This window comes from Pseudomonas sp. NFR02, assembly GCF_900119375.1.
Classification (GTDB): domain Bacteria; phylum Pseudomonadota; class Gammaproteobacteria; order Pseudomonadales; family Pseudomonadaceae; genus Aquipseudomonas; species Aquipseudomonas paracarnis.
Map to the genome: position 1 here is coordinate 113,585 of NZ_FPJJ01000004.1, position 114,020 is coordinate 227,604.

104 protein-coding genes, 2 tRNA genes and 2 pseudogenes (2 of these 108 running past the window's edge) are annotated in these 114,020 nt (G+C 60.0%); 50 read left to right on the top strand and 58 right to left on the bottom strand.

All coding sequences use genetic code 11. The features are described from left to right. The 3 genes from BT199_RS13965 to fdhD form a co-directional block, all read right to left on the bottom strand. A protein-coding gene (locus BT199_RS13965) for a glycine zipper domain-containing protein (RefSeq protein WP_014716482.1) crosses the window boundary here: on the bottom strand, positions 1-265 show its 5' portion. 218 nt of this gene lie to the left of the window's left edge; the window shows 265 of its 483 coding nt (coding positions 1-265); its start codon is at positions 263-265; the stop codon falls past the left edge of the window. 346 nt (positions 266-611) lie between these two features. After that, positions 612-2,960 (bottom strand): FdhF/YdeP family oxidoreductase, encoded by a 2,349-nt coding sequence (locus tag BT199_RS13970; protein ID WP_072434722.1) that lies wholly within the window; start codon positions 2,958-2,960, stop codon positions 612-614. After that, entirely contained in the window at positions 2,957-3,796 is an 840-nt protein-coding gene (gene fdhD, locus BT199_RS13975) for a formate dehydrogenase accessory sulfurtransferase FdhD (protein WP_020302412.1), read from the bottom strand. The genes BT199_RS13970 and fdhD overlap by 4 nt, the downstream gene beginning before the upstream one ends. Before the next feature lie 242 nt (positions 3,797-4,038). On the opposite strand from fdhD, the gene lysM reads away from it, so the two are divergent. Beyond that, on the top strand, positions 4,039-4,479 hold the full coding sequence (gene lysM, locus BT199_RS13980; RefSeq protein ID WP_032894105.1) for a peptidoglycan-binding protein LysM: 441 nt from the start codon (positions 4,039-4,041) through the stop codon (positions 4,477-4,479). Positions 4,480-4,526: 47 nt separating this feature from the next. Here the strand turns inward: lysM and yrfG are convergent, their stop codons facing one another. Further along, positions 4,527-5,189: a GMP/IMP nucleotidase gene (gene yrfG, locus BT199_RS13985; RefSeq protein WP_072434723.1), complete on the bottom strand. Its 663-nt coding sequence runs from the start codon at positions 5,187-5,189 to the stop codon at positions 4,527-4,529. 87 nt (positions 5,190-5,276) lie between these two features. Between yrfG and nudE the strand changes: the two genes are divergently transcribed. Together nudE and cysQ are read left to right on the top strand one after the other, a co-directional pair. Continuing rightward, positions 5,277-5,843 (top strand): ADP compounds hydrolase NudE, encoded by a 567-nt coding sequence (nudE, locus tag BT199_RS13990; protein WP_014716485.1) that lies wholly within the window; start codon positions 5,277-5,279, stop codon positions 5,841-5,843. Next, positions 5,840-6,676, top strand: a complete 837-nt coding sequence (cysQ, locus tag BT199_RS13995) for a 3'(2'),5'-bisphosphate nucleotidase CysQ (protein ID WP_072434725.1) — start codon at positions 5,840-5,842, stop codon at positions 6,674-6,676. Before nudE ends, cysQ begins: the two co-directional genes overlap by 4 nt. A 125-nt stretch (positions 6,677-6,801) precedes the next feature. On the opposite strand, the gene BT199_RS14000 is transcribed toward cysQ, so the two are convergent. The 7 genes from BT199_RS14000 to rfbB are packed head-to-tail and all read right to left on the bottom strand — an operon-like array spanning position 6,802 to position 13,871. Continuing rightward, the gene (locus BT199_RS14000) at positions 6,802-7,257 is read right to left on the bottom strand and encodes a thioesterase domain-containing protein (protein WP_072434952.1); all 456 of its coding nucleotides are present in this window, start codon (positions 7,255-7,257) and stop codon (positions 6,802-6,804) included. Between the two features lie 26 nt (positions 7,258-7,283). Continuing rightward, the gene (locus tag BT199_RS14005; RefSeq protein WP_072434727.1) at positions 7,284-8,669 is read right to left on the bottom strand and encodes a sigma-54-dependent transcriptional regulator; all 1,386 of its coding nucleotides are present in this window, start codon (positions 8,667-8,669) and stop codon (positions 7,284-7,286) included. Further along, positions 8,666-10,474 carry a sensor histidine kinase gene (locus BT199_RS14010; RefSeq protein WP_032901796.1) on the bottom strand — a complete coding sequence of 603 codons (1,809 nt, stop codon included), beginning with the start codon at positions 10,472-10,474 and terminating at the stop codon, positions 8,666-8,668. Before BT199_RS14010 ends, BT199_RS14005 begins: the two co-directional genes overlap by 4 nt. Before the next feature lie 34 nt (positions 10,475-10,508). Beyond that, positions 10,509-11,378 carry a dTDP-4-dehydrorhamnose reductase gene (rfbD, locus tag BT199_RS14015; protein ID WP_072434729.1) on the bottom strand — a complete coding sequence of 290 codons (870 nt, stop codon included), beginning with the start codon at positions 11,376-11,378 and terminating at the stop codon, positions 10,509-10,511. After that, complete coding sequence (rfbC, locus tag BT199_RS14020; RefSeq protein WP_054922633.1) at positions 11,375-11,920, bottom strand: dTDP-4-dehydrorhamnose 3,5-epimerase; 546 nt, start codon at positions 11,918-11,920, stop codon at positions 11,375-11,377. Before rfbC ends, rfbD begins: the two co-directional genes overlap by 4 nt. Further along, the gene (gene rfbA, locus BT199_RS14025; protein ID WP_072434731.1) at positions 11,917-12,792 is read right to left on the bottom strand and encodes a glucose-1-phosphate thymidylyltransferase RfbA; all 876 of its coding nucleotides are present in this window, start codon (positions 12,790-12,792) and stop codon (positions 11,917-11,919) included. Before rfbA ends, rfbC begins: the two co-directional genes overlap by 4 nt. Next, positions 12,789-13,871: a dTDP-glucose 4,6-dehydratase gene (gene rfbB / locus BT199_RS14030; protein ID WP_014716493.1), complete on the bottom strand. Its 1,083-nt coding sequence runs from the start codon at positions 13,869-13,871 to the stop codon at positions 12,789-12,791. The genes rfbA and rfbB overlap by 4 nt, the downstream gene beginning before the upstream one ends. A gap of 151 nt (positions 13,872-14,022) precedes the next feature. On the opposite strand from rfbB, the gene BT199_RS14035 reads away from it, so the two are divergent. From BT199_RS14035 to BT199_RS14045, 3 genes are all read left to right on the top strand, one after another. Beyond that, entirely contained in the window at positions 14,023-16,932 is a 2,910-nt protein-coding gene (locus tag BT199_RS14035) for an aminotransferase (protein ID WP_072434733.1), read from the top strand. 121 nt (positions 16,933-17,053) lie between these two features. Continuing rightward, the gene (gene aguA, locus BT199_RS14040) at positions 17,054-18,160 is read left to right on the top strand and encodes an agmatine deiminase (RefSeq protein WP_072434736.1); all 1,107 of its coding nucleotides are present in this window, start codon (positions 17,054-17,056) and stop codon (positions 18,158-18,160) included. Between the two features lie 235 nt (positions 18,161-18,395). Further along, positions 18,396-18,611: a hypothetical protein gene (locus BT199_RS14045; RefSeq protein ID WP_014716496.1), complete on the top strand. Its 216-nt coding sequence runs from the start codon at positions 18,396-18,398 to the stop codon at positions 18,609-18,611. Between the two features lie 317 nt (positions 18,612-18,928). Here the strand turns inward: BT199_RS14045 and BT199_RS14050 are convergent, their stop codons facing one another. After that, complete coding sequence (locus BT199_RS14050) at positions 18,929-21,004, bottom strand: TonB-dependent receptor (RefSeq protein ID WP_072434738.1); 2,076 nt, start codon at positions 21,002-21,004, stop codon at positions 18,929-18,931. A 408-nt stretch (positions 21,005-21,412) separates the two neighbouring features. Here BT199_RS14050 and BT199_RS14055 point away from each other — a divergent pair, with 408 nt between their 5' ends. Further along, positions 21,413-22,729 carry an OprD family porin gene (locus BT199_RS14055; RefSeq protein ID WP_014716498.1) on the top strand — a complete coding sequence of 439 codons (1,317 nt, stop codon included), beginning with the start codon at positions 21,413-21,415 and terminating at the stop codon, positions 22,727-22,729. A gap of 80 nt (positions 22,730-22,809) precedes the next feature. Here the strand turns inward: BT199_RS14055 and BT199_RS14060 are convergent, their stop codons facing one another. The 14 genes from BT199_RS14060 to BT199_RS14130 form a co-directional block, all read right to left on the bottom strand. Continuing rightward, the gene (locus BT199_RS14060; protein WP_032901798.1) at positions 22,810-24,387 is read right to left on the bottom strand and encodes a M48 family metallopeptidase; all 1,578 of its coding nucleotides are present in this window, start codon (positions 24,385-24,387) and stop codon (positions 22,810-22,812) included. Positions 24,388-24,400: 13 nt separating this feature from the next. Beyond that, positions 24,401-24,766 (bottom strand): hypothetical protein, encoded by a 366-nt coding sequence (locus tag BT199_RS14065; RefSeq protein WP_014716500.1) that lies wholly within the window; start codon positions 24,764-24,766, stop codon positions 24,401-24,403. Positions 24,767-24,782: 16 nt separating this feature from the next. After that, positions 24,783-26,147, bottom strand: coding sequence for a CHASE2 domain-containing protein (locus BT199_RS14070; protein ID WP_072434740.1), 1,365 nt, complete (start codon positions 26,145-26,147; stop codon positions 24,783-24,785). A gap of 461 nt (positions 26,148-26,608) precedes the next feature. Next, a complete protein-coding gene (locus BT199_RS14075; protein ID WP_072434742.1) occupies positions 26,609-26,980 on the bottom strand; it encodes a nucleotidyltransferase domain-containing protein in 372 nt (123 codons plus the stop codon). A gap of 17 nt (positions 26,981-26,997) precedes the next feature. After that, a complete protein-coding gene (locus BT199_RS14080) occupies positions 26,998-27,375 on the bottom strand; it encodes a hypothetical protein (protein WP_046070453.1) in 378 nt (125 codons plus the stop codon). Position 27,376: 1 nt separating this feature from the next. Continuing rightward, complete coding sequence (locus tag BT199_RS14085; protein WP_072434744.1) at positions 27,377-28,075, bottom strand: HNH endonuclease signature motif containing protein; 699 nt, start codon at positions 28,073-28,075, stop codon at positions 27,377-27,379. Between the two features lie 1,051 nt (positions 28,076-29,126). Continuing rightward, positions 29,127-29,456 carry a hypothetical protein gene (locus tag BT199_RS14095; protein ID WP_072434748.1) on the bottom strand — a complete coding sequence of 110 codons (330 nt, stop codon included), beginning with the start codon at positions 29,454-29,456 and terminating at the stop codon, positions 29,127-29,129. A 1-nt stretch (position 29,457) separates the two neighbouring features. Next, on the bottom strand, positions 29,458-30,792 hold the full coding sequence (locus BT199_RS14100) for a tyrosine-type recombinase/integrase (RefSeq protein WP_072434749.1): 1,335 nt from the start codon (positions 30,790-30,792) through the stop codon (positions 29,458-29,460). A 172-nt stretch (positions 30,793-30,964) separates the two neighbouring features. Beyond that, a tRNA-Thr gene (locus BT199_RS14105) sits at positions 30,965-31,040 on the bottom strand. A gap of 501 nt (positions 31,041-31,541) precedes the next feature. Next, a complete protein-coding gene (locus BT199_RS14110; RefSeq protein ID WP_072434751.1) occupies positions 31,542-32,729 on the bottom strand; it encodes a methyltransferase in 1,188 nt (395 codons plus the stop codon). Then, positions 32,710-33,399 (bottom strand): ABC transporter permease, encoded by a 690-nt coding sequence (locus tag BT199_RS14115; RefSeq protein ID WP_072434953.1) that lies wholly within the window; start codon positions 33,397-33,399, stop codon positions 32,710-32,712. Before BT199_RS14115 ends, BT199_RS14110 begins: the two co-directional genes overlap by 20 nt. 38 nt (positions 33,400-33,437) lie before the next feature. Continuing rightward, positions 33,438-34,133, bottom strand: a complete 696-nt coding sequence (locus BT199_RS14120) for an ABC transporter permease (protein ID WP_005783890.1) — start codon at positions 34,131-34,133, stop codon at positions 33,438-33,440. 74 nt (positions 34,134-34,207) lie between these two features. Then, positions 34,208-34,960, bottom strand: a complete 753-nt coding sequence (locus tag BT199_RS14125) for an ABC transporter substrate-binding protein (protein ID WP_014716503.1) — start codon at positions 34,958-34,960, stop codon at positions 34,208-34,210. 13 nt (positions 34,961-34,973) lie between these two features. Then, positions 34,974-35,747 (bottom strand): ABC transporter ATP-binding protein, encoded by a 774-nt coding sequence (locus tag BT199_RS14130; RefSeq protein WP_010213906.1) that lies wholly within the window; start codon positions 35,745-35,747, stop codon positions 34,974-34,976. A 555-nt stretch (positions 35,748-36,302) separates the two neighbouring features. Here BT199_RS14130 and gabP point away from each other — a divergent pair. Next, positions 36,303-37,694 carry a GABA permease gene (gene gabP / locus BT199_RS14135; protein ID WP_020302403.1) on the top strand — a complete coding sequence of 464 codons (1,392 nt, stop codon included), beginning with the start codon at positions 36,303-36,305 and terminating at the stop codon, positions 37,692-37,694. 119 nt (positions 37,695-37,813) lie between these two features. Here the strand turns inward: gabP and BT199_RS14140 are convergent, their stop codons facing one another. Next, positions 37,814-38,227: a hypothetical protein gene (locus BT199_RS14140; protein ID WP_014716505.1), complete on the bottom strand. Its 414-nt coding sequence runs from the start codon at positions 38,225-38,227 to the stop codon at positions 37,814-37,816. 158 nt (positions 38,228-38,385) lie between these two features. On the opposite strand from BT199_RS14140, the gene BT199_RS14145 reads away from it, so the two are divergent. Both BT199_RS14145 and BT199_RS14150 read left to right on the top strand, forming a co-directional pair. Then, entirely contained in the window at positions 38,386-39,351 is a 966-nt protein-coding gene (locus BT199_RS14145; RefSeq protein ID WP_072434753.1) for an arsenic resistance protein, read from the top strand. A gap of 87 nt (positions 39,352-39,438) precedes the next feature. Next, complete coding sequence (locus BT199_RS14150; RefSeq protein WP_060767891.1) at positions 39,439-41,046, top strand: ArnT family glycosyltransferase; 1,608 nt, start codon at positions 39,439-39,441, stop codon at positions 41,044-41,046. Between the two features lie 36 nt (positions 41,047-41,082). Here the strand turns inward: BT199_RS14150 and BT199_RS14155 are convergent, their stop codons facing one another. From BT199_RS14155 to BT199_RS14175, 5 genes are all read right to left on the bottom strand, one after another. Then, the gene (locus BT199_RS14155) at positions 41,083-41,754 is read right to left on the bottom strand and encodes a hypothetical protein (protein WP_072434755.1); all 672 of its coding nucleotides are present in this window, start codon (positions 41,752-41,754) and stop codon (positions 41,083-41,085) included. Between the two features lie 172 nt (positions 41,755-41,926). Continuing rightward, positions 41,927-42,002, bottom strand: a tRNA-Phe gene (locus BT199_RS14160). A gap of 103 nt (positions 42,003-42,105) precedes the next feature. Further along, on the bottom strand, positions 42,106-42,378 hold the full coding sequence (locus BT199_RS14165; RefSeq protein ID WP_034125530.1) for an oxidative damage protection protein: 273 nt from the start codon (positions 42,376-42,378) through the stop codon (positions 42,106-42,108). Next, positions 42,375-43,442: an A/G-specific adenine glycosylase gene (gene mutY / locus BT199_RS14170; RefSeq protein ID WP_072434757.1), complete on the bottom strand. Its 1,068-nt coding sequence runs from the start codon at positions 43,440-43,442 to the stop codon at positions 42,375-42,377. The genes BT199_RS14165 and mutY overlap by 4 nt, the downstream gene beginning before the upstream one ends. Continuing rightward, a complete protein-coding gene (locus BT199_RS14175) occupies positions 43,439-45,655 on the bottom strand; it encodes an AsmA family protein (RefSeq protein ID WP_072434759.1) in 2,217 nt (738 codons plus the stop codon). The genes mutY and BT199_RS14175 overlap by 4 nt, the downstream gene beginning before the upstream one ends. A gap of 326 nt (positions 45,656-45,981) precedes the next feature. Between BT199_RS14175 and BT199_RS14180 the strand changes: the two genes are divergently transcribed. The 7 genes from BT199_RS14180 to BT199_RS14210 all read left to right on the top strand — a co-directional run bounded on the left by BT199_RS14180 (position 45,982) and on the right by BT199_RS14210 (position 51,790). Beyond that, positions 45,982-47,643, top strand: coding sequence for an OFA family MFS transporter (locus BT199_RS14180; RefSeq protein ID WP_019819976.1), 1,662 nt, complete (start codon positions 45,982-45,984; stop codon positions 47,641-47,643). Between the two features lie 276 nt (positions 47,644-47,919). Then, entirely contained in the window at positions 47,920-48,516 is a 597-nt protein-coding gene (hisB, locus tag BT199_RS14185) for an imidazoleglycerol-phosphate dehydratase HisB (protein ID WP_003187781.1), read from the top strand. Further along, complete coding sequence (gene hisH, locus BT199_RS14190) at positions 48,516-49,154, top strand: imidazole glycerol phosphate synthase subunit HisH (RefSeq protein WP_014716513.1); 639 nt, start codon at positions 48,516-48,518, stop codon at positions 49,152-49,154. The genes hisB and hisH overlap by 1 nt, the downstream gene beginning before the upstream one ends. Then, positions 49,154-49,411, top strand: a complete 258-nt coding sequence (locus BT199_RS14195) for a DUF2164 domain-containing protein (RefSeq protein WP_014716514.1) — start codon at positions 49,154-49,156, stop codon at positions 49,409-49,411. The genes hisH and BT199_RS14195 overlap by 1 nt, the downstream gene beginning before the upstream one ends. 39 nt (positions 49,412-49,450) lie before the next feature. Further along, the gene (gene hisA, locus BT199_RS14200; protein ID WP_003187784.1) at positions 49,451-50,188 is read left to right on the top strand and encodes a 1-(5-phosphoribosyl)-5-[(5-phosphoribosylamino)methylideneamino]imidazole-4-carboxamide isomerase; all 738 of its coding nucleotides are present in this window, start codon (positions 49,451-49,453) and stop codon (positions 50,186-50,188) included. A 9-nt stretch (positions 50,189-50,197) separates the two neighbouring features. Further along, complete coding sequence (gene hisF / locus BT199_RS14205) at positions 50,198-50,968, top strand: imidazole glycerol phosphate synthase subunit HisF (RefSeq protein ID WP_003187786.1); 771 nt, start codon at positions 50,198-50,200, stop codon at positions 50,966-50,968. 66 nt (positions 50,969-51,034) lie between these two features. Then, entirely contained in the window at positions 51,035-51,790 is a 756-nt protein-coding gene (locus tag BT199_RS14210) for a substrate-binding periplasmic protein (protein WP_014716515.1), read from the top strand. 136 nt (positions 51,791-51,926) lie between these two features. Here BT199_RS14210 and BT199_RS14215 read toward each other — a convergent pair whose 3' ends face one another. The 4 genes from BT199_RS14215 to gpmI form a co-directional block, all read right to left on the bottom strand. Then, the gene (locus BT199_RS14215; RefSeq protein WP_019819983.1) at positions 51,927-52,700 is read right to left on the bottom strand and encodes a divergent polysaccharide deacetylase family protein; all 774 of its coding nucleotides are present in this window, start codon (positions 52,698-52,700) and stop codon (positions 51,927-51,929) included. A gap of 2 nt (positions 52,701-52,702) precedes the next feature. Beyond that, on the bottom strand, positions 52,703-54,016 hold the full coding sequence (locus BT199_RS14220; RefSeq protein WP_020302395.1) for a S41 family peptidase: 1,314 nt from the start codon (positions 54,014-54,016) through the stop codon (positions 52,703-52,705). A gap of 30 nt (positions 54,017-54,046) precedes the next feature. Continuing rightward, entirely contained in the window at positions 54,047-55,342 is a 1,296-nt protein-coding gene (locus BT199_RS14225) for a murein hydrolase activator EnvC family protein (protein WP_019819986.1), read from the bottom strand. 258 nt (positions 55,343-55,600) lie between these two features. Continuing rightward, positions 55,601-57,127 (bottom strand): 2,3-bisphosphoglycerate-independent phosphoglycerate mutase, encoded by a 1,527-nt coding sequence (gene gpmI, locus BT199_RS14230; RefSeq protein ID WP_072434761.1) that lies wholly within the window; start codon positions 57,125-57,127, stop codon positions 55,601-55,603. A 151-nt stretch (positions 57,128-57,278) separates the two neighbouring features. On the opposite strand from gpmI, the gene BT199_RS14235 reads away from it, so the two are divergent. The 3 genes from BT199_RS14235 to secB are packed head-to-tail and all read left to right on the top strand — an operon-like array spanning position 57,279 to position 58,470. Beyond that, positions 57,279-57,692 carry a rhodanese-like domain-containing protein gene (locus BT199_RS14235; RefSeq protein WP_003187796.1) on the top strand — a complete coding sequence of 138 codons (414 nt, stop codon included), beginning with the start codon at positions 57,279-57,281 and terminating at the stop codon, positions 57,690-57,692. Position 57,693: 1 nt separating this feature from the next. Further along, complete coding sequence (gene grxC, locus BT199_RS14240; RefSeq protein WP_019819989.1) at positions 57,694-57,948, top strand: glutaredoxin 3; 255 nt, start codon at positions 57,694-57,696, stop codon at positions 57,946-57,948. Between the two features lie 42 nt (positions 57,949-57,990). Then, positions 57,991-58,470, top strand: a complete 480-nt coding sequence (gene secB / locus BT199_RS14245; protein WP_014716520.1) for a protein-export chaperone SecB — start codon at positions 57,991-57,993, stop codon at positions 58,468-58,470. A 158-nt stretch (positions 58,471-58,628) separates the two neighbouring features. On the opposite strand, the gene BT199_RS14250 is transcribed toward secB, so the two are convergent. Beyond that, positions 58,629-59,084 carry a tRNA (cytidine(34)-2'-O)-methyltransferase gene (locus BT199_RS14250; RefSeq protein WP_003171120.1) on the bottom strand — a complete coding sequence of 152 codons (456 nt, stop codon included), beginning with the start codon at positions 59,082-59,084 and terminating at the stop codon, positions 58,629-58,631. Between BT199_RS14250 and BT199_RS14255 the strand changes: the two genes are divergently transcribed. After that, complete coding sequence (locus tag BT199_RS14255) at positions 59,083-59,523, top strand: hypothetical protein (RefSeq protein WP_019819992.1); 441 nt, start codon at positions 59,083-59,085, stop codon at positions 59,521-59,523. The genes BT199_RS14250 and BT199_RS14255 overlap by 2 nt on opposite strands. Before the next feature lie 444 nt (positions 59,524-59,967). On the opposite strand, the gene ntrC is transcribed toward BT199_RS14255, so the two are convergent. The 4 genes from ntrC to glnA form a co-directional block, all read right to left on the bottom strand. After that, complete coding sequence (gene ntrC, locus BT199_RS14265) at positions 59,968-61,404, bottom strand: nitrogen regulation protein NR(I) (RefSeq protein WP_003187806.1); 1,437 nt, start codon at positions 61,402-61,404, stop codon at positions 59,968-59,970. Beyond that, positions 61,401-62,486: a nitrogen regulation protein NR(II) gene (gene glnL, locus BT199_RS14270; protein ID WP_014716523.1), complete on the bottom strand. Its 1,086-nt coding sequence runs from the start codon at positions 62,484-62,486 to the stop codon at positions 61,401-61,403. The genes ntrC and glnL overlap by 4 nt, the downstream gene beginning before the upstream one ends. A 363-nt stretch (positions 62,487-62,849) precedes the next feature. Beyond that, the gene (locus BT199_RS14275; protein WP_014716524.1) at positions 62,850-63,386 is read right to left on the bottom strand and encodes a chorismate mutase; all 537 of its coding nucleotides are present in this window, start codon (positions 63,384-63,386) and stop codon (positions 62,850-62,852) included. 203 nt (positions 63,387-63,589) lie between these two features. After that, the gene (gene glnA / locus BT199_RS14280; RefSeq protein WP_003187811.1) at positions 63,590-64,996 is read right to left on the bottom strand and encodes a type I glutamate--ammonia ligase; all 1,407 of its coding nucleotides are present in this window, start codon (positions 64,994-64,996) and stop codon (positions 63,590-63,592) included. Between the two features lie 334 nt (positions 64,997-65,330). Here glnA and thiI point away from each other — a divergent pair, with 334 nt between their 5' ends. Then, complete coding sequence (gene thiI / locus BT199_RS14290; protein ID WP_014716525.1) at positions 65,331-66,785, top strand: tRNA uracil 4-sulfurtransferase ThiI; 1,455 nt, start codon at positions 65,331-65,333, stop codon at positions 66,783-66,785. Between the two features lie 139 nt (positions 66,786-66,924). Further along, complete coding sequence (gene typA, locus BT199_RS14295) at positions 66,925-68,745, top strand: translational GTPase TypA (RefSeq protein WP_014716526.1); 1,821 nt, start codon at positions 66,925-66,927, stop codon at positions 68,743-68,745. A 222-nt stretch (positions 68,746-68,967) separates the two neighbouring features. Here typA and BT199_RS14300 read toward each other — a convergent pair whose 3' ends face one another. Next, positions 68,968-69,402 carry a YkgJ family cysteine cluster protein gene (locus tag BT199_RS14300; protein ID WP_003187815.1) on the bottom strand — a complete coding sequence of 145 codons (435 nt, stop codon included), beginning with the start codon at positions 69,400-69,402 and terminating at the stop codon, positions 68,968-68,970. Positions 69,403-69,639: 237 nt separating this feature from the next. On the opposite strand from BT199_RS14300, the gene BT199_RS14305 reads away from it, so the two are divergent. After that, entirely contained in the window at positions 69,640-72,090 is a 2,451-nt protein-coding gene (locus tag BT199_RS14305; protein ID WP_072434763.1) for a glycogen/starch/alpha-glucan phosphorylase, read from the top strand. Positions 72,091-72,306: 216 nt separating this feature from the next. Further along, positions 72,307-73,317, top strand: coding sequence for a class 1 fructose-bisphosphatase (locus BT199_RS14310; RefSeq protein WP_003187818.1), 1,011 nt, complete (start codon positions 72,307-72,309; stop codon positions 73,315-73,317). A 57-nt stretch (positions 73,318-73,374) separates the two neighbouring features. Here BT199_RS14310 and BT199_RS14315 read toward each other — a convergent pair whose 3' ends face one another. After that, entirely contained in the window at positions 73,375-73,698 is a 324-nt protein-coding gene (locus BT199_RS14315; protein WP_072434765.1) for a type II toxin-antitoxin system RelE/ParE family toxin, read from the bottom strand. Continuing rightward, positions 73,695-73,967, bottom strand: coding sequence for a type II toxin-antitoxin system Phd/YefM family antitoxin (locus BT199_RS14320; protein ID WP_003171142.1), 273 nt, complete (start codon positions 73,965-73,967; stop codon positions 73,695-73,697). Before BT199_RS14320 ends, BT199_RS14315 begins: the two co-directional genes overlap by 4 nt. Positions 73,968-74,187: 220 nt before the next feature. Here BT199_RS14320 and BT199_RS14325 point away from each other — a divergent pair, with 220 nt between their 5' ends. Continuing rightward, positions 74,188-74,442, top strand: a complete 255-nt coding sequence (locus BT199_RS14325) for a hypothetical protein (protein ID WP_003187823.1) — start codon at positions 74,188-74,190, stop codon at positions 74,440-74,442. A 30-nt stretch (positions 74,443-74,472) separates the two neighbouring features. Further along, positions 74,473-75,042: a lipocalin family protein gene (locus BT199_RS14330; protein ID WP_014716529.1), complete on the top strand. Its 570-nt coding sequence runs from the start codon at positions 74,473-74,475 to the stop codon at positions 75,040-75,042. A gap of 126 nt (positions 75,043-75,168) precedes the next feature. Here the strand turns inward: BT199_RS14330 and BT199_RS14335 are convergent, their stop codons facing one another. Continuing rightward, positions 75,169-76,533 carry a formimidoylglutamate deiminase gene (locus tag BT199_RS14335; RefSeq protein WP_072434767.1) on the bottom strand — a complete coding sequence of 455 codons (1,365 nt, stop codon included), beginning with the start codon at positions 76,531-76,533 and terminating at the stop codon, positions 75,169-75,171. Positions 76,534-76,680: 147 nt separating this feature from the next. Here BT199_RS14335 and hutC point away from each other — a divergent pair, with 147 nt between their 5' ends. From hutC to BT199_RS14435, 20 genes and pseudogenes are all read left to right on the top strand, one after another. Beyond that, complete coding sequence (gene hutC / locus BT199_RS14340; protein ID WP_224796965.1) at positions 76,681-77,391, top strand: histidine utilization repressor; 711 nt, start codon at positions 76,681-76,683, stop codon at positions 77,389-77,391. Continuing rightward, complete coding sequence (locus BT199_RS14345) at positions 77,388-77,948, top strand: HutD/Ves family protein (RefSeq protein WP_014716532.1); 561 nt, start codon at positions 77,388-77,390, stop codon at positions 77,946-77,948. The genes hutC and BT199_RS14345 overlap by 4 nt, the downstream gene beginning before the upstream one ends. Positions 77,949-78,349: 401 nt before the next feature. Beyond that, the gene (hutU, locus tag BT199_RS14350; protein WP_014716533.1) at positions 78,350-80,020 is read left to right on the top strand and encodes a urocanate hydratase; all 1,671 of its coding nucleotides are present in this window, start codon (positions 78,350-78,352) and stop codon (positions 80,018-80,020) included. A gap of 148 nt (positions 80,021-80,168) precedes the next feature. Next, a complete protein-coding gene (locus tag BT199_RS14355) occupies positions 80,169-81,614 on the top strand; it encodes a purine-cytosine permease family protein (protein ID WP_014716534.1) in 1,446 nt (481 codons plus the stop codon). Positions 81,615-81,683: 69 nt separating this feature from the next. Further along, entirely contained in the window at positions 81,684-82,649 is a 966-nt protein-coding gene (locus BT199_RS14360) for an ABC transporter substrate-binding protein (RefSeq protein ID WP_014716535.1), read from the top strand. Between the two features lie 71 nt (positions 82,650-82,720). Beyond that, positions 82,721-83,572: an ABC transporter permease gene (locus tag BT199_RS14365; protein ID WP_020302389.1), complete on the top strand. Its 852-nt coding sequence runs from the start codon at positions 82,721-82,723 to the stop codon at positions 83,570-83,572. Then, a complete protein-coding gene (locus BT199_RS14370) occupies positions 83,569-84,393 on the top strand; it encodes a quaternary amine ABC transporter ATP-binding protein (RefSeq protein ID WP_014716537.1) in 825 nt (274 codons plus the stop codon). Before BT199_RS14365 ends, BT199_RS14370 begins: the two co-directional genes overlap by 4 nt. Before the next feature lie 121 nt (positions 84,394-84,514). Next, positions 84,515-86,023 carry a histidine ammonia-lyase gene (gene hutH / locus BT199_RS14375; RefSeq protein ID WP_072434769.1) on the top strand — a complete coding sequence of 503 codons (1,509 nt, stop codon included), beginning with the start codon at positions 84,515-84,517 and terminating at the stop codon, positions 86,021-86,023. A gap of 26 nt (positions 86,024-86,049) precedes the next feature. After that, positions 86,050-87,588, top strand: coding sequence for a histidine ammonia-lyase (gene hutH, locus BT199_RS14380; protein WP_020302387.1), 1,539 nt, complete (start codon positions 86,050-86,052; stop codon positions 87,586-87,588). A 164-nt stretch (positions 87,589-87,752) separates the two neighbouring features. Next, entirely contained in the window at positions 87,753-89,162 is a 1,410-nt protein-coding gene (locus BT199_RS14385) for an amino acid permease (protein WP_014716540.1), read from the top strand. Positions 89,163-89,177: 15 nt separating this feature from the next. Continuing rightward, positions 89,178-90,383: an imidazolonepropionase gene (gene hutI, locus BT199_RS14390; RefSeq protein WP_014716541.1), complete on the top strand. Its 1,206-nt coding sequence runs from the start codon at positions 89,178-89,180 to the stop codon at positions 90,381-90,383. A 12-nt stretch (positions 90,384-90,395) separates the two neighbouring features. Continuing rightward, the gene (gene hutG / locus BT199_RS14395; protein ID WP_072434771.1) at positions 90,396-91,196 is read left to right on the top strand and encodes an N-formylglutamate deformylase; all 801 of its coding nucleotides are present in this window, start codon (positions 90,396-90,398) and stop codon (positions 91,194-91,196) included. Between the two features lie 610 nt (positions 91,197-91,806). Then, complete coding sequence (gene pip, locus BT199_RS14400; RefSeq protein WP_014716544.1) at positions 91,807-92,778, top strand: prolyl aminopeptidase; 972 nt, start codon at positions 91,807-91,809, stop codon at positions 92,776-92,778. Beyond that, positions 92,775-93,212, top strand: coding sequence for a D-aminoacyl-tRNA deacylase (dtd, locus tag BT199_RS14405; protein WP_060764872.1), 438 nt, complete (start codon positions 92,775-92,777; stop codon positions 93,210-93,212). Before pip ends, dtd begins: the two co-directional genes overlap by 4 nt. Positions 93,213-93,479: 267 nt before the next feature. Beyond that, the gene (locus BT199_RS14410) at positions 93,480-95,216 is read left to right on the top strand and encodes a glucan biosynthesis protein G (protein ID WP_014716546.1); all 1,737 of its coding nucleotides are present in this window, start codon (positions 93,480-93,482) and stop codon (positions 95,214-95,216) included. Next, positions 95,209-97,787, top strand: a pseudogene (gene mdoH, locus BT199_RS14415) (glucans biosynthesis glucosyltransferase MdoH); the annotation flags it as partial. The gene BT199_RS14410 and the pseudogene mdoH, both read left to right, overlap by 8 nt. A 178-nt stretch (positions 97,788-97,965) precedes the next feature. Beyond that, positions 97,966-98,766, top strand: a complete 801-nt coding sequence (locus tag BT199_RS14420) for a transporter substrate-binding domain-containing protein (protein WP_014716548.1) — start codon at positions 97,966-97,968, stop codon at positions 98,764-98,766. 219 nt (positions 98,767-98,985) lie between these two features. Then, a complete protein-coding gene (locus BT199_RS14425) occupies positions 98,986-99,783 on the top strand; it encodes a transporter substrate-binding domain-containing protein (protein ID WP_032901820.1) in 798 nt (265 codons plus the stop codon). 146 nt (positions 99,784-99,929) lie between these two features. Continuing rightward, positions 99,930-100,889, top strand: coding sequence for an amino acid ABC transporter permease (locus BT199_RS14430; RefSeq protein ID WP_019820013.1), 960 nt, complete (start codon positions 99,930-99,932; stop codon positions 100,887-100,889). After that, entirely contained in the window at positions 100,882-101,616 is a 735-nt protein-coding gene (locus tag BT199_RS14435) for an amino acid ABC transporter ATP-binding protein (RefSeq protein ID WP_020302382.1), read from the top strand. The genes BT199_RS14430 and BT199_RS14435 overlap by 8 nt, the downstream gene beginning before the upstream one ends. A 113-nt stretch (positions 101,617-101,729) precedes the next feature. Here the strand turns inward: BT199_RS14435 and BT199_RS14440 are convergent, their stop codons facing one another. From BT199_RS14440 to ubiE, 12 genes and pseudogenes are all read right to left on the bottom strand, one after another. Further along, the gene (locus BT199_RS14440) at positions 101,730-103,637 is read right to left on the bottom strand and encodes a methyl-accepting chemotaxis protein (RefSeq protein WP_072434773.1); all 1,908 of its coding nucleotides are present in this window, start codon (positions 103,635-103,637) and stop codon (positions 101,730-101,732) included. A 135-nt stretch (positions 103,638-103,772) separates the two neighbouring features. Then, entirely contained in the window at positions 103,773-104,645 is an 873-nt protein-coding gene (locus BT199_RS27695) for a methyl-accepting chemotaxis protein (protein ID WP_370694792.1), read from the bottom strand. Next, positions 104,631-105,689, bottom strand: a pseudogene (locus tag BT199_RS27700) (methyl-accepting chemotaxis protein); the annotation flags it as partial. The pseudogene BT199_RS27700 and the gene BT199_RS27695, both read right to left, overlap by 15 nt. Before the next feature lie 217 nt (positions 105,690-105,906). Beyond that, positions 105,907-106,614, bottom strand: a complete 708-nt coding sequence (locus tag BT199_RS14450) for a 16S rRNA (uracil(1498)-N(3))-methyltransferase (protein ID WP_072434775.1) — start codon at positions 106,612-106,614, stop codon at positions 105,907-105,909. Then, positions 106,611-107,402 (bottom strand): twin-arginine translocase subunit TatC, encoded by a 792-nt coding sequence (gene tatC / locus BT199_RS14455; RefSeq protein WP_003187874.1) that lies wholly within the window; start codon positions 107,400-107,402, stop codon positions 106,611-106,613. Before tatC ends, BT199_RS14450 begins: the two co-directional genes overlap by 4 nt. Further along, positions 107,399-107,806, bottom strand: coding sequence for a Sec-independent protein translocase protein TatB (tatB, locus tag BT199_RS14460; RefSeq protein ID WP_072434777.1), 408 nt, complete (start codon positions 107,804-107,806; stop codon positions 107,399-107,401). Before tatB ends, tatC begins: the two co-directional genes overlap by 4 nt. 10 nt (positions 107,807-107,816) lie before the next feature. Continuing rightward, positions 107,817-108,095, bottom strand: coding sequence for a twin-arginine translocase TatA/TatE family subunit (locus BT199_RS14465; protein WP_003187877.1), 279 nt, complete (start codon positions 108,093-108,095; stop codon positions 107,817-107,819). Positions 108,096-108,122: 27 nt separating this feature from the next. Continuing rightward, complete coding sequence (locus BT199_RS14470; RefSeq protein ID WP_003187881.1) at positions 108,123-108,455, bottom strand: phosphoribosyl-ATP diphosphatase; 333 nt, start codon at positions 108,453-108,455, stop codon at positions 108,123-108,125. Positions 108,456-108,457: 2 nt separating this feature from the next. Continuing rightward, complete coding sequence (hisI, locus tag BT199_RS14475; RefSeq protein ID WP_072434778.1) at positions 108,458-108,850, bottom strand: phosphoribosyl-AMP cyclohydrolase; 393 nt, start codon at positions 108,848-108,850, stop codon at positions 108,458-108,460. Between the two features lie 41 nt (positions 108,851-108,891). Then, positions 108,892-110,496: a ubiquinone biosynthesis regulatory protein kinase UbiB gene (ubiB, locus tag BT199_RS14480; RefSeq protein ID WP_019820016.1), complete on the bottom strand. Its 1,605-nt coding sequence runs from the start codon at positions 110,494-110,496 to the stop codon at positions 108,892-108,894. Continuing rightward, complete coding sequence (locus BT199_RS14485; RefSeq protein WP_019820017.1) at positions 110,493-111,116, bottom strand: ubiquinone biosynthesis accessory factor UbiJ; 624 nt, start codon at positions 111,114-111,116, stop codon at positions 110,493-110,495. Before BT199_RS14485 ends, ubiB begins: the two co-directional genes overlap by 4 nt. Next, on the bottom strand, positions 111,116-111,886 hold the full coding sequence (gene ubiE, locus BT199_RS14490; RefSeq protein WP_003171186.1) for a bifunctional demethylmenaquinone methyltransferase/2-methoxy-6-polyprenyl-1,4-benzoquinol methylase UbiE: 771 nt from the start codon (positions 111,884-111,886) through the stop codon (positions 111,116-111,118). Before ubiE ends, BT199_RS14485 begins: the two co-directional genes overlap by 1 nt. A 145-nt stretch (positions 111,887-112,031) precedes the next feature. Here ubiE and BT199_RS14495 point away from each other — a divergent pair, with 145 nt between their 5' ends. The 3 genes from BT199_RS14495 (at position 112,032) to BT199_RS14505 (ending at position 113,778) form a co-directional block, all read left to right on the top strand. After that, positions 112,032-112,307, top strand: coding sequence for a polyhydroxyalkanoic acid system family protein (locus BT199_RS14495; protein WP_057702483.1), 276 nt, complete (start codon positions 112,032-112,034; stop codon positions 112,305-112,307). Between the two features lie 100 nt (positions 112,308-112,407). Beyond that, positions 112,408-112,830, top strand: coding sequence for a phasin family protein (locus tag BT199_RS14500; protein ID WP_072434779.1), 423 nt, complete (start codon positions 112,408-112,410; stop codon positions 112,828-112,830). Positions 112,831-112,842: 12 nt separating this feature from the next. Continuing rightward, the gene (locus BT199_RS14505) at positions 112,843-113,778 is read left to right on the top strand and encodes a phasin family protein (RefSeq protein WP_072434781.1); all 936 of its coding nucleotides are present in this window, start codon (positions 112,843-112,845) and stop codon (positions 113,776-113,778) included. Positions 113,779-113,872: 94 nt separating this feature from the next. Here BT199_RS14505 and BT199_RS14510 read toward each other — a convergent pair whose 3' ends face one another. Beyond that, positions 113,873-114,020 carry the 3' portion of a fimbrial protein gene (locus tag BT199_RS14510; protein ID WP_057702707.1) on the bottom strand. The gene runs 368 nt beyond the window's last position, so 148 of the gene's 516 nt are visible here — the last part of the coding sequence; its start codon lies beyond the right edge, outside the window — the gene reads right to left on this strand; its stop codon occupies positions 113,873-113,875.

Here is a 114,020-nt window from a genome sequence, read left to right on the forward strand (position 1 = left end):
CCACGACGTTACCGCCGGCTGCGCCCAATGCGCCACCAATGGCGGCTTCGCCACGGCTGCGTTTGTCGGCGCCGACTGCACTACCGCCTGCGCCGCCGAGGGCCGCGCCGATGGTCGAACCGGTGTTGCCGCCCAGCTGCTGGCCGACAACGGAACCTAGAACCCCACCCAATGCGCCGCCTACACCGGCTTCGGTGGTGCCGCCTGCCATGGCTGCGCCACTGACCAGGCCAAGGGACAACAAGAGAATCGAGGAGAACTTCATTCAGGGAAACCTCAAGGGATGACGGCGCGATCCTGAGGTTGTATCGAGGCGCTGACAATCGAAATCCGACCGGCGGCAGAGGTTGTATACAATTTGCTAAGTTACTGTTTTGTATGGGGAACTTAAGTCGTTTTTACGGGTCTTTAGCTACTTCGGAACGGCCGCTTTTATGCAAAAGCGGCCTTTTTTGTGCCTGTCGAATGTGTGGTGCTTGTGCTGGCCTCTTCGCGGGCAAGCCCGCTCCCACATCAGATCGGTCCACACAGTCTCAATGGTGAACCCATCCCAGTGTGTGCGGGCTTGCCCGCGAAAGCGTTAGTTCAAGCAACACATATCTCGGATCGAGTCAGGCCGAGCGCGCCATGATCAACCCACTGCCACTCGCCGCTTCCAAGCGAATCGCAACAAACTTGGACGTTGGCGTATGGCTACCGTCGCCAGTGCTTTCCAACGGCACCAACGGGTTCACTTCGGGGTAGTAAGCCGCCGCCTGCCCCGCCGGAATATCAAATGCCAGCAACGTAAAGCCCTTCACGCGGCGCTCACGACCGTCTTCCCACAGCGACACGATGTCTGCCTTCTGCCCCGGCTTGAAGCCCAGGCGGATGATGTCGGCTTCGTTGACGAACAGCACGTCACGTTGGCCTTTGACCCCGCGATAACGGTCGTCCAGGCCGTAGATGGTGGTGTTGTACTGATCATGGGAGCGCATTGACTGCATGATCAGGTCCGGCACTCGGCCCGTGGCGCGGGTGCGCTCATGGATCAGGTCTTTGGGCAAGATGTTGGGGCGGAAGTTGGCGCGACCTGACGGAGTGTTCCAGCGGCGTGCGCCGGCGGAGTTGCCCAGATAGAAGCCGCCTGGATGTTTGATCTTCTCGTTGAAGTCCTTGAAGCCTGGGATGGTGTCGGCGATCAGGTCGCGGATGCGCCCGTAGTCGGCCACCAGCCAGTTCCAATCCACGGGCTTGCTGCCCAGGGTAGCGGCAGCAATGCCCGCCAGGATCGCCGGCTCGGACTTCATCAGTTTCGACAGCGGTTGCAGTTGGCCGTTGGAGCCGTGGACCATGCTGAACGAGTCTTCCACCGTCACCGCTTGCGGGCCGTCGGCCTGGATGTCTATGTCGGTGCGGCCCAGGCACGGCAAGATCAACGCATCTTTACCGTGCATCAGGTGGCTGCGGTTGAGCTTGGTGCTGATCTGCACGGTCAGGTCGCAATTTCGCAGCGCTTCAAAGGTGCGCGTGCTGTCTGGCGTGGCTTGGGCAAAGTTACCGCCCAGGCCGATAAAGACTTTGGAGCGGCCTTCAAGCATGGCGTGAATTGCTTCCACCACGTTATGGCCATTGTCGCGCGGCACCTGGAACTGGAAACGACGCTCCAGCGCGTCCAGAAACGCCACCGGTGGGCGTTCGTTGATGCCCATGGTGCGGTCGCCCTGTACGTTACTGTGGCCACGCACCGGGCACAGCCCGGCACCTGGGCGGCCGATATTGCCGCGCAGCAGCATCAGGTTGGCGATTTCCTGGATAGTCGGCACCGAGTGGCGGTGCTGGGTAATCCCCATCGCCCAGCACATGATTACATTCTTGCCTTTGGCGTACATGCGTGCCGCTTGCTCGATCTCCACCAGGGTCAGGCCGGACTGCTCGACGATCTCCTCCCACGAGGTGTCGTCGATCTGACCCAGGTATTCCAGGACGTTGGCAGTGTGCTCGTTGAGGAAGTCGTGGTCGAACACCGCTTCCTTGCCTTCGGCCAGGGCTTGGCGTTCCCACAGCAGCAGGAACTTGGCCATGCCACGCAAGATAGCCATATCGCCACCCAGCGCCGGGCGGAAGTAGGCGGTGTTGGTCGGCTTGTCGCCGTTGGTGAGCATTTCCAGCGGATGTTGCGGGTGCTGGAAGCGCTCCAGGCCGCGCTCTTTCAGCGGGTTGATACACACCACCTGAGCGCCGCGTTTCACCGCTTCGCGTAGCGGCTCGAGCATGCGTGGGTGGTTGGTGCCGGGGTTCTGGCCCCAGACGAAAATGGCATCGGCATGTTCGAAGTCATCAAAGGTCACAGTGCCTTTGCCCACGCCGACACTCTGCGCCAGGGCTACGCCGCTGGCTTCGTGGCACATGTTCGAGCAGTCCGGGAAGTTGTTGGTGCCAAAGGCGCGTACGAACAACTGGTACAGGTAGGCGGCTTCGTTGCTGGCGCGGCCCGAGGTGTAGAACTCGGCCATGTTCGGGCTGGGCAGTGCGTTGAGGTGTTTGCCGACCAAGTCGAAGGCGGCTTCCCAACTGATGGGCGTGTAGCGATCGGTCTCGGCGTCATAGCGCATCGGCTCGGTCAGGCGGCCCTGGTATTCCAGCCAATAGTCGCTTTGCTCCAGCAACGCTGTGACGCTGTGCTTGGCGAAGAAGGCCGCATCGACGCGGCGCTTGGTGGCTTCCCAGTTGACCGCCTTGGCGCCGTTTTCGCAGAACTTGACCATGCCGCTTTCCGGCGAGTCGCCCCAGGCGCAGCCCGGGCAGTCGAAGCCGCCGTTCTGATTGGTCTTGAGCATCATGCGCAGGTTTTTCAGGGCGTTGTCACTGGTCAGCCAGGCTTGCGCCACACTGATCAGAGCGCCCCAGCCACCGGCTGGGCCTTTATAGGGCTTGTAGCGTGGGGTTGGGGTCTGGTCGGCTTGGTGGTGAAGGCTCATGGCTGGTGCTCCATCGCAGGGCTATAGACCCGTGGCGCGCTTTTTTGCGGCAGGTGGATGAGGTTGAGGTTGTGCCGGCGCGCCCATTGCAAGGCCAGGCCGGTAGGCGACGACAGGCTGACCAGGGTCTGGATGCCCGCGCGCAAGACTTTCTGAATCAATTCGAGGCTGCAGCGGCTGGTAACAATCGCCAGGCCGCCGTCGGTCGGAATCTTTTGGCGGATCAACGCACCAATCAACTTATCCAGGGCGTTATGCCGGCCGATGTCTTCGCGACCCATCAGCAATTCACCCTGGCTGTCCATAAAAATCGCCGCATGCACGGCGCCGCTGTGCTGGCCCAGGGGTTGGAATGCGCTGATACGCTGGCGCAGGCCATCTAGCCACTGCGCGGGCGGCAAGGGTGCGCCGGGCAGTACCTGAAGGTCGGGCAATGCTTGTTCTACCGCTTCCACGCCACATAGACCGCAGCCGCTGGTGCCTGCCAATTGGCGGCGTTGCTGCTTGAGGTTCCAGAACGCACGGCTGGAAACCTGTACCTGAGCGTACTGGGCTGCGCCTGAACCGCTGATCTTCAGGTCATAAATGTCGTTAACGTCGGTGATAATGCCGCTGCCGAGGCTGAAACCTACAATGAAGTCTTCCAGGTCCGTAGGCGTCACCAGCATCACCGCCTGGCTGATATCGTTGTAGGCAATCGCCAACGCCACTTCTTCGGCCAGCGCAGTGCTGGCGACTTCCGTGTGTTCAAGATTGCAATAGTGATAGCTCTGGCTAGCGACGGGCGCGGTCGATTCGAGAGCGGGCGCCGCGCAGTGAGGGCGCTTGGCGTTCATGGGGCAGTACCACCGGCGGATTGATCAGTGTTTAGACTAGGCGCGACAAAGGGTCACGTCTAATCGCCAGTATTGATCTATTGATAGAGGGCGTCGATCAAGGTTCACCCGCGTTTTCGTCGGGCTTATTCCAAGCAGGGGTGAGTTGGATACTTTTGAGTCTTTAGCCAGTCTGGAACCCAAGTCGGCAGGACTGGTCTAGTCTTGGGCATCTGGAAATTAAATCCCAAGGAGAGCGCACCATGAGTATTTTTAGCTTTATCAAAGAAGCCGGCGAAAAGATTGTCGACCTGTTGACGCCGGGTAATGCGAACGCCAGTGAGCAGTTGAAGGAGCATGTGAGCAAGGTGGGCCTGGGTAATCCAAACGTGCAGACCACGGTGGATGGCGACAAGGTCACGGTGACCGGTGAAGTGGCCACGCAGGAAGAGAAAGAGAAGATCCTGTTGGCGCTGGGTAACATTGCCGGCGTGGCAAGTGTGGATGACCAGATTACTGTCAGTGGTCCAGTCGTGGTGGCTTCACGCTTTGTTGTTGTGAAAAGCGGTGACACTCTCAGCGCAATCTCTAAAACGGTCTATGGCGACGCGAATAAGTACAACAAGATTTTCGAGGCTAACAAGCCACTGTTGTCGCACCCGGACAAGATCTACCCGGGCCAGACACTGCGCATCCCTGAGTAATACGCAGAACAAAATGTGGGAAGGGGCGTGCTCCCTCCCACACTTGATCAAAGTCCGGCAATGAGATCTCGATAATCCCCCACTGCTAAAAATTCTGCGGTGTCCTTTGGTCCTTTCTTGCTATCAGGCTCTTTCACTGCCAGCAAATGACCGACCCCGAAATCCCGGGCGCTGCGCAGGATCGGCAAAGTGTCATCTATAAACAGGCTACGGGCCGGGTCAAAGTGGATATCCGCTTGTAAGGCCTCCCAGAATTGCGGGTTTTCCTTGGGGAAACCGTAGTCGTGAGAGCTGATCAATCGCTCGAAATACGGCGCCAGTTCAATGCGCTCCAACTTCAATGACAGCGAATCACGATGAGCGTTGGTGATCATGATCACGCGCTTGCCGGCCTGTTTGATCGCCGCCAGGAACGTATCGGCATCCGGACGCAGGGCGATCAGGTGGGCGGTTTCCAGCTTGAGTTCGCGCACCGGGATCTTGAGCTCGGCGCTCCAGAAATCCAGGCAATACCATTGCAACTGTCCGGCGTTACGCTCAAACAGCGGTTGCAGCTCCATCTCCGCCATGGCCTGGCTCACACCGTGCAGTTCGGCGTAGCGCTGGGGCAGGTGCTCCATCCAGAAGTGGTTATCGTAATGCAGGTCGAGCAGGGTGCCGTCCATGTCCAGCAGGACGGTGTCGATGGCGTGCCAGGGCAGAGAGGGCATGGTGGGGTCTCATGTAAGTAAAAATATCCGACACAGACAATCGGAAAAGCCACGGTATAGTAACCCGATCACGCCAAGGAGCCGTTTATGCGCCAGAAACCCACTGTCCTCGCCCGCGAAATAGTCGCCAGTAGCCGTTTGTTCCGCGTGGAGGAAGTGCAATTGCGCTTTTCCAATGGCGTTGAGCGCACCTACGAGCGTCTTGTCGGGCGCGGTACGGGCTACGGCGCTGTGATGATTGTGGCGATGATCGATGAAGACCATGCAGTGCTGGTGGAAGAATACTGCGGCGGCACTGACGAATATGAATTGTCGTTGCCCAAAGGCCTGATCGAGCCCGGCGAAGACGTGCTTGCAGCGGCAGACCGCGAACTCAAGGAAGAGGCCGGCTATGGCGCACGGCAGTTGGAGCACATCACCGAGCTGTCATTGTCGCCCGGCTATATGAGCCAGAAGATCCAGGTGGTGTTGGCTACCGATCTCTACGAAGAGCGCCTTGAAGGTGATGAGCCCGAACCGATGCGGGTAGACCGGGTCAACCTGCGTGAGCTGTCGGCGTTGGCGCAAAACGAGCAATTCAGCGAAGGTCGCGCCCTGGCGGCGCTGTATCTGGTGAGAGACCTGTTGACCCAGCGTGGAGCGTTCACCGCATGAGCGAACTGTTTTTAGGCCACCCGTTTATCGCCCCGGTCATTGAACTGGCTCGGCAGGCGGGTGAAGCCATCCTGCCGTACTGGCGTGCCGAGGTAGCCGTGACGTCCAAGGCGGATGATTCTCCCGTGACGGCTGCTGACCTGGCTGCCCACCATCTGATTCTCGCTGGCCTCACCGCGCTGGACCCAAGCATTCCAGTGCTGTCTGAAGAGGACGCCGATATCGATCAGAGCGTGCGTGCCGGCTGGCAGCGTTGGTGGTTGGTGGACCCTCTGGATGGCACCAAGGAATTCATTTCTGGCAGTGAAGAGTTCACCGTCAATATTGCATTGATCGAACAGGGCCGCGTGGTGTTCGGCGTGGTGTCGATACCGACCACTGGCCGTTGCTACTTCGGCGGCGCGGGCCTGGGGGCTTGGCGGTCGGACGTCAATGCAGCGCCCAAGCAGATTCAAGTACGCCAGGCTCCGGCCTCGGGTGAGGCCTTTACGGTGGTGGCCAGCCGTCGTCATACCAGCCCTGAGCAGGAGCGCCTGCTGAATGGCCTCAGTGAAGGCTTGGGCGAGTTGAAACTGGCGAACATCGGCAGCTCCTTGAAGTTTTGCTTATTAGCCGAGGGCAGTGCCGATTGTTATCCGCGCCTGGCGCCGACCTCGCAGTGGGATACCGCAGCGGCCCAGGGTGTATTGGAAGGAGCTGGGGGTGAAGTATTGGAGTTGAATGGCAAGCCGTTCAGCTACCCGGCGCGGGAGTCGTTGCTGAACCCGTTCTTTTTGGCATTGCCAGCCAAGGCCGCCTGGCGTGATCGGCTGCTGACCCTGGCCAGATCTTAAGGCCTGCAGAGCAAAATGTGGGAGCGGGCTTTCCCGCGATGGCGGAGTGTCAGTCATACAGCTATTGGCTGATCCACCGCTATCGCAGGCAAGCCCGCTCCCACAGTTGTTTTGTGTCATGGCTGCTAGCGATGCAGGACGTATTGGCCGGTGAAGACGACGGCACGCTCTGCACTGCCTTCATTCACAATCCACGTCTCCAGCGCCAACCGCGCCCGCCCATAGCGCTGATAGGTCGCCACAAAGCGCTTCCAAATCTTTTCATCCGGCGCCGCGCAAATGGCTGTCGCGTCCTGGGTCACCGGCAGCGGGTAGCTGATCTGCCCTTCCTGAATCACGATGTGCCCGTCTTCAATCCCGGCTTCACGCAGCTTCAGGTGCAGCCAACCCCAACCCGCCAGCACGGCGCCGCAGTAGAGGCTGCCGCCAAACATGGTGCTCTTGTGGTTGATATTGGCTTGCAAGGGCAGGTGCAGTTGCAGCTGGTCTTGTTGCCAGTCGAGCACCCTGAGGCCCATTTCCCGGGTGAGTGGGATGTCATGGTGAAGGATGGATTCCAGGTAACGGCTATCGCGGCTCATGGCGGCCTCTTCGTAGGTGGACGATGTCATTCGTCATCGGCGCTCTGGCTGGCACTGTCGGCGAAGTTCAGGCCGTGTTTGCGCAGTTTGTCGTGCAAGGTTTTGCGCGGCACGCCCAGGGCTTCGGCGAGGCTGCGCACGGAGCTGTGGGGGCGGGTCAGTTCGGCGGCGATCAGGCTTTTTTCGAACTGTTCGACTTGCTCGCTCAGGCCTCCGGGCGTGGAGGTCAGCACGCCGGCGGCGGGATGGTCCTGGGCGTTATCCAGGGCCAACTCCAGGCCGAGGGCGAAACGCTCCGCGGCGTTTTGCAGTTCCCGCACATTGCCCGGCCAGCTGTGGCGCAGCAACAGCGCGCGCTGGCCCGGTTGCAGTTCGTGTAAGGGCAGGCCGTGGCGGCTGCTGGCCTCGTCGGCGAAGTGCTGGAACAGCATCAGCGCATCTTCACCCCGTTCCCGTAGCGGGGGAATGCGCAGCGGCGCCACATTGAGGCGGTAATACAAGTCGGCACGGAAACGGCCCTGATCGGCGGCCAGGCGCAGGTCTTCCTTGGTGGCGGCGATAATGCGGATATCCAGCGGGATCAGCTGATTGCCACCCAGGCGCTCCACGACGCGCTCCTGTAAAAGGCGCAGCAACTTGACCTGTACATCCAGGCTCATGCTTTCGATTTCATCGAGGAACAGCGTGCCGCCATTAGCGAACTCGAACTTGCCGATACGGCGCTTTTGCGCGCCGGTAAACGCGCCCGGTTCATGGCCGAATAGTTCGCTTTCCACGACCGATTCCGCCAGTGCTCCGGCGTTAATCGCCACAAACGGGCCGCTGCGTCGGCTTGAGAGGTCGTGCAGGGCGCGGGCGACGACCTCCTTGCCAGCGCCGGTTTCGCCGAGGATCAGCACATCGGCCTTGGTCGCGGCCAGTGCACCGATTTGCTCGCGCAGGCGCAACATCTGTGGCGAGTGCCCTACCAGGCGCGTACTGAGTTGCTGGCGGTCGCTGAGAGCCAGGCGCAGGCTGCGGTTGTCCAGTACCAGCCGGCGCAGGGCCAGGGCGCGGCGCACGCTGTCGAGCAGCGCGTCGCTGGCGAAGGGTTTTTCCAGGAAGTCATAGGCGCCGGCACGCATGGCCTGCACCGCCAGCGGTACGTCGCCGTGGCCGGTGATCAGCAGCACCGGCAGGTCGGGGTCCTGGCCGTGCAGTTCGGCCAACAATTCCAGGCCGTCCATGCCGGGCATGCGGATGTCGCTGACCACCACGCCCGGCCAGTCTCGGGACAGACGTGCGGTGAGCCCGTTGGCTTCTCCCAGGGGCAGGACGTTCAGGCCGGCCAAGTCTAAGGTCTGGCACAGGGCCTGACGCAGGTGTGGATCGTCGTCGATCAATACCACCTGAATCGAGTTGTCGATACTCATACACTGCGGTCCTCGGACGGTTGCAGACTGACGCCCGGCGAGCCGGCACGTAATTTCAAGGTTAACAGCGCGCCGCCTTCCTTGTGGTTGGCGAACAACAGTTCGCCGCCAAAGGCGCGCATCAGCGTGTCGCAGATCGCCAGGCCCAGGCCCAGGCCCTGGGTGCGCGTCTTGGTGGTGTAGAACGGCTCGCTGGCGCGGCCCAGGGCTTCCATGCAAAAGCCCGGGCCGTTGTCGCGAATATACAAGTTGACGCCATGGGGCGTGGTTTCGGCACTCAGCCAGAGTTTGCGTGGCGGGCCTTTTTCGGTGAGGGCGTCCAAGGCATTGGCCAGCAGGTTACCCAGCACCTGGCGCAGGCGGGTTTCACCAGCCTGCACCCACAGGGTTGCCTCTGGCAGGTCGCGGATCAACTCCACCTCCATCGAACGCCGACGCTTGGCCAGCAATGCCAGGGCGTCGTCCAGCGCCGGTTGCAAAGCCACGCTCTCCGGCGCATGCCGGTCGCGACGGGCAAAGGCACGCAGGTGGGCGATAATCGAAGCCATGCGCCCGGTCAATTCGCTGATCAGCTTGAGGTTGCCACGGGCATCGTTGGTGCGCTCATGGTCGAGCAGGATCTCGGCGTTTTCGGCATAGCTGCGAATCGCCGCCAGTGGCTGATTCAGTTCATGGCTGATACTCGCCGACATGGTGCCCAGCGCCGACAGTTTACCGGCCTGGACCAAGTCGTCCTGAGCGCGCACCAGTTCTTGCTGGGCGTGTTCGCGCTCCAGCACTTCCTGCTTCAGGCGCCGGTTCAGGCCCTCCAGGTCACTGGTACGCTCGGCCACGCGCATTTCCAACTCGCGGCGGGCCTTGGCTTCGAAGGCGATGCGTTCCAGGTAGTGCCGGCGGCGCTGCATCAGCAACCCCAGCAACAGCATCAGCACCAACAACGTGGCGCCGCCCACGGCAACGACCGTGCGCACCGGGCGGTTGATCAGCGAGCGCGGCGCGAGGATTTCCACGTTCCAGCCGGTCTCTGCGATGGCTGTGGATTGGCGCAGCCAAGCGCTGCTGCTGAGGCTCAGTGGCTGCGGGTCGCGGGTGGGGTAGGGCTGGATAGCAATGATGGCCTGGCGTTCTTCGGCGGTCAGTGGCCGCGTGGCGCGGAATCGCCATTGCGGGCGCGAAGTGAGGATCACCACGCCGTTGTGGTCGGTGACCAACAGTTGTTCGGGGGTATTGCCCCACAGGCTTTCGGTATGGTCCAGGTCGACCTTCACCACCAGCACCCCGATGATAGTATCGCCGTCACGTACCGCTGCTGCGAAGAAGTAGCCGCGCTTGGCCGAGGTGGTGCCCAGGCCGAAGAACCGGCCGAGGCGCCCGGCCATGGCTTCGCTGAAATACGGACGGAAGGAAAAGTTGCGCCCGACAAAGCTGTCTTGTTTGTCCCAGTTGGACGCGGCGAGGGTCTTGCCGGTGGTGTCCATCAGATACATCACCTCTACCCCGGCCTGGGCGGCGACATCCTTGAGCAACTGGTTGGCGCTGACCAGGTGGGTGCTGACATGAGGAGCGTCCAATGCAGTACGCAGGGCCGGTAAGTCACCGAGGATCTGCGGCAGTATTTCGTAGCGGTGCAGGGTGCCCAGCAAGTTGGCGACGTAGAGGTCGAGGGTCTGGCGATTTTGCCCGGCCAGTTCGCTGCGGTAATAGCGCTCGGCCAAATGCTCCAGCGGCCACAACAGCGGTGCCAGGCACAGAGCCAGCAGGGCTAGGCTGCGCCAGCGGGGTCTTCGCGCAAGGGGTGGGGTCATGGAAGTCGCGCCTGTGAGTACAGGCGCATTATGCCTAGTGCTGCTGTGCAAGACACTCGTGCAATGCGTCTTGCCATTGTGGCTGGCTGACGTGCCATTGCTGTTGCAGGCGCGTGCAGTCCAGGCGCGAGTTCAGCGGGCGCTTGGCGGGGGTCGGGTAGGCGCTGGAAGGAATCGGTTCCAGCTCGGCGCAGGCCTTGCCTTCGGCGCGCAGTTGCTCGCCAATCGCCGCGGCAAAACCGAACCACGAGGTTTCACCCTGGGCAGTGAGGTGGTAAACACCCCAATCCCCTGCCTTACCGGCCTGCCACTGCTCGATCAGCACGCGGGTGCTGTTGGCGATAGTCCCGGCCCAGGTCGGCGCACCGATCTGGTCGGCAACGATGCGCATCTGCGCTTTTTCCTGCAGCAGGCGTTGCATGGTCAGCAGGAAATTCTTGCCATGGCCCGAATAGACCCAGCTGGTACGCAAGATCAGGTACTGGCCGCCAACAGCCGCAATCGCCTGCTCACCCGCCAGCTTGCTCTGGCCGTAGACACCCAATGGGTTCGGCGTGTCGCTTTCGGTGTACGGGGCAGGTTTGGTGCCGTCGAACACGTAGTCGGTCGAGTAGTGAATCAGCGGGATGCCCAGGGCCTTGGCTTCTTCGGCGAGGATGCCGGGGGCGATGGCATTGATGGCGAACGCAGCGTCCGGTTCGCTCTCGGCCGGATCGACGGCGGTGTGGGCCGCCGCGTTGATGATCAGGCCGGGGCGATGGGCGCGCACTTGTTGGCGGATAAGGTCTGCGTTTGCCAGATCAAGCTGGTCGCGGCCCAGGACGATGAGTTCGCCCAAGCCCTGGAGCCGCTGTTGCAGCTCCTGGGAGACTTGGCCGTGTTGGCCGGTGATGAGGATTTTCATGGGAACAGGTCAGCTTCCATCAGCAGTTTGCCGACCTGATCCTTGGCGGAGAGTTGCGGCGGTTCGGCCAGCTCCCAGTCGATTGCCAGCGTCGGGTCATTCCAGAGAATGCTGCGCTCGGCGCTTGGCTGGTAGTAGTCGGTGGTTTTGTACAGGAACTCTGCGTACTCACTCAACACCACGAAACCATGGGCGAAGCCTTCCGGCACCCAGAGTTGGCGATGGTTCTGTGCCGACAAACGGACACCCACCCACTGGCCAAAGTTGGGTGAGCTGCGACGGATGTCGACCGCCACATCCAACACTTCACCGTAGGTGACACGCACCAGCTTGCCTTGAGTGTGTTCAAGCTGATAGTGCAAACCTCGCAGCACGCCTTTTTGCGAGCGTGAGTGATTATCCTGCACGAAATTACGCTTGAGCCCGGTGGCCGTTTCAAAGGCGCGCGCATTGAAACTTTCGTAGAAGAAACCGCGTTCGTCGCCGAATACCTTTGGCTCGAGGATCAGTACGCCAGGTAGTGTGGTTTCAACTACATTCACTGGGTCTCTCCGGCAAGCGAGTAGAGGTATTGGCCATAGCCGGTCTTGCCAAAGTACTTGGCACGTTCCAGCAGATAGTCACGATCGATCCAGCCGTTTTCGTAGGCGATTTCTTCCAGGCAGGCCACTTTCAAGCCCTGGCGGTGCTCGATGGTCTGAACGTAGGTCGAGGCTTCCAACAGGCTGTCATGGGTGCCGGTGTCGAGCCAGGCAAAACCACGACCGAAGCGTTCAACGTGCAGATCGCCACGCTGGAGGTAGGCATTGTTGACGTCGGTGATCTCCAACTCGCCGCGTGGCGACGGCTTGACCGCCTTGGCGATCTTGATCACGTCGTTGTCGTAGAAGTACAGGCCGGTCACGGCGTAGTGGGACTTAGGCTTAGCCGGTTTTTCTTCGATGGACAGGGCGCGGCCTTCACTATCGAAGTCAATTACACCGAAACGCTCAGGGTCTTTGACCCAGTAACCGAACACGGTAGCGCCTGAGGGGCGTTCCGCCGCAGTGCGCAGCTGCTCGCCGAAATGCTGGCCGTGGAAGATATTGTCCCCCAGGATCAAGCACACAGGGTCATCGCCAATGAACTCTTCGCCGATGATAAACGCCTGGGCCAAGCCATCCGGCGAAGGCTGCTCCGCGTAGGTGAAGCGCACGCCGAATTGGCTGCCATCGCCCAGCAGGTTCTGGTATTGCGGCAAGTCCACTGGTGTGGAGATCACCAGGATGTCCTTAATCCCCGCCAGCATCAGTACCGAGATCGGGTAGTAGATCATCGGCTTGTCATATACCGGCAACAACTGTTTGGACACGCCCAGGGTAATGGGGTGCAAACGGGTGCCGGAACCGCCGGCCAATACAATTCCCTTCATCATGCGATCAAATCCTTCACGTCAGTATTGCCCAGTCGTTCACCTTGATAACTGCCGTCCTGGACCCTGCGGCACCATTCCAGGTTATCGAGGTACCACTGCACGGTTTTGCGCAGGCCGGTCTCGAAGGTTTCTTCCGGGACCCAGCCCAGTTCGCGTTCGATTTTGCTGGCGTCAATGGCATAGCGTTGGTCGTGGCCTGGGCGATCCTTGACGAAGGTGATCAGGTCAGTGAATTTCTCCACGCCGGCTGGGCGTTGCGGCGCCAGTTCTTCCAGCAGGGCGCAGATGCCGCGTACCACGTCGATGTTCTTCTGTTCGTTGTGGCCGCCAATATTGTAGGTTTCGCCCACAACCCCAGTGGTGACCACTGTGAGCAGCGCACGGGCGTGATCCTCGACGAACAGCCAGTCACGCACCTGCAGACCATCGCCATACACCGGCAGTGGCTTGCCCGCCAGGGCATTGAGAATCACCAGCGGGATCAATTTTTCGGGGAAGTGGAACGGCCCGTAATTGTTCGAGCAGTTGGTCAACAGCACCGGCAGGCCATAGGTGCGCTGCCAGGCGCGTACCAGGTGGTCGGACGCCGCCTTGCTCGCGGAATAAGGCGAGCTGGGGGCGTAAGGCGTGGTTTCGGTGAAGAGGTCGTCCACGCCATGCAGGTCGCCATACACCTCATCAGTGGAGATGTGGTGGAAACGGAACGCGCTTTTTGCCGGCTCTGCCAGCTTCTGCCAATAGGCGCGCGTGGCTTCCAGCAGGCTGTAGGTGCCCACGATATTGGTCTGGATAAAATCCGACGGACCGTCAATGGAGCGGTCCACATGGGACTCGGCCGCCAAGTGCATGATCGCATCGGGTTCGAAGCGTGCGAGCACGGCGCTGACGGTGGCCTGGTCGATGATATCGGCCTGGACAAACTCATAGCGGCTGTTGGACGCGATGCTGGTCAGCGACTCGAGGTTGCCGGCGTAAGTCAGCTTGTCCAGGTTGAGCACTTCATGCTCAGTGTGTTGAATCAAGTGCCGGATCAGGGCCGAGCCAATAAATCCGGCACCGCCGGTGATGAGAATGCGCATGTCGAGGGCCTTTTCCTTAGACGGACACTGGGCGAAAGTAGCATAGCTTGAGTTGTGAATCGGGCTGGCGCAAGCACCGTGAGCAGAAGGGGTTGATTAACGCCACAGAACAATGGCGATATAGACGCCTGAAAAAACAAAGGTCGTCACAATGTCGTTAGCCACGTTGACCCACCGTGCCAGCTTGCCTTGCCCACAAGTAACCCACGAGCAAGCAGCACACCTGCTCGAGCGACATTATGGAATGACGGGCAAATTACGCTCATTGGGCAGTCAACAAGACCTCAACTATAGAGTTGACAGCACTCGGGGCCGCTTTGTTCTGAAGATCTGCCGAGGTGACTACGCCGCGCTTGAACTCCAGGCCCAGCATGCGGCCCTCAACAGCCTGGGCACGCATCCCGGCCTGCGCGTGCCCAAGGTCATCCCGACCGTGGAGGGCGAGGATCTACTGACGGTCAACGTCGATGACCAAACCCTGCACCTGCGGCTATTGGACTACATCGACGGCCAGCCCCTGACGCATTTACCCCACCTGAGCCGCACCGTGATCGAAGGCTTTGGTGAGCTGTGCGGGCAGATGAGCCTCGCGCTGGCAGATTTCGAGCACCCTGGCCTTGCGCGCATCCTGCAATGGGACCCGCGCCACGCGCAGGCATTGATCGCCCACCTGCTGGCAACCTTGCCCGACCTGCCGCAGCGTGCTGCTTTGGAGCAGGTGGCCAGGCAGGTCGAGGCGCATGTCCAGCCGTTGGCGGCACACCTGCCGTGGCAAGCGGTGCACATGGATATCACCGATGACAATGTGGTGTGGCAGCGTGATGTCCAGCGGCACTGGCGTATACAAGGCGTGATCGATTTTGGCGATCTGGTGCGTACCTGGCGAGTTGCCGACCTGTCGGTGACCTGCGCGGCGCTGTTGCACCATGCCGACGGTGATCCGTTTGCCCTCTTGCCGGCGATCCAGGCCTGCCACGCGGTCACGCCGTTGCAGCGCGAAGAGTTGGAGGTGTTGTGGCCGTTGATCGTCGCCCGCGCGGCAGTGTTGGTGCTCAGCAGTGAGCAGCAGCAAGGCCTGGACCCGGATAACGTTTATCTAAAGAAAAACGCCGAACACGAGTGGGAAATCTTCCATATCGCCACGTCGGTGCCCTTTGAACTCATGCAAGCGGCGATTCTGCGCAGCGTCGGTGAAACATTACCGCCCGTCGCCAACCAAGACTTCGCGCCTTTATTGCCAGGCTTGGTGGGGCGCGAGTTCGCGCTGATCGACCTGGGCGTACTCAGCCCGCATTTCGAGGCTGGCAATTGGGAGACTCCCGGCATCGATCGGCGCTTGCTGGATCAAGCGGCGACGGTGCATGGGCTGGCGGCCAGTCGTTATGGGCAATACCGCTTGTCGCGCACCCGCCCCGACAGTGCCCTAGAGCCCGAGACATTACCCCTGCATGTCGAACTGCACCTGCCTCACGGCACGGTGCTGGAAGCACCCTTTGCGGGAACGCTGCGCGAAGGTGCCGACGGCTTGCTGTGCTTGCACGACAGTGAGCTGAGCCTGCGCCTGTGGGGCGTGCGAACATCACTCAAGCCCGGCGCAACGCTGGTCAAAGGGCAGGTGCTGGGCGAGGTGCAGGCGCCGTTGACTGTGCAGTTATGCCGCGCCGACCTTGAGCCGCCGCTGTTCTGCACACCTTCCCGGGCGTTGGCGTGGCAGGCGTTGTGCCCGTCACCCTCGGCGCTGTTGGGCCTGGCCTGTGATGCTGAGCCGGAACTGGACCCGCAGGCCCTGCTGGCCCGGCGGGATGCCAGCTTTGCCCGCTCCCAGAAGCACTACTACGCCGACCCGCCGCGTATCGAGCGCGGCTGGCGCAACCACCTGATTGATATGCAGGGCCGATCCTACCTCGACATGCTCAACAACGTGGCCGTGCTGGGCCATGGCCACCCGCGCATGGCTGAAGTGGCGGCACGGCAATGGTCGTTGCTCAACACCAACTCGCGCTTTCACTATGCGGCAATTGCCGAGTTCTCCGAGCGCCTGCTGGCGTTGGCGCCACAGGGCATGGACCGGGTGTTCCTGGTCAACAGCGGCACGGAGGCCAATGACCTGGCGATTCGTTTGGCCTGGGCCTACAGCGGCGGGCGCGACATGCTCAGCGTGCTGGAGGCCTACCACGGCTGGTCGGTGGCGGCGGATGCCGTGTCCACCTCGATTGCCGATAACCCCCAGGCCTTGAGCAGCCGCCCGGATTGGGTACACCCGGTGACCGCGCCCAATACTTACCGCGGTGAATTCCGTGGGCCGGACAGCGCGCCGGACTATGTACGAAGTGTTGAGCATAACCTCGCGAAAATCGCCGCGAGCCAGCGTCAATTGGCCGGGTTTATCTGTGAACCGGTGTACGGCAACGCCGGTGGCATCTCCCTGCCAGCGGGTTACCTGCAACAGGTGTATGGCTTGGTGCGTGCCCAGGGGGGCGTGTGCATCGCCGATGAAGTGCAGGTGGGTTACGGCCGCATGGGGCATTTCTTCTGGGGGTTTGAACAGCAGGGTGTGGTGCCTGACATCATTACCATGGCCAAGGGCATGGGCAACGGCCAGCCGTTGGGCGCAGTGATTACCCGCCGAGAGATTGCCGAGGCGCTGGAGGCCGAGGGTTACTTCTTCTCGTCATCGGGAGGCAGCCCGGTCAGTTGCCGGATCGGCATGGCAGTGCTGGACGTGATGGAAGAGGAAAAGCTGTGGGAAAACGCCCAAGTGGTAGGCGGGCATTTCAAGGCACGACTGGAGGAATTGATTGATCGCCATCCACTCGTCGGTGCCGTGCACGGTTCGGGCTTCTATCTGGGCCTTGAACTGGTGCGTGATCGCCACACCCTGGAACCTGCGACGGCAGAAACCGCCTTGTTGTGTGATCGCCTGCGGGAGCTGGGGATTTTCATGCAACCTACCGGGGATTATCTGAATATCCTCAAAATCAAGCCGCCAATGGTGACGTCCAGGCGCAGCGTGGACTTCTTTGTGGACATGCTGTCCAAAGTGCTGGATGAACAACTGTGATTTATCGATTGTTATCGGCTATTTTTTGCAGACCCGAGCACCTATCATGTTTTTAGTCTGTTAAAGCCGATTTTTATCCATTATAAAGTTGCCCTTCACCCCATTCGGAGCCCTGATCGCCATGACCACCTTGCACAGCACACCTCGCGCCGATGGCTTTCATATGCCTGCCGAATGGGCGCCCCAGACCCAGACCTGGATGATCTGGCCCGAGCGCCCAGACAACTGGCGCCTGGGCGGTAAGCCAGCGCAGGCGGCCCATGTGGCGGTGGCCAAGGCTATCGCACGTTTTGAGCCGGTGACCGTCGCGGTCTCCGCCAGCCAGTACGAAAACGCCCGTGCCCGCCTGGACGTACCCAATATCCGCCTGGTGGAAATGTCCAATGACGACGCGTGGGTTCGCGACACCGGCCCGACTTTCGTGATCAACGGCAGTGGTGAAGTACGGGGTGTGAACTGGGACTTCAACGCCTGGGGTGGTTTTGACGGCGGCCTGTATTCCCCGTGGAGCCGCGATTCCCAAGTGGGAGGCAAGATCCTCGAGATGGAGCGCGCACCGCGTTACCGCACTGAAGGCTTCGTGCTTGAAGGCGGTTCGATTCATGTCGACGGCGAAGGCACCCTGATCACCACCGAAGAATGCCTGTTGAACCGCAACCGCAACCCACACCTTGATCGTGCGGCTATTGAGGCGGTGCTCAGCGATAACCTGGCTGTGGATAAGATCATCTGGTTGCCGGATGGCCTGTTCAACGACGAAACCGACGGCCATGTGGATAACTTCTGCTGCTACGTGCGCCCGGGCGAAGTGTTGCTGGCCTGGACCGATGACCCGCAAGACCCGAACTACCCACGCTGCCACGCTGCCATGGACGTGCTGCAAAGCAGCACCGATGCCCAGGGCCGCTCGTTCATCGTGCATAAAATGCCGATCCCGGGTCCGCTGTATGCCACTGAGGAGGAATGCGCCGGGGTAGACCTGGTTGAGGGCAGCCAGGAGCGTAATCCGACCGTGCGGTTGGCCGGTTCCTATGTCAACTTCCTGATCGTCAACGGCGGCATCATCGCGCCGAGCTTCGATGACCCGTTGGACGACCAGGCCAAGCAGATCCTGCAGAACCTTTTCCCACAGCATGAAGTGGTGATGGTGCCGGGCCGCGAACTGTTACTGGGTGGGGGCAATATCCATTGCCTGACCCAACAGCAGCCAGCTCCGCAGCGAAAGTGAGTGCAGTTGTAACAGCGCCTTGATGGCGCACGAGCACCGCGCGTTTGCAGTGTTCCCCGCAAGCCCGCGACCCAGCTCGGTCGCGGGCTTTTTCATGCCTGTATCTGGGTGAACACGGCACATTGGCATAGCTCTTGTATCGCTGTGGTTACAGTGGCCCAAGGGGGATGACCGCGTAGTTCTGTCACAAACCTTGAGTAAGTTAGCCGCTCACGCAGCAGGAGAGAGCGCTGAAATGAATGCCGATGTCCACCTGATGAACACGCGTACGTTCCACCCTTTGCGGGTCGACGGTGACGCCATCCATGCGTTGGCCCTTTGGTTGAAGGCGAACGGCTCGCGACAGGCCAGACAAGCGTCTGACTTGCGCAGTGTGATGAGTGAGCGCTACCCGTTGGGGTTGTTCACGGAGGATGAAGTGCAGGCGTTGTGCGAGGTAATGAGCAACTAAAGAACACCTGAAACCAACTGTGGAAGCTGGCTTGCCTGCGATGGCGGTGGCTCAGTTGAAGATTGGGTGACTGGCACACCGCTTTCGCGGGCAAGCCCGCTCCCACAGGGATCTGCGCCAGGCGCTGATGTTGTGGGCACTACCTAACCAGTGTGGGAGCTGGCTTGCCTGCGATGGCGGTGGTTCAGTTGAAGATGTGGTGACTGGCACGCCGCTTTCGCGGGCAAGCCCGCTCCCACAGGGATCTGCGCCAGGCGCTGATGTTGTGGGCAATGCCTAACCAGTGTGGGGGCTGGCTTTGTTTCACATGAGGCGTGTCAGAAGCTGTAGGTACCGGTGACCACCAGGCTTCGCGGCTCCCCCGGTTGAATCTGCGCCGCACTGGTCGCCGAGGCGTAGTAGTTTTTGTCGGCAATATTGTTCAGCGCCGCCCTCACGTCCCACTCTTTCTGACGGAACCCGGCCAGCGCGTCCCAGCGGCCATAACCCGGCAACACCACGGTGTTGAGGTTGTCGGCATATCGATCACCCACCAGGGTCAAACCGGTTTCCGCGTACCAGCCCATCTGCGGTTTCCAGGTGATGAACAGGCTGGCGTTGCGCTTGGCCACGTCGCTGATTCGTTTGCCTTCAAAGCCATTGTTGTCCTTCTCGACCTTGGCGTCCTGCAGGCCCACGCCGCCGCGCACATACCAGTTGTCGACGATCTTGCCGGTGGCGGTCAGCTCCACGCCGCGTGAGCGTTGCTCGCCAGTGAGCAGCGTAATGGTGCGGTCCAGCGGGTCGCTGGTGCGGCGGTTGTAGAGTTCCAGTTCGTACACGGCCAGGGTGGTGCTCAGGCGTTCGTCGAACCAGTCGCTCTTCACGCCGATTTCCTTTTGCTTGGTCAGCTCCGGGCTCAGGTCGTTGGCGTTGCCGGTGGCGTTCGGCGTGATGCCGATCAGGCCGCCGCCGGCTGGTGTGAAGGTCTTGCTCCACGAAGCATAGAACGAGTGGTGTTCCAGGGGCGTCCACACCAGGCCGACCCGCGGGCTGGTGCTGTGGCTTTTCACGTTCTGTTGGATGTCGAGCAGCTTGTTGGTGGTGTCCACTTCGAAACGGTCGTAACGCAGCCCGCCCAGCAGTTGCCACTGGTCGTTCAGGCGCAGTTGGTCCTGCACATACAGGGCGCGGCTTTCGACTTCGGTGTGGTTGTTACTCGACAGTCGCATGCTCCCGGTGTGGCTCAGGCGGCGATTGGGTTGGTTGAGGTCCAGGCTCGGCACTGTTCTGCCATCCCGAGCGGAGTACAGCTTCGGATCGCGGCGCTGGCTGCCCAGCTCAATACCGGTGAGCAGGCGGTGTTCCAGGCCAAAGGTGTCGAAACCGCCTTCCAGTTCCAGGTTGTTGAACACGTTGCGGGTGGTCAGGTCCTGCTGCCAGTGTTGGCGGGTGACGCTGTTGGTTTTCGGGTCATAGCCGGTCTGGTAGGTATTGTCGAAATCACTGTCGAGCTTGAACACGCCAAGGGTGTGGCGCAGTTGCCAGTCGGCGTTGAGCTCGTAGGCGAGTTTGGAACGCAGGGACTGGGATTTATCGCCGATGTAATCGCCGTGATCAAAGTAAGTGGTGCTGCGGCTCACATCCGCCGGGCGCCCGTTGACGCCCGGAATGCCACGGTCTGGGGTGCGGTTGTAACGGCTGTATTCGTATTGCACCAGCCAGTTCAGCTCTGGAGTGAGCTGCCAGCTCATTGACGGCGCGAACAACTGGCGGTTGCCGCTGACGCCATCGCGAAAGCTGTTGTTGTCCTGGTTGCCCATGTTCAGGCGCAGGCTGATGTTGTCGGTGGGGTCGGTGCTCAGGTCGGCATACAGGCTGCGCAAATCGTTGCTGCCGCCTTGGGCTTCGATGCTGGATTTTTGCCCTGGGGTTGGCATTTTGCTCACCCGGTTGACGATGCCGCCCTGGCCGCCTCGCCCGTAAAGCACCGCAGCCGGCCCCTTGAGTACTTCGATACGCTCGATGTTATGCAGGTCGCGCACGTACTGGCTGTCGTCGCGAATGCCATCCAGATAGAAGTCATTGCTGGCGTCGAAACCACGTATGCGCAGGCTGTCGAAGCGTGTATCGGCGCCGCTGCTGACGTTGGGGATACCGCTCAACGCCTGGCCCAGCTCGTTGGTGCCATAGGAGCGCAGGCTTTCGGTTTTGACTGAGTCGATCGCCTGGGGCACATAGCGAACAGCCGTCGCGGTGCGTGTGGCGGTGCTGGTCTCCTTGACCCGTGGGTCGTCTTCGTCTGCTTCCACACTGATCGAGGTTTCAGGCAAGACCGTGGCCGCACCGGCAAAACCGGCAGACAGCAGAACAGAGAGCCCAAGGGAGAGGGGCGTCAGGCGAGGGGCAGGCATGGGAGCGTATCCAAATGACGTGGCAGGAAAATTGTGCGCGAATGGTAATGCTTTGCATTTGCGCGTGTTATCTATTCCCTAACGTCCGCTCTGTCGGATTTGTTACTTAATGTGTTTCGAGGGGGATTCAAGGCGCTTTTCAGGCTTTCATCCCTGCGCCTCCGCTCGCCGCTTAGACGAATATCGCCTAAATACAGACGATTCACGAAATTGACACATAGTTCAACGCCCGCATAGGATTGCGCCCAACGCCTGTGGCTAACCACCATGACTAATCCCAATAAAAAAGGCCTGCGGCAGTTCAGTCGTCCGCGGGCCTTCTTTTTGCCGGCAAAGTCGACACCAGAAAAAGCAATAGGAGCCTGGTGTCACAGCGCGTACTCAACCCGTAATAAGGAATATAAGAAAATGTTGAAGCAACGGATGAGTCTGATCGCTCTGGGGATTTTGAGCGCATCGACAGCAATGGCAAACGACCAGGAGCAATCCAAGGGTTTCGTTGAAGACAGCCACCTGAACATCGCAGCACGTAACGCCTACATCAGCCGTGACTACAAAAACGGCAAGCAGGACAAAGCTGAATGGGGCCAAGGCTTCATCGGCAAGTTCGAGTCCGGCTTCACCCAAGGCACCGTGGGTGTGGGTGTGGATGTGATTGGCCAATACGCTATCCGCCTGGACGGTGGTAAAGGTCGCGCTGGCGCCGGCGGTATCGACTTCTTCAAGCAGGGCAACGGCACTCTTGATGACAACGGCAAGCCAAACCCAGGCTCGGCACCGCACGACCTGGCCAAAGGCGGCGCTGCCGTTAAGTTCCGCGTTTCCAACACTGTACTCAAGTACGGTGATCAGTTCCCGGCTGTGCCTGTGCTGCAGTACGACAACTCTCGCCTGTTGTCGGAAACCTACACCGGTACTTCGATCGTCTCTAAAGAAATCGCCGGTCTGCAATTGGACGCGGGTCATTTCACTAAAGAAGCGCGCAAGAGCATGGAAGGCACCGACAGCGGCCGCCTGAAAAGCATCGACTATATCGGTGGTAGCTACAAATTCACCGAGAGCCTGTCGGCTGCCCTTTACGCCTCCGACATGCAGGACGTTTTGAAGAAGCAATACGTCAACGTCAACTACGTGCTGGCCTTGCCGCAGCAGCAGTCGCTGACGTTTGACTTCAATGGCTACAAGACCAAGCTGGATCGCAGCTTCGCCTTGGAAAACCAAAAAGACGCTGACGCGCGCGACAACAAAATCTGGAGCCTGGGCGCCACGTGGGCCGTTGGCCCGCACAGCTTCACCATCGCTCACCAGCGCAGCACCGGTGACACTGGCTACCTGTACGGCGGCTACCGCAACGCCGGCGGTATCGGCGACGGCGGCAATACCATCTTGCTGGCCAACTCCTACTGGTCCGACTTCAACGGCAAGGACGAGCGCTCCTGGCAAGCAGGTTACGGCATCGACTTCGCCACCTTCGGCGTACCGGGCCTGACCTACAACATTGCCTACGTGCGCGGTACCAACATCGACGACGGTACCAACCGTGGCGATGGTACCGAGCGTGAAATCTGGAACCAGTTCAAGTACGTGGTACAGAGCGGCCCAGCCAAAGACCTGAGCCTGCGTGCTCGTGCCTCGTGGTTGCGCGTTTCCAACAACGCCAGCGAGTACAACGTAGGCGGTAACGAAATCCGTCTGTTCGCCGACTACCCGATCAACGTTTTCTAATTGATCGAATGTCGTGCCTGATGCCAGGCCATAAAAAACCCCGACTGGTTCGGGGTTTTTTTATGCCTGGAGGCTGCTACCTAGGCCTTGGCTGGCGCGAGTTTCTTGCAGTTTTCCTTGCGTGTCGGGTACTGCTCGCACTTGCGCAACACCGTTTGCACCTGCTGCGCATTCTGCAGTTGCTGGTTGGCCAGCAGCTTTTCGGTAATAAACAGTTCCTCCGAGCCCAGGTTGCGTTCTGCCTTATCGATCATCGCCAGTGCCGATTGCCCGTCACCGCGTTTGAGGTGGTAGCTGATCATCAAGTCATAGGTGGAAGGCCCGGCCAGGGACCAGTCCTTGATCGCCTGCAACTCTTTCACCGCTTCGCTGTTTTTGCCTTGGGCCAGGCGCACAGTATAGGCAGTGCGCCGAATGCTCGGCTGGTCTTTTACCGGCGAAGCCAGGGCCTTGCGGATGAAAGCGTCAGCGTCTGGCACCTTGTTTTTCTCCAGGGCATCAATCGCGAAGTACGCGTCTTTATAGCCCTGCAAAGCCTTCGCCACCTGGGGCGTGCTCTTCATTTTCGCCCAGCTTTGCGGGTTGACCCGGGCGCGGCGTTCCTGGCGATATTCGCGTTGCAAGTACTGGCGCAGCTCGGTGTCGCGGTCCATGGCCGACATATGTGAGCGGTTGAAATATTGGCTGGTCGCGGTGAGGCCGGTGGTCAAGCCATCCTTGACCAGCACGTCCAGCTCTTTGGTGAACTGGTTGAGATTGAACTGCTGCAGCGAATCCTGCATGGCATTCTTGCGCGCGGTGAGGAACCCCGTGAGCAAGGGTTTCTGCTTGCCTTGGAAGTCGTTGAGGCGTTCCAGGCTATGGGTGGCGGCTCGCGGCGCGTAACCGGCGCGGATCATCAAGTCGGTGCCCAGCAAGTCGGCTTGGTCTTCCTGGCTGCGGCCCCAGGCGGTGCTCCATACCTGATCGGAAAAGGTATTGGCCAGGGCGGTGTACAGCACGGTATTACCGATGGTCTTCTGGGTGCCGGCCGGGTCTTTACTGAACAGTTTCATCGTACCGGAGCTGCGGTCCACGCCCGTATCGGCAGCCATGGTGGCCAAGGCGACCGTGGAGGCCACGGTGGTGAACATGTCTTTCTGCTGCTGGAAAGCGGCCATGCGGTCATGGTGATGCAGCAATACGTGGCTCATTTCATGGCCAAGCATCGCGGCGATTTCATCTTCACTGGCGACGTTGTCCAGCATGCCCAGCGGCACGAACAGATTGCCGTAAGGGTCTGCCGACGGCCCGAAGCCATAGCTGTCGGTGATCTTCACCTGCAGCGGCGGCAACTCCCCCGGCCAGCCTTTGGACAAGCGCGTGACAATGCCCTGCAGGTAGGCTTGCAGCATGGGGATATCCACCAGGTTCTGCTGGCGCGCTTCAGCGGCCGGCACCGCACGCCCGTCGTAGCTCAGGCGCTGTTTGCTCTGACGTTGTGGGTCGAGCTTGTAATACTGGCGTACGTCGCTGTTGTCCACGTAGTGGCCCTGAACCCGGGACTGGGTCGAGGGCCCCACCAGGTTCAGAAATGCCTGGTCTGCGCCTTTCAAGGTGGCGCAACCACTGAGCACCGAACTGGCCAACAGGCTGGCTGCTACTAGATATCCCTTCACCGCAATGCTCCTTTTATTGATTGCAGCCGGCACCAAAACCGATGGTGGAGTTGTTGCGGCTGTCCTTGGCCTGGCTTTTGGTCAGGCCCTGGCAGGGCAGGTCCACGACGTTCAGCGGTGGCTCGATGCGCAGGTCCATGGTGTCCAGCCACACCTTCTGGCCTGCCAGTTCTACCTGCACCAGGTCCAGCGCCTGGTTGTACTGCAACACCGGCAGGGGCTGGGTGGGCGCGTCCTTTTTCGCCAGCTCACGTTGTTGCTTGCCTTGCTCGTCCAGTACGGTCACCGGGTCGGCGAGGAACGCCTTGATACTGTGGGTTTCTGCCCAGGCGCCCTGGGTGAAGAGGGCGGCGAGCAAGACGATGAGGCTTCTGTTCATCCTTGGTTTCCTTGAGTCAGATAGCAGAGCGGTGCACTCGGCGATCGCGGTCGAAGAAGGCTTCGATCCGCTCGCTGAACAGCACCAACGACAGCAACACAATGCCCAGCACGTTGACCGGGGTGATGTCATTGAGGCTCAGCAACACACTGACCCCCGCCAACATCGACATCACCAACAGCCACGACGGACATGGCGAGGTAAAAAACCAGATTTCCTGGCGACGCCACCGGCTCCAGGGGCGATGGCCCGCCAGACGACGTGCGTGCAGCGCCTTGAGCACGGCGATCAACGCCAGCAGCCCGAGCTCCAGCAGGTCCAGCCAATTGAACGGCAGGTGGGGGAAATTGGCCGGTTCATGGTCGTAGTCCATGCCCGTATTGATCAGGTTGTCCAGCGCCATGGCGTGCAGGTAAACGCCGGGGAGTTGGCCGTGCACCGGCGACTCCACCAAGTCCCCTGTCGAGGCGATATTGGCGCCCACCAACACCAGGCGGTCGCGCAGCAATTCGGCGACCAGTGCCTGGTCGTCGGGGTCGCTGACCTCCAGGTCACTGGCCGACAACGTCAGCGTATAAGGGCAGCGCGCCTGGGCCGAGTCATCGAGTTTCCAGAACACCGCCTGGAAGAACTGCGCCACCCCATCCAGCAAAAAATGCCGCGCGGGCGCGCAGTGGCGAATATCGGCGATACGTGCCTGTTCCGGCGCCAGCTTCAATCCCCACTGCACTGCAATGGGCTGGCGTTGCGAAGCAGTTTGCGCATCCGCCGGCGGCTGTTTGCAATGTTGCGTGGCGCAGAACTCGCGGTACAGCGCCATCGCCGGCGTTTCCAAAAGCCCAGCCTGTGTGTGCATGGCCAGCGGGTACTTATCGTCCACCCCTTCCCACACCACCAACGCCGGCTGGCTCACCTGCATAAACGGCGCCAGCGTATTGGCCTGGCCCGCCTCCCCGCGCGCCAAACCGGTGTTGGCCAGCCACAGCGGGATGCCCTGGCGTTGATAACGCTCAAACACATTCGCCAACAACTGACTGCCCCGCGTCGGGTCGCCGAACGAGTGGTCGTGGCTATAAAGCAAATCCACAAACACCGCCTGGGGCTTGTACGCCAGCAAGCGCTTGAACAACTTGCTCTGCTCGCCATACGGCATGGGCCACGAACTGTTATTGCGCATCAGGTAGGCATCATCGATCAACACCACCGCCACCCGCTGTTGCCCAAGGCTCGGGTAGTGACTGGCGAACATGCGATTGAGCCACTGCGCCGACGCCTTGTCGCTGGAACTGGCCAGGCCGAAAGGATCAAGAATCGCCAGCAACACGATGATGACCGCCAGCCAATAGCGGCGGTATTTGAACAGCGGGGGTTTGGACAACATCCATGTCTCGATAAAAACGCAAGCAAGGCGGGGTTTTTAACGGAGTGGGGAGGGGGTGTCAATTGGAAAAGTGGCTAAGTGCCATATCGCGATGGGCGCATGGATCGTCATTCGTAAAAAAGCCCGGGCGTGTCCAGGCCGGGGGTTTATTCCGTGGGCTTCGGGGATGCGGAAACAACAAAGCCCCCACATTTCTGTGGAGGCTTTGTTTTGTATGGTGCGCACCAAGAGTCGAATAGAGTTTTATCTTGTTGTTTTTAAGATGTTCTTTAAGTCGAAGTGATGCAGAGTATCTCATAAAGTACCCTTTAAGCTTTATCTAGTTTCGCGCGAGTCATGTAGCTGAAGTGGCTTGAAGAGCCGAATTTTACAGGTTGATGATCTTGAGAGATGTAGTCATTATCAGGCGGGGGAAATATTATTTTTGAAGTTGTTATGTTTCTATGTGGGTTTATTGGTTTTTACATCTCTACATTGTGAGTGTTTCTTGAAGGGGCGGGATGCTGTCCTATGATTTTTTCTCTTATAGCTATAGCTTCAATGCTCATGGCATTGGAAGATACTGATCCAATTAAAATGGATTTGCTTTTTCTTATGAAATCTAGCTGCATGACTTCTTTTTTCGAAAGTATTGATATATGTGCATCATTTATTTGGGTGCTGAAGATTTCCTTGAGTTTTATTGCAAATGTGCAGGATTTTTCGTCAGTGTTATCATGGACTATGAGTAAGTCTATATCTTGGAATTCGGTTCTGCCATTGAAGTACGAGCCGAATCCGTAGATGAGCAGATCCTCTTTATAGGACAGGTCCTCTTTATAGGAGTTGATCATATAGCAAGTTTTTCTCTTTAGTATTCTGTCAGATATTCCCAGTAACGTGTGAGGTTCAGTGCGGCCATGAACTCGCGAATTTTGAAAAGTCCTACAGACCTTTCTCGGCAATATATTTTTGCTTCAGGCGAATAACCACACCAGTTGGAATTGATGATGATTGCATCCAGCTGACCAAGCTTTTGTATGGTTTCTTGATATTCAGCAACTCCATAGCTGTAACACTCGCAAATGAAAATTTTTAATATTTTTCCATTTGTTAGAGATAGATCGTAAAGTCCTCCTTGTATGTTTTTTAGGCTGGAAACTTTGTTATGGCCACGCATACGATCTTCGAAGAATCCGTATTCTTCGTAATGGCTCATCCAAGGGAAATTTTTATTTTGAGCAGCCATTCTAACTTTCCATGATAAGGTTTTCGAATTCTGCGGGAAATCTCAGCACAGCTTCATAAGGGATCTCGTCGTGCACCCATTTTTCATAACTGGAGGCGTGTGTCAAGAACGACCCAACTATTTTCTGTTTTAACCTAGGGAAAAGGGTTTGATTTTCCTTTATTAAAGAGGTGATTATCCTGTTGTTGGGGACAATCGTTGTTAGACGTTCGGAAAGCCAAAGAGCATGAAGCTTATCACTATGAGGATTCCTTTGAGCATTTTCCGAGAGCGGGCCATATTGAAGCCAAGATTGGTGGTTCTCTGAAAGATAAATGCAGATATTATCTTTGAGTTCCTCTAAGGTTGAATATTTGATGGCGTTTAATTTGCTGGAAGTGTAAGTTTCGTGACAAATCTTCATTTCCAGCAAAAACTCTACAGGAAATTTTTCTTCATTCTCTTTTTTGTCAATCAGTGTGTGATGATTGGGGCAGAGTAGGATTAGATTTTCATAGTCATCTCTTTCTACGTCGTTCTGGGTGGCATCGTATCTGTTAGCATCTTTTTTTCTGCCTTTGATGTGTGCCATCTCACCTAAAGTATGTGGCGCCGATTCCGCAGCCTGTTCGACCGTTAATTTTTCTTTACATCCGGTAAATGAGCATCGGCCTGCAGCGTTTGACCAAAGTAGTTTGATAGATTTTTCAGTAATAGCCATGTAGGACTACTCTATTTTGTGGGTTTTGGTGTACTTTAATTCGATTAAATAATCGTGTTATGAAGATTAGGCATTGATGGTAAAGGGAAGTTTTGAAAATATCCATGCCCGTCAGATTTGTTAGGTTGGCCCCTAAGCTAGAGAGGATCTTTAGTCGCTCGTGAATAGAAACCTAGTCACGCCCTGATTGGTGCCCCACGTCATCCCGCCAAGAATGCTGAGTGTTATCAGGGATCAAGGCCCCTGCGACCTGTGAGGGTTGTCCACTGACGCGGGACTGGCGGCTCTTTACGACCGGGAGCTTGGGCATCTCATGATCTGGCCTCCTGAGCACTTCCGAAGAAGTGGGCGGGTGGAAGCTGCGCTGGCTGACGAGGCCGGCGCCGCGAGATCCTGAGTCGGGTGAAGGCAGTGAAGCGATGACCGGGGCATGCCTGACTGTCAGTCAGGTGCAGTCCATTCCCTGGGCTGCAGCACCATCACCTGCATCGCTGTTGCTGGTGACTTCGGTGTTTGTCACGCCGATTGTCACGAGGGGAAATGCCGCAATGCCTTGTACGAGTTGGGCTGCAGCAGCGGTAGGAGCGCCCGTCTCTTTCCGGAAGAAAGAGACGGGCGCAGGTTGGCGCAAGAAAATGGCCAAGCGAATAGGTTGCTGCAGGGCAGCTATGAAAGAGTATGAGTTGCCGCAGTGGGCACACTGATAAAAGTAGGCATCCATCACATCGCTGTGACCGTGCGAGCCGCCGGACGCTAATCGCACTTTGGGAGAACCACCACGGTGTGGCGTAGCCTTAAAGGTTCTGGCTACCTGGGTTGCTGTCGACGACAGCGCTTTGCCCGATCTTTTCTACGCCTGTGGATAATTCGGGTCAAGACTCCAATTTTCGGGAGTTCTGCGGCTCTGGATGAAATTATCCACCGGTGGAAATCAGTGGTTTTCCACAGACAGTTGTGTGGGCTTTAGATTTTTAAGTGAGGTCCATCCAAGCAGGGCGGCTTTGCAGCCCTGTTTGGATGGACCCGCGTGGCAGAGCAGATTGCGAGAGTCTTACGGATGTACGCTTACTTTACTGCGGCACTTTAAAAGCCAAAGCAGTGTTAGCACCGTCGGCCAAAACAACGTGTTGAGAACGTCGTGAGCGCTTGCCTGCCAGCGCCAGTATCCGAAGCTTCCAATATCGTCTCGCCGATCTACCCACTCGCCAGCACACGCAATGATGAAAACAACCAGCCAGCCAAGGTATGGCCTGAATCGTCGGGTGCCGACGATCAACGTTAAATAGATCGCCATGCCCAAATAAATATGCAGCGCGTCTTTTGACAGTCCGGTTGCCGACACAATGGCGAGCTTGATGCTTTGTGCGGTTGAGATATCCATATCAATTCCTCCTCTCTGCGCCAATGCCAGGCTTCGCCTTTATCCGAGTAACGTTATCTCCAATCTGGTTGGCAAATTCGTGTGGAGTAACATGCTCCTGCCGGTTGGCCTCCAGATACCGGCTCCACCAGTTCATGATCAGTCTGCGCTCCTCGATGAACTCGGCCTTGTGGATGTAAGCGGCGCGGACGTTGTTGCGCTCCTTGTGGCTCATTTGCCTTTCAATGGCGGTCTCGGACCACAGCCCTGACTCGATCAGTGCGCTGCAGGCCATCGAACGAAACCCATGCCCGCAGATATCGGTTTTGGTGTCGTATCCCATCGTCCGTAGCGCGTTGTTCACGGTATTTTCGGACATGGGTTTCCAGGGTTTGGCATCCCCTGCGAAGACCAATGTGAATTTGCCTGTGAGTGCATGGATTTTTTCGAGTAGCGCCACTGCTTGCGGCGATAAGGGTACTAAATGGATATCCCCTGCCATCTTCGTACCCCTTGTGGAAAAGGGTACTCCCTCCAACGCAGGTCGAGTGTCCGGTATCTCCCAGGTGCCGCGCTTGAGGTCGAACTCGCTCCAGCGGGCGAAACGCAGCTCGCTGGATCGTACAAACACATGCAGCGACAGCATCACCGTCAGACGGGTAAGTGCCCGGCCTTTATAGGTGTCGATCCGCTCCTGCAGTTCCGGCAGTCGCGATAAGGGTAGAGCGGGGCGATGTACCACCCGCGGGGCTTTGATCAAGCCTTCGAGGTCGTAGGCAGGGTTTGCGGTTATAAGTCGGAGGCGTTTTGCCTCGCGCATGATGCTCTGCAGGTAGTTTTGTACCCTTAAAGCAACGTCTATCGTTCCGCGCTTCTTGATTGCTTCCAGGGGCTGCATGAGGTCATGGGTGTCGAGGTCGACAATGGCGCGGGCGCCGATCAGCGGGAACACGTGGGTTTTGAGGCGGCTCATCACAGTCTTGGAGTGGCCTGGTGCCCACTTGGCCGACATTTCCGTATGCCAGTCGAGCGCAACGCTTTCAAAGGTTCTGCCTTTGATTACGGCTTCCGCCTTGGCTTGGTGCTTGGTCTCTATGGGATCAATGCCGTCCGCCAGCATTCGCTTGATTTCCAAGCGCTTGCGGCGTGCATCGGCGAGGCCAATGACGGGGTAGTTGCCGAACGAGGTCAGTCCTTCGCGTCCGTCAGGTTTGACGTAACGGAGCCGCCAGCCTTTGCGGCCATTGGGTTGGACTAGGAGGTAGAGGCCATCGCCGTCGAAAAGCTTGTAGGCGCGGTCTGTAGGTTTTGCCAAGCGGCAAGCTGCGTCGGAGAGCGGAGCTGTGGTGCGCGACATAAGGGTACTCCCTTTTATCGAAGTGACCTGTATCCCAAACTCTACCCTTAAAACGGTTGGAATCCACCAGTTTCTGACGGAAACCGATGGAACGCCAAAACGAAAAAACCCGCCAGAAGGCGGGTTTTTCGGGGGTTCCAGAGATTTTGAAAGCCTTCTATGGAACCTTGTATGGTGCCGGCACCAGGAGTCGAACCCGGGACCTACTGATTACAAGTCAGTTGCTCTACCAACTGAGCTATACCGGCGTGTTAGGGCGACGATTATAGCGATTGGAAAGGTTCTGTAAACCCCTGAATTCTGACTATTTTTGCAAAGTCGGAGGTTTCTCGCGATTAGGGCGTTTTCCCCGTGTCTTCACAGGTTGAAGAGCGCGTGCAAAGTACGGGTCCAACTCCATGCAGTAGACGAGATCGATAGGGTTCAAGCATCCCTTGGACAGACCCCCTCGTAACCTGATGCACAACGGGCTTTACCCCTTGCCAAACGCGCCAAACAGCCCGCACAAAGAGCCCGTTATGCGTCTGGCGCCAGATGCTTATGCACAATCGGTTGGTAACGGTTGTCCCGAAACAGCCATTTTGTGCAGCAGTTCTCAACACGCTGCAACTGCCTGTTTTTTGTGTACTTTATTTTGTGAACAAAAAATAACCAGGCCGGCTTTGGGTGTGAAGTGCCTATATCTAGGGCCTCTGCAAACTATTCATCAACAGAGTTATCCACAAGGCGCTTGTAGGATTTTTTGCCCTTTATTCGCGCTCGGCCAGCACCATCAGGTTGCGAGGGGTCAACGATGGTTCGCAGAAGCTGCCGACCTCGACGTTGTAGCCCTGTTCCACCATGAACAGTGCCCGGTCCAATACCAACCATAGTTCCAATGGGCGTCGAAACAAGCCTCTCACTAACTCAAGGTTGCGCACTTCGGCCAGGCGCTGCCAGCCGTGGGCTTCCAGCGTCGTCCAATCCTGTTCACCTGTGGATAAGCCCTTGAGGCTCGCCAGTTCCTGGCAGTAGTCGGCAAAGGATTTATCCAGCCAACTGGCGGGCAGGGAGGGTGTCGGCAGGTAGTCCTCGCAGCCGCGCACTTGCCGCTGTAGTTGGTCAAAGCCCAGGCGCCTGGCCATGGAGGTGTCTCGTTGTTGGCGTACACGGTTGCCGGCGGTGACGGTTTCGCTCAGGGGCAGGCCCAGGTCATCAATCGACAGTTGCAGCAGTGAGGCGCGCCCGGCGGCGGAGACGGCCTGATAACGGTCGGCGGTGATGCGGTTGTAGCAGCAGGGCGCCAGGGCCAGTTGTTTGCAGCCGGCGGCGCTGGCCAATTGCAGCAGGCGCACATGCAGGTCGCCGCAGGCATGCAGGGCGACCGGTGTGTGTTCGGGCTGGATCGCGACATCCGCCATGACGTCTTGGAGGTGATGGGTTGCGGGGAGGTCGTGGCGATCACTCAAGGCTTGGCCGGAGGCGATGAGGGCGGGGTCGTACTCCAGGCAGGTCAGTTGTTGACCGGGTTGCAGCAGGCGACGGCCGAGGTGGCCTTTGCCGGCGCACCAGTCCAGCCAGTGGGCAGGCGTTTGGGCAAAAGTCAGCGCGGCGCCGAAGGCTTCGATCTGTTGCCATTTGCGCCCGGGCACGTCGACATTCAGGCGATGGCGAGCGGGCTCAAGGGTGTGCGTGGGTAACTTATCCACAGCGCCGAGGCGCAGCGCGCGAGCGGCCAGCTGTGGAAACGGTGCGGGCGCGGGCAGGTCGTGGGGTTGGTTATGACTGGCTTCAGCTTCGGCCAGCGAGCGCTGACGCAACCACCGGGATAATTCCGGATGCTCGGATTCCCAGGGCAACTGCAACTGGGTAAAGGGCCGTGGTCGCCACAGCCCTTGGTGCTCGATCAGGAATGCATCCAGTGCCTGGAAGCGTGCCTCAACGTCCTTGGCATGCATCGACGCGCAGCCATTTTTCCAGCAGTTTGAAGCCGCGCACCAGCACGTAGGCCATCAGCAGGTAGAACAACCCCGCAGCGAAGAAAATCTCCACCGGCAGGTAAGTGCGCGCAATGATGGTGCGCGCCATGCCGGTCAGTTCCAGCAGGGTCACGGTACTGGCCAGCGCGCTGGCCTTGAGCATCAGGATCACTTCGTTGCTGTAGGCCGGCAGGCCGATGCGCGAGGCGCGTGGCAGAATGATGTAGAACAGCGTCTTGGGCTTGGACATGCCCAGGGCCCGCGCCGCTTCGATTTCTCCCGGCGGGATGGCCTGGATCGCGCCGCGCAGGATCTCGGCGATATAGGCGGCGGTGTGCAGGGTCATCGTGGCGGTGGCGCACCAGAACGGGTCGCGCAGGTACGGCCACATGAAGCTGTCGCGCACGGCGTCGAACTGCGCCAGGCCGTAATACACCAGGAACAACTGCACTAGCAGCGGCGTGCCACGAAAGAAGAAAATGTAGCCGTAGGGCAGGGCGCTCACGTACCAGCGGCGCGAAGAGCGGGCGATGCCCAGAGGGATCGCCAGCAGCAGGCCGGCGATCACGGCGATTGCCACCAGCTCCAGGGTCAAGGTTGCGCCCTGGGCCAACTTCGGCAGCCACTTGATGATCACGGCCCAGTTCAGGCCCAGGTCAAAGTGCGATAGCCAGCTGTAGTCGCCGCTCATTGGGTGCTCCTTGCAAAGCCGCGGGCGGCGCGTTTTTCCAGGAAGTGCATGCTGGTCATCGCCAGTACGGTCAGGCCCAGGTACATGAATGCGGCGACCATGAAGAAGGTGAAGGGTTGCTTGGTCACGGTCACGCCGATTTGCGCGTGGCGCATGATTTCTTCCAGGCCGATTACCGACACCAGCGCGGTGTCTTTCATCAGGATCATGAACAGGTTACCCAGGCCCGGCAGGGCGATGCGCCACATCTGCGGCATGATCAGCCGGGTGAAAATCCGAAACTTCGACAGCCCCAACGCCACACCGGCTTCGCGGTGCCCCTTGGGAATGGCGAGGATCGCGCCGCGGAACACTTCCGTTGCGTAGGCGCCGAAGCACAGGCCCAGGGCGATGACGCCAGCGGCGAAGGCACTCAGGGACAGGTCTGGGTTGCCGAAGAACTCACCCAGGGCACGCATCAGATTGACGGTGCCGAAGTAAATCAGCAGCACCCACAGTAATTCGGGAATACCGCGAACGATGGTCGAATACGCACCGCCCAGCCATTGCAGCGGCTTGTACGGCGAAGTCTTGGCCAAGGCGCCGGCAAGGCCGAGCACCAGCCCCAGGCACAGGGCCGTGAGCGCCAGTTTGACGGTCATCAGCGCGCCGGCGGCGAGCGCCGGGCCGAATCCGTAGAGATCGAAATTCATGGTGTTTTCATATCGCGGCAGGCATTGCTAAAAGCCAGCGCGCTCGCAGGAGCGCGCCGGGCAGGCCGTTCAGATCATTCGATGCTGAACGGGAAGTACTTGTCGTTGATCTTTTTGTAGGTGCCGTCTGCCTTGATCTCTGCCAGGGCTTTGTTCAGGCGCTCGCGCAGCGGGTCGCCCTTGCGTACGGCGATACCGATCTTGTCGCTTTCTACCACCGGGTCGCCTTTGAATTCATAGGCCGAACCGTCTTTGCTCTTGAGCCATTCGTACTGCACGTACTTGTCAGCCAGGATGCCGTCGAGGCGACCGGAGGTCAGGTCGAGGTAGGCGTTTTCCTGTGTGTCGTAGAGCTTGGCTTCGGTGTCCGGCAGCTTGTCTTCCAGGTAGGTACCGGCCAGCGTTGCGCGCTGTGCACCGATCACCTTGCCTTTGAGGTAAGTGGCGTCGGTCTTGAAATCCGCAGTGGCTTTGGGCGCAATGAACTGCAGCTTGTTGGAATAGTACGGGTCGGTGAAGTCCACCGCCTGCTTGCGCTCGTCGGTGATCGACAGCGAGGACACCAGGAAGTCGAACTTCTTGGCGTTCAGGGCCGGGATGATGCCGTCCCAGTCGGACACATACACTTCGCACTTTTCGACTTTCATCTTGGCGCACAGGGCGTCGCCGATGTCCTTGTCGAAGCCGACAACGTTACCGCTGGCGTCTTTATTGTTGAACGGCGGGTAGGCCGCTTCGATCCCCATTTTCAAGGTTTCTGCCATGGCCGTGGCGCTGAACGCCATCGAGACGGCCGCGGCCAGAAGGAATTTCTTATAGGTCTGCATGCATGTTGCTCCGTTAGCGGTTGCTGGACATGAATTGTTTGCAGCGCGCCGAAAGCGGGTTTTCAAACACCTGCTGTGGCGATCCTTGCTCTTCGACCAGGCCCTGGTGCAAAAACACCACTTCGCTGGATACCTGACGGGCGAAGCCCATTTCGTGGGTGACCAGCAGCATGGTGCGGCCTTCTTCGGCCAGTGCGCGGATCACATTAAGTACTTCCTGAACCATTTCCGGGTCAAGCGCCGACGTCGGCTCATCGAACAGGATGACTTTAGGTTGCATCGCCAGGGTGCGGGCAATCGCCGCCCGCTGTTGCTGGCCGCCGGAGAGTTGCGCAGGGTAAGCGTGGCGCTTGTCGGCAATACCGACCTTGGCCAGCAGGGCCTCGGCCACTTCTATGGCTTCTGCCTTGCTTTGGCCGAGCACGCGACGAGGGGCCTCGATGATGTTGTCGAGGATGCTCATGTGCGGCCACAGGTTAAAGTTTTGAAACACAAACCCGATTTCGCTGCGCAGGCGGTTGATCTGCTTGCCGTCGGCGGCCATCAGTTCGCCGTTTTTCGCGGCCTTGAGCTTGAGTTCTTCGCCGGCCACCAGGATCTGGCCCTGGTGCGGGTTTTCCAGCAGGTTGATGCAGCGCAGGAAGGTGGACTTGCCGGAACCGGAGGAACCCAGGATCGAGATCACATCGCCGTCGCGAGCGGTCAGCGAGATACCCTTGAGTACCTCAAGCTCACCATAGCGTTTGTGCAAGTTGCGGATTTCAAGCGCGGGCGTGGCCTCGGCCATGTGCGGTCCTCATTGTGTTCGTTGCGATCTTCGCTGTTGGGCCGCCTTCCTGGCGAGGCGCCAAGCTAGCATAGCGTTTGGATGACAGCCAACAGCGCTGCGGACGGTTAACCGATGGTCTGCGGCAGGGTGTCGCATCGGCGCAGTAGCGTGTCGCGCCATCAACAACCTACAGACGTTTGAACCGGAAAGATCCACAGGCTTCGCGTAAAAAAGGGCGCGATGGTGCCAGCTTTGGCCGGGTGTTGGAAGGGTTAACCGGGCAAACGGTCCATATCAGCCCGTTTATGGGGCGTCACGTACTTTTTGTGTGTGTTTTTGGTGCGTCGGATTGGCTGGAAGGTGAGTCGCACGGTAACGCTATAGCGGAATGCCATGATTCTCAACGACTTGCGAGTGCTGACGAATTGTCCTACAGCCCGCGTCAACTGCGGCTCTGTTACATTTTGGCGCAAATCTTGCGTAAAAAATAAAGAACGCCCTGTTGGATTCTTTTCACGAGAAAGGCTGCAGGCCGGGCGAACCGTTTTCGCAATTCCTCGCAAAGGTGTGTCAATGAGTAGTACGCAAAGCTCCAATGACCTCGAACAGGGGCTCAAACCGCGGCACGTCACCATGCTGTCGATTGCCGGCGTCATCGGCGCCGGTTTGTTTGTCGGCTCCGGCCATGCGATCGCTGCTGCCGGCCCGGCTGTACTGTTGGCCTATGCAGCCGCCGGTACACTGGTGGTCTTGGTAATGCGCATGCTGGCCGAGATGGCCGTTGCGTCACCCGATACCGGTTCGTTCTCTACCTATGCCGACCGGGCAATCGGCCACTGGGCCGGTTTCACCATTGGCTGGCTCTATTGGTGGTTCTGGGTGCTGGTGATTCCGTTGGAGGCCAACGCAGCGGCGACCATCCTGCACGCCTGGTTCCCCGACGTGGCGATTTGGGCGTTTACCCTAATCATTACGTTGTTGCTGACTGCAACCAACCTGTTCAGTGTGAAGAACTACGGTGAGTTCGAGTTCTGGTTTGCGCTGATCAAGGTCGTGGCGATCGTCGGCTTTGTGATCCTCGGCCTGGCCGCGATCTTCGGCTTCTTGCCCACCAGCCAGGTCAGCGGTGTTTCGCACTTGTTCGATACCCAAGGGTTCATGCCCAACGGCATGGGTGCGGTGTTGGCGGCGATCCTGACCACCATGTTCTCGTTCATGGGCACTGAGATTGTCACCATTGCTGCCGCCGAATCGAAGAACCCTGGCCAGCAAATCACCAAGGCCACCAATTCGGTGATCTGGCGGATTGGTTTGTTCTACCTGTTGTCGATCTTCATCGTGGTCTCCCTGGTGCCTTGGAACGATCCGACCTTGGCTGCCGTAGGTTCCTACCAGACTGTGCTGGAACGCATGGGCATTCCGAACGCCAAGCTGATTGTCGACCTGGTGGTGCTGGTTGCCGTGACCAGCTGCCTCAACTCGGCGCTGTACACCGCGTCGCGCATGCTGTTCTCCCTGGGCCGTCGCGGTGACGCACCGGCCGTGGCCAAGCGTACCAACAAGAGCGGCACGCCTTACTGGGCAGTGTTGCTGTCTACCGGCGCTGCGTTCCTGGCGGTATTTGCCAACTACGTCGCCCCGGCGGCCGTGTTCGAATTCCTGCTGGCCAGCTCCGGCGCCATTGCGTTGCTGGTGTACTTGGTGATTGCCGTGTCGCAACTGCGCATGCGTCAGAAGCGTGCGGCGGCGGGCGAGAAGATCGTGTTCAAGATGTGGTTGTTTCCTGGCCTGACGTACGCGGTGATGGTGTTTATCGTCGGTACGTTGACCATCATGCTGTTCCAGGAAGCGCACCGGGTCGAGATCATCGCCACCGGGATTCTGAGCTTGCTGGTGGTGTTGGCGGGGTTGGTGGTGGCGAGCCGTCGCAAGGCTCAAAGAGTGGGGGCTGCGGCGCTTAACTGATACGCCGCTATTCAAACTGTGGGAGCGGGCTTGCTCGCGAATGCGCTAGACCAGTCAATAATTGAGTGACTGTCAGAATGCATTCGCGAGCAAGCCCGCTCCCACATTTTTATTTTGCGTCAGTCGGGGGCGTTGGCCAGCGCCTGGGACGCCGCCACGTAGTCGGCCTGGAACTGCGGCGACTCAATCCACGCCAATGCGGCGGCTTCATCATCGCTGTCCGTCGCCCACTGCCGATACTCGATCAGCGCCGCCAGGATAAAGTCGGTCGCTTCCTCTTCGCCTTCCTGCTCCAGCACCAACGCCAGCAACGGGTGCGCCAGGAACACCGCACACAGCGCCTGCTGGCTGATCTCGCCGGCGGTACGCATTTCGACGAACAGTTCAGTCAAATCCACCGACTCAAGGTCGATGCGGCTGTCGTCGCCAGCAAAAGCATCCGGCTTGTGCGCCACGGCGCGCTGGGTGCGGTTTTGCTTGGCCTTGGCTTTTGCCCGGTGGGCGCGTTTTTGCTGCTTGTTTGGCGAGGCCATGGGCTTAACGTCCTTGGGGTCTGGGTTTAGAGGGTGTATTGAAGCGCAGGTTGGGGTAAATCCCAAGGGTTTCTCGGGCGGCGATGATTGCTGTAGTGCTCGACCTTATCTGCGCGGGTACTTAGGCTGACAGTCTATGGATCCACCAGAGCCCGCCCATGACCCGTGACACCCTGGAACACCATCAGGTCCCGATCTACTTCGTTGCCGTCTTTGCGGCCGTCACGTTTGGCCTGCTCTGGCCCTTGTCGGCGCAGGGCCTCAGCCTTTGGGTGACCCCTGCCATCGCCGTGCTGATGTATGCGATGTTTTTGCAGATACCCTTTCTTGAGCTGCGCCAAGGCTTGGGCAACAAGCGCTTCATGGGGGCCTTGCTGCTGGCCAATTTCATCCTGGTGCCTTTACTGGTGTGGGGGTTGACCCGCGGCCTGGTGGAGCGCCCGGCGTTGCTGGTGGGCGCTCTGCTGGTGTTGCTGACGCCCTGTATCGACTACGTGGTGGTGTTTACCCATATCGGCAAGGGCGACTCGCGGTCGATGCTGGCGGCAACCCCGCTGCTGCTGTTGCTGCAACTGCTGCTGTTGCCGGTATACCTGGGGCTGATGTTGGGCGAGCAATCCAGCGTGGTGGTGGCGGCGGGGCCGTTTGTCGAGGCGTTCTTGGGGCTGATTGTGGTGCCGATGCTTCTGGCAGTAGTGACCAGCGTCCTTGCGCGGCGGTCGAGCATAATCAGTCATTGGAACAGTGCCTGGGCGTGGTTGCCGGTGCCGGCGATGGCGTTGGTGCTGTTTGTCGTGCTCGCTTCGCACATCACGGCGGTAATGCAGGATATCAATGTGTTGCTGCCAGTTATTCCGGTCTACGTAGCCTTTGTGTTGCTGGCGCCGTTGATGGGCATTGGGGCTGCGCGCCTGTTCGCACTGCCAGCTTTGACGGCGCGGGCGGTAACGTTCAGTGCGTCGACCCGTAACTCGCTGGTGGTTTTACCGTTGGCGCTGGCCCTGCCGGAGGATGTGCGCGGCTTGGCCGCAGCGGTGGTGGTCCTGCAGACCCTGATCGAGTTGGTTGCCGAGTTGGCCTACGTTCGCCTGATCCCGGCAGTGGTGTGGCCCTCCAGTCGGTAACCGCGTGAATGTTCAGGTCTGTTCAGGCGCCATTCAGGGGCGCGTTCGGCACCATACGCCAGCGCTTCCCACCTGACAGGTCACCCGATGGATCACCGCAACCGTTTTCGCCTGGAGTCACTGGGTATTTTCCTGGTCGCTCTCTTGTTGTTCACAGTAGGCATCTGGGATCAGCAGCCCCAGGGTTTTGACGGGCGTTGGGCGCTTTTCCTGCAGGAAATGTATCGCCATGGCGCGAGTCTTTTCCCCACCACCTACGGCCAGCCCTATGCGGATTACCCAGGCACCGCGACCTTCTTCAGTTATCTATTCGCCCGCTTGTTCGACGCGCCGAACCACTTGGCGAATGTGCTGCCCACGGCGCTCGCCTCGGCGGGTGTGATCGCGCTGATGTATCGTCTGCTGGCACCCTACAGCCGTGCCTGGTCGCTGCTGACGATGCTGCTCACGCTGCTCACCGCCCAGTTGCTCGAAAAGTCGCGCTCGGTGTGCCTGGACCAGATGGTCGCGTTGTTATGCGTGGGCAGTTTCTATCTGCTGCACACCGGCGAACGCCTCGGGTCACGGCTGAGGCAACTGGCGGTGTTTCCGTTGTTCATCCTGGGTTTCGCCATACGTGGGCCGCTGGGGTTGATTGAAGTCTGCGGGGTGGTGTGTGTGTATTGGGCGTTGGGCAAACCGGGGGTGCGTGTCCGGCAGATCCTGATCCACGGCGTTGTCGGCCTGGTGTTGCTCGCCGCGTGCTGGTGGTTATTGATGAAGCTTGCGCGGTTCAGTGGTGGCAATGCGTTTGCCGATGAAGTCTTCAAGATGCAAGTCGGTGGGCGTCTGGATGAGTCGGGTGAGCCGTTTTACTTTTACTTCCAACTGAGCTTGTACCGCTACTTCCCGGTGGTGCCGCTGGCGTTTGCGACCCTGTTTGCGTTGCGCCATCGCTGGCCCGAGCGTTGGGGCAATGAGCACCTGCAATTGCTGGTGCGGTTCGGGGGCTGCGGCTTGATGATTCTGCTCGGCCTGTCGGTACCGCACTTCAAGCGCGCTTATTACATTCTGCCGATGGTGCCGATGTTTGCGGCTGTCGCTGCCTATGGGCTGCTGCATGCGCAAGGCTGGCTGGTGGGCGTGCGTCGCGGCTACGAATGGCTGGTCGCGGCGCTGCCGGCGTTGTGCGTGGTTGTGTTGTTTGTGTGTCGACACGCCTGGCACAAGCAGGGCTACTGGCCGGAGATTTCCTTGCCGTTGATGATCGGCGTGCTGGTGGTGCTGCAAGCCGCAGCGTTGATTGCCTGGCAGCGAGCATGGCGGTTGGTGTGGCTCAGTCTGATCGCCCTGGCGGCGCAATGGCTGTTGCTGGTGACGGTGATAGAGCCGGCCAAGGACCTGCAATTCGATACTCGGCGGTTTGTCAGCCAGGTGGAGGCGTTGCGCCAGGCGCAGCCGGGCCCTTTGGTGTTTGTCGATCTGGCCCGGGATACCTGGGCGGTGCGCTACATGATGAACCTGGATCACGATGAACAGCCGCTGTTTGTCGGGCGACACGAGCTTGAGAAATTGGCGGCGCTGCCCCGGCCCTCGTGGGTGATCGTATCGCGCAAGGAGACCGCGCTGTTGAAGGGGTCGCCGGTGGAGCACCTGGCGCCGAGCTATCAAGGGCGCTTGAATGACAACCCATTGATGGTGTTTTTGCTCAGGTAAGAAGGCCCTTGAGCCAAGGGCCTGCCGAGCAGCTGATTACTTGCAACGGAAGCCTTCAGGCATCGTGACCGTATAGTTGCGCTGCACGCGGTCCTGGAAATTCAGATTCTGCAAACCCTGCTGTACCAGGAAGGCTTCGACCTTGGCGGCTTGGCAGTCGTCGTTATAGGACGACGCCCGTAGCAGGTAGACAGCGCGCCTGCTCACTTCATCACGAGCGGTGACCCGGAAGGTGGTGAGCGTGGTGTAGCCGGTGCGCTCCGAGGTCCCTACCGGGCCGTAGGAGGTGTTTGGAGTGCTGGTGCAGGTCAGTTGGTCGGTCTTTTTCTTGTTCTTCTTGCATTGGGTGGTGGTGCTTTTTGCCACCTGCCCGTATTCGGTGGCGGTATAGCGATACGTCACCTGCTTGCTGTCGACGTCCAGGGTGACGGTCATTTTGATTGGTGCATGGTTCTTGGGCAGGGTGGTGTCGGTGAAGACATTGCGAAAGCCCTGGTCCTGCATGGCGCGGACCATGTCACGCAGGTAGTAGCGGGCGTTGAGTGAGTTTTCATCGCTGCCGCCGGTGGAGGTCACCAGCACGGTTGCCTGTCGGTCGAAGTGATAGTCGGGATCAGGCGTCGCGTTGATCGCTACGTCCAGCTGCGTGGCACACCCACTGAGCAGGGCGGTCAGTAGTAACAGGGTGCAAAGCAAGAAGCGGGTCATGAAAAAACCTTACAACTGAGATTTGGGTAAAGGCTGAACGATTGAGTCCAGCCAAAAATAACCCTCAATCGTCCTGCTGCGACATCGTGTCCGTAAATGCGTGAGTCGCATTAAATCGCAGGCAATAAAAAACCCCAAGGAACGCATTGTTCCTTGGGGTTTCTCGGTATTTTGGTGCCCAGAGACGGAATCGAACCGCCGACACGGGGATTTTCAATCCCCTGCTCTACCGACTGAGCTATCTGGGCAACGGGGCGCATTAAACGGGTTTTTCAGGGGGTCGTCAAGCAAGTTTTCAAAAAATATTTAATTATTACCGTCGCTTACGTGCAGACCCCGGTTTTTGATCAATTATTGAGCAGGTGGAACGTAGCCGTCGGCCTTGGCGTATTCCTCGCCGGAAAAGAACTTGTCCATTTCGCCGGCCAGGTATTTACGGTCCTCGGCATTCATCATGTTCAGGCGTTTTTCGTTGATCAGCAGGGTCTGGTGTTTCAACCAGTCGCCCCAGGCTTTGGCGGAGACGTGCTCGTAGATGTCCTGGCCCTTGGCACCTGGGTACGGAGGGCGCTCCAGGGCTGGCAGTTCTTCTTTGTACTTGCGGCACATGATGGTGCGGGTCATGACGAAACTCCTGCGTTCAATACGTCGGCCGCGCGCTTCAGCAGTTTTTTCACCGGGGCGGCAAGGCCCAGGCGCGGCGGGGTGGCGAGGTTATACCAGAGCCAGTCGGCCTCGGCCACGTGATGGGCGGTTTCCTCGACCTGGACCAGCCAGGGTTCGATGGCCAGTTGGAAGTGGCTGAAAGTGTGGACCAACCCGGGCAGTTCCTGATGCTTGCCCAGCGCCAGCGCGTGCTGGTTGGCGAGGTGATCCAGGTCTTGCAGGTCGTCCAGCTCCGGCAAGCTCCACAAGCCGCCCCACAAGCCCGTAGACGGGCGACGGTAAAGCAGGATCGCGCCCTCGGCGTTGGCCAGCATGGGCATCAGCGTGCGCTTTTGCGGGATGGTCTTGCGCGGCTTCGGGATCGGGTAGCGTGTTTCCAGGCCCAGCATGTGGGCTTCGCAGCCTTTTTCCAGCGGGCACAGCAGGCAACTGGGTTTGCTGCGGGTGCACAGGGTGGCGCCCATGTCCATCATGGCCTGGGTGTAGGCGTTGACGCGCTCAAAGGGTGTGAAGCGCTCTGCGGTGGCCCACAGCTGCTTGGCCACCTTGGGTTCGCCAGGGTAGCCCTCTTGGGCGGTAAAGCGCGCCAGCACGCGTTTGACGTTGCCGTCGAGGATCGGTGCGCGCAGGCCCATGCTCAGGCTGGCAATCGCACCCGCGGTGGACAGGCCGATGCCCGGCAGCTCGGTGAGCTTTTCCACGTCGCGGGGGAATTCGCCGCCGTGTTCGGCCACCACGATCCTGGCGGTCTTCTGCAGGTTGCGCGCCCGTGTGTAGTAGCCCAGGCCCGTCCACAGGTGCAGCACTTCATCTTCCGGCGCGGCGGCCAGGGCTTCGACCGTCGGCAGGGATGCCATGAACCGGTCGAAGTAGTTGAGCACGGTGCTGACCTGGGTCTGTTGCAGCATGATCTCCGACACCCACACCCGGTAAGGGGTGATGCCCTGTTGCCAGGGCAGGTCGTGGCGGCCATGGCGGTCGTACCAGTCCAGCACCGCTTGTGAAAACTGCTCGTTTCTCATCGGTTGAACAGGCCTTTCAATGCGTCTTTGAGCTTGGGGTTAACCTTGTCGAGTTTCTCTTCCAGCTTCTCGTTGAGGCGGTTGCCGGCAGCCTTGAGGGCGACCTGGCCCAGGCCGTCCTTGTCCAGGCGGCAGGCCTTGGCGCCAAGCTCAAGCGGGCCTCGGCAGCGCAGTGGCACCTCAATGCCCTGGAAGTTGGCGCCGACCTGGCAGGCTGGGTCCGGCACGTCGCGCTTGTCGCCTTCGACGATGATGCCGACGCGGTAGTCCATGCCCAGCACGCGTAAATCCACATCACCGTTGCCGTTGAGCGTCAGGCCAGGAATGCGTACTTTCAGGTCGGGGTTGCTGGCCACGCCGTTACGGAACGTGAGGTTGCCGCGCAGTTCCTGGAAGGGCGTGTCCTTGCCGCCTGGCGTGGTGCTCAGGGTCTTGCGGTTGAGCAGGGCGATGCCGGTACACAGTTGCTGCTCAATGTTGGCATTGAGCAGCACACCGTTGTTGATCACGATGCTGGCGGTGCCGTTGAGGCTGTCGATCAGGGCCTTCTGGCTGTTGCCGCGGCCGCTGAGGTTGCTGTCGAGGGTGAGCTGGCCTTTGACCGGCGGAGTTTTCCCTTGGGCCTGCAGGATGCGTTCAACAGGTACCTGCTTGATGTGGCTTTGCAGGGCCAGCACTGGCGTGTCCTGGCGCACGTCGAGTGTGCCGTTGGCCTGGAACGTGCCGTTGTAGAGGCCGCCGCTAAGGGTGTCGAGCTTGAGTTGCCCGTCAATGCCGGAGGCTTTAAGCACCGCATTTTGAATGGGCAATTGGCTAAGGGTCAGCTCGCCAAAGGCCAGGTCTGCATTTACGTCCAGGCTGCGCAGGCGCGTCAGCGGCAGCAGTTTGTCATTGCTCCAGGCACCTTTGGTCGGCGCCTCGGGCAATGGCGTGTTGCCGCCTGCCGCCATGGCGCCGGCCTCGCTGCTCTGTACTTCGGCCTGGCGTGCAGCGGTTGCACCTTTGGCGGCTTCGGATTTGGCCGGCAGGTAATTGTCGGCATTGAAGGTATCGCCCTTGAGCTGCACACGCAGGGACTGCTTGGCGAAATCATCCACGGCGACGCGGCCGGTGAAGGTGCTGCCATCGAGCTTCAGGTTCAGGTCTTCCAGGGCGACGCTGGTGGGCGTGCCCTTGAGGCGGCTCACCAGCTCGACCTTGCTCAGGCTACCTGGGGCCATGGCTGGCAGTGGGTGGCCGATGCTCTCAAGAAACTTGGCCAGGTCAAACTGGGCAACCGACAGGGCGCCGCTGATTTGCGGGGTTTTGTCCAGGTCATTGGCCTTCAGTTCGCCCAAGGCGCGCAATTGGTTGGCCGCCAGTTTCAGGTTGGTCCATTCGGCGACGTTGGCCGCCAGGTCCACCAGCAGTTGGCCCTGGGTAGAGAAGCTCACGGTCTTGCCTTGCAGCGGCTCGCCGGTGGCTTCACCGCTTAAGCGCATGTCTTCGAACTGGTAGCGCTTGAGGGCCCGCTGGATGCGCAAGTTGCCGTTCAGCTCGGTCTTGACCCGCATCAGCGGCTGGTTGCTACCCAGGAACGCCGTGAGTTTCAGCGGAATGCTGGCGCCTTCGTGGATGGCTCCGGCGCTCAGTTGGATGCTCTCGGCACTCAATTGCTTGCCGGTCTGTTCATCGGTGTATTCGACGCGGGCGTTGTTGATGGTCAGGCTGTCGATGTCCAGGCGGATCGGCTGCGGCGGTTTTTCCGGCTTGGTTTCAGCCACCGGTTCGACCGGCGCGGGAGCGGGGGCACCGGCGGTTTCGTCGGGCAGGTTCTTGCCGATGTCTTCCCAGTTGCCGTGGCCTTGCTTATCGCGGTTCAGGCGCAGGTTCAGGCCCTCGACACGCACATCGCTCATCTGCACTTCGCGGCGCAGCAGCGGCAGTACGCGCACCGACAGGCCGAGCATCTGCAAGTCGGCGAAAGGTTGGGTGGGTGCGGTCAGGGTCGCGACGCTGGCCTCGTGCAGTTCCAGGCCCAGCCAGGGGAAAAGGCTCCAGCCGATATCGCCATTGAGCGTCAGCTCGATGTGGGCCTTGTCGCGGGCTATCTGGCGAATTTCTTCTTTGTAGTCGTTGGGATCGAAAAGGTGGGTCAGGGCAAAGCCGAGCGCCACAATGATCAGCAACAGCCCCAGAAGTACCAGACCCAGGATTTTGCCGAACGCTTTCATGGGCGAGTCCTTGTATGTCGATTTCAAAATTTAGCCGCAGAGTATAACGCCCGAAGGCCGGCGTCAGTTCACGGATCGTTACATTGTATCCACCGGCGCGGAAATGGGATTTTGACGTCAGAAAAATACAGATAATCCAAAAAAGGTAGTGGCAGTTTGATTTTTCTGTCATCCACTGGTGCTAATCTCTGCACGTTCGTCCGCCTTCTGCGACTTAACGTCGCGCCTTAAAGGGAGCTTCACTCAACAAAACGGCCACGCTTTGCGTGCAAGGCCGAGGGAGAGAGCGCCTGACGGACGCATACCAATAACTGGGGGAAACACCAATGAGCACTAGCACTGTGGCCGGCAATGCCGCCGCACAGCCTGCGTTCCTGTCCAAGGAACGCATCATCGCCAAGCCGGGCTTCAACCGCTGGCTAGTTCCACCGGCCGCACTGGCCATCCACTTGTGCATCGGCATGGCCTACGGCTTCTCGGTGTTCTGGCTGCCCTTGTCCAAGGCGCTGGGTATCACCGCGCCGGTGGCCTGCGCGCCGGACATGAGCTTTATCGCCCAAGTCTTTTCGTCCCAATGCGACTGGCCGATCTCCATGCTGGGCTGGATCTACACCCTGTTCTTCATCTTCCTGGGCTGCTCGGCAGCGATCTGGGGCGGCTGGCTGGAACATGCCGGGCCACGCAAGGCCGGCGTTGTCTCGGCGTTGTGCTGGTGCGGTGGCCTGCTGATCTCGGCGCTGGGTATCTATACCCACCAGATCTGGCTGATGTGGATCGGCTCCGGTGTCATTGGCGGTATCGGCTTGGGCCTGGGCTATATCTCGCCCGTTTCGACCTTGATCAAGTGGTTCCCGGACAAGCGCGGCATGGCGACCGGCATGGCGATCATGGGCTTCGGCGGCGGCGCGATGGTGGGTGCGCCCCTGGCTGCGGCACTGATGGGCCATTTCTCTTCGCCCACCAGCGTGGGCGTATGGCAGAGCTTTGTGGTCATGGCGGCGATTTATTTCGTGTTCATGATCGGTGGCGCCCTGCTGTATCGCGTACCGCCGACCGGCTGGAAGCCTGAGGGCTGGACCGCGCCGGCGAAAAAAGCCAGCAATGCGATGATCACTCACCGTCACGTGCATGTGAATGTGGCGTGGAAAACCCCGCAGTTCCGCCTGGTATGGCTGGTGCTGTGCCTGAACGTGTCTGCCGGTATCGGCATCTTGGGCATGGCCTCGCCGCTGCTGCAGGAAGTGTTCGGCGGCAAGTTGTTGGGTGTTGATGTGCCATTTGGCCAATTGGATGCGGGCCAGTTGGCCTCCATTGCAGCCATTGCCGCTGGTTTTACCGGCCTGTTGAGCCTGTTCAACATCGGTGGCCGGTTCTTCTGGGCCTCGTTCTCTGACTACCTGGGGCGTAAAAATACCTACTTCGTGTTCTTCGCCCTGGGCTTTGCCCTGTACGCGCTGATCCCGAACCTGGGGCATCTGGGCAACGTGGCGCTGTTTGTGGCGGCGTTCTGCATCATCCTGTCGATGTACGGCGGTGGTTTTGCCACGGTTCCGGCCTACCTGGCCGACCTGTTCGGCACCCAGATGGTTGGCGCGATCCACGGTCGCCTGTTGACCGCCTGGGCCGCTGCGGGCGTGTTGGGCCCGGTGCTGGTGAACTACCTGCGTGAATACCAGTTGAGCATCGGCGTTGAACGCGCCGCGGCCTACGACATCACCTTGTACATCCTCGCCGGCTTGCTGGTGCTGGGCTTCATCTGCAACCTGCTGGTGCGCCCGGTGGCCGATAAGTACTTCATGACTGATGCAGAACTTGCCGCCGAACAGGCGCTGGGCCATGACAAAGGTGCCGATGCCACCACCGTGCTGGAGTGGAAGGCCTCCGCCGCCAGCAAGCCGCTGGCGATTGCCGCGTGGCTGGTAGTGGGTATTCCGCTGGCGTGGGGTGTGTGGGTGACCCTGCAGAAGACGGCGGTACTGTTCCACTGACACCGCACTAAGAGTGGGCCCGGCTCCTGTGGGGCCGGGCTAATGTGGGAGCTGGCTTGCCTGCGATACAGGCACCTCGGTGTACCAGTTGCCTCGCAGTGATGCTATCGCAGGCAAGCCAGCTCCCACATAAGCCCATGCTCACATGTATGCACATGTCTATCCCCGACATTCCTCGCTCCAACTCGTCAGTCTTATCCCCTTCGTTGTTTCTGTTTAGCGCCTGCGCCCCTATAATGGCTGCCTTTTTCGCCCAATGATTTTGCGGAGCTGGTGATGGCCGAACGTAAGGCATCTGTCGAGCGCGACACTCTGGAAACCCAGATCAAAGCCTCGATCAACCTGGATGGCACCGGAAAGGCCCGATTCGATATCGGTGTCCCTTTTCTTGAGCACATGCTGGACCAGATCGCCCGTCACGGGCTGATCGACCTGGATATCGTCGGCAAAGGCGACCTGCATATCGACGACCACCACATGGTGGAAGACGTGGGCATCACCCTCGGCCAGGCGTTTGCCAAGGCCATCGGCGACAAAAAAGGCATCCGTCGCTACGGCCATGCCTATGTCCCGTTGGATGAAGCGCTGTCCCGGGTGGTCATCGACTTCTCCGGCCGCCCGGGTTTGCAGATGCACGTGCCTTACACCCGCGCGAACGTGGGCCGTGGCTTTGACGTTGACCTGTTCCAGGAATTCTTCCAGGGCTTTGTCAACCACGCACTGGTCAGCCTGCACATCGACAACCTGCGCGGCACCAACACCCACCACCAGATCGAAACCGTGTTCAAGGCTTTCGGCCGCGCGTTGCGCATGGCTGTAGAAGTCGATGAGCGCATGGGCGGGCAAATGCCGTCGACCAAGGGCGTTCTGTAATGCAGACGGTCGCGGTTATCGATTACGGCATGGGTAACCTGCACTCGGTGGCCAAGGCCCTTGAGCATGTAGGTGCCGGCAAGGTGCTGATCACCAGCGATGCCAACGTGATTCGCGAAGCCGACCGCGTGGTGTTCCCCGGCGTTGGCGCGATTCGCGATTGCATGGCCGAGATCCGCCGCCTGGGCTTTGACAGCCTGGTGCGCGAAGTCAGCCAGGACCGCCCCTTCCTCGGTATCTGCGTGGGCATGCAGGCTTTGCTCGACAGCAGTGAAGAGAACGGCGGTGTCGACTGCATCGGGGTGTTTCCGGGCCAGGTGAAGTTCTTCGGCAAAGACCTGCATGAAGAGGGCGAGCACCTCAAAGTCCCGCACATGGGCTGGAACGAAGTGCGCCGCACCGTCGACCACCCGCTGTGGCACGACATTCCGGACATGGCGCGTTTCTACTTCGTGCACAGCTACTACATCGCCGCCGGTAACCCGCGCCAGGTGGTGGGTGGCGGGCATTACGGCGTCGATTTTGCCGCCGCGCTGGCCGATGGTTCGCGCTTTGCCGTGCAGTTCCACCCGGAGAAGAGCCATACCCATGGCCTGCAATTGCTGCAGAACTTCGCCGCGTGGGATGGTCGCTGGTAATGGCCAAGAAACCGAAGCCGCCGATCTTGAACCTCACGCCCGAGCAGGAGCGTGCGGCCACCGACAAGATCAAACGTTTCATGGAAGACCGCTTCGAGCTCAAGCTGGGTTCGTTCGAGGTCGCCGAGATTCTTGAGCTGTTCACCACCGAAGTGGCGCCGCATTATTACAACAGGGCGGTTTTCGACACGCAGACGCTCCTTAAGGAAAGGTTCGAAAGCATCGAAAGCGACTTGTGGTCGCTTGAGAAACCCTGATTTCCCAAGCATTGCTGAATATCGAATAAGGTTTGCCAGATGCTGATTATCCCCGCTATCGATCTCAAGGACGGCGCTTGTGTCCGCCTGCGCCAAGGCCGCATGGAAGATTCCACGGTGTTCTCCGATGACCCGGTGAGCATGGCTGCCAAATGGGTAGAAGGGGGCTGCCGTCGTCTGCATCTGGTGGACTTGAACGGCGCCTTCGAAGGCCAGCCGGTCAATGGCGAGGTGGTCACCGCCATCGCCAAACGCTACCCGAACCTGCCGATCCAGATCGGCGGTGGTATCCGCTCCCTGGAAACCATCGAGCACTACGTCAAGGCGGGCGTGAGCTACGTGATCATCGGCACCAAGGCCGTGAAAGACCCAGCCTTCGTCGCCGAAGCCTGCCGCGCGTTCCCCGGCAAGGTTATCGTCGGCCTGGATGCTAAAGACGGCTTTGTTGCCACCGATGGCTGGGCTGAAATCAGCACCGTGCAGGTGATCGACCTGGCCAAACAGTTCGAAGCCGACGGCGTGTCCGCCATCGTTTATACCGACATCGCCAAAGACGGCATGATGCAGGGCTGCAACGTTCCGTTCACCGCAGCCCTGGCAGCGGCCACCAAGATTCCGGTGATCGCCTCGGGCGGCATTCACAACCTGGGTGACATCAAGTCGCTGCTGGACGCCAAGGCTCCCGGCATTATCGGCGCCATCACCGGCCGTGCGATCTATGAAGGTACCCTGGACGTCGCCGAAGCTCAGGCTTACTGCGACGCCTACAACGGCTGAGGACTGACCATGGCGCTGGCCAAACGCATCATCCCTTGCCTGGACGTCGACAACGGTCGTGTGGTCAAGGGCGTCAAGTTCGAGAACATCCGTGATGCCGGCGACCCGGTAGAAATCGCCCGTCGCTACGATGAGCAAGGTGCCGACGAGATCACCTTCCTCGACATCACCGCCAGCGTCGATGGCCGCGACACCACGCTGCATACCGTCGAGCGCATGGCCAGCCAGGTATTTATCCCGCTGACCGTGGGCGGTGGCGTGCGCACCGTGCAAGACATCCGCAACCTGCTTAATGCCGGTGCGGACAAGGTCTCGATCAACACCGCCGCCGTGTTCAACCCTGAGTTTGTCGGCGAAGCCGCGCAACACTTCGGCTCGCAATGCATCGTGGTGGCTATCGACGCCAAAAAGGTGTCCGGCCCGGGCGAAACCCCGCGCTGGGAGATCTTCACCCACGGCGGGCGCAAGCCTACCGGGCTGGACGCGGTGGAGTGGGCGATGAAGATGGAAGGCCTGGGCGCCGGTGAAATCCTGCTGACCAGCATGGACCAGGACGGCATGAAAAACGGTTTCGACCTGGGCGTCACCCGCGCCATCAGTGATGCCCTGGGCATCCCGGTGATCGCGTCGGGCGGCGTCGGCAACCTGCAACACTTAGCCGATGGCGTGCTCGAAGGCCATGCCAGCGCGGTGCTGGCGGCGAGTATTTTCCACTTTGGTGAATACACCGTGCCCGAGGCCAAGGCCTATATGGCGGCGCGCGGTATCGTCGTGCGCTAAACGCTGCTGGACACCATGGCAGGCTCGCGGCACTCTCTGCGCTTGCCATGGATTCCGGTAGCCTTCATGTTCAAACACCTGCTGCTCGCCCTCGCCAGTTCCTCCATGTTCATGGCGGCTACGGCACACGCCGAACAACCGTCTGACGCCTCCCTGGTGTTGCTGACGGAAAATTTCCCGCCCTACAACATGGCGAAAAACGGCAAGAACTTCGCCAAGGACGAGAACATCGAAGGCATCGCCGTAGACATCATGCGCGAAACCTTCCAGCGTGCCGGCATTTCCTACAACCTGACCCTGCGCTTCCCGTGGGAACGAATCTACAAGCTCGCCCTGGAAAAACCCGGTTACGGTGTGTTTGTGATGGCGCGTCTGCCAGACCGTGAAGCCTTGTTCAAATGGGTCGGCCCCATCGGCCCGGATGATTGGGTACTGCTGGCCAAGGCCGACAGCAAGATTCAGCTAGAAAGCCTGGAGCAAGCGCGCCGCTACAAGATTGGCGCCTACAAAGGCGACGCCATTGCCGAAAGCCTCGACAAGCAGGGGCTCAAGCCGATGGTCGCCCTGCGTGACCAGGACAATGCGCAAAAGCTCATGGAAGGCCAGATCGACCTGTGGGCCACCGGCGATCCTGCCGGGCGTTACCTGGCGCGGCAGGTGGGGGTGAACGGGCTCAAGACGGTGTTGCGGTTCAACAGTGCGCAGCTTTACCTGGCGTTGAACAAGGACGTGCCGGATGAGGTGGTGGCCAGGCTCCAGGCCGCATTGGATGAGTTACGTAACAGCGGCCGTATAGACGAAATCATGGCGCGTTACCTCTGAAGTCGGCAGGATGAACACGATCAACAATGTGGGAGCGGGGTTGCCCGCGATAACAATGGATCAGCCAATACCTGTGTGACCGACACTCCGCCATCGCGGGCAAGCCCGCTCCCACAGTAGATCTTTGCGATCTTCCTTAACGGTAAATACCGTCCTTGCCATGCCCGGCCATCGCCCGATTACTGCGCACGCTGATCATCAACTTGATATCGATCCACTCCACGCCCTGCGCCTTGAGCTTGGGCAATTCGCGCTCCAGTACCGCCAGCGTCTGTGGGTAAGGATGCCCGATCATGACTGCCGAACCCTGCTTGTGCGCCAGTTTGATCGCGGTCTGCAGTTGCGTGGTAATCGCCGCCTCGGTGCGTTCGTCATCGAGAAATACATCCCGCGACACATGGGCTAAACCGATCTTCTGTGCCTCGGCGGCGGCGACGGTTTGCGCACTGGTTCGGCTGTCGACGAAGAACTTGTGGCGCCGTTGCAACTCACCCATCAGCCAGGCCATCGCTACCGGTTGTGCAGTCATGCGGCTGCCCATGTGGTTGTTGATACCGGCGGTGTAGGGCACGGCTTCAAATGCCGCGTCCAGGCGCTTGCCCAGTTCTTCGATGGACAGCTCCGGGTGCCAGGCGAATGGACCGGTGGCCGGGTCCATAGGCATGTGCAGGATCACGATCTTGCCAGCCTTGTGGGCCTCACGGGCGAATTCGGCGGCGTGGGGCGTGTCCGGCATGATGGCGGCGGTCACCGGGCCGGGTAGCGCAAGCACGCGACGATCCCGAGGCAGGTTTTGCCCCAGGTCGTCGATGATAAGCGTCAGGTAGGCTTTGTGCGGTTCGCCGGCAGGGGCCGCTTGAGCGACCCCTGCCAGGCTGCACAGCACAGCGAAGATCAGGGCAAAGCGCATGATCAACGGCTGCGGGTGATGCTCAAGCCCTTGAGCAGGCTGAGTGCCTGGGCCAGTTGGTAGTCATCGTCCTGGGGCATCGGCTTGGCCTTGGCGCGGCTGCCGGTTGGCTGGTCGGCGCCGCCGTTGCCATTGCCCAGGTGACCTTGCAGATCGGCCTCTTTGTAGTATTCGCCATCGATCTCGTTGGTGATCTTGGCGCGGCGTACTTCGATGTCCGGCACGATGCCCTGGGCCTGGATCGAGCGGCCGTTAGGCGTGTAGTACAGCGCCGTGGTGATCTTCAGTGCGCGTTCGTTGTTCAGCGGCAATACGGTCTGCACCGAGCCTTTGCCGAAGCTGGTGGTGCCCATCAGCACGCCGCGCTTGAGGTCTTGCAGGGCGCCGGCGACGATTTCCGAGGCCGAGGCGCTGCCGCCGTTGATCAGCACCGCCAACGGCACGTTTTCGCTCAAGTCGTTGCCGGTGGCCGAGAAGCGCAGTTCGGAGTTGGCAATCCGGCCTTTGGTATAAACGATCAGGCCCTTGGTGACAAAGTGGTCGACCACTTCAACCGCCGACTGCAACACGCCGCCTGGGTTGTTACGCAGGTCAAGCACGATGCCGTTGAGCTTCTTGCCGTTGTCTTTGCGCAGCTTGGCCAGGGCCTTGGCCACTTCGTCGCCGGTCTTGACCTGGAACTGGGTGATACGGATGTAACCGTAGCCCGACTCCAGCAACTGGCTCTTCACGCTCTTGACCGTGATGGTCGCACGGGCCAGGGTCACGTCAAACGGGTTGCCGCCGTCGCGTACCAGGGTGAGGGTGATCTTCTGGCCGAGCTTGCCGCGCATCTTGTCGACGGCTTCGGTCATGGTCTGGCCACGGGTCGGCTGGCCATTGATCTTCACGATCAGGTCGCCGGCCTGGATGCCGGCCTTGGACGCTGGGGTGTCGTCGATGGGCGAGACCACTTTGATCTGGCCGTCTTCGGAGCCCACTTCGATGCCCAGGCCGCCGAACTCACCACTGGTGCTTTCCTGCAGCTCGGCGAAATCTTCCGGGCCCAGGTAGGCGGAGTGCGGGTCGAGGTTGCTGAGCATGCCCTTGATGGCATTTTCCAGCAGGGCCTTGTCGTCTACGGGTTCGACATACGCTGCCTTGATCCGGTCCATGACCTCGGCAAAGGTGCGCAGCTCGTCCAGCGGCAATGGCGCCTTGGTCGTCGCAGCCATGGCAGGTGCAGCCGGTGCGGCCTGGTCGGCAAAAGCCAGAGGCGCGCCGATCACCAGGGCGATCGTCAGGGCCAGCGAAGTGAGGCGGGACAAATGCAGCATGTCGAACGAACTCCTAATGTAGATGCGACCCTATCCTTGGGACCGGCACCATTGTGCAGGGTCGCTCGGGCGGCCCTGCTGACGAATAGCAAAGTACAGCGCCGGGGTGTCCTGGCCACCACTGTTACCGACAGTGGAGATGGATTCACCGGCTTTTACAACATCACCTGCCGACTTGAGTAGTGTCTGATTGTGGCCGTAAAGGCTCAAATAGCCATTACCGTGGTCAAGAATCACCAGCAAGCCGGCGCCCCGCAACCAATCGGCGAACACCACGCGCCCACCATGCACGGCGTGGACCTGGCTGCCGGCAGAGGCGCTGATCATCACGCCATCCCACTTGGCACGGGTGTCATCGCCACGGGTTTCCCCAAAGCGTGCCAGTAATCGACCATCAACCGGCCATGGAAGTTTGCCCCGAGCTGAAGCAAAAGGGCCACCGAAGGACTCGCCACTGCTGGAAACCAGCGGGCCAGGGGCTGCACGCGCCGGTTTGCGCGGGGCCGGAGCGTCGCTGGTGGCAGCCAGTTCGGCCTCACGCTGACGCTTTTTTTCGGCTTCCTGCTGGGCGATCAGCGCTTTTTGCCGCGCTTCTTCGGCCTCGCGTGCCTGGCGGGCCAGGGTTTCTTCGATAGTCTTGAGGACTTTGGCCAGGTCGGCCTGGTCCTGCTCGCGTGCCTGGAGCTTGGCGTCGCGGGCTTTTACGTCGCTGTTGAGCTTGGCCAGGGCCTGCTGGCGTTCCTTGCGCACCTTGTCCAACTGATCACGCTGGGTGTCGAGGGCGGTTTTCTGGTCGAGCAGTTGCGATTGCTGGTCGGCAATCTCCTGCTCGACATTGGCCAATTGGCGCAGGGTTTCGTTAAACCCCTTCAATTGCGCCAGGCGTGCCTGGCTCAGGTAGTCGTAATAGGTGAGGGTACGGGCGAATTTTTCCGGGTTCTGCTGGTTGAGCAGCAGCTTGAGGTACTCCTGGCGTCCGCTCTGGTACGCGGCACGGGCCTGGATCGCGATCAGGCGTTGCTGTTCAACGCGTGCGCTCTGGAGTTTTTTTTTCTCAGCGTCGAGTCGCTCCAGTTCCGACTCGCTCTTCTTTAGTTCTTTTTGCAGCTCCTGGACCTGCTTCTCCAGCTTGCCCATCTCGGTTTCCGTGCCGCGCAGGTCTTTCTGCACCCCGGATTTTTCTTCCTGGAGCTTGCCGAGCAGTTTTTTCAGCTCGGTAATGTCCTGACGCGTAGCGTCCAACTGTTGTTGGGTTTGTGCGCGCTCATCGGCAAATGCCGGTTGGAGCAGGCAGACAAGAGCAAGGGTGATCAAGGCGCGAAGCATAGAGGCGGGCGACACCAGGGGAAAAGGACGGCCTAGTATGCCCGCCAAGCGCTGCAAAAAAAACGCCCAATTGGGGCGGTAGGGCAAGATAGCCGCCGAGTGGCGATGGTATGGCAAAAAGACATCTATCAAACACCACAAAACCAATGTGGGAGCGGGCTTGCCCGCGATTGCGGTGGGTCAGCGACATAGATGTCGACTGATTAGCCGCTATCGCGGGCAAGCCCGCTCCCACACTGTTTTGTGGCGTACTTTGGATCAGACCAGGATCGAGGTCCCGGTCATCTCCTTCGGTTGCTCCAGCCCCATCAGTTTCAGCATGGTCGGCGCCACATCCGCCAGCACGCCACCTTCACGCACTTTCAGGTCACGTTTGCCGACATAGATGAACGGTACCGGCTCGGTGGTGTGTGCTGTGTGAGCCTGACCAGTGGATTCGTCGGACATCTGTTCGCAGTTGCCGTGGTCGGCGGTGATCAGTGCTTCGCCGCCGACTTTTTCCAGCGCGTCGACGATGCGGCCAACACATTTATCCAGGCATTCCACGGCCTTGACCGCCGCTTCCAGGTTGCCGCTGTGGCCAACCATGTCGCCGTTGGCGTAGTTGACGACGATCACGTCATAACGCTGGTGATCAATGGCGTCGACGATCTTGTCGGTCACTTCCGGTGCGCTCATTTCCGGCTGCAAGTCGTAGGTAGCGACTTTTGGCGACGGGATCAGGATGCGCTCTTCGCCGGGGAACGGCTCTTCGCGGCCACCGGAGAAGAAGAACGTCACGTGGGCGTATTTCTCGGTTTCGGCGATGCGCAGCTGGGTCTTGCCGTTTTTAGCCAGGTAGTCGCCCAGCACGTTCTCCAGGCTGCCCGGGGCGAATGCCGACGGGGCCGGGATGTTGGCGGCGTATTGGGTAAGCATGACGAACTCGACCTTTGGCTGGCGTGCGCGCTCGAAGTCCTTGAAGCCTTCATCGACGAACACATGGCTCAGTTCACGGGCGCGGTCGGCGCGGAAGTTCATGAACACCATGGCGTCGCCGTCTTCGACCTTCACCGGCTCGCCGATGGTGGTGGCCTTGACGAACTCATCGCTTTCGCCACGGGCGTAGGCTGCTTCCAGGCCTTCCTGGGCGGTGGCCGCGTTGAATTCGGCCTGGCCTTCGACGATCAGGTTGTAGGCCTGGGCGACACGGTCCCAGCGGTTATCGCGGTCCATGGCGAAGTAACGGCCCACCAGGCTGGCGATGCGGCCCTTGCCCAAGGCGGCGAAGGTGGCGTCGAGCAGCTCGATCGACGATTGCGCGCTTTTGGGCGGTGTGTCGCGGCCGTCGAGGAAGGCGTGCAGGTAGATCTTGTCGGCACCGCGCTTGAACGCCAGTTCGGCCATGGCGACCAAGTGATCCTGATGGCTATGTACGCCGCCGTCCGACAACAGGCCCATGAAGTGCACGGCTTTACCGGCGGCGACGGCTTTATCGACCGCCGCGCAGATGGTCGGGTTCTCGAAAAACTCACCCTCGCGGATCGCTTTGGTCACACGCGTGAAGTCTTGATATACCACTCGTCCGGCGCCGAGGTTCATGTGGCCGACTTCCGAGTTACCCATCTGGCCGTCCGGCAGGCCCACGTCCATGCCGGAACCTGAGATCAAACCGTTGGGAACCGTTGCAGTCAGGCGGTCCAGCACGGGCTTGTTGGCCGAGTACACGGCGTTGTCGTGGTGGCTTTCACTGTGTCCGAAGCCATCGAGAATTATCAGGACCAAAGGTTTAGGCGTGGTAGTCATAGATCCTCTCGCGGCGGTAATAAAGGAAGACAATGGAAAAGGGAGTGGCAGTTTAAAGCGAAGTTCCGAGCGCGTCACCGCTTTACGGGGGTTGGCCCTCCTTGGCGGCTGTGTATACTTACCGCCATTTTAACGCCCTGGAACCTCCTTGATGGTTGATCACCTGATTGCATTTGCCACTGCCCACTACCTGCTCGTGGGTGCCTTCGTCATCCTGCTGGCGCTGCTGATCGCGCATGAACTGAGCCGCGGTGGTCGCAGCCTGAGCACGTCGGAGCTGACCGCGCTGGTCAACAAGGATGAGGCCGTTGTCGTCGATATTCGCCCGGCCAAGGATTATGCCGCTGGCCACATCGTTGGTGCCCTGAACATTCCTCAGGACAAGCTGATCGCGCGCTTGGCCGAGCTGGAAAAATACAAGGCCAAGACCATTATCCTGGTCGACGCCCAAGGCCAGCACTCGGGCACCCACGCCCGCGAGATGCTCAAGACCGGCTTCACCGCCGCCAAGCTGTCGGGTGGTATCAGCAGCTGGCGTGGCGATAACCTGCCGTTGGTGAAGTGATATGAGCCAGGTTGTCGTATATTCCAGCGATTATTGCCCGTTTTGCATTCGAGCCAAGCAGCTGCTGCAGAGCAAGAAGGTCGCCTTCGAAGAGATCAAGGTTGATGGCAAGCCTCAGGTGCGCGCCGAAATGGCCCAGAAGGCTGGCCGCACGTCGGTCCCGCAGATCTGGATCGGCACCCGGCATATCGGTGGTTGCGATGACCTGTTCGCTCTGGAGCGCGCCGGTAAACTTGATGCGCTGCTGTCCGTCTGACTGCCAACCCCTTAAGAACCCCAAGATAAAGAAGGATCTGCGATGACTGATCAACAGAATACCGAAGCAGCAGAAGCTCAAGGCCCACAGTTTTCGCTGCAGCGCATCTACGTGCGCGACCTGTCGTTCGAAGCGCCGAAAAGCCCGGCGATCTTCCGTCAGGAATGGACCCCAAGCGTTGCGCTGGACCTGAACACCCGTCAGAAAGCCCTGGAAGGCGACTTCCACGAAGTCGTGCTGACCCTGTCGGTTACCGTCAAGAATGGTGAAGAAGTCGCTTTCATCGCTGAAGTGCAACAGGCCGGTATCTTCCTGATCCAGGGCCTGGACGAAGCGTCCATGAGCCACACCCTGGGCGCGTTCTGCCCGAACATCCTGTTCCCGTATGCCCGTGAGACCCTGGACAGCCTGGTCACCCGTGGTTCGTTCCCGGCCCTGATGCTGGCCCCGGTGAACTTCGATGCCCTGTACGCCCAAGAGCTGCAGCGCATGCAACAGGAAGGCGCTCCGACCGTTCAATGATTTTTTGAGCGGCGCCGATCAAAAATGTGGGAGGGGGCTTGGGTGGGAGCTGGCTTGCCTGCGATAGCATCACTGCGGTGTGACTGACACACCGAGGTGCCTGCATCGCGGGCAAGCCCGGCTCCCACCCAAGCCCCCTCCCACATTTGTTTTGCGTTTTATTTAAAGCCCAGTTGTCGCCAGCCTTCGTAAACAGCGACGGCCACGGTGTTCGACAGGTTCAGGCTGCGGCAGCCTTCACGCATCGGCAAGCGCAGGCGATGGCCATCGGGCAATGCGTCGAGCACCTCGGCCGGCAGGCCCCGGCTTTCCGGGCCGAACAGGAAGGCATCGCCCTCGGCAAAGCTGGCATCGTGAAACGGCCGCGAGCCCTTGGTGGTGAACGCGAACAGCCGAGGGTGGCCCAGGCTCTCCAGGCAACTGGCCAGGTCGGCATGGCGCTTGAGGGTGGCGTACTCGTGGTAGTCCAGCCCGGCGCGGCGCAGGCGCTTGTCGTCCATGTCAAAGCCCAGCGGCTCGATCAAATGCAGGTGACAGCCACTGTTGGCGCACAGCCTGATAACGTTGCCGGTATTCGGCGGAATTTCTGGTTGAAAAAGGATGACGTGAAACATGCACGGCTCCGAAGGCAAAGATGCGCTGCATTCTACCCCCGAAGACGACCCGAGACCGAAGCTATTGCCGAGGGTGTTGGGCTCATTGGCGATTGTCGGCTTGATGATTGGCTTGATGATCGGTCGCTTGACCACCCCCGAGCCGCTTGAGCTGCAACAGGTAGAACCTGCGGCGGATGGTTTGGTGGTGTGGTTCAACGACGAACCCAAGCTGCACGGCGAGCATATCGACGGCACCGTGGCGTTGCTGTTTGACGCCCAGGGCAAGGCTGCCAGCGGGCAGCTCAAGGTCAATGACAAGGACGTGAATTGGCGCATACGCAAGACCGACGCTGGCCTGCTGCTGAACCTGGTGGCGGCTCGGCCGTTGCGGGGGGAGTGGAGCGGTGCAGAGGTCGATGGCCGCTGGCGGCTGGAGATCCATCTCCAAGAGCAATAAAAGAGGGAGTTCCCGGCCTGCCTGTACCAGGGCTCCCAAAACGGGGTGAAGCCTGAGGCTTCGGTGTTAAAGAGGGGATTCTCGGCCTGCCTGTACCAAGGTCCCCGAAACTGGGTAGTACTGGGGTTATTGCAGGGGGCGTGCCAAAACTTGCAATTGTTGCTTGAAAAAAATGCCAAAAGCGCAAAGCCCCGGAATACGGGGCTTTGTTTGTTTCTACTGCCAAGAAATTTGTAGCGAAAGCGATATGCGAGTTTTCTGGTCTGTGCTCAATGCCGGTTCATCGTGCATTGAAGCGGTGCACAGTCTGCAGGCATTGCACAAAACCAATGTGGGAGCTGGCTTGCCTGCGATGACGGCGTGTCAGCCCTATACCGGGTGACTGACACACCGTCATCGCGGGCAAGCCCGGCTCCCACACGGGGCCTTCAGCGGTCTTGGGGTTCAGGCTTCATCACCCTCGTCATCATCCCCACCATCCACCTTCATTCCCAGTTCCTTGATCTTGCGCGTCAGGGTATTGCGCCCCCAACCCAGCAGCACGGCGGCATCACGGCGGCGGCCGGCGGTGTGTTTGAGCGCGGTCTCGATCATGATCCGCTCGAACGCTGGCACGGCGCTGTCCAGCAGGTTCGACTGGCCGCGTGCCAAGGCCTGGTCGGCCCATTGGCGCAGCGCCTGTTCCCAGTTGGTCACGGGAGCCGAGTCCTGCGGCAGGCTCAGCAGCTCCGGCGGCAGGTCGCTGATGTGCACTTCGCGCCCGGAGGCCATTACAGTGATCCAGCGGCAGGTGTTCTCCAGCTGGCGCACGTTGCCGGGCCACGGCAGATTCTTGAGGTATTCCTCGGTCTCGCTTTTGAGCAGCTTGGGCTCCACCGCCAGCTCCAGGGCGGCGCGGCTGAGGAAATGGCGGGCGAGGGTAGGGATATCTTCGCGGCGGTCCGACATGCGCGGGATGTGGATGCGGATCACGTTGAGGCGGTGGAACAAGTCCTCACGGAATTTACCCGCATGCACCAGTGTTTCCAGGTTCTGGTGGGTGGCCGCGATGATGCGCACATCCACCTTCACCGGCGTATGCCCGCCCACACGATAGAACTCGCCGTCAGCCAGCACCCGCAGCAAGCGAGTCTGGGTGTCGGCCGGCATGTCGCCGATTTCATCGAGGAACAGTGTGCCGCCGTCCGCCTGTTCAAAGCGTCCGCGACGCAGGTTGGCTGCCCCGGTGAACGCGCCTTTTTCATGGCCGAACAACTCGGACTCCATCAAATCCTTGGGAATCGCCGCCATATTCAGTGCGATAAACGGCGAGGCCGCCCGAGGGCTGTGGCGGTGCAGGGCGTGGGCCACCAGTTCTTTACCGGTCCCCGATTCGCCGTTGATCAGCACGGTGATGTTGGAATGGCTCAAGCGCCCGATGGCGCGAAACACTTCCTGCATCGCCGGCGCTTCCCCGATGATTTCCGGAGTACGGGTCAGGGTCGGCGGCGCTTCCTGGTTCTGTTGTTCCTGGGCGTGCTGGTTGGCGCGCTTGACCAGCGCCACCGCCTCATCCACATCGAATGGCTTGGGCAGGTATTCAAAGGCGCCGCCCTGGTAGGACGCGACAGCGCTGTCCAGGTCCGAGTGGGCGGTCATGATGATCACCGGCAAGCGCGGGTGCTGCTCGCGAATGCGCGCCAGCAAGTCCAGGCCACTGGCCCCAGGCATGCGGATATCGGAAATGATCACGTCCGGTTGCTGACGTGCCAGGCGGCTCATCACCCCATCGGCGCTGTCGAAGCTCTGGGTGGTCATGCCTTCTTGTTGCAAGGCTTTTTCGAGGACCCAGCGGATAGAACGGTCGTCGTCGACGATCCAGACAGTTTCACTACGGCTCATGTCGTGGGGGCTCCTTGTTCCAATGGCAGGAAGATCGAGAACGTGGTGTGGCCGGGGTGGCTCTCACATTCGATCAGGCCCTGGTGCTGGCTGATGATGTTCTGGGTAATGGCCAGGCCTAGCCCGGTACCGTCCGGGCGGCCGCTGACCATGGGAAAAAAGATGGTTTCCTGCAGCTCCGCAGGAATGCCGGGGCCGTTGTCGATGATCTCGACCTTGGTCACCAGGCGATGGCGCACATGGCCGATGGTGAACTGGCGCAGGGCGCGGGTGCGCAAACTGATGCGGCCCAGGCGCAGCTCGTTCTGGCTGCTGATGGCCTGCATGGCGTTGCGCACGATGTTGAGCACCGCCTGGATCATCTGCTCGCGGTCGATCAACACGTCGGGAATGCTTGGGTCGTAGTCGCGCACCAAGGTGATGCAACCTTGGCTTTCGGCCTCGACCAATTGGCAGACGCGCTCCAGCACCTCATGTACGTTGGTCATCGCCAGGGACGGCAGCTTGTTGGAGCCGAGCATACGGTCCACCAGGTTACGCAGGCGGTCGGCTTCTTCGATGATGACGTTGGTGTAGTCCTTGAGGTGCTCGTCCGGCAGCTCGCGGGACAACAACTGTGCCGCGCCGCGAATGCCGCCCAGCGGGTTTTTGATCTCATGGGCGAGGCCGCGCACCAGCATCTTGCTGGTTTCCTGCTTGGACAGCTGCGCTTCCTCCTTGGTGATGCGCAGCAGGCGGTCGCGGGGGTGGACTTCGAGCAGCAGCAGGGTCGCGCCATTGCTCAGGATTGGGGTCACGGCGTAGTCGACGGTCAACGTTTGTCCGGTGAGCGCGGTGAGCATCGCTTCGCGCTTGGTGAACGGATGTGCCTGCTCCACGGCCTGGCGCAACGAACTCAAGGCTTCGGCCGACTCGGTGAACAATTCGCTGATGAACTGCCCATGGCTGCGCTGGCCGCTGATCGCCAGGAGCATCTCCGCCGCCGGGTTCATGTACTCAAGGCGCAGGTCGGCATTGAGCAGGATGGTCGCGGTGGTCAGGTTGTCGAGTAACAAACGGTGCAGTGCATCGCTGATGGTCATCGGGACCTCTTTTGGAGCAAGGCGCGGGCTTGAGGCACACGCTGATACAAGGAAAATGCAAAAACCAAACCAAGGCTCCGAAAAGAAGCGCTAATGCCCTGAAATAAGGGGTTCAGGCGCGAAACTGTGGCGTTCTGCCAGCCTCAACGGGAAGTTTCGAACCAAAATGGGCTGGGCAATTGAGAAGGGTGCAGGCTATCGCACCAATATAGTGCGGTTTTGTGAAGGTTGTTCAGCCACTGAAGATTGAAGGCAAATCGCAGTCAGTGTGGGAGCTGGCTTGCCTGCGATAGCTGTGGTGCATTCAACACCGTTATCGCAGGCAAGCCAGCTCCCACATTTTTAATTGGATTTGCAGTCCTTTTAACCTTTATAGATGCAAAGCTCGGCGGTGGCGCGGATCATCGCCAGCTGGCGCAGCGGATCATTCAGCGGTTCGTGCACGGCCTCGGCCAGCCATTGGGGGCATTTGGGGTCTGTGCGCAGGGGCGTGAAGTCAGCCAACTGCTGCAGCAGCCTTTTTTGCAGCGCGTCCAATTGCGGGCGAATCTGCTGGACCAGGTCCGGGCGCGGGTCGTCGGGCGCTTTGCCCTGGAACTGCCAGTCGGACAGGTGGGTATATTGCACCAGTTTGTTGGCTTCGATCTGGGCGGCGAAGAACTGCTCGGCAGCGGCCGGGTCCAGCTTGTAGCTCGGCGCCTGGGCAGTGACGCTGGCGATCACCTCTTGTTCGCGCTTCTTGTCTTCCACGGGCTTGTGGCTGTCCCACTTGCTCAGTGCTACCTGGTCGGCAATCTCAAGGCGTTCGGCGATGCTGTTGAGCAGGGGTTCGAGCGTAGGCGGCGCAGCGCTCGCACTGGCACTGATGAACAGCAGGGCAAATACAAGTCGATATCTCAAAGGTGATCTCCTGTGGGAGCGGGCTTGCCCGCGATGGCGGTGTGTCAGTGATACAGCAGGTGGCCGGCAGTGCGCTATCGCAGGCAAGCCAGCTCCCACACTTTGATTGGGTTTGCAGAGCTGGCGTAGCGTAACGCCCAGGCAAAAAAAAACCTCCCGAAGGAGGTCTTTTTCATCACGCTACCTCAAGCAGCGCTACCGGATCAGCAGCTGTAGTACAGCTCGTATTCCAGTGGGTGTACGAAGGTGCGTACTTTGATTTCTTCTTCGCTTTTCAGGGCGATGTAAGCGTCGATGAAGTCGTCGCTGAAAACGCCGCCTTTGGTCAGGAACGCACGGCCCTTGTCCAGCTCTTCCAGGGCTTCTTTCAGGCTGCCGCACACTTGTGGGATCTCTTTGGCCTCTTCAGGCGGCAGGTCGTACAAGTTTTTGTCGGCGGCGTCGCCAGGGTGGATCTTGTTCTGGATACCGTCCAGGCCGGCCATCATCAGGGCGGCGAAGGCCAGGTAAGGGTTGGCAGCCGGGTCTGGGAAGCGCGCTTCGATACGACGGCCTTTAGGGCTGTTGACGTAAGGAATACGGATCGAGGCGGAGCGGTTGCGTGCCGAGTAGGCCAGCATCACCGGCGCTTCAAAACCTGGGACCAGACGCTTGTAGGAGTTGGTCGACGGGTTGGTGAAGCCGTTCAGGGCCTTGCCGTGCTTGATGATGCCGCCGATGAAGTACAGGGCGGTATCGGACAGGCCGGCATAGCCTTCGCCAGCGAAGGTGTTCTTGCCGTCTTTGGAAATCGATACGTGAACGTGCATGCCCGAGCCGTTATCGCCGTACAGCGGCTTAGGCATGAAGGTAGCGGTGCGGCCATAGGCATCGGCAACATTGTGCACGCAGTATTTCAGAGTTTGAACTTCGTCAGCCTTCTTCACCAGCGTGTTGAATTTCACGCCGATTTCGTTCTGGCCGGCAGTCGCCACTTCGTGGTGGTGAACTTCAACGGTCTGGCCCATTTCTTCCAGTGCGTTGCACATGGAGGTACGGATTTCATGGTCGAAGTCGAACGGTGGTACTGGGAAGTAGCCGCCTTTCACGCCTGGACGGTGGCCTTTGTTGCCGCCTTCCACGTCCTGGTCGGACATCCACGAACCTTGCTCGGAGAAAATCTTGAACATGGAGCCGGAGATGTCGGATTTGAACTTCACCGAGTCGAAGATGAAGAACTCTGGCTCAGGGCCGAAGAATGCGGTGTCGCCGATACCGGTGGACTTCAGGTATTCCTCGGCACGGTGGGCGATGGCGCGTGGGTCGCGGTCATAGCCTTGCATGGTCGAAGGCTCGATGATGTCGCACACCAGGATCAGGGTTGGCTCTTCGGTGAACGGGTCGAGTACGGCGGTGCTGTCGTCTGGCAGCAGGATCATGTCGGAGGCTTCGATGCCTTTCCAGCCGGCGATGGAGGAACCGTCGAACATCTTGCCGACTTCGAAGAAGTCATCTTCCAGCGCATCGCGAGCCGGCATGGTCACGTGGTGCTGAGTGCCTTTTGTGTCCGTGAAGCGCAGATCAATCCATTTAACGTCATGATCTTTGATGAGTTGAACCGACTTCGACATGGTGTCCTCCGGGTGGCTTCGGGCTTGGGTAGTGGAGTTAGCCCTTAGAATTTGGGTGATGCCGGCGCGGATACTCCGCCAAGGCAACCTGCCTCACAAGAGAGCAAATTGCATGCCAGTGCGCCAACATGGCCGTTTTGCCTCAAAATAGCCCCTATAACGGTGCAATCGGCAAAAACGGCATAAATCGCGCACTGCAATGTAGCGTTTATTTGTGTAAATGACCCGTTTTGGTGCATTGCGTAGGCAATGCATATTAACTGGTTAAACCTTGAGCGATTTCCGCTATAATCCGCGCCCCCCTTTTTCAGCAGGCCCGGCGCGCGCTGTTTCCATGAAATTAATCGTTAAAGTCTTCCCCGAGATCACCATCAAAAGCCGACCGGTACGGACGCGTTTCATCCGTCAGTTGGCCAAGAACATCCGTGCCGTGCTCCGTGACCTGGACCCGGCTGTGGTGGTGAACGGCGTGTGGGACAACCTCGAGCTGGAAACCCGCATTACCGACGCCAAAGCCTTGAAGGACATGACCGAGCGCCTGAGCTGCATGCCGGGCATCGCGCATTTCCTGCAGGTGGATGAGTACCCGCTGGGCGACTTCGACGACATCACCGAAAAGTGCAAGCAGCACTACGGCAATGCGCTTGAAGGCAAGATTTTTTCGGTGCGTTGCAAGCGTGCCGGCAAGCACCCGTTCAGCTCCATGGATGTCGAGAAATACGTCGGCAGCAAGCTGCGTCGCGAGTGCGGTGCCGCTGGAATTTCCCTCAAAGCGCCGCAAATTGAAGTGCGCATGGAAATTCGCGACCAACGGTTGTTCGTGATCCACAGCCAGCACAACAGCATCGGCGGCTACCCGCTGGGTGCCTTGGAACAGACCCTGGTATTGATGTCCGGCGGTTTCGATTCCACGGTGGCGGCCTACCAGATCATGCGTCGCGGCCTGATGAGCCATTTCTGCTTCTTCAACCTGGGCGGGCGTGCACACGAATTGGGCGTGATGGAAGTCGCGCACTTTATCTGGAAGAAATACGGCAGCTCCCAGCGCGTGCTATTTGTAAGCGTACCGTTCGAGGAAGTGCTGGGCGAAATTCTCGGCAAAGTCGATAACAGTCATATGGGCGTAGTATTGAAGCGTATGATGTTGCGCGCTGCGTCCCGAATCGCCGATCAATTGCAGATCGACGCCCTGGTGACCGGCGAAGCGATTTCCCAGGTTTCCAGCCAGACGCTGCCGAACCTGTCGATCATTGATTGCGTGACCGAGAAGCTGGTGCTGCGCCCGCTGATCGCCAGCCACAAGCAGGACATCATCGACCTGGCCGAGCAAATCGGCACCGCCGACTTTGCCAAGCATATGCCTGAATACTGCGGGGTCATTTCGGTGAACCCCAAGACCCACGCCAAGCGTCACCGCGTGGAGCATGAAGAAAAAGAATTCGACATGGCGATTCTGGAGCGTGCGCTCGAGAACGCCAAGCTGGTGCCAATCGATCGAGTGATCGACGAATTGGGCCAGGATGTGCAGATCGAAGAAGTCAGCGAAGCCCTGGCCGGCCAGATCATCATCGACATCCGTCACCCGGATGCCGCCGACGACGAGCCGCTGGAGATTCCTGGCATCGACGTACAAACGCTGCCGTTCTATGCATTGAACGCGCGTTTCAAGGAACTGGATGACAGCCGTCAGTACCTGCTGTATTGCGACAAAGGCGTGATGAGTCGCCTGCATGCCCACCATTTGCTCAGTGAGGGGCATGCCAATGTGCGCGTTTATCGACCGAGCTAAGAGCCCGGGGCTGTTTGCCTGTGGCCTGCGTCACCGGCCCCCCGACTCTGCCGTCAAGCTGTAACGGCAAGGCCTGACTCTACTGTTAATCGCTGCCACGACCTGTCAGCACACCGAATCCTCTGATCGAGATACACAAGTGATCGAAAATCTACGTAACATCGCCATCATTGCTCACGTTGACCATGGTAAAACCACCCTGGTAGACAAACTCCTGCGTCAATCCGGCACCCTGGAGCGCAACGAGCTCAACGACGAGCGCGTGATGGACTCCAACGACCAGGAAAAAGAGCGCGGTATTACCATCCTGGCTAAAAACACCGCTATCAACTGGAACGGCTACCACATCAACATCGTGGATACCCCGGGCCACGCCGACTTCGGCGGCGAAGTAGAACGCGTAATGTCGATGGTTGACTCCGTTCTGCTGCTGGTTGACGCTCAAGACGGCCCTATGCCGCAAACCCGTTTCGTGACCAAGAAGGCTTTCGAAGCCGGCCTGCGTCCGATCGTGTGCATCAACAAGGTTGACCGTCCAGGCGCGCGTCCGGACTGGGTTCTGGACCAGATCTTCGACCTGTTCGACAACCTGGGTGCTACCGAAGAACAGCTGGACTTCCAAGTCATCTACGCCTCGGCCCTGAACGGTATTGCTGGTCTTGACCACACCGACATGGCTGAAGACATGACCCCGCTGTACCAGTCGATCGTCGACAACGTACCAGCACCGAAAGTCGACCGTGAAGGCCCGTTCCAGATGCAAATCTCGGCACTGGACTACAACAGCTTCCTGGGTGTTATCGGCGTTGGCCGTATCGCTCGTGGTAGCGTCAAGCCGAACACCCCGGTTGTTGCTATCGGCGCTGACGGCAAGAAGCGTAACGGTCGTATCCTGAAGCTGATGGGTCACCACGGCCTGCACCGCATCGACGTTGAAGAAGCTTTCGCTGGCGACATCGTATGCGTGAGCGGTATGGACTCGCTGTTCATCTCCGACACCCTGTGCCAGCCGGACAACGTCGAGGCGATGAAGCCTCTGACCGTTGACGAGCCAACCGTTTCCATGACCTTCCAGGTAAACGACTCGCCTTTCTGCGGTAAAGAAGGCAAGTTCGTGACCTCCCGTAACATCAAGGAGCGTCTGGACAAAGAGCTGCTGTACAACGTTGCTCTGCGCGTTGAAGAAGGCGACTCGGCTGACAAGTTCAAGGTCTCCGGCCGTGGTGAGCTGCACCTCTCGGTACTGATCGAAACCATGCGTCGCGAAGGCTTCGAAATGGGTGTTGGTCGTCCGGAAGTGATCATCCGTCAGGTTGACGGCGTGAAGCAGGAACCGTTCGAAAACGTCACCATTGACACCCCTGAAGAATCCCAGGGCAAGGTCATGGAAGAGATGGGCCTGCGTAAGGGCGACCTGACCAACATGGTGCCGGATGGCAAAGGCCGTGTGCGTCTGGAATACAACATCCCTGCTCGTGGTCTGATCGGTTTCCGTAACCAGTTCCTGACCCTGACCAACGGTGCTGGCATCCTGACCTCGATCTTCGATCGCTACGACACCATGAAGTCCGGCGACATGTCCGGCCGTCAGAACGGTGTTCTGGTATCGGTAGAAACCGGTAAGGCGCTGACCTACTCCCTGGAAACCCTCCAGGCGCGTGGCAAGCTGTTCGTTGAGCACGGTCAAGAGATCTACAACGGCCAGATCGTTGGTCTGAACAGCCGTGACAACGACATGGGCGTCAACCCAACCAAAGGCAAGAAGCTCGACAACATGCGTGCTTCGGGCAAAGACGAAACCATCGCTCTGGTTCCACCTGTTCGCTTCACCCTGGAACAGGCCCTGGAATTCATCCAGGACGACGAGCTGTGCGAAGTCACGCCTAAGTCGATCCGCCTGCGTAAGAAGATCCTGGACGAAGGCGAGCGTACCCGCGCTGCCAAGAAAGCCAAGAACTGAGTTAACTCAGGCTGAATGAAAAACGCCCCCGGTCGAAAGGCCGGGGGCGTTTTTTTATGCCTGCAGATTTTGTGGTGACTGTGCCGTTGTGATCGTTCCCACGCTCCGCGTGGGAACGCCGCGTGGGAACGCCGCGTGGGACGCTCCGCGTCCTGCTTTCAAGAGCGGACGCAGAGCGTCCACAGCTGCATTCCCACGCAGAGCGTGGGAACGATCAAAAACTTAGAACTTGTCGAGGGTCTTGAAGTTAGTCTCGCGCACCACTTCCTTGGGCTTATACGCGCAATACCCCGGCCGCGGCCCGATTTTCGGGTGGTTGCGGCACGTATCCGGGCGCTTGTCATAAATAGTGCAAAAGCGCGTCTTACGATCCAGGTACAGGCAGTCGTTGTTGCTCATGCGCTGCAGGGTAAAAATTTCGGACTTGTTGTTGTACCGCTCGACGATGCCTTCTTTCTGCAAACGCTTGGCGATGTTCTTCGGCGGATCGCCGCGCTCGAACTCATCGACGATGCCAATGCGGATCAGGTCCTTGATCTTCACCTCAACCGGCAGGGTGCAGCAGCTGGACACGCAGCCGCCGCACATGTGGGCGGAATATTTCTGCCAGGTCTCTAGACGGTCGAGTTCCGCGGCGGCGATCAGTTGAGGCTTCATCAGGGTTCCAGGGTGGGGCGGTATACGGGCGCGGGATCATACCGGGATTGGTGGTTTTTTGAACAATATTTTGCAGGTTTCAGCTCAAAGGTTTGGCCACTGCCTGATCGGGCACGACCCCTGCATCAAATTCAGTCCATGGCGAATGAGTTAAAAAACTGCCGAACCAGCACGTCTACCGTCTGTCAGACCGACTAGGCTCTAGCAACTCCTTCAATCTCGCCCGAGGTCGCACCGATGTCTCAGGAACCGCTTGCACGAGAAGCAGAGGTAGCCGCATTCCGCGATGCTGTCTTGACCAAACTCACCTACGCGGTGGGCAAGGACCCGGATCACGCCTTCGATCATGACTGGTTCGAAGCCATTGCCCTAGCCGCCCGCGACCAGATGGTCGACCACTGGATGGACCACACGCGGCGTATTTATCGCAAAGGCCAGAAGCGTGTTTATTACCTGTCCCTGGAATTTCTCATCGGCCGCTTGCTCTACGACAGCCTGAGCAACCTGGGTGTGCTGGAGATCGCTCGCGAAGCGCTGTCGGAGCTGGGCGTGGATCTGGAGCGCATTCGCCTGCTGGAGCCCGACGCGGCGCTCGGCAACGGTGGTCTGGGCCGTCTGGCGGCGTGCTTTATGGAAAGCATGTCGACGCTGGGCATTGCGGGCCACGGTTACGGCATTCGTTATGAACACGGCTTGTTCCGCCAGGCCATTGTCGACGGTTGGCAGCAGGAGCAGACCGAACGCTGGCTGGATTTCGGCAACCCTTGGGAATTCGAGCGCGCCGAGGTGATTTACCCGATCGGCTTTGGCGGGAGCGTTGAAACCATTGCGGACGCCTCCGGCAAGATGATCCAGGTGTGGTCGCCCAACGAAACCGTACGTGCCGTGGCCTATGACACGCCGGTCGTCGGTTGGCGCGGGGCCAGCGTCAACACCCTGCGCCTCTGGCGTGCACGAGCCGTAGAAGACCTGCACCTGGAGCGCTTTAATGCCGGTGACCATTTGGGCGCCGTCGCCGAAGTGGCCCGCGCCGAAAGCATCTCCCGAGTGCTTTACCCGGCCGACAGCACCGAAGCAGGGCAGGAACTGCGCCTGCGCCAGGAATATTTCTTCGTCTCCGCGTCCCTGCAGGACTTGTTGCGCCGCCACAAGAACATGCACGGTTCGGTATTGAGCCTGGGCGAGCACGCCGCCATCCAACTCAACGACACCCACCCGTCCATCGCCGTGGCCGAGTTGATGCGCCAGCTGGTCGATTTGCATGACATTCCCTGGGAAGCCGCGTGGGATGTCACCGTCGAGACCCTTTCGTATACCAACCACACCCTGCTGCCCGAAGCGCTGGAAACCTGGCCGGTAGGTTTGATGGAACGCATGCTGCCCCGGCACATGCAGATCATCTACCTGATCAACGCCCAGCATATCGACTCGCTGCGTGCCAAGGGCATCCACGACTTCGACGTCTTGCGCGCTGTGTCGCTGATCGAAGAAGACAACGGCCGCCGCGTGCGCATGGGCAACCTGGCGTTCCTGGGCTCCCATAGCGTCAACGGCGTGTCCGGTTTGCATACCCAACTGATGCGCAGCACGGTGTTCTCCGAACTGCACAAGCTCTACCCCGAGCGCATCAACAACAAAACCAACGGCATTACCTTCCGTCGTTGGCTGTATCAGGCCAACCCCAAGTTGACCGATATGCTGGTGGAAGCGCTGGGCCCGGATATTCTCGACCAGCCCGAGCAGCGTCTTATCGAGTTGGAACCCTTTGCCGAGAAACCGGCCTTGCGCAAAGCGTTCGCTGAGCAGCGCCTGCACAGCAAGCGCGCACTGGCGCAGATCATCCATGAGCGCCTGGGCATTGCGATCAACCCGGCGGCGATGTTCGACGTGCAGGTCAAGCGCATCCACGAATACAAGCGCCAACTGCTCAACCTGCTGCACACCGTGGCGCTGTACCAGGCGATCCGTGCCGAGCCGGGCATCGACTGGGTGCCTCGGGTCAAGATCTTTGCCGGCAAGGCGGCAGCCAGCTACCACCAGGCCAAGCTGATCATCAAGCTGACCAACGACATCGCCCGCACCGTCAACAACGACCCGACCGTGCGCGGCCTGCTCAAGGTGGTGTTCCTGCCCAACTACAACGTCAGCCTGGCGGAAAGCATCATTCCGGCAGCGGACTTGTCGGAGCAGATTTCCACCGCCGGTTTCGAAGCGTCCGGCACCAGCAACATGAAGTTCGGCCTCAACGGCGCGCTGACCATCGGCACCATGGACGGCGCCAACGTGGAGATGCACGAGCGTGTCGGCGCCGAGCACATGTTTATCTTTGGCCTCAGTGCCCAGCAGGTGGAGGCCCGCAAACACGCCGGCGAGTTCAACGCCGGGCCGGATATCGCTGCCTCCCATCGTTTGAATGATGTGCTGCAAGCGATCCGTGGCGGGGTGTTTTCGCCGGACGACCCGGGCCGCTATGTGGGCCTGATCGATGGGCTGATCGACTACGACCGGTTCCTGGTGTGTGCCGACTTTGACGCCTACTGGGACGCCCAGGCGCGGGTCGAGGCGCATTGGCACGACTCCAAGGCCTGGTGGCGCTCGGCCGTGCTCAACACAGCGCGCATGGGCTGGTTCAGCTCGGACCGCACCATCCGCGAATATGCCACCGAGATCTGGAAAGCCCTCGACTGACGGCCGCGGTTAAAAATGTGGGAGGGGGCTTGCCCCCGATAGCGGTTGATCAGTCACTCATGCATTGACTGAATGACCGCAATCGGGGGCAAGCCCCCTCCCACATCAAGCCTGGTCGTGAACTCTATTGGCGTTAAATCCTCTGATTAGAGGAAATCAGCCTCGACTCGCGCTAAACTGCGCGGGTTTTCAGCCCCCCATTCTCCGGAGCCGTCCATGTCCCGCGTTACCTTGAGTCGCTATTTGATCGAGCAGACCCGCAGCAACAACACGCCTGCCGATCTGCGCTTCCTTATCGAAGTGGTGGCGCGTGCTTGCAAGGAAATCAGCCACGCCGTTTCCAAAGGCGCACTGGGCGGTGTCCTGGGCAGCATGGGCACTGAAAACGTGCAGGGCGAAGTGCAGAAGAAACTGGACGTTCTGTCCAACGAAATCCTGCTCGAAGCCAACGAATGGGGTGGCCACCTGGCCGGCATGGCGTCCGAAGAAATGGACAATGCCTACCAGATCCCAGGCAAATACCCGAAGGGCGCATACCTGCTGGTATTCGACCCACTGGACGGTTCGTCCAACATCGACATTAACGCACCGGTCGGCACCATCTTCTCGGTGCTGCGTTGCCCCAACGAATACCTGAGCCAGAACGAAGCCCTGAACGAAAAGGCCTTCCTGCAACCAGGCACCGAGCAGGTTGCTGCCGGCTACGCGATCTACGGCCCACAGACCATGCTGGTGCTGACCCTGGGCGACGGCGTCAAAGGCTTCACCCTGGACCGTGAAATGGGCAGCTTCGTACTCACCCACGAAGACATTTCGATTCCTGCTTCTACCCAGGAATTTGCCATCAACATGTCCAACCAGCGCCACTGGGAAGAACCGGTGAAGCGCTACGTCAACGAGCTGATGGAAGGCGAAGAAGGCCCGTTGAAGAAGAACTTCAACATGCGCTGGGTAGCCGCGATGGTTGCCGACGTGCACCGCATCCTGACCCGTGGTGGCCTGTTCATGTACCCACGCGACAGCCGCGAGCCGTCCAAGCCAGGCAAGCTGCGCCTGATGTACGAAGCCAACCCGATGTCGTTTTTGGTTGAACAGGCAGGCGGTGCGTCTACCGACGGCCACCAGCGCATCCTCGACATCCAGCCTGAAGGCCTGCACCAGCGTGTGGCGGTGTTCCTGGGTTCGAAGGAAGAAGTTGAGCGCGTGACGGCTTATCACAAGAAGTAAGAGCTTGCGGTAACAAAAAAGCCCCGAAATGCGCTCAGCGCTTCGGGGCTTTTGTTTTTATTGAATAAGGTTTTTCAGCAGCAACGCCTGCAGGTTTTTCCGAGTGTCGGCGATGATGTGGACGTAAATGATCGGGTCTCGAGTTTCGTAGATGATCCGATTCATGCCACAGACAACCTGTCGATATTGGCTGAGATTCAACTTCTCGATCTCTTGCGGTATCGAGCCAGCATAGGGTTGAGACTCAAGCAGTCGCATGGCCTGTTTCATCGCGTCGTAGGACTGCTGCCAGGTCGATGTCGAGAACTGCCGGATGAGGTATGACTTGATATCTTTAAGGTCGCGTTTTGCCGAGTGAAGAATCACAACCTTGAATGTCATTGAGCGTCGTCCTTGTCCAGCTCGGCGAACACGTCCTCCATGTCTTGAAACTGCCCCAATTCAATCTGCCGGTTGCCCAGGGCCAATAGCTTTAACAAGGCCATGGTTTCTGCCTGCTCCTCAAAACTCTTCACATCCATCACCACCAGCTTCGCTTCGCCATTTTGGGTGATGACCAGGGGTTCGCGGCTTTCCGTGAGTGTTTTGACGATCTCGGCGGTATGACTTTTCAAGTAGCTGATCGGCTTTATCTGCGAAGAAAATTTCATGGGATGACCCCTGCTCAAGGTGTGACTGATTTTAGTCTTAATTTGGTCTTTGCTAGACAGCAACTGATGAAAGGCGGTGATTTTTCACTCGAAAACACGGTTCAAGGGGCCAGTTCACATAAAAAATAAATAGCACCCCCCATCGGGAACCAGACACCCCTTTTCCCTTCTAAGCTTCTGGCAGATACCCCAGCTGCTTTGTCTCTCCAGGAGCTTTTCCATGTCTATACGCCGTCTCGCCCTGCTGGCTTTTTGCGTGCTCTTAGCCGCTTGCAGCAAGGTCACCCAAGAAAACTACCAAAAGCTCTCAGCCGGCATGGCCAAGGCCGAGGTGGAGTCGTTGCTGGGCAAGCCAACCGATTGTTCCGGCGCACTGGGCATGTCCAGCTGCACCTGGGGCGATAAAAACAGCTTTATCAGCGTGCAGTACGCCGGTGACAAAGTTCTGATGTTTTCCGGGCAAGGCCTGAAGTAAACCGGGGCGCGAGCCTGCGGGAGAAGAAGAATGATGCGTTTTGTTTTGTTCCTTTGCGCCAGCCTGTTTTTGGCGGGCTGCGCCAGCCATTCTGGCGATGATCTGCAACCCAAGACTGCGAGCAACGTCAACCTCAAGCGTTACCAGGGCACCTGGTATGAGTTGGCCCGGTTGCCGATGTACTTTCAGCGCAACTGTGCGCAATCCGAAGCCCGCTATACCTTGCTGCCTGATGGTGACATGTCGGTGTTCAACCGCTGCCTGACGCCTGAGTGGAAGTGGCAAGAGGCCAAAGGCACGGCTACGCCGCAGGTACCAGGCAAGACCGACAAGCTGTGGGTGGAATTCAATAACTGGTTTACATCACTGTTGCCGGGCGTTGCCAAGGGCGACTACTGGGTGCTGTATGTCAGCGATGACTACAAGACCGCCATCGTCGGCAGCCCGAGCCGGCGCTATATGTGGATCCTGTCGCGCACGCCGACGGTGAGTGCCGATACCCGCGAAGACCTGCTGAGCAGGGCGCGACAGCAAGGGTATGACACCACGCGGCTGATCTGGCGTACGTCGGACAAGCAGATGGCAAAGTCCTCTCAGTAATCCTGAGTACCCTCAACCCAATGTGGGAGCTGGCTTGCCTGCGATACAGGCACCTCGGTGCATCAGTTGCACCGGGTTGATGCTATCGCAGGCAAGCCAGCTCCCACAGTTGTCATGGGTTGGCCGTTAGTTCAGCAAGTCCTTCAGGACCTGGGTGAATGCCCGGCTGCTGTCTTCTTCGCCAGCATGATGCCCATCTCGCACCACCCACTTGCCATTGACCAGTACATCGCGCACTTGCCGATCACCACCGGCAAATAGCCAGCGGTTGAGAATCCCATCCTCACTGGCCGTCGCCAGGTACGGGTCGCTACCGTCCAGCACTATCCAGTCCGCGCGCTTGCCCACTTGCAGTCGACCAATCGGCTGGCCCAGCGCTTGTGCGCCACCGTCCAGCGCAGCATCGAACAGCGTGCGACCCACCATCGGTTGGTCACTGCGATACAACCGATTACGCCGTTGATCGCGCAGGCGCTGGCCGTATTCCAGCCAACGCAGTTCTTCCACCACGCTCAGTGACACATGGCTGTCGGAACCAATGCCCATGCGGCCGCCCAGGGCGAGGAAGTCCACCGCAGGAAAAATCCCATCGCCCAGGTTGGCCTCCGTGGTCAGGCACAAACCGGCAATCGCTCGGCTGTTGGCCATGCGTGTCACTTCGTCGGCATCGGCATGGGTGGCGTGCACCAGGCACCAGCGCTCATCCACCTCGACATTGTCATACAGCCATTGCAACGGGCGCTTGCCGCTCCAGGCCAAGCAGTCGTCGACTTCTTTTTGCTGTTCGGCGATGTGGATATGCACCGGGCAGCTCTTGTCACTGGCGGCCAGCACGGCATGGATTTGTTCGGGGGTGACGGCGCGCAGGGAGTGGAAGCACAGACCCAGTTGCTGCGCCGGTTGTGCCGCCAGAATGGGCTGCAGGCGCGCTTGCAAGTCCAGGTAGTGTTCCGTGCTGTTGATAAACCGTCGCTGGCCTTCATTCGGCGCTTGGCCACCAAAGCCCGCGTGGGTGTAGAGCACCGGCAGCAAGGTCAGGCCGATCCCGCTGCTGGCGGCCGCCTGGCTGATCTGGCGGGACAGTTCCGTACGGTCGGCATAGGGCTGGCCGCTGAGATTGTGGTGCACGTAATGGAACTCGGCCACCGAGGTGTAGCCGGCCTTGAGCATTTCGATATACAGCTGGCGGGCGATGATCTGTAACTGCTCGGGGTTGATCTTGCCGACCATGCGGTACATCAAGTCGCGCCAGGTCCAGAAGCTGTCATTGGGGTTGCCGGCCACTTCGGCCAAGCCCGCCATGGCGCGCTGGAAGGCATGGGAATGCAGGTTCGGCATGCCCGCCAACACCGGGCCCCTGAGCCGCTCCGCACCTTCTGCACTGGCATTGGGCTCAACCTTTGTCAGCAGGCCATCGGTGCTGACTTCAAGACGTACATCATTGGCCCATCCATTAGGCAGCAGTGCGCGTTCGGCAAAGAAAGCGGACATGATCAAGGCACCCCGGTCGTGTGTTTATTTGTATATACATATACAGACGTTTGCCTGCTCGGTAAACTCCGGCAATCTATGCATCTTTTTCCCCTGCAAGGATTCCCTGTGCCGACTCCGCCCGCCAAGTCTTCGCTGGCTGCCCACATGGACGAAAGTCCGGCGCCCTTGTATGCCCGCGTCAAACAGATGATCAGCCAGCAGATCCTCAACGGCAACTGGCCGCCCCATTACCGCGTGCCGTCGGAAAGCGAGCTGGTCAGCCAGTTGGGCTTCAGCCGCATGACCATCAACCGCGCCCTGCGCGAGCTGACCGCCGAAGGCCTGCTAGTGCGTATGCAGGGTGTGGGTACGTTTGTTGCCGAGCCGAAAAGCCAGTCAGCCCTGTTTGAAGTGCATAACATCGCCGATGAAATCGCCTCCCGCGGGCATCGGCACACTTGCCAGGTGATCACCCTGGGCGAAGAGGCCGCCGGCTCCGAACGCGCCGTTGCCTTGGAAATGCGCGAAGGCGGGCGGGTGTTCCACTCGTTGATCGTGCATTACGAGAACGACATTCCTGTGCAAATAGAAGACCGTTTCGTCAACGCCCTGGTCGCGCCGGAATACTTGCAGCAGGACTTCACCCAGCAAACCCCGTATGCCTATTTGAACCAGGTCGCGCCGTTGACTGAGGGCGAGCATGTGGTTGAGGCGATCCTCGCCGATGCCGCCGAGTGCAAGTTGTTGCAGATCGAGCCGAGCGAGCCGTGCCTGTTGATTCGCCGACGCACCTGGTCGGGTCGCCAGCCGGTCACTGCGGCGCGGTTGATCCACCCCGGTTCCCGTCACAGCCTCGAAGGACGCTTCAGTAAATGAGTGAGATCAACGTCTGGCGCGCCGCCGACTACGTGCGCATGCCGTGGAAGAACGGCGGCGGCAGTACCGAAGAAATCAGTCGCGACGCCGGCACCGGCCTGGAGGGTTTTGGCTGGCGTTTGTCGATTGCCGATATCGCCGAATCGGGTGGGTTTTCCACCTTCGCCGGCTACCAGCGCGTGATTACGGTGATCAAAGGCGCCGGCATGGTGTTGACCGTAGACGGTGAGGAGCAGCGCGGGTTGTTACCGTTGCAGCCGTTCGCGTTCAACGGCGAAAGCCAGGTGTCATGCCGTTTGATCACGGGGCCGATTCGCGACTTCAACCTGATCTACTCGCCACAGCGTTACCACGCACGCTTGCAGTGGGTGGATGGCGTGCAGCAGTTTTTCAGCACCGCGCAGACGGTGCTGGTGTTCAGCGTGGCGGATGAGGTGAAGGTGCTGGGCGAGAAGCTCGGCCACCATGATTGCCTGCAAGTGGACGGTAACACGGGCCTGCTGGATATCTCTGTCACTGGCCGCTGCTGCATCATCGAACTGACCGCACGCGATTAAAAACTGTGGGAGCTGGCTTGCCTGCGATAGCGGTATATCAGTAGCTGATGCGCTGACTGACACACCGCTATCGCAGACAAGCCAGCTCCCACCTTTGTTTTTGCATTGTTCACAAAATCTGTTTCCACTCCGCGCACCAATTTGTTACCGAATGCCCCAGCGTGACGCAAAGCTTCGCTGCCGTGACAAATTCCCCGCGCTGCAACAAACCTCCGTAAGAAATTTCATCAAGCTTTGAAGCCTTGATTTACAAGGCTCGCACGCCCCGTGCAAAAAAAACCCAACCACTCCTGGCTAAAGTTGGCCGCTCGATTGCATATGCTTGTACATACAAGTAAAGATGTGTGCGTAAGACTTTGCACCATCCCTGTTCGCGCATCGATCGCCGAGGAGTCCTAGCTGTGACCAAGCCTACAAAATACCGTGACGTCGAAATCCGCGCCGCCCGCGGTAACAAGCTCACCGCCAAAAGCTGGCTGACCGAAGCGCCGTTGCGCATGCTGATGAACAACCTCGACCCGCAAGTGGCCGAGAACCCCAAGGAGCTGGTGGTTTACGGCGGTATCGGCCGTGCGGCGCGCAACTGGGAGTGCTACGACCAGATCGTCGAGAGCCTCACCAATCTGAACGACGACGAAACCCTGCTGGTGCAATCCGGTAAGCCAGTCGGCGTGTTCAAGACCCACAGCAACGCCCCGCGCGTGCTGATCGCCAACTCCAATCTGGTGCCGCACTGGGCCAGCTGGGAGCATTTCAACGAACTGGATGCCAAGGGCCTGGCCATGTACGGCCAGATGACCGCCGGCAGCTGGATCTACATCGGCAGCCAAGGCATTGTCCAAGGCACCTACGAAACCTTCGTCGAAGCCGGTCGCCAGCATTACAACAGTGACCTGACCGGTCGTTGGGTGCTCACCGCCGGCCTCGGCGGCATGGGCGGCGCGCAGCCATTGGCCGCGACGCTGGCCGGCGCCTGCTCGCTGAATATCGAGTGCCAGCAAGTCAGCATCGACTTCCGCCTGAACAGCCGCTACGTCGACGAGCAGGCTACCGACCTCGACGACGCCCTGGCGCGTATCGCCAAGTACACCAAGGAAGGCAAGGCCATCTCCATCGCGCTGCTGGGCAACGCCGCAGAGATCCTGCCGGAACTGGTTAAGCGTGGCGTGCGCCCGGACATGGTCACCGACCAGACCAGCGCCCACGACCCACTCAATGGTTACCTGCCGGCCGGCTGGACCTGGGACGAATACCGCGCTCGCGCCAAGACCGAGCCGGCCGCCGTGATCAAGGCCGCCAAGCAGTCGATGGCCGTCCACGTCAAAGCCATGCTCGAATTCCAGAAGCAAGGCATCCCGACCTTCGACTACGGCAACAACATCCGCCAGATGGCCCAGGAAGAGGGCGTGGAAAACGCGTTCGACTTCCCAGGTTTCGTACCGGCCTACATCCGCCCATTGTTCTGCCGTGGCATCGGCCCGTTCCGTTGGGCGGCGCTGTCCGGTGACCCGCAAGACATCTACAAGACCGACGCCAAAGTCAAAGAACTGATCCCGGACGATGCCCACCTGCACAACTGGCTGGACATGGCCCGCGAGCGCATCAGCTTCCAGGGCCTGCCGGCACGTATCTGCTGGGTCGGCCTGGGCCAGCGTGCCAAGTTGGGCCTGGCGTTCAACGAAATGGTGCGCAGCGGCGAGCTGTCCGCGCCGGTCGTGATCGGCCGTGACCACCTGGACTCCGGCTCGGTCGCTAGCCCGAACCGCGAAACCGAAGCCATGCAGGACGGCTCCGATGCTGTGTCCGACTGGCCGCTGCTCAACGCCTTGCTTAATACCGCGAGCGGCGCGACCTGGGTGTCGCTGCACCACGGTGGTGGCGTGGGCATGGGCTTCTCCCAGCACTCGGGGATGGTGATTGTCTGCGACGGTACTGACGAAGCGGCCGAGCGGATTGCCCGCGTGCTGCACAACGACCCGGCGACCGGGGTGATGCGTCATGCGGATGCGGGTTACCAGATCGCTATCGACTGCGCCAAGGAACAAGGCCTGAACCTGCCGATGATCAAGTAACGGGTGGCGCAGTACCTGTGGGAGCTGGCTTGCCTGCGATGCAGACGACGCGGTCTGACAGTAAGACCGCGGTGATGCTATCGCAGGCAAGCCAGCGCCCACAGAAGAGCAAGATGCATACAAAACAATCCATCAGAGGTTGAACAACATGGCTGCAAACGACACCACCCCGTTGATCGAGAAACGTTCGATCGACTACATCCCGGAAGCGGAAAGACATGGTCGTCTATTCAGTCAATTCACCCTGTGGATGGGTGCCAACCTGCAGATCACTGCGATTGTCACCGGGGCGTTGGCCGTGGTGCTGGGCGGTGATGTGTTCTGGTCGTTGATCGGCTTGCTGATCGGTCAACTGATCGGCGGTGGCGTCATGGCGCTGCATGCGGCGCAAGGGCCCAAGCTTGGCCTGCCGCAGATGATTTCCAGCCGGGTGCAGTTCGGCGTGTACGGCGCGGCCATTCCGATCGTGTTGGTGTGCTTGATGTACCTGGGCTTCACCGCCACCGGCACCGTGCTGTCGGGCCAGGCGCTGGGCCAGTTGTTCGGGGTCAGCGACAGCGTAGGCATCCTGATCTTCGCCAGTGTCATCGTGCTGGTCACGGTGCTGGGTTACCGGGTGATCCACTTCATCGGCCGGGTCGCCAGCCTGATTGGCGTGGTTGCCTTTGTGTACCTGTTCAGCCGCTTGATGAGCCAGACCGACGTTGGCGCGCTCCTGCAGATCCGCCACTTCAGCTGGAGCAGTTTCCTGCTGGCCGTGTCGCTGGCGGCCTCCTGGCAGATTGCGTTCGGCCCTTACGTGGCGGATTACTCGCGTTACCTGCCGAGCCACACGTCATCGGTGAAAACCTTTCTCGCTGCTGGCGCAGGTTCGGTCATCGGTGCCCAAGTGGCGATGGTCCTCGGCGTGTTTGCCGCGGCCATGTCCAACGGGCAGTTTGCCGGCCACGAGGTGGCGTACATCGTTGGCTTGAGCGGCACGGGGGCTACCGCTGCGTTGCTGTACTTCAGCATCGCGTTCGGCAAGGTCACCATCTCGACGCTCAACTCCTACGGCAGCTTCATGTGCATCGCCACTATCATCAGCGGCTTTCGTGGGCGTCTGGAGGTCACGCGTCTGCAGCGTCTGGTGTTTGTGCTGATGATCGTCGGCACGGCCACGCTGATCGCGTTGCTCGGCCAGCATTCGTTCCTCGGTGCATTCAAGTCGTTCATCCTGTTCCTGCTGGCGTTCTTTACGCCTTGGAGCGCGATCAACCTGGTGGATTACTACTGCATCACCCGCGAGCGTTATGACGTGCCGGCGCTGGCCGACCCGAACGGTCGCTACGGCCGCTGGAACCTGCTGGGCATCAGCGTCTACGTATTCGGCGTGCTGGTGCAGTTGCCGTTCATCTCTACCAAGTTCTACACCGGCCCCCTGGTGGCCGCGCTGGGGGATGTGGATATCTCCTGGATCATCGGCCTGGTACTGCCGGCGGCCCTGTATTACGTGTGTGCAAAAAAATGGCACGGCACGGTACCCGATCACCTGATCCTGCCAAAAGAGCAGGGCGCTTCACCCACAACAAACGGGCTGGCTGCACAAGCCTGATGGGACGTGGACAGGGCAGGACGCCTACTGACTGCCGTAATCCATTTCATGATTGGGAGCGTCACAACAATGACTATGAATAAGACCTTGCTGGCTACTTTGTTCGCAGCTGGCGTGCTGGCAAGTGCCGGCGCCCAGGCGGCTGGTTGGTGCGAGTCGGGTAAACCGGTGAAATTCGCCGGCCTGAATTGGGAAAGCGGCATGTTGCTCACCGACATCCTGCAAACCGTGCTGGAAAAAGGCTACGACTGCAAAACCGACAGCTTGCCGGGCAATTCCATCACCATGGAAAACGCCCTGGGCAGTAACGACATCCAAGTGTTCGCCGAGGAGTGGGTAGGTCGCAGCGAGGTCTGGAACAAAGCCGAGAAGGCCGGCAAAGTCGTGGGCGTCGGTGCTCCGGTGGTCGGCGCGGTCGAAGGCTGGTACGTGCCGCGCTATGTGATCGAAGGCGACGCCAAGCGCAAGCTGGAAGCCAAGGCGCCGGACCTGAAAAACATCGCCGACCTGGCCAAGTACGCCTCGGTGTTCAAGGACCAGGAAGAGCCGTCCAAGGGCCGCTTCTACAACTGCCCGGCCGGCTGGACTTGCGAGCTAGACAACAGCGAAATGCTCAAGAGCTACGGCCTGGAAAGCACCTACACCAACTTCCGCCCGGGCACCGGCCCGGCGCTGGATGCAGCGGTGCTGTCGAGCTACAAGCGTGGCGAGCCGATCCTGTTCTACTACTGGTCACCGACACCGCTGATGGGCCAGGTCGATCTGGTCAAGCTGGAAGAAAAGCCCGGCGTGGACAAAACCGTGAGCATCAAGGTCGGCCTCTCCAAGACTTTCCACGAGCAAGCCCCGGAACTGGTGGCCGTGCTGGAAAAGGTCAACCTGCCCATCGACCTGCTGAACCAGAACCTGGGCCGCATGGCCAAGGAGCGGATCGAGTCGCCGAAACTGGCGAAAATATTCCTCAAGGAACATCCTGAAGTCTGGCACGCCTGGGTGAGCGACGACGCAGCCAAGAAAATCGACGCGGCCTTGTAGGTCAAGTGTGCACGGCTACCCTCAAGGGTGGCCGGGCGGCTGGCCACAACCCACTGGATCGAGAGCACGATATGTTTCCTGAGAGCATTACCTTTTCCATCGCCGACTGGGTCAACGGTTGGGTGGACGCACTGGTCACCCACTACGGCGATGTGTTCCGGCACATCTCCGATACGCTGCTGTGGGCCATCGTCAACCTGGAAGGCCTGCTGCGCGCAGCGCCCTGGTGGCTGATGCTGGCCATCGTCGGCGGTATTGCCTGGCATGCCACCCGCAAGGTGGTGACCACGGCGGTGATTGTCGGTCTGCTGTTCCTGGTGGGCGCGGTTGGCCTGTGGGACAAGCTGATGCAAACCCTGGCATTGATGATGGTGGCCACGGTGATTTCGGTGTTGATCGGCATCCCCCTGGGCATCCTCTCGGCGCGCAGTAATCGCCTGCGTTCAGTGTTGATGCCGCTGCTGGACATCATGCAAACCATGCCCAGCTTCGTGTACCTCATCCCGGTGCTGATGCTGTTCGGCCTGGGCAAGGTCCCGGCGATTTTCGCCACGGTGATCTACGCCGCGCCGCCGCTGATTCGCCTGACAGACCTGGGTATTCGCCAAGTCGATGGCGAAGTCATGGAAGCCATCAACGCCTTCGGCGCCAACCGCTGGCAGCAACTGTTCGGCGTGCAATTGCCGCTGGCGTTGCCGAGCATCATGGCCGGGATTAACCAGACCACCATGATGGCGCTGTCGATGGTGGTGATCGCCTCGATGATCGGCGCCCGTGGCTTGGGTGAAGACGTGCTCGTCGGCATCCAGACCCTCAACGTCGGCCGCGGCCTTGAAGCCGGGCTGGCGATCGTGATTCTCGCAGTGGTCATCGACCGCATTACCCAGGCTTATGGCCGCCCACGGCATGAGGCGAGCAAATGACGACTGTCAGCAAAATCGAAGTCAAAAACGTCTTCAAGATTTTCGGCGCACGCGCCAAGGATGCGCTGGCCATGGTCGGCCAGGGCAAGACCAAGGACCAGGTACTGGCCGAGACCGGTTGCGTGGTCGGCGTCAATGACCTGTCCCTGAGCATCGGCACCGGTGAGATCTTTGTCATCATGGGCTTGTCGGGTTCGGGCAAATCCACCCTGGTGCGCCACTTCAACCGCCTGATCGACCCCACCAGTGGCGCGATCCTGGTGGACGGCGAAGACATCCTGCAACTGGACATGGAAGCCCTGCGCCAATTCCGTCGGCACAAGATCAGCATGGTGTTCCAGAGCTTCGGCCTGCTGCCGCACAAGAGCGTGCTCGACAACGTTGCCTACGGCCTGAAAGTGCGTGGCGAAACCAAGCAAGTCTGCGCCGAACGTGCGTTGCACTGGATCGAAACAGTGGGCCTCAAAGGCTATGAAAACAAATATCCCCACCAGCTTTCTGGCGGTATGCGCCAGCGCGTGGGCCTGGCCCGCGCCTTGGCGGCCGACACCGATATCATCCTGATGGACGAAGCCTTCAGCGCCCTCGACCCGCTGATCCGCGCCGAGATGCAGGACCAATTGCTCGAGCTGCAAAAGACCCTGCACAAGACCATCGTGTTCATCACCCACGACCTCGACGAGGCCGTGCGCATCGGCAACCGCATTGCGATCCTCAAGGACGGCAAGCTGATCCAGGTCGGCACCCCGCGGGAGATCCTGCATTCGCCGGCGGATGAATATGTGGACCGCTTTGTTCAGCGGCGGGCGGCGGTGGTCTGACGGACGCCATCGCAGGCAAGCCAGCTCCCACATTTGATTGGGTTCACACAGTTCAAATGTGGGAGCCGGGCTTGCCCGCGATGACGCCGGCAATGCTGTAGAGATTATGAAGAGGTCAACGATGTCCCAGGCAACAACAATCATCATCGCCGACACCCCACTGCGCTGGCAGGACGTGGTCGCCGTCGCCCGCCACGGCGCCATGCTCGAACTGTCGGGCCACGCCTGGGCGCGTATCGACAATGCCCAAGCCATCGTGCAGCGCATCGTCACCAGCGGCGAGCGTGCCTATGGTGTCAACACCGGCCTGGGCGCGCTGTGCAACGTCTCGCTCAAGACCGAGCAACTGAGCCAACTGTCGCGCAATACGCTGTTGAGCCATGCCTGTGGTGTCGGCCCGGTGCTCAGCGATGAGCAAACCCGCGCGATTATCTGCGCAGCGATCATCAACTACAGCCACGGCAAATCCGGCCTGCATCCGCAGGTGGTGCACGCGCTGCTGGCGTTGCTCAACCACGGCATCACCCCGCAAGTGCCGTCCCAAGGCTCGGTGGGGTACCTGACCCACATGGCCCATATCGGCGTGGCCCTGCTGGGCGTCGGCAATGTGAGCTACCGAGGCCAGATCGTCACGGCGCAACAGGCGTTGCAGGCTGAAGGTTTGCAGCCGGTGGTACTCGGCGCCAAGGACGGCCTGTGCCTGGTCAATGGCACGCCGTGCATGACCGGCCTGAGTTGCCTGGCCCTGGCCGATGCGCATCATTTGCTGCAATGGGCCGATGTGATCGGTGCCATGAGTTTCGAAGCCCAGCGCGGCCAGATCGACGCCTTTGACGAAGAAATCATTGCTCTCAAGCCGCATCCTGGCATGCAGCAAGTGGGTATCAACCTGCGTGCCTTGCTCGACGGCAGTGAGGTGATTGCCAGCAGTAAAGGTATTCGCACCCAGGATGCCTTGAGCATTCGCTCGATCCCGCAGATTCACGGCGCGGCCCGCGATCAGGTGGAACACGCCACGCGCCAGATCGAGACCGAACTCAACAGCGCCACCGACAACCCGCTGGTGCTGGGCACGCCAGACAGCTACCGCGTGGTGTCCCAGGCCAACCCCCACGGGCAGTCCGTCGCGATGGCGGCCGACATGCTCGCCATCGCCATGGCCGAGATCGGTTCGGTGGCCGAGCGTCGCCTGGACCGCCTGGTCAACCCGCATGTCAGCGGCCTGCCAGCCTTCCTGGTGAGCAACCCGGGGGTCAACTCCGGGATGATGATCGTGCAGTACGTCGCCGCGTCCTTGTGCGGGCAGAACCGCCAGTTGGCGCAACCCGCGGTGCTCGACAATTTCGTCACCTCGGGCCTGCAGGAAGACCACTTGAGCATGGGCACCAACGCCGCGCTCAAGCTGCACCAGGTGCTGGTCAACGTCACCCAGATTCTTGCCATCGAGTACCTGCTGGCGGCCCAGGCTTTCGAGTTTCTCAAGGACCAGCGCTTCGGTGCCGGTACCGACCGTGCCTGGCGTTTGCTGCGCGAAGTGGTCCCTGCTTATGAACAGGACCGCTGGCTGGCGCCGGATATTGCCGCCGCTGCCCAGCTGCTTAAAGACACCGCATTACCGAATTTGCACTGAACACCTAAGAACAATTCACAAGGAGAATGAATGTGACTGCGCTAAACCTGATTCCAGGCCAACTGAGCCTCGCCCAACTGCGTGCCATCTACCAGCAGCCAGTAACCCTCAGCCTGGATGACAGCGCCTCGGCCCAGATCGAAGCCAGCGTTGCCTGCGTGGAGCAGATTCTCGCCGAGAACCGCACCGCCTATGGCATCAACACCGGTTTTGGCCTGTTGGCCTCGACGCGCATCGCCAGCGAAGACTTGGAAAACCTCCAGCGTTCCCTGGTGCTGTCCCACGCCGCCGGCGTCGGTGAGCCGATCAGCGATGCGCTGGTGCGACTGGTCATGGTGCTCAAGGTCAACAGCCTGAGCCGTGGCTTCTCCGGGATTCGTCGCCAGGTGATCGACGCGTTGATCGCGCTGATCAACGCCGAGGTGTACCCGCACATCCCACTCAAGGGGTCAGTGGGTGCTTCCGGTGACCTGGCGCCGTTGGCGCACATGTCCCTGGTACTGCTTGGCGAAGGCAAGGCACGCCACAAGGGCCAATGGCTGGAAGCCACCGAGGCGCTGAAAATCGCCGGCCTCACGCCGCTGACCCTGGCCGCCAAAGAAGGCTTGGCCCTGCTCAACGGCACCCAGGTGTCCACGGCCTATGCCCTGCGTGGCCTGTTCGAAGGCGAAGACCTGTTCGCCGGCGCCCTCGCTTGCGGCGGCCTCACTGTGGAAGCGGTACTGGGTTCGCGTTCGCCGTTCGATGCGCGTATTCATGCAGCGCGTGGCCAGCGTGGCCAGATCGACTCGGCAGCGGCCTATCGCGACCTGCTCGGTGAGAGCAGCCAGGTGTCCCAATCGCACCAGAACTGCGACAAGGTGCAAGACCCGTATTCCCTGCGTTGCCAGCCGCAGGTCATGGGTGCGTGCCTGACTCAATTGCGCCAGGCCGCCGAGGTGCTGGTGGTAGAAGCCAACGCAGTGTCGGATAACCCGCTGGTCTTTGCCGCCGAGGGTGACGTGATTTCCGGTGGCAACTTCCACGCCGAACCCGTGGCCATGGCCGCCGACAACATGGCGCTGGCCATTGCCGAAATCGGCTCCCTGAGCGAGCGCCGGATTTCGTTGATGATGGACAAGCATATGTCGCAACTGCCGCCGTTTCTGGTGGGCAATGGCGGGGTGAACTCCGGCTTCATGATCGCCCAGGTGACCGCCGCCGCGCTCGCCAGCGAGAACAAGGCGCTGGCCCATCCCCATAGCGTCGACAGCTTGCCGACTTCGGCCAACCAGGAAGACCACGTGTCCATGGCCCCGGCTGCGGGCAAGCGTTTGTGGGAAATGGCCGAGAACACCCGGGGCATCCTCGCGGTGGAATGGCTCGCGGCGTGCCAGGGCCTGGACCTGCGCGACGGCCTGAAGACCTCGCCCAAGTTGGAAAAAGCCCGTGGCATCCTGCGCGACAAGGTGGCGTTCTATGACAAGGACCGCTTCTTCGCCCCGGACATCAACGCCGCCAGCGAACTGCTCGCCAGCCGCTGCCTGAATGAGCTGGTGCCGGCCAAGTTGCTGCCAAGTCTCTGACCGCGACTCGGTTTGTGCCTGATCATTCCCACGCTCCGCGTGGGAATGCATCCTGTGACGCTCTGCGTCACCGCTCTTAAAGCGGACGCGGAGCGTCCAGGTCGGAGTTCCCACGCCGAGCGTGGGAACGATCTTCTCCTCATAAGAATAATTAGGGACGAGAAATGCACCAGCCAGAAAAAGGTTTGAAACGCGGGCTCAACGCCCGACATATTCGCTTCATGGCCCTGGGTTCCGCGATCGGCACCGGGCTGTTTTATGGCTCCGCCTCCGCCATCCAAATGGCTGGCCCTGCCGTGCTGCTGGCCTACCTGATCGGCGGCGCTGCTGTATTCATGGTGATGCGCGCCCTCGGTGAGATGGCCGTGCACAACCCAGTGTCTGGCTCCTTCGGCCACTATGCCAGCACCTACCTGGGGCCCATGGCCGGGTTTATCCTCGGCTGGACCTACGCCTTTGAAATGATCATCGTCTGCCTCGCCGACGTCACCGCGTTCGGCATCTACATGGGCTTCTGGTTTCCCGAAGTGGCCCGTTGGGTCTGGGTGCTGGGCATCGTATTCCTGATCGGCGGCCTGAACCTGTGCAATGTCAAAGTCTTTGGCGAGATGGAGTTCTGGCTGTCGTTGCTCAAGGTCGGTGCCATTGTGGCGATGATCCTCGGCGGCTTTGGCATCATGTTGTTCGGCATTCACTCGGCGGGCGAAACCCAGGCCAGCGGACTGAGTAACCTGTGGGCCCATGGCGGCTTCATGCCCAACGGCATCGGTGGGCTGATCGCCTCGTTTGCCGTGGTGATGTTTGCCTTTGGTGGCATCGAAATCATCGGCATCACCGCCGGTGAAGCCAAGGACCCGCAGCGGGTGATCCCCAAGGCGATCAACGCGGTGCCGCTGCGTATCCTGTTGTTTTACGTGCTGACCCTGTTCGTGTTGATGGCCATCTACCCGTGGCCGCAGATCGGCAGCCAGGGCAGCCCGTTCGTGCAGATCTTCAGCAACCTGGGGATTGGCTCGGCGGCGACTATCCTCAACATTGTGGTGATCTCGGCGGCGGTGTCGGCCATTAACAGCGACATTTTCGGCGCCGGCCGCATGATGTACGGCCTGGCTCAACAAGGGCAGGCGCCCAAGGGCTTCGCGCAATTGTCCAAACAAGGCGTGCCATGGATGACCGTGGTGGTCATGGGCGCCGCTTTGCTCGGCGGTGTGGTGCTCAACTACCTGATCCCGGAAAACGTGTTCCTGCTGATTGCTTCGATTGCCACCTTCGCCACGGTGTGGGTATGGCTGATGATCCTGTTTACCCAGGTCGCCATGCGTCGCTCGATGACCAAGGCGCAGGTCGCCGAACTGAAATTCCCGGTGCCGTTCTGGCCCTATGCGCCGGCAGCGGCCATTGTGTTCATGCTGTTTGTGTTTGGTGTACTCGGTTACTTCCCGGATACCCAGGCGGCGTTGATGGTGGGCGCCGTGTGGATCGTGCTGCTGATCATCGCCTACTGGCTGTGGGTCAAGCCTGCCGCCGGGCAAACGGCCAAGGTCGATTACGACCCGGTTTTGTCTCATCGATAACTTAGGGAGGCGTTGATGAAAACGCTTTGGCAACACTGCCACGTCGCAACCATGGCCAACGGCAAATACTCGATCATCGAGGATGCCGCCATGGTGACTGCCGGCTCGCTCATCGAGTGGGTCGGCCCCCGCAGCCAGGCGCCAACCGCGGATTACGCCCAGGTGCATGACCTGCAAGGCGCGTGGGTCACCCCCGGGCTGATCGACTGTCACACCCATACGGTGTTTGGTGGCAATCGCAGTGGCGAATTCGAGCAGCGCCTCGAAGGTGTCAGCTACGCCGAGATCGCGGCCAAGGGCGGCGGCATTGCCAGCACGGTGCGCGCAACCCGTGCGGCGAGCGAAGATGAGCTGTTCTCGAGCGCTGAAAAGCGCCTGCGCAGTTTGCTGCGTGACGGCGTGACCACGGTGGAGATCAAGTCCGGCTACGGCCTGGACCTGGCCAACGAACGCAAGATGCTGCGTGTGGCCCGACGCCTGGGTGAAGCACTGCCGGTCAGCGTGCGCGCCACCTGCCTGGCCGCCCACGCGTTACCGCCGGAGTACAAGGACCGCGCCGACGATTACATCGAGCACATCTGCAGCCAGATGCTGCCGGCCCTGGCGGCTGAGGGGTTGGTGGATGCGGTCGATGCCTTCTGTGAATACCTGGCGTTTTCCCCCGAGCAGGTTGAGCGGGTATTCAAGGTCGCCCAGCAACTTGGCCTGCCGGTGAAGCTGCACGCCGAGCAACTCTCGTCGTTGCATGGCTCAAGCCTGGCGGCGCGCTACCACGCGTTGTCGGCCGACCACCTGGAATTCATGACTGAAGAAGACGCCATCGCCATGGCTGCGGCCGGTACCGTCGCTGTGCTATTGCCGGGCGCGTTCTACTTTCTGCGTGAAACCCAGCTGCCGCCGATGGAGGCCCTGCGCAAGCACGGCGTGAAGATCGCCATCGCCAGCGACCTCAACCCCGGTACTTCACCGGCGCTGTCGGTGCGGCTGATGCTGAACATGGCCTGCACCCTGTTCCGCATGACCCCGGAAGAAGCCCTGGCCGGCGCCACGCAACACGCGGCCACCGCGTTGGGCCTGGGCGATACCCATGGCTCCCTGGAAGTGGGTAAGGTCGCGGACTTTGTCGCCTGGCAGATCGACCGCCCCGCCGATCTGGCCTACTGGCTGGGTGGCGAGCTGGATAAACGCGTTGTGCGCCACGGCGCCGACGTCACTGTTTGAGAGGATGCAGTTGTGGATAAGGTTCTGACATTCAAGCAAGGCCGCGTACCGCTGCTGATCAGCATGCCCCACGCCGGCCTGCGCCTCACCCCTGCGGTGGAGACTGGGTTGATCCCCGAGGCGCAAAGCCTGCCGGACACCGACTGGCATATCCCGCTGTTGTATGACTTTGCCGAAGAACTGGGCGCCAGCACCCTGGCTGCGGAGTACTCGCGGTTTGTCATCGACCTCAACCGGCCTTCCGACAACACGCCGCTGTATGCCGGCGCTACGACGGGCCTGTACCCCGAGACGCTGTTCGATGGCGTGCCGTTGTTCCGGGAAGGGCAAACGCCCTCCGAGGAGGAACGGGCCAGTTACCTGCAGAAAATCTGGGGGCCGTACCACCGTCAACTGCAAGAAGAACTGGCACGTCTCAAGGCCGAGTTCGGCTATGCGTTGCTGTTCGACGCGCACTCGATCCGCTCGTTGATCCCGCACCTGTTTGACGGCAAATTGCCGGACTTCAATTTGGGTACCTTCAACGGCGCTGCGTGCGACCCGCAGCTAGCCAGCCAGCTGGAAGCCATCTGCGCTCAGCATCCGCAATATACCCATGTGCTGAACGGGCGCTTCAAGGGCGGCCATATCACCCGTCATTATGGCAACCCCGCGCAGGATATCCACGCGGTGCAGCTGGAGTTGTGCCAGAGCACCTATATGGAGGAGTTCGAACCGTTCCGTTATCGCCCGGATTTGGCCGAGCCGACTCGGGTGGTGTTGAGGCAGTTGCTTGAAGGGCTGTTGGCTTGGGGACAGAAGCACTACCGGTAATTGTTGGTGCTGCTGCAATAGCTTTCGCGAGCAAGCCCGCTCCCACACTTGACCGCGCTCCATCATGGAATGCGCTCGAAATGTGGGAGGCTGGCTTGCCTGCGATAACGGTGGTCCAGCAACACTTTTATCAACTGACACACCGCCATCGCAGCATCGGTATCTACACAACTTCGGTACGACGCTGATCCTGTGGCGAGGGAGCTTGCTCCCGTGACGACCGGACAGCCGGCGCATATCCACCTGACACCCCGCGATCAAACTGTGGGAGCGGGCTTGCTCGCGAAGGCGGCCTGACAGTCAACACAGTTGGATTGTATATATCCATTGCTGCGGTAACGGCCACTTAGGGTTCCGCCTGACGGCGGGTCACTTTGGAAAAGAGCCGGAATGCCGGCCCAGCCCAAAGTAACTCGCAGGGGGGCACGCGAACAGGTGCCGGAGGTGGATCGGCTGTATGACTATCTGCTCGGTTATCTGAGGTGCGAACTGCTGACACAGGTCTAAGTGCTCAAGGACATGCTCATTGCACAATTCGGGTTTATGATGCCAGACGGCAAAATAATAGACGTCCCCCCAGGGATGAACCCGACACCCTACGGAGCACGCAATGCAGACTTGGTACCCGCAGATCAAACCCTACGCCCGGCACGATCTGGCTGTCGATGACACCCACACCCTGTATGTCGATGAAAGTGGCTCCCCCGAAGGCTTGCCTGTCGTGTTCATCCATGGAGGTCCCGGCTCCGGTTGCGACGCCCAGAGCCGCTGCTATTTCGACCCGAACCTCTACCATATTGTCACCTTCGACCAGCGTGGCTGCGGCCGCTCTACGCCAAGGGCCAGCCTTGAGAACAACACCACCTGGGATCTGGTCGCCGACCTTGAACGCATCCGCGAGCACCTGGGCATCGACAAGTGGGTGCTGTTCGGCGGCTCCTGGGGCTCAACCCTGGCCCTGGCCTACGCGCAAACCCATCCCGAGCGTGTGCTCGGCCTGATCGTGCGCGGCATCTTCCTTGCCCGCCCCCAGGATATTCGCTGGTTCTACCAGGAGGGCGCGAGCCGCCTGTTCCCCGATTACTGGCAGGACTACGTGGCACCGATCCCGGTGGAAGAGCGCCACGACATGATCGCCGCTTACCACAAGCGCCTGACCGGCAACGACCAGATCGCCCAGATGCACGCGGCCAAAGCCTGGTCGGGCTGGGAAGGCCGTATGTTGGGCCTGTGCCCGAGCCCGCAGCATGTGGAACGGTTTTCCGAGCCGCAGCGCGCCTTGTCCATCGCACGTATCGAGTGCCATTACTTCACCAACAACTCCTTCCTGGAACCCAACCAACTGATTCGCGATATGCACAAGATCGCCCATCTGCCTGGCGTCATCATCCATGGCCGCTACGATATGATCTGCACGCTGGATAACGCTTGGGAGTTGCACCAGGCCTGGCCCAACAGCGAGTTGCAGGTGATCCGCGAAGCCGGGCATGCGGCGTCCGAGCCGGGCATCACCGACGCGCTGGTGCGTGCGACCGGCGAAATGGCCCGGCGCCTGCTCGACCTGCCGCCTGAAGAAGCATGAAGGGCCTGTTGCAGCGGGTGCGTGGCGCCCGGGTTGAGGTCGCAGGGGAGGTGGTAGGCTCGATTGACCAGGGTTTGCTGGTGCTGGTGGCCGTCGAGCCTTCAGATACGCCCGAAAGCGCCGACAAACTGCTGCACAAGCTGCTTAACTATCGGGTGTTCAGTGACGAGGAGGGCAAGATGAACCTGTCCCTCAAGGACATCGGCGGCGGTTTGCTGCTGGTGTCGCAGTTCACCCTGGCGGCGGATACCAAAAGCGGGCTAAGGCCCAGCTTCTCCACAGCGGCTCCTCCGGCCCTGGGAGCGGCGCTTTTTGAGCACTTGTTGTTACAAGCGCAACAATTGCATGGCAAGGTGGCTTCGGGGCGTTTTGGCGCGGATATGCAGGTGCACTTGGTCAATGATGGCCCTGTGACCTTCCTCTTACAGACATGAATGTATGAAAAACGACGTTAATGCCTAAAAACGCAGGGTTTCGCTACAAATACTTCACTGTCCCTGATGCGTTGTCTCGCGGGCTACTAGATAATCGCGCGCTACGGGGATCAGCGTTGTTTGGTCCATTTTTGACTTAGGTAGAGCCTTGTCCGACAACCGCATGGGGAATCATTTTGCCCCAGAGGAGTCGGAACATTGCTCGCCAACCTGGCATATAGATAGCTGGCCGTTGGTTTTTTGATCTGTTTTCGGCGAGGGTTGCTCGTGATTGTTAGTCCCTGTAATGCACCAAAATTGTCTGCCAAACGGTTACGAAACGCACTGGTGACGGGCTCTGCCCTGTTTTGCCTGTTCGGCGCGGGTCAACTGTGGGCGTTCAGTCTGGATGATGTGTCGGCCAAGGCAAAAGAGCTGGCTGGGCAGAAGTACGAAGCTCCGCGCAGCAATCTGCCGAACGAATTCCGCGAAATGAAATTTGCGGATTACCAGAAAATTCGTTTCCGCAATGAAAAAGCCGAGTGGGCCGATCAGAACACCCCGTTCAAGCTGTCCTTCTATCACCAGGGGATGCATTTCGACACCCCGGTGAAAATCAACGAAGTCACCGCCGACAGCGTGCACGAAATCAAGTACGACCCGACGCGTTTCGATTTCGGCGACGTGAAATTTGATCCTAAAGCCACCGAACAGCTGGGTTACGCCGGTTTCCGTGTGCTTTTCCCGATCAACAAGGCCGACAAGCAAGACGAAATCATGACCATGCTCGGCGCCAGCTATTTCCGCGTCGTAGGCAAGGACCAAGTGTATGGCCTGTCTGCCCGTGGCATGGCAATCGACACCGCGTTGCCGTCTGGCGAAGAATTCCCGCGTTTCACCGAGTTCTGGATCGAGCGTCCAAAGCCGGGTGACAAGCATTTGGTGATTTTCGCGCTACTGGATTCGCCACGCGCCACTGGCGCTTATCGTCTGATCCTGCGCCCTGGCACCGACACCGTGGTGGACGTCAAATCCCAGATGTACCTGCGTGACAAGGTCAGCAAGCTGGGCGTTGCGCCGTTGACCTCGATGTTCCTGTTCGGCGCCAACCAGCCGTCCAAGGTCCTCAACTACCGTCGCGAGCTCCACGATTCCAGCGGCCTGTCGATTCACGCCGGCAATGGCGAGTGGATCTGGCGTCCGCTGAACAACCCTAAACACCTGTCGGTCAGCAACTTCAGCGTCGAGAACCCGCGTGGGTTCGGCCTGCTGCAGCGTGGCCGCAACTTCAGCCACTACGAAGACCTGGACGACAACTACGACAAGCGCCCAAGCGCCTGGATCGAGCCTGAAGGTGACTGGGGCAAAGGCTCCGTCGACCTGGTCGAAATTCCGACCGCCGATGAGACCAACGACAACATCGTGGCCTTCTGGAGCCCGGCCGAGCTGCCGGAAGTCGGCAAGCCGCTGGACGTGGCTTACCGTCTGCACTGGACATTGGACGACGCGGCCTTCCATTCGCCGGACAGTGCCTGGGTCAAGCAGACCCTGCGTTCTACCGGTGACGTGAAGCAATCGAACCTGATCCGTCAGCCCGATGGCAGCGTGGCCTACCTGGTAGATTTCGAGGGCCCGTCCCTGAAGAAACTGCTGCCGGACGCTCCGGTACGTAGCCAGGTGAGCGTGGGTGATAACGCTGAACTGGTTGAAAACAGCGTGCGCTACAACGAACACACCAAAGGCTGGCGCCTGACCCTGCGTATGAAGATCAAGGACGCAAGCAAACCGACCGAAATGCGTGCGGCATTGGTGCAGGATATCGTGCAGCCTGAGCCTGAGTCGGTTTCCAACCATGTGCTCAAGGCCGACAAAGTCTTGGCCAAGCAGCATGAGAAGCAGGCCAAGAAAGACGCCAAGGACAAGGAAGCCAAACAGCCTGAGGCTGCCCCAGCCACACCGGAGCCGATCAAGACCGAGCAAGTCCTGACCGAAACCTGGAGCTATCAGTTGCCTGCCGATGAGTAATTCTCAAGTCAAGCCAGAGACTCTGTCCGAGTACCTGGCGCATCTACCCATGACGGCTGAGCAGCGCGCCGAGCTGGCGGGCTGCAAGTCCTTCAGCGAGTTGCACGAACGTCTGTCGTCCAAGACCTTCGACGCACCGACCGACGCTGCCCAAGCGTCGGTCGGCCGCCGCTTGACCCTCAACAGCGCCGAAGAGCTGCAAGACGCCGAGATGCTGGCGCTCGATGCCAGCGGTCGTGTGTGTCTCAAGGCCACGCCGCCGATTCGTCGGACCAAAGTGGTGCCCGAGCCTTGGCGCACCAACATCCTGGTGCGCGGTTGGCGCCGGATGACCGGCCGCACCAACCCGCCCAAGCCACCGAAAGATGAGCGGGTATTGCCGGCTGCGCGCTGGCGTACCGTGGGCTCGATCCGTCGTTACATCCTGCTGGTGCTGATGCTGGGCCAGACCATCGTGGCCGGCTGGTACATGAAAGGCATCATGCCGTACCAGGGCTGGTCGCTGGTCGACTTCGACGAAATTCGCAACCAGACCCTGCTGCAAACCGCTACCCAGGTACTGCCTTACGCGCTGCAAACCAGCATCCTGATCATGTTCGGGATTCTGTTCTGCTGGGTGTCGGCCGGTTTCTGGACTGCGCTCATGGGCTTCCTGGAGCTGCTGACCGGTCACGATAAATACCGTATTTCCGGTAAAAGTGCCGGTGACGAGCCGATTCCAAAGGATGCGCGCACCGCCCTGGTGATGCCGATCTGTAACGAAGACGTGCCGCGTGTATTCGCCGGCTTGCGTGCAACGTTCGAATCGGTGGCCGCGACCGGTGACCTGGATCGCTTCGATTTCTTCGTGCTCAGCGACAGTAACGACGCCGACATCTGCATCGCCGAACAGCAAGCCTGGCTCGACGTATGCCGCGAAGCCGGTGGCTTCGGCAAGATCTTCTACCGCCGTCGTCGCCGCCGCGTTAAGCGCAAGAGCGGCAACCTCGACGACTTCTGCCGTCGTTGGGGCGGTGACTACAAGTACATGGTCGTTCTCGACGCTGACTCCGTGATGAGCGGCGAGTGCCTGACCAGCCTGGTGCGCCTGATGGAAGCCACGCCGGATGCCGGGATTATCCAGACCGCGCCGCGTGCGTCGGGTATGGACACCCTGTATGCGCGCATGCAGCAGTTCGCCACTCGCGTGTACGGCCCGCTGTTTACCGCCGGCCTGCACTTCTGGCAGTTGGGTGAATCCCACTACTGGGGCCACAACGCCATTATCCGTATGAAGCCGTTTATCGAGCACTGCGCCCTGGCGCCGCTGCCCGGTAAAGGCGCGTTTGCCGGTGCGATTCTCTCCCACGACTTCGTTGAAGCCGCGCTGATGCGCCGTGCCGGCTGGGGCGTGTGGATTGCCTACGACCTGCCGGGCAGCTACGAAGAACTGCCGCCGAACCTGCTGGACGAACTCAAGCGTGACCGTCGCTGGTGCCACGGTAACCTGATGAACTTCCGCCTGTTCCTGGTTAAAGGCATGCACCCGGTGCACCGTGCGGTGTTCCTGACCGGCGTGATGTCTTATCTGTCGGCGCCGTTGTGGTTCTTCTTCCTGGTGCTGTCCACGGCCTTGCTGGCGGTGAACACGCTGATGGAGCCGCAGTACTTCATGGCCCCGCGCCAGTTGTACCCGCTATGGCCACAATGGCACCCGGACAAGGCGGTGGCGCTGTTCTCCACCACCATCGTGCTGCTGTTCCTGCCTAAACTGCTCAGCATCATCTTGATCTGGGCCAAGGGCGCCAAAGAGTTCGGTGGCAAGTTCAAGGTAACCCTGTCGATGCTGCTGGAGATGTTGTTCTCCATGCTGCTGGCGCCGGTGCGGATGATTTTCCACACCCGTTTCGTCCTCGCCGCGTTCCTCGGTTGGGCCGCTACCTGGAACTCGCCGCAACGTGACGACGACTCCACGCCCTGGAGCGAAGCGGTCAAGCGCCACGGTCCGCAAACCGTGCTGGGCTTCCTGTGGGCGCTGCTGGTGGTGTGGCTGAACCCGAGCTTCCTGTGGTGGCTGGTGCCGATTGTCGGCTCGCTGATGCTGTCGATCCCGGTGTCGGTGATTTCCAGCCGGGTCAAGTTGGGCCTCAAGTCCCGCGACGAGAGCCTGTTCCTGATCCCTGAGGAATACAACCCGCCGCAGGCCCTGCTGTCGACCGAGAAGTACACCCACGAAAACCGTTGGCACGCCCTCAACGACGGCTTTGTGCGTTCGGTGGTCGACCCGCAGCAGAACGCTCTGGCCTGCGCCTTGGCGACCTCGCGGCACCGTGAGGCCGAGCCCATCGAGTACCTGCGCATGGAGCGTGTTCGCCACGCGTTGAAAGTCGGCCCGGCTGGCCTCAACAACAGCGAACGCCTGGCCTTGCTCAGCGATCCGGTGGCCTTGGCTCGTCTGCATGAGCAGGTGTGGAGCGAAGGTCACGCCGAGTGGCTAGGCGCTTGGCGTGCCTCGATCAAGGCCGATCCGCACGCGCCATTGCTGCCCCTGCAACCACAGTCGCCCCAGGCCCAGCCGGCCTGATTCAGGCACCCCCGAAGGCTCACTTCGGGGGTGTTTCAAACGTTGGTCCTACAGCGTTTTTAGCCTCTTCCTTTTATCGCTAACTCCTTGTTATTTCGAAACAAAAGACCTTTGTTCGAAGCGTATTGCCGTGCCTGCGGCTGGGTTAGGATCGCCCCCCAAATTGGACTCGCTGCGGGGGCATTCATGATCAAAAGGTATTGTTTGGCATTGCTGATGGGCTTTTTCCTGGGGGGACAGGCAGGCCTGCTTTACGCCGGCGCGCTGGACAATGCTGTGCACCGCGGCGTGCTTAAGGTCGGCACCACCCCCAATAACGTGCCCTTCGAAATGCTCGATAAGCAGGGGCGCATCGTCGGCTTTGAAATTGACTTGCTCCACGCCATGAGCCGCGCGCTGGGCGTAGAGCTTGAATTGGTGGCGGTGCCCTACACGGAGTTGTTGTCGGGGCTGATGGCGAACAAGTTTGATCTGATTGGCAGCGGCATGACGGTCACTCAGGAGCGCAACCTCAAGCTCAACTTCAGTGACTCGTTTATCGTGGTGGGCCAGACTGTGCTACTGCATCCGCGCCTGGGCGGGAAAGTGTCCAGTATTGAAGAGCTGGACGATCCCAGTTACCGCGTCGTTGCAACCCAAGGCACCACCGGCGAAGCCGCGGCACAGCGCTTTCTCCTATCAGCGCGGCTCAACAGTGTGGCCAACCCGGAAGAAGGCGTGCGGCAGGTCGTTGAAGGCAAGGCCGATGCTTTTATCCATGATGCGCCCTACAACCTGATCGCGATGAGTCGGCCGCAGAACAGTGCTTTGTTGGTACTGGAGCAACCCTTCACCTTTGAGCCTTTGGCGTTTGGCCTGAAAAAAGGCGATTACGACAGCCTCAATTGGATCAACCATTTTCTCAACCAGATCGCCCAGGACGGCACCTATGATCGCCTGCATGACAAGTGGTTCAGGGACACGGCCTGGATAGCCGAGATCGACTGATCGTCATAACTGCTTACACATCAATCCCTAATCGAGAGGTCGCGCGCAAGCGTCTGCCTCTGTGCCTGGCCGGCTCGCTGTCAGTGTTTTGCGACACACGCCGATAACATTTACCGGTGAAACCTTTGTGGCGGACAACGAGTGGGTTAGGATCGCACCCCGAAATGGCGCAGCCCTTCTGTGCGCCCACCTTATAAGAATCGTTCAGGGGTCTTGATGATGAAAAAGTATCTTTCGATGCTGATGCTCGGTGTCACCGCGCTGGTCGCCGCCACTGCGGCCCAGGCCGGCGCCATTGATGAGGCGGTCAAGCGCGGCACGTTGAAAGTCGGTATGGACCCCACCTACATGCCGTTCGAAATGACCGACAAGCGCGGCGAAATCATTGGTTTCGAAGTGGACATCCTCAAGGCTATGGCCAAGTCCATGGGCGTCAAGCTGGAGCTGGTGTCCACCGGGTACGACGGCATCATCCCGGCCTTCCTGACCGGCAAGTTCGACATGATTGGCAGCGGCATGACCCTGACCCAGGAACGCAACCTGCGCCTGAACTTCAGCGAACCCTTCATCGTGGTCGGCCAGACGCTGCTGATCCGCAAGGAACTGGAAGGTACCATCAAGTCCTACAAAGACCTGAACGACGAGAAATACCGCCTGACCTCCAAGCTCGGCACCACCGGTGAGATGGTTGCCAAGAAGCTGATCTCCAAGGCCAAGTACCACGGCTACGACAACGAGCAGGAAGGCGTGCTCGACGTGGTCAACGGCAAGGCTGATGCGTTCGTCTACGACGCACCGTACAACGTAGTGGCCGAAAAGAAGGTCGGGAACGGCAAGCTGGTGTTCCTGGAAGAACCCTTCACCTTTGAACCTTTGGCGTTCGGTTTGAAGAAAGGCGATTACGACAGCATCAACTTCATCAACAACTTCCTGCACCAGATCCGTAACGACGGCACCTACGATCGCATCCATGACAAGTGGTTCAAGAGCTCCGAGTGGCTCAAGGACATGGAATAAGGCCTGACTGAACACCGCGTCGCGCCCTTCGCGAGCAAGCCCGCTCCCACATTTGACCGAGTTGCAACATGAGAGTGCGGTCAAAATGTGGGAGCGGGCTTGCTCGCGAAGGCGGCATGACAGGCGACAAAAAACTGGAAAGTGAAATGAAACAGAAAAAAGCCCAATGGCCCTGGCACCTGCTGACGGTGGTCGTGCTGGTCGGCCTGGCGGGTGCCTTGTACTACGCCACGTCGTTGATGTCCTACGAGTGGCGCTGGAACCGCGTCCCCCAATACTTCGCCTATCAAGCCGAAACCTCCCAGCGCGCTGCGGATATTTCCACTGTGGTCGAGTTGGTGCGCAAAGGCGACATGGCCGAAGTCACCCTGCGCAACGACGCCGGAGTGGAACAAAAGCTCACAGTCGCCGATAACAGCCTGCAAGTGGCGCGCGGCGATGATGTGGCGGAAGGCGATGTGGTCGGCGTGACTCGGCAATGGGCACTGGGGCCGTTGATGTGGGGCTTGTGGACCACGCTGTGGCTGTCGGTAGTGTCCGGCATTCTGGGCTTGGCGATTGGCTTGGCGACCGGGCTGTGCCGGCTGTCGAAAAACCCCACCTTGCGCGACCTGTCGACAATCTACGTCGAGCTGGTGCGGGGCACGCCGCTGCTGGTGCAGATCTTCATTTTCTATTTCTTTATCGGCACGGTGCTCAACCTGTCCCGGGAGTTTGCCGGGATTGCCGCGCTGTCGTTGTTCACGGGTGCCTACGTGGCAGAAATCGTGCGCGCCGGCGTGCAGTCCATCACCCGTGGCCAGGACGAAGCGGCGCGCTCCCTGGGCTTGAGTGCCAGCCAGTCGATGCGCCACGTGGTACTGCCCCAGGCCTTCAAGCGCGTGCTGCCGCCCCTGGCCGGGCAATTTATCAGCCTGGTCAAGGACACGTCCCTGGTGTCGGTGATCGCGATTACCGAGTTGCTCAAGAGCGGCCGCGAAGTGATCACCACCTCGTTCTCGCCGTTTGAAATCCTGTTTTGTGTGGCGGGCTTGTACCTGCTGATCAACCTGCCGCTGTCGAAGATGGCCAGCCGGCTTGAGCGGAGGCTTGCCCAAAGTGATTGAAGTACGCGATCTGGTAAAGGTCTTCGATACCCGTGGGCAGGTGGTGCGCGCGGTGGATCATGTCACCACCCAAGTGGCCAAGGGCGAGGTGCTGGTGGTGATCGGTCCCTCGGGTTCCGGCAAGTCCACCTTTCTGCGCTGCCTTAACGGCTTGGAGGAATTCGACTCGGGTTCGGTGAGCATCGACGGCCTGCAACTGGCCGACCCGAAGACCGACGTGAATGCCTACCGCCGTGAAGTCGGCATGGTGTTCCAGCACTTCAACCTGTTCCCTCACATGACCGTGCTGGAAAACCTGTGCCTGGCGCAAAAGGTCGTGCGCAAGCGCGGCAAGCAAGAGCGGGAGGCCAAGGCCCTGGCGCTGCTGGAAAAGGTCGGTATAGCGCAGAAAGCCCGCGAGTTTCCATCGCGCCTGTCTGGCGGCCAGCAGCAGCGGGTTGCCATTGCCCGGGCCCTGGCGATGGAGCCTAAGGTGATGCTGTTTGACGAGCCCACCTCGGCCCTCGACCCGGAAATGGTCGGTGAAGTGCTGGACGTGATGAAGACCCTGGCCCTGGAAGGCATGACCATGGTGTGCGTCACCCACGAGATGGGCTTTGCCCGGGAAGTGGCAGACCGGGTGTTGTTTTTCGATCACGGCAAATTGCTGGAAGACGCCGCGCCGGCGGAGTTCTTCAATGCGCCAAAAGACCCACGCGCCCAAGCCTTCCTGCGCCAGGTGCTATGACTGTAGGAGCGAGCTTGCTCGCGAAAAACGTCAACGAGAACGCCACGCACCCTGAATGAACGCGGCGGCCTTGGGTTTATCGCGAGCAAGCTCGCTCCTACAGTGGCGGTGTTTCAGAGCTTGAATTTGTCGACCAGCGTCTGCAAGTCCAGGCTCAACCTCGCCAACTGAACACTCGCCGCCGCCGTTTCCTCGCTGGCGGCGGCGGTTTGTTCCGATACGTCCCGTACCTTCAGCACACTGCGGTTGATCTCCTCGGCCACAGCGCTTTGCTGTTCCGCTGCGGCGGCGATCTGCGGGTTCATTTCCTGGATGATCGACACCGTGCGGGCAATGGCGATCAGGGCGTCGCCGGCGTCGCGGGTCAGGGTGACGCTGTTATCGGTCAGGTTACGGCTGCTGTCCATGATATCCGCCACCTGCTGGGTGCCGTTATGCAGGCCGAGGATCAGCCCTTCGATCTCCTCGGCCGATTCCTGAGTGCGTTGGGCCAGGCTGCGCACTTCGTCGGCGACCACCGCAAAGCCTTGGCCGGCAGCGCCCGCACGCGCCGCTTCAATGGCTGCGTTCAGGGCCAGCAGGTTGGTCTGCTGAGAAACAGACTTGATCACATCCAGCACACTGGCGATCTTCTGGCTCTCCTGTTGCAGCGCGAGCATCGCACGGCCCGACAGCGCCATTTCACTGGCCAGGTTGCCAATCTGCTCCATAGCCTGGGTGACCACCTGCTCACCGGCGCCGGCCTGATGGTCGGCTTCTTGGGCCGCCAGCGAGGCGCGTTCGGCGTGGCGCGCCACTTCCTGGGCAGTGGCGAGCATTTCATTCATTGCCGTCGCCACCTGGTCGGTTTCATCTTTCTGCTCGTTGAGCCCGCTGCGGGTCTGCTCGGTGACGGTGGATAACTGCGTGGCCGCTCCGGCGATCTGCCGGGCGCTGTCACCGATACTGCTGATCAGGCTACGCAGGCTGCGGGTCATTTGCCCGATGCTTTGCTGCAACTGGCCGAGTTCATCGCGACGGTCGACCGCCATGTCGTGGCTAAGGTCGCCCTCGGCAATGCGGCGTGCGGCGCCAAGGATCTCCCGCAGTGGTACCGCAATCTGCCGGGCGATCCACCAGGCGGCCAGCGCGCCCAGGGCCAGGGCGGCCACTGTCACGCTCATCAGCAATGTGCGGGTGTGGTCTGCCTCGCTGTTGCGCTTGGTGTTCTGGCTTTGGCTCAACTGGTTACTGTTGTCGCGCAGGTCATCGAGTTGCTGTTCGAAGCGGTTTTGCACGGTCTCCACGTTGAGCTGGGCTTCCTTGAACTCGATCAACTGCTCGCGATAGTTAGCCAGGTCGGTCTTGAGCAGTGCTGAGTCCACGGGCAGCGCTGTGACTGCCAGTTGCGCGGTCTCCAGGGCGTCAAGGGCCTTGCCGATGGCCTCTGTATACATTGCCAGCGATTGCGCGGCCCAGGCGGGGCTCTGGGCGCGATCTTCGGCCAGCTCCATGGCCTGCCGCAGTTGCTCAATGGCATCAAGGGCCTTTTCGTCGTTCTGATCAGGCAGGTCACTGGCAAATTGGGCGAGGGTATCGCTGGCTTGCAGGGCGACTTTTTTCAGCGCCTGGCGGATGCGCTCACGCTGTTCGACCAGGGGCGGAAGTTGCGTCAGTGCCGCCTTGAAGTGGCTTGCAAGGCTCTTGGCTTCTTCAAGTCGCTGCAGGTCAGCCGGGTCTTTCAGGCGGTTTGATAGGTCGGCCAAGTGCTGGTCCATCCGTTCAATCTTCGCGGCCATTTTGCTCAGGCTATCGCTGTCTGTCAGGGTGCGGTACACGATGCGGTCGGCGCGCATGGCCTCGGCGTCAACGGCCAACTGACCCAGGGTCGTCAGGCTATTGGATCGGTAAAGCACGGCGTTCAAGGCTTGCCAGCCCGTAGCGGCGATCAGGAAACTGAGGATCAGCACTTGGCCAAAACCCAGGGCGAGCTTGAGGCGGACGCTGGCATTGACCAGCACGCGGGTTAGCCGAGAAAACATGGTGAACCTCCGAATCAGAGAAAGCATTTCGCAACACATGAAACGCTAATTCGATTCGGGGCCGTGGAGGGCTGATAACTGCGTAGGAAATTTCACAAGTTACCGCGGCTTTGGTAAGCCGCCGTGTAGGGTAATTCAGACCCGGAAGCGCCCAACCAGGGTCTGCAGGTAGATCCCCAGGCGCGCCAGTTCGGCACTGGAGGACGCAGTTTCTTCGCTGGCCGACGAGGTTTGTTCGGAGATGTCGCGCACATTCAACACGCTGCGGTTGATCTCTTCAGCCACGGCGCTTTGTTGCTCGGCGGCGGTGGCGATCTGCGAGTTCATGGCCTGAATGGTCGAGACGGTGCGGGTGATATTGCCCAGCGCGTGGCCGGCGCGGCGCGTCAGCTCAACACTGCTCTCGGTCAGCCCGCGGCTGTTGTCCATGATGGTTGCCACCTGCTGGGTACCACTTTGCAGGCCGACGATCAGCTCTTCGATCTCTTCAGTGGACTTCTGCGTGCGCTGGGCCAGGCTGCGCACCTCGTCGGCCACCACGGCAAAGCCACGGCCGGCCTCACCGGCACGCGCGGCCTCAATGGCGGCGTTAAGGGCCAGCAGGTTGGTTTGCTGGGCCACGGATTTGATCACGTCGAGCACACTGCCGATCTTGTCGCTCTCGCGCTTGAGTTCACCCATGGCCACTGTGGAATTACCCACCTCGGTGGCCAGTCGCTCGATCTGGGCGATGGCTTCACCCACCACCTGGTCGCCTTCACGGGCTTGCTGGTCAGCAGCCACGGCGGCTTCCGAGGCCTCTTCGGCATTGCGCGCCACTTCCTGCACGGTGGCCGCCATCTCGTTCATGGCGGTGGCCACCTGGTCGGTCTCGACCTTCTGGCTGTTGACCCCGGCGCTGGTTTGTTCGGTCACGGCCGACAACTGCTCGGCGGCGCTGGCGATCTGGGTGACACCGTCGCTGATCCCGCCGATCAACTCGCGCAGGCCTACGGTCATGCTTTGCATGGCACGCTGCAATTGACCCAGTTCGTCCTGGCGGCCCGATTCCAGGTTGTGGCTCAGATCGCCGGAGGCCACACGCTCGGCGACTTTGAGGGTCTGGTTCAGGGGGATGACGATCTGGCGGGTGATGGCCCAGGCTGCGAAGATGCCGACGATCAGCGCCAGCACGGTGGCAAGCAGCAACAGGTATTTGGCCTGCGCGGCATCTGCGTCACGCACGGCGGTCTGGGAGACGGTGAGTTTTTCGCTGTGGCCCAGCAGGATGTCGCCTTGGGCGATCATGGTTTTCAGCGCAGCCGCGCTGGCGACCTGGGAATCGCGATACTGGCTGACGGCGGCGCGGTAGGCTTGCAGTGAAGCCCCGGCTTCTTGCAGGTTGGCCTGGTATTGGGCCGGCAGCTGGCCTTGCAGTTCGGTGATTTTCTTCAGGGCGTTGTCGATAGCATCCAGGGCCGGTTGCTCGGCTTCGACCTTGCCGCTGTAGGTGTAGCCGCGTACTTGGAAGCGCGATTGCTGGATCAGCTTGCTCTGCTCCACCACGCTGTTGAACTGGGTGACGCTGTCACCTTGCAGCAGGGCTTTTTCGATTTCATTGATCTTGGCGACAGCATTGTCGGCAGTGTCGCCGAGCTTGCTGCGAGCACCCTCACGCTTGAGGCCCGCCTGGACCATGGCCGCGAAGGCCTTTTTGTATTGGTTCAAGGCTTCCTGCTGTTGCTCGACCAGGGCTTTGTCGTCAGGTTGCTCGATCAGCTCGGCGGCGGTCTTCAGGCCGCTGTCGAGGTGGGCGAGCAGGCCGTCGACCTTGTCCGTGCCTTGCTCGCCACGGCGCATATCGAAGTCCAGACGTGCCAGGCGCAGGTCTTTGGTCAGGCCATTGAGGCTGGAAATGAAGCCCAGCTTGTCGCCGCGACTGATCACATCCCCCAGGCCGGTCCAGCCGGTAAAGGTGATCAACAGCGTCAGGACCAATACCAGGCCAAAGCCGACGCTCAGCTTGCGGTTGACGCTTACATTCCCCAACTTCTCGGCTAACCAACGATACATGCTGCGAACTCCCCTGGAACAAGGCTTGGACTTATTCAAAGGCTATCGGCACGGGCGCGAGATTCTGTAGCTATGCACATGATCGTTCCCACGCTCTGCTGATCGTTCCCACGCTCTGCGTGGGAATGAATGGCGTGACGCTCTGCGTCACAAGGGCGGACGCAGAGCGTCCTGAGCGGCATTCCCACGTAGAGCGTGGGAACGATCAGTCGGGGGGTTAGAACAGGCGGGCGAGCAGGGCCGTTACGGCGGTTTCGACGCGCAAAATACGTGCACCCAGTTGCACCGGCTGCAAACCGGCCTTGGCCAGCAAGTCCACTTCATAGAGAATCCAGCCGCCTTCCGGGCCGATCGCCAGGGTCACCGGTTCCTCGAGGGCACGGGGGCAGGCTGGGTAATCGCCCGGATGGCCGATCAGGCCCAGGGTGCCAGCCGCCATGGCCGGCAGCCGATCTTCCACAAACGGCTTGAAGCGTTTCTCGATAATGATCTCGGGCAGCACCGTGTCCCGCGCTTGTTCCAGGCCGAGGATCAATTGCTCGCGCACCGCTTCAGGCTCCAGGAACGGGGTTTGCCAGAAGCTTTTTTCCACGCGGTAGCTGTTGACCAGCACCACCTTGGGCACGCCCATGGCCGCCACGGTTTGCAACACCCGGCGCAGCATCTTCGGGCGGGGCAGGGCCAGCAGCAAGGTCAGGGGTAATTTGCTCGGTGGCGGTTGGTCGAAGCTCACTTGCAGTTCGGCTTCAGCGGCTTCCAGGCGCAGCAGTTGGGCATTGCCCATCAGCCCGCCAATCCGGCCCACGCGCAGGGAGTCACCGACGGCGGCGCGGTGAACCTCCTGCATATGCACCAGGCGCCGATCACGCAGCACTACGCGGTCGGCCGCGATAAAGTCGGCCTCTTCGAGCAGTAGCAGGTTCACGGCTGGGTCGCAGGCGGCTGGTCGTCGTCGACAGGCGCGTCATCCGGGTGTTCGCCACGCTTGCTGATCAAGCCGCTGAACAGGATGCCCACTTCGAACAGCATCCACATCGGCACGGCCAACAAGGTCTGGGAGAAGATGTCCGGTGGCGTGAGGATCATGCCGACCACGAAGCAGCCGATGATCACATACGGGCGGATCTTCTTCAGGTACTTGACGTCGACCACGCCGATCCACACCAGCAACACTACCGCTACCGGAATTTCAAACGCCACGCCAAAGGCGAAGAACAGCGTCATCACGAAATCGAGGTAGCTGGTGATATCGGTCATCATTTCCACACCGGCTGGAGTCGCGGCGGCGAAGAACTTGAAGATCAGTGGGAACACCAGGAAATAGGCGAAGGCCATGCCGGTGTAGAACAGCAGGATGCTCGACACCAGCAACGGCACGGCGATGCGCTTCTCATGCTTGTAGAGGCCTGGCGCGATAAAACCCCAGATCTGATGCAGGATCACCGGGATCGCCAGGAACAGCGAGACCATCATGGTCAGCTTCAAGGGCGTCAGGAACGGCGACGACACATCGGTGGCGATCATCGTCGCGCCGGCCGGCAGGTACTGGCGCAGGGGCGTCGAGACGAAGGTGTAGATCTGCTGGGTAAAGGCGAACAGCCCGGCAAAGATGATGAAGATCGCCGCCACGCAACGCAGCAGGCGGGTACGCAGCTCGGTGAGGTGCGAGACCAGCGGCATATGCTGGTCGTTTTCCGGTTTATCAGCGCTCATGGGGCTCGCGGCGGCAATGTAGGGTCATGGGGTGCGGGCGACGCAACGGGCGTCGGCGCGGGCGTCGTAGGAGCGGGCGCTGCCGGTGCGGCGTCGGCCACAGGGGCTGGCGCGATGCTGTGCTCGGCCACCGGCGTTACCGGCTTGGCCGGCTCTTGCACCGGGGAAAGAATCTTGCGGGCTTCCTGCTCCAACGAGAGGATGTACTCGTTGTGCAATTGCCGACGGATTTCGTCGGCACCGATTTCCCGTTCAACTTCCTGTTTGATCGCGTTGAAACTGCGCTTGAGGCGCCCGATCCACAAGCCGGCGGTGCGTGCGGCACCGGGCAGGCGTTCCGGCCCCAGTACCAGCAGGGCCACCAGGCCGACGAGCAGCAGTTCAGAGAAGCTGATACCAAACATTAGTCAGTGCTCACGAGTCTTTGCGGGTCGGCTCTTGGACCTTTTCAGCCTGCACGTCGAAGGTACGGCGCTCGGTGATCGGCTGGGTGGCCTGCGGGTGAACAGGCTGGGCCGGTGGCACCGGGTTGGCGCTTGGCTCGGCTGGCTTTTCATCATCGTTCATGGCTTTGCGAAAGCCCTTGATCGACTCGCCCACATCGGTGCCCAGGTTCTTGAGCTTCTTGGTGCCGAACACCAATACCACCACCACCAGAATGACGATCCAGTGTTTCCAGTCAAAAATGCCCATGCTTCAAATCCTCAAGTCTTACGTTATTCAGGCGGACGGGCGCGAGGCCTTCTCGGCGTGCCCGGACAAGCCGAAGCGACGGTCCAGTTCATCCAGCACGGCCTGTGGGTGCTGCCCCAGTTGGGCGAGCATCACCAGGCTATGGAACCACAAGTCTGCGGTCTCATAGATTACATCGCTGTAATCACCGCTGATTTGCGCGTCCTTGGCCGCAATGATGGTCTCGACGGATTCTTCGCCGAGTTTTTCCAGAATCTTGTTCAGACCCTTGTGGTACAGGCTGGCGACGTAGGAGCTGTCGGCATCCGCGCCTTTGCGGTCTTCCAGCACCTGGGCCACACGGTTCAGGGTATCGCTCATGTTCAGTGTCCTGCTGGGTAGATGGCGTGCGGGTCTTTGAGCACCGGCTCCACAACCTTCCATTCGCCATTCTCTAACACGCGATAGAAGCAACTGTGGCGGCCAGTGTGGCAGGCAATGCCGCCGATCTGCTCGACCTTGAGGATCACCACGTCGGCATCGCAGTCCAGGCGCAGCTCGTGCAGGGTCTGCACGTGCCCGGATTCTTCGCCCTTGCGCCACAGTTTGCCACGCGAACGTGACCAGTAGATGGCGCGCTGCTCGGCGGCGGTGAGGCTCAGGGCCTCGCGGTTCATCCAGGCCATCATCAGCACGCGCCCGGTCTTGTAGTCCTGGGCAATGGCCGGCACCAGGCCGTCACTGTCCCACTTGATCTCATCCAGCCAGTCTTTCATGTTCGGCTCCGGCAATTTGCGACAGTGTATAACCGGATGGGCTATCGACGCACGATCAGATAAACACCCACGGCGACCATGATGCCGGCTGGCCAGTGGCCCAGTTGGTTCAATGGCCCACCAATCGCCAGCATCACACCGCCCACCAGGTGCGCGGCGCCGAGCAGGCGCAGGAACCAGTCGTCCTTGCGCTTGCGCCACGGTGGCTCAGGGTCCTTGGCGTGGGGCTGGGACATGCGCTCCAGCAGGTCGCGGGTCATGTTGGCCAGGTGCGGCAGCTGTTCGAACTGGCTGTGCAGGTTGCCCAGCATGGTTTTGGGGCTCATGCGCTCGCGCATCCAGCGTTCCAGGAAGGGTTGCGCGGTGTTCCACAAGTCGAGGTCCGGGTACAGCTGGCGGCCCAGGCCTTCGATGTTCAGCAGGGTCTTCTGCAACAACACCAACTGCGGCTGTACTTCCATATTGAAACGCCGCGCGGTCTGGAACAGACGCATCAGTACCTGACCGAAGGAAATATCTTTTAACGGTTTTTCAAAGATCGGCTCGCAGACGGTACGGATCGCCGCTTCGAATTCGTTGAGCTTGGTTTCCGCCGGCACCCAACCCGAATCAATGTGCAGCTGCGCCACACGACGGTAGTCGCGCTTGAAGAAGGCAAACAGGTTGCGCGCCAGGTAATCCTGGTCTTCCGGGGTGAGGCTGCCGACGATGCCGCAGTCGATGGCGATGTACTGCGGGCTCCACGGGTTGACGGTGCTGACGAAGATGTTGCCCGGGTGCATGTCGGCGTGGAAGAAGCTGTCGCGGAACACTTGGGTGAAGAAGATTTCCACACCGCGCTCGGCCAGCATCTTCATGTCGGTGCGTTGGTCGGCCAGGGTCGCAAGGTCGGTGACCTGCACGCCGTAGATGCGCTCCATCACCAGCACTTTGGGCCGGCACCAGTCCCAATACACCTGCGGCACGTACAACAGTTGCGAGCCTTCGAAGTTGCGTCGCAATTGGCTGGCGTTGGCCGCTTCGCGCAGCAGGTCGAGTTCGTCGTAGATGGTTTTTTCGTAGTCGGCGACCACGTCCACCGGGTGCAGCAGGCGCGCATCGGCAGAGAAGCGTTCGGCCGCGCGGGCCAGGATGAACAGCCATGCCAGGTCCTGGCCGATGATCGGCTTGAGGCCTGGGCGAATGACTTTCACCACCACTTCTTCGCCGGTCTTGAGCTGCGCGGCGTGCACTTGCGCCACCGACGCCGAGGCCAGGGGCTCGACGTCGAAGCGGCTGAACACCTCGCTGATCTTCTGGCCCAGCTGTTCTTCGATCAGCGCCATCGATTGCTGCGAATCGAACGGCGGCACGCGGTCTTGCAGCAGCATCAGCTCGTCGGCGATGTCTTCGGGCAACAGGTCGCGGCGGGTGGAGAGGATCTGCCCGAACTTGATGAAGATCGGCCCCAAATCCTGCAATGCCAGGCGCAGGCTGGCGCCACGGCTCAACGGTGACGGTTTGCGCGGCAACCAGCGCCACGGCAGCACATAACGCACCGCCAGCAGGAACCATGGCAAAGGCAGGGCAAACAGCAGGTCATCGAGACGGTAGCGGATTACGACGCGCTGGATACGAAACAAACGGCGGACGGCGAGCAGCTTCATGCGTTATCGCTTGGATCAAGGGAACGGCTCAAGCGCTCGAAGCGGGCCTCGAGGCGTTCCAGGTCGATTTTGGCCTTGTCGAGCTCGCGAAAGCGCGCTTGCGCTTCCCGTTGCCCGACCAGGGTGCGCGATTCTTCGCTCAGGTATTCGGCAAGGTTCTGGTTGAGGCTGGCGAACCCTTGCTGGTACCAGCGCGAGCGGCTGCGCAGGTGCCCGCTGATCAACTGGGTGGCGACGGGGCCAATCCAGCGCGACAGTTCGTATTCCCAGTCCAGCTCCAGGTCTTGCAGCACGGCGGCCAGGTCCATCAGCACCGCACTGTCGCCTTCCAGTTCCACCTCGGGGCTGTGGAGGATGGCGGTTTTGTTGCGGCTCAGTGCCAGGTGCAACAGGCTTGAGGCTGGCGCACGCAGAGTGCAATCGGCCTCAGCGGCCCATTGAGTGGCGAGCAGCAGGCCTTCATCGCTGGGCAGGATAAACAGCTGCAAGGCGGGGCTTCGGCAGTCGACGGCAATGACTTTGCCGGTCAGGTGCGCGAGCCGCGCCAGGGCGGTGCTGTCCAGGCGCAGTACACGGTTGAGGCCGTGCTCGACGCTGGCGAGAAGACCTTGCAGCAGCATCAGGGCTTGATGCCGCGGTGCAGGGCGACGATGCCGGACGTCATGTTGTGGTAGGTCACGCGGTCGAAACCGGCCTCCACCATCATCGACTTCAGGGTTTCCTGGTCCGGGTGCATGCGGATCGACTCGGCCAGGTAGCGGTAGCTCTCGGCGTCGTTGGTGATCAGCTTGCCCATCAGTGGCATGAAGGCGAACGAATAGGTGTCGTAGACCTTGGACATCAGCGCGTTGGTCGGCTTGGAGAATTCCAGCACCAGCAGGCGGCCACCCGGCTTGAGTACGCGCAGCATCGAGCGGATCGCGTCTTCCTTGTGAGTCACGTTACGCAGGCCGAAGGCGATGGTCACGCAGTCGAAATGGTTGTCGGGGAAGGGCAGCTTCTCGGCATCGGCCTGAACGAACTCGATATTGCCGGCCACGCCTTTGTCGAGCAGGCGGTCGCGGCCAACCTTGAGCATCGAACCGTTGATATCGGCCAATACCACCTGGCCGGTGGGGCCAACCAGCTTGGAGAACTTGGCCGCCAAATCGCCCGTGCCACCGGCGATGTCCAGCACCCGGTTGCCGGTGCGTACGCCCGACAACTCGATGGTGAAGCGCTTCCACAGGCGGTGCATGCCGCCGGAGAGCACATCGTTCATCAGGTCGTACTTGGCCGCCACGGAGTGGAACACCTCAGCGACTTTTTCCGCTTTCTGGCTTTCCGGGACGTTCTTGAAGCCGAAGTGAGTGGTGGGTTCGGCATCGCTGCCTTTGCGCTGATCAGTCATATCGCTGTCACCAAAAGAGAATGCGGGACATGATAATCCCCAAGGCCTACTTTGTCTTGGCAAGGCTGCAGGTAAGATAGGCGCTCATCGAGACCTTTTGCCGCATGGCGGGTGTTCTGAGTCGTTATATAGAGGAGTCATTGCAATGGCCCGTATTACCGTTGAGCGTGAACATACCCTGGGAAAAGAACAGGCGCGGGCCAAGGCTGAGCAATTGGCGCGCAAACTCGAGGATAAATATGGGGTGGAGTCTTCATGGGCTGGCGACACCCTGAAGCTCAAACGTTCCGGGGTTAAGGGCACGGTCGCGGTAGGCGAAGACTCGCTGCGCATCGATGTCGAACTCGGCCTGTTGATGTCGGCCATGAGTGGCACGATCAAGTCTGAAATCGAAAAAGCCCTGGATAAGGCGTTGGCCTAACCTGGCTCTTAGGGTGCCGATTCTAATTTTAAACCCTACTTTGTGCCCAAGCCCTCAACTCCTGCGGGCCGTCCTCCACCCTTTTTGCGTGAGGTGCACCATGGCCAAAGTTATTTTGAAGAAAAAAATCGACGTTCAAACCACCCCCCTGAGTGAGGTTAAAAGCTATGCCCGCAAGATCTGGCTGGCGGGCCTTGGTGCCTATGCAAAGGTAGGCAGCGAGGGCGGCGAATACTTCAAAGAGCTGGTCAAGAGCGGCCAACATATTGAAAGCAAAGGCAAAAAAGTTGTAGTTGAACAACTTGATGCCGCCAACAGTCAGATTGATCAAGTAAAGAGTAATGTCTCCGGCGTCAGAGGCTTGGTTGAAGTTCAGCTGGATAAAGTTGAAAAAGCTTTTGACACGCGTGTTGCAAGTGCCTTGAATCGAATCGGCATTGCGTCTAAACATGACGTGGAGACACTCTCTGCTAAGCTCGAAGAGCTGACGGCATTGCTCGAACGTGTCGCGCGTAAACACTAAGGAGACATCGGGATGGCTGTTAAAAAGACTACTCAGAAAGAAGGCAGCTCGTGGGTTGGGGAAGTTGAAAAATATTCCCGCAAAATCTGGCTTGCTGGTTTAGGCGTGTACTCGAAGGTTAGCAGTGACGGCGGTAAATACTTCGAGACTCTGGTCAAGGACGGCGAGAAGGCCGAGAAGTTGACCAAGAGCACAGTCGGTAAAAAAGTGGACGCGGCCAAGGCAACTGCCGGTTCCGCCAAGTCGAGCATTTCTGACACCTGGGGCAAGTTGGAAGAAACCTTCGACAAGCGCCTCAATAGTGCGATTTCGCGACTGGGCGTACCCAGCAAGGCTGAGTTAAAGGCGCTGCACAGCAAGGTCGATACCCTGACCAAGCAAATTGAGAAGCTGACCGGCGCCAAAGCGGCTCCCGCCAAGACTGCCGCGGCCAAGCCAGCAGCAAAACCGGCGGCCAAACCTGCGGCTAAAACAGCCGCGGCAAAACCCGCCGTTAAAACTGCCGCCAAGCCTCTGGTTAAAGCCGCCGCCAAGCCGGCTGCAAAAGCCGCTGCCAAAGCGCCAGCCAAAACCGCTGCGAAACCTGCGGCCAAGCCAGCGGCTAAAACTGCTGCCGCTAAACCGGCCACCAAGCCTGCCGCTAAGCCAGTGGCCGCTAAAACCGCCGCGAAACCTGCGGCTAAACCGGCTGCCAAGCCTGCGGCTAAAACAGCGGCTGCCAAACCTGCCGCCAAGCCCGCCGCTGCCAAACCTGCAGCTAAACCTGCAGCGGCCAAAAAGCCTGCGGTAGCGAAAAAACCGGCAGCCGCCAAGCCTGCTGCGGCGGCCAAGCCAGCAGCGGCGCCAGCACCGGCCGCTTCTACCGCCAATTCGGTGTCCGCACCGACGCACGCGGCCGCTACTGCGACTGCAACGCCGGTCAACCCGACGCCATCCAGTCAGTCCTGATTTTTGCGGGACAGAAAAATGCCCGGCCTGTAGAGGCCGGGCATTTTTTATGCTTGGCAAAAATCAGCTATCGCGGGGCTTTATCCCAAGCCCATCAGTTGTAAGTGATCGAAACAGTCACGGCACTGGCCAGGGTACCGTGGGTAATTGCTTCTCCGGTTTTATGGTAAGCCGCTTTGAGTGGCAGTACCGCCTTGCTGGCGCTTGTCGCAACCGTACGGCTGCGTTGTACCTCGGTGCCA

Coding starts and splice junctions, on each gene's coding strand:
- BT199_RS13970 (WP_072434722.1), bottom strand. CDS start 2,960: ATGAGCCTTCACCACCAAGCCGACCAGACCCCAACCCCACGCTACAAG.
- fdhD (WP_020302412.1), bottom strand. CDS start 3,796: ATGAACGCCAAGCGCCCTCACTGCGCGGCGCCCGCTCTCGAATCGACC.
- lysM (WP_032894105.1), top strand. CDS start 4,039: ATGAGTATTTTTAGCTTTATCAAAGAAGCCGGCGAAAAGATTGTCGAC.
- yrfG (WP_072434723.1), bottom strand. CDS start 5,189: ATGCCCTCTCTGCCCTGGCACGCCATCGACACCGTCCTGCTGGACATG.
- nudE (WP_014716485.1), top strand. CDS start 5,277: ATGCGCCAGAAACCCACTGTCCTCGCCCGCGAAATAGTCGCCAGTAGC.
- cysQ (WP_072434725.1), top strand. CDS start 5,840: ATGAGCGAACTGTTTTTAGGCCACCCGTTTATCGCCCCGGTCATTGAA.
- BT199_RS14000 (WP_072434952.1), bottom strand. CDS start 7,257: ATGAGCCGCGATAGCCGTTACCTGGAATCCATCCTTCACCATGACATC.
- BT199_RS14005 (WP_072434727.1), bottom strand. CDS start 8,669: ATGAGTATCGACAACTCGATTCAGGTGGTATTGATCGACGACGATCCA.
- BT199_RS14010 (WP_032901796.1), bottom strand. CDS start 10,474: ATGACCCCACCCCTTGCGCGAAGACCCCGCTGGCGCAGCCTAGCCCTG.
- rfbD (WP_072434729.1), bottom strand. CDS start 11,378: ATGAAAATCCTCATCACCGGCCAACACGGCCAAGTCTCCCAGGAGCTG.
- rfbA (WP_072434731.1), bottom strand. CDS start 12,792: ATGATGAAGGGAATTGTATTGGCCGGCGGTTCCGGCACCCGTTTGCAC.
- rfbB (WP_014716493.1), bottom strand. CDS start 13,871: ATGCGCATTCTCATCACCGGCGGTGCCGGATTTATTGGCTCGGCCCTG.
- BT199_RS14035 (WP_072434733.1), top strand. CDS start 14,023: ATGTCGTTAGCCACGTTGACCCACCGTGCCAGCTTGCCTTGCCCACAA.
- aguA (WP_072434736.1), top strand. CDS start 17,054: ATGACCACCTTGCACAGCACACCTCGCGCCGATGGCTTTCATATGCCT.
- BT199_RS14045 (WP_014716496.1), top strand. CDS start 18,396: ATGAATGCCGATGTCCACCTGATGAACACGCGTACGTTCCACCCTTTG.
- BT199_RS14050 (WP_072434738.1), bottom strand. CDS start 21,004: ATGCCTGCCCCTCGCCTGACGCCCCTCTCCCTTGGGCTCTCTGTTCTG.
- BT199_RS14055 (WP_014716498.1), top strand. CDS start 21,413: ATGTTGAAGCAACGGATGAGTCTGATCGCTCTGGGGATTTTGAGCGCA.
- BT199_RS14065 (WP_014716500.1), bottom strand. CDS start 24,766: ATGAACAGAAGCCTCATCGTCTTGCTCGCCGCCCTCTTCACCCAGGGC.
- BT199_RS14070 (WP_072434740.1), bottom strand. CDS start 26,147: ATGTTGTCCAAACCCCCGCTGTTCAAATACCGCCGCTATTGGCTGGCG.
- BT199_RS14075 (WP_072434742.1), bottom strand. CDS start 26,980: ATGATCAACTCCTATAAAGAGGACCTGTCCTATAAAGAGGATCTGCTC.
- BT199_RS14080 (WP_046070453.1), bottom strand. CDS start 27,375: ATGGCTGCTCAAAATAAAAATTTCCCTTGGATGAGCCATTACGAAGAA.
- BT199_RS14085 (WP_072434744.1), bottom strand. CDS start 28,075: ATGGCTATTACTGAAAAATCTATCAAACTACTTTGGTCAAACGCTGCA.
- BT199_RS14095 (WP_072434748.1), bottom strand. CDS start 29,456: ATGGATATCTCAACCGCACAAAGCATCAAGCTCGCCATTGTGTCGGCA.
- BT199_RS14100 (WP_072434749.1), bottom strand. CDS start 30,792: ATGTCGCGCACCACAGCTCCGCTCTCCGACGCAGCTTGCCGCTTGGCA.
- BT199_RS14110 (WP_072434751.1), bottom strand. CDS start 32,729: ATGCATGCCAAGGACGTTGAGGCACGCTTCCAGGCACTGGATGCATTC.
- BT199_RS14120 (WP_005783890.1), bottom strand. CDS start 34,133: ATGAATTTCGATCTCTACGGATTCGGCCCGGCGCTCGCCGCCGGCGCG.
- BT199_RS14125 (WP_014716503.1), bottom strand. CDS start 34,960: ATGCAGACCTATAAGAAATTCCTTCTGGCCGCGGCCGTCTCGATGGCG.
- BT199_RS14130 (WP_010213906.1), bottom strand. CDS start 35,747: ATGGCCGAGGCCACGCCCGCGCTTGAAATCCGCAACTTGCACAAACGC.
- gabP (WP_020302403.1), top strand. CDS start 36,303: ATGAGTAGTACGCAAAGCTCCAATGACCTCGAACAGGGGCTCAAACCG.
- BT199_RS14140 (WP_014716505.1), bottom strand. CDS start 38,227: ATGGCCTCGCCAAACAAGCAGCAAAAACGCGCCCACCGGGCAAAAGCC.
- BT199_RS14145 (WP_072434753.1), top strand. CDS start 38,386: ATGACCCGTGACACCCTGGAACACCATCAGGTCCCGATCTACTTCGTT.
- BT199_RS14150 (WP_060767891.1), top strand. CDS start 39,439: ATGGATCACCGCAACCGTTTTCGCCTGGAGTCACTGGGTATTTTCCTG.
- BT199_RS14155 (WP_072434755.1), bottom strand. CDS start 41,754: ATGACCCGCTTCTTGCTTTGCACCCTGTTACTACTGACCGCCCTGCTC.
- BT199_RS14165 (WP_034125530.1), bottom strand. CDS start 42,378: ATGACCCGCACCATCATGTGCCGCAAGTACAAAGAAGAACTGCCAGCC.
- mutY (WP_072434757.1), bottom strand. CDS start 43,442: ATGAGAAACGAGCAGTTTTCACAAGCGGTGCTGGACTGGTACGACCGC.
- BT199_RS14175 (WP_072434759.1), bottom strand. CDS start 45,655: ATGAAAGCGTTCGGCAAAATCCTGGGTCTGGTACTTCTGGGGCTGTTG.
- BT199_RS14180 (WP_019819976.1), top strand. CDS start 45,982: ATGAGCACTAGCACTGTGGCCGGCAATGCCGCCGCACAGCCTGCGTTC.
- hisB (WP_003187781.1), top strand. CDS start 47,920: ATGGCCGAACGTAAGGCATCTGTCGAGCGCGACACTCTGGAAACCCAG.
- hisH (WP_014716513.1), top strand. CDS start 48,516: ATGCAGACGGTCGCGGTTATCGATTACGGCATGGGTAACCTGCACTCG.
- BT199_RS14195 (WP_014716514.1), top strand. CDS start 49,154: ATGGCCAAGAAACCGAAGCCGCCGATCTTGAACCTCACGCCCGAGCAG.
- hisA (WP_003187784.1), top strand. CDS start 49,451: ATGCTGATTATCCCCGCTATCGATCTCAAGGACGGCGCTTGTGTCCGC.
- hisF (WP_003187786.1), top strand. CDS start 50,198: ATGGCGCTGGCCAAACGCATCATCCCTTGCCTGGACGTCGACAACGGT.
- BT199_RS14210 (WP_014716515.1), top strand. CDS start 51,035: ATGTTCAAACACCTGCTGCTCGCCCTCGCCAGTTCCTCCATGTTCATG.
- BT199_RS14215 (WP_019819983.1), bottom strand. CDS start 52,700: ATGCGCTTTGCCCTGATCTTCGCTGTGCTGTGCAGCCTGGCAGGGGTC.
- BT199_RS14220 (WP_020302395.1), bottom strand. CDS start 54,016: ATGCTGCATTTGTCCCGCCTCACTTCGCTGGCCCTGACGATCGCCCTG.
- BT199_RS14225 (WP_019819986.1), bottom strand. CDS start 55,342: ATGCTTCGCGCCTTGATCACCCTTGCTCTTGTCTGCCTGCTCCAACCG.
- gpmI (WP_072434761.1), bottom strand. CDS start 57,127: ATGACTACCACGCCTAAACCTTTGGTCCTGATAATTCTCGATGGCTTC.
- BT199_RS14235 (WP_003187796.1), top strand. CDS start 57,279: ATGGTTGATCACCTGATTGCATTTGCCACTGCCCACTACCTGCTCGTG.
- grxC (WP_019819989.1), top strand. CDS start 57,694: ATGAGCCAGGTTGTCGTATATTCCAGCGATTATTGCCCGTTTTGCATT.
- secB (WP_014716520.1), top strand. CDS start 57,991: ATGACTGATCAACAGAATACCGAAGCAGCAGAAGCTCAAGGCCCACAG.
- BT199_RS14255 (WP_019819992.1), top strand. CDS start 59,083: ATGCACGGCTCCGAAGGCAAAGATGCGCTGCATTCTACCCCCGAAGAC.
- BT199_RS14250 (WP_003171120.1), bottom strand. CDS start 59,084: ATGTTTCACGTCATCCTTTTTCAACCAGAAATTCCGCCGAATACCGGC.
- ntrC (WP_003187806.1), bottom strand. CDS start 61,404: ATGAGCCGTAGTGAAACTGTCTGGATCGTCGACGACGACCGTTCTATC.
- glnL (WP_014716523.1), bottom strand. CDS start 62,486: ATGACCATCAGCGATGCACTGCACCGTTTGTTACTCGACAACCTGACC.
- glnA (WP_003187811.1), bottom strand. CDS start 64,996: ATGTCGAAGTCGGTTCAACTCATCAAAGATCATGACGTTAAATGGATT.
- thiI (WP_014716525.1), top strand. CDS start 65,331: ATGAAATTAATCGTTAAAGTCTTCCCCGAGATCACCATCAAAAGCCGA.
- BT199_RS14300 (WP_003187815.1), bottom strand. CDS start 69,402: ATGAAGCCTCAACTGATCGCCGCCGCGGAACTCGACCGTCTAGAGACC.
- BT199_RS14305 (WP_072434763.1), top strand. CDS start 69,640: ATGTCTCAGGAACCGCTTGCACGAGAAGCAGAGGTAGCCGCATTCCGC.
- BT199_RS14310 (WP_003187818.1), top strand. CDS start 72,307: ATGTCCCGCGTTACCTTGAGTCGCTATTTGATCGAGCAGACCCGCAGC.
- BT199_RS14315 (WP_072434765.1), bottom strand. CDS start 73,698: ATGACATTCAAGGTTGTGATTCTTCACTCGGCAAAACGCGACCTTAAA.
- BT199_RS14320 (WP_003171142.1), bottom strand. CDS start 73,967: ATGAAATTTTCTTCGCAGATAAAGCCGATCAGCTACTTGAAAAGTCAT.
- BT199_RS14325 (WP_003187823.1), top strand. CDS start 74,188: ATGTCTATACGCCGTCTCGCCCTGCTGGCTTTTTGCGTGCTCTTAGCC.
- BT199_RS14330 (WP_014716529.1), top strand. CDS start 74,473: ATGATGCGTTTTGTTTTGTTCCTTTGCGCCAGCCTGTTTTTGGCGGGC.
- BT199_RS14335 (WP_072434767.1), bottom strand. CDS start 76,533: ATGTCCGCTTTCTTTGCCGAACGCGCACTGCTGCCTAATGGATGGGCC.
- hutC (WP_224796965.1), top strand. CDS start 76,681: ATGGACGAAAGTCCGGCGCCCTTGTATGCCCGCGTCAAACAGATGATC.
- BT199_RS14345 (WP_014716532.1), top strand. CDS start 77,388: ATGAGTGAGATCAACGTCTGGCGCGCCGCCGACTACGTGCGCATGCCG.
- BT199_RS14355 (WP_014716534.1), top strand. CDS start 80,169: ATGGCTGCAAACGACACCACCCCGTTGATCGAGAAACGTTCGATCGAC.
- BT199_RS14360 (WP_014716535.1), top strand. CDS start 81,684: ATGACTATGAATAAGACCTTGCTGGCTACTTTGTTCGCAGCTGGCGTG.
- BT199_RS14365 (WP_020302389.1), top strand. CDS start 82,721: ATGTTTCCTGAGAGCATTACCTTTTCCATCGCCGACTGGGTCAACGGT.
- BT199_RS14370 (WP_014716537.1), top strand. CDS start 83,569: ATGACGACTGTCAGCAAAATCGAAGTCAAAAACGTCTTCAAGATTTTC.
- hutH (WP_072434769.1), top strand. CDS start 84,515: ATGTCCCAGGCAACAACAATCATCATCGCCGACACCCCACTGCGCTGG.
- hutH (WP_020302387.1), top strand. CDS start 86,050: ATGAATGTGACTGCGCTAAACCTGATTCCAGGCCAACTGAGCCTCGCC.
- BT199_RS14385 (WP_014716540.1), top strand. CDS start 87,753: ATGCACCAGCCAGAAAAAGGTTTGAAACGCGGGCTCAACGCCCGACAT.
- hutI (WP_014716541.1), top strand. CDS start 89,178: ATGAAAACGCTTTGGCAACACTGCCACGTCGCAACCATGGCCAACGGC.
- pip (WP_014716544.1), top strand. CDS start 91,807: ATGCAGACTTGGTACCCGCAGATCAAACCCTACGCCCGGCACGATCTG.
- dtd (WP_060764872.1), top strand. CDS start 92,775: ATGAAGGGCCTGTTGCAGCGGGTGCGTGGCGCCCGGGTTGAGGTCGCA.
- BT199_RS14420 (WP_014716548.1), top strand. CDS start 97,966: ATGATCAAAAGGTATTGTTTGGCATTGCTGATGGGCTTTTTCCTGGGG.
- BT199_RS14425 (WP_032901820.1), top strand. CDS start 98,986: ATGAAAAAGTATCTTTCGATGCTGATGCTCGGTGTCACCGCGCTGGTC.
- BT199_RS14430 (WP_019820013.1), top strand. CDS start 99,930: ATGAAACAGAAAAAAGCCCAATGGCCCTGGCACCTGCTGACGGTGGTC.
- BT199_RS14440 (WP_072434773.1), bottom strand. CDS start 103,637: ATGTTTTCTCGGCTAACCCGCGTGCTGGTCAATGCCAGCGTCCGCCTC.
- BT199_RS27695 (WP_370694792.1), bottom strand. CDS start 104,645: ATGCAAAGCATGACCGTAGGCCTGCGCGAGTTGATCGGCGGGATCAGC.
- tatC (WP_003187874.1), bottom strand. CDS start 107,402: ATGAGCGCTGATAAACCGGAAAACGACCAGCATATGCCGCTGGTCTCG.
- tatB (WP_072434777.1), bottom strand. CDS start 107,806: ATGTTTGGTATCAGCTTCTCTGAACTGCTGCTCGTCGGCCTGGTGGCC.
- BT199_RS14465 (WP_003187877.1), bottom strand. CDS start 108,095: ATGGGCATTTTTGACTGGAAACACTGGATCGTCATTCTGGTGGTGGTG.
- BT199_RS14470 (WP_003187881.1), bottom strand. CDS start 108,455: ATGAGCGATACCCTGAACCGTGTGGCCCAGGTGCTGGAAGACCGCAAA.
- hisI (WP_072434778.1), bottom strand. CDS start 108,850: ATGAAAGACTGGCTGGATGAGATCAAGTGGGACAGTGACGGCCTGGTG.
- ubiB (WP_019820016.1), bottom strand. CDS start 110,496: ATGAAGCTGCTCGCCGTCCGCCGTTTGTTTCGTATCCAGCGCGTCGTA.
- BT199_RS14485 (WP_019820017.1), bottom strand. CDS start 111,116: ATGCTGCTGCAAGGTCTTCTCGCCAGCGTCGAGCACGGCCTCAACCGT.
- ubiE (WP_003171186.1), bottom strand. CDS start 111,886: ATGACTGATCAGCGCAAAGGCAGCGATGCCGAACCCACCACTCACTTC.
- BT199_RS14495 (WP_057702483.1), top strand. CDS start 112,032: ATGGCCCGTATTACCGTTGAGCGTGAACATACCCTGGGAAAAGAACAG.
- BT199_RS14500 (WP_072434779.1), top strand. CDS start 112,408: ATGGCCAAAGTTATTTTGAAGAAAAAAATCGACGTTCAAACCACCCCC.
- BT199_RS14505 (WP_072434781.1), top strand. CDS start 112,843: ATGGCTGTTAAAAAGACTACTCAGAAAGAAGGCAGCTCGTGGGTTGGG.